Annotated in this window: 117 protein-coding genes and 12 pseudogenes (1 of these 129 only partly in view); 68 read left to right on the plus strand and 61 right to left on the minus strand. The window is 71.0% G+C overall.

Annotation, left to right across the window (positions count from 1 at the left end; genetic code table 11):
- Window positions 1-31 precede the first annotated feature (31 nt).
- From J8M50_RS46455 to J8M50_RS46465, 3 genes are all read right to left on the minus strand, one after another.
- A complete protein-coding gene (locus tag J8M50_RS46455) occupies window positions 32-532 on the minus strand; it encodes an Asp23/Gls24 family envelope stress response protein (protein WP_010360934.1) in 501 nt (166 codons plus the stop codon).
- Between the two features lie 132 nt (window positions 533-664).
- Window positions 665-1324 (minus strand): fasciclin domain-containing protein, encoded by a 660-nt coding sequence (locus J8M50_RS46460; RefSeq protein ID WP_010360933.1) that lies wholly within the window; start codon window positions 1322-1324, stop codon window positions 665-667.
- Between the two features lie 75 nt (window positions 1325-1399).
- Window positions 1400-2989 (minus strand): sulfite oxidase, encoded by a 1590-nt coding sequence (locus J8M50_RS46465; RefSeq protein WP_029184735.1) that lies wholly within the window; start codon window positions 2987-2989, stop codon window positions 1400-1402.
- A 260-nt stretch (window positions 2990-3249) separates the two neighbouring features.
- On the opposite strand from J8M50_RS46465, the gene J8M50_RS46470 reads away from it, so the two are divergent.
- From J8M50_RS46470 to J8M50_RS46480, 3 genes are read left to right on the plus strand one after another with little or no spacing between them, the layout of a single operon-like run.
- Window positions 3250-3849 (plus strand): RNA polymerase sigma factor, encoded by a 600-nt coding sequence (locus tag J8M50_RS46470; protein ID WP_010360930.1) that lies wholly within the window; start codon window positions 3250-3252, stop codon window positions 3847-3849.
- Entirely contained in the window at window positions 3846-4466 is a 621-nt protein-coding gene (locus tag J8M50_RS46475; protein ID WP_010360928.1) for an RING finger protein, read from the plus strand. Before J8M50_RS46470 ends, J8M50_RS46475 begins: the two co-directional genes overlap by 4 nt.
- Window positions 4463-4789, plus strand: a complete 327-nt coding sequence (locus tag J8M50_RS46480) for a hypothetical protein (RefSeq protein ID WP_010360926.1) — start codon at window positions 4463-4465, stop codon at window positions 4787-4789. Before J8M50_RS46475 ends, J8M50_RS46480 begins: the two co-directional genes overlap by 4 nt.
- A gap of 6 nt (window positions 4790-4795) precedes the next feature.
- Here the strand turns inward: J8M50_RS46480 and J8M50_RS46485 are convergent, their stop codons facing one another.
- The 3 genes from J8M50_RS46485 to J8M50_RS46495 form a co-directional block, all read right to left on the minus strand.
- A complete protein-coding gene (locus tag J8M50_RS46485; protein WP_141655680.1) occupies window positions 4796-4978 on the minus strand; it encodes a hypothetical protein in 183 nt (60 codons plus the stop codon).
- Window positions 4979-5054: 76 nt separating this feature from the next.
- Entirely contained in the window at window positions 5055-5807 is a 753-nt protein-coding gene (locus tag J8M50_RS46490) for an anti-sigma factor (RefSeq protein WP_010360924.1), read from the minus strand.
- Window positions 5804-6388, minus strand: coding sequence for a sigma-70 family RNA polymerase sigma factor (locus J8M50_RS46495; RefSeq protein ID WP_010360923.1), 585 nt, complete (start codon window positions 6386-6388; stop codon window positions 5804-5806). The genes J8M50_RS46490 and J8M50_RS46495 overlap by 4 nt, the downstream gene beginning before the upstream one ends.
- A 261-nt stretch (window positions 6389-6649) precedes the next feature.
- Here J8M50_RS46495 and J8M50_RS46500 point away from each other — a divergent pair, with 261 nt between their 5' ends.
- Complete coding sequence (locus J8M50_RS46500) at window positions 6650-7441, plus strand: DUF429 domain-containing protein (RefSeq protein WP_040838886.1); 792 nt, start codon at window positions 6650-6652, stop codon at window positions 7439-7441.
- A 319-nt stretch (window positions 7442-7760) separates the two neighbouring features.
- Here the strand turns inward: J8M50_RS46500 and J8M50_RS46505 are convergent.
- Window positions 7761-8030: pseudogene (locus tag J8M50_RS46505) on the minus strand (tyrosine-type recombinase/integrase); the annotation flags it as partial.
- Here J8M50_RS46505 and J8M50_RS46510 point away from each other — a divergent pair.
- Window positions 7975-9192: a helix-turn-helix domain-containing protein gene (locus J8M50_RS46510; RefSeq protein WP_086014095.1), complete on the plus strand. Its 1218-nt coding sequence runs from the start codon at window positions 7975-7977 to the stop codon at window positions 9190-9192. The pseudogene J8M50_RS46505 and the gene J8M50_RS46510 overlap by 56 nt on opposite strands.
- Before the next feature lie 2 nt (window positions 9193-9194).
- On the opposite strand, the gene cutA is transcribed toward J8M50_RS46510, so the two are convergent.
- The 4 genes from cutA to J8M50_RS46525 all read right to left on the minus strand — a co-directional run bounded on the left by cutA (window position 9195) and on the right by J8M50_RS46525 (window position 11868).
- Window positions 9195-9518: a divalent-cation tolerance protein CutA gene (gene cutA / locus J8M50_RS46515; protein ID WP_029184732.1), complete on the minus strand. Its 324-nt coding sequence runs from the start codon at window positions 9516-9518 to the stop codon at window positions 9195-9197.
- A gap of 545 nt (window positions 9519-10063) precedes the next feature.
- The gene (locus J8M50_RS49555; protein ID WP_256725179.1) at window positions 10064-10198 is read right to left on the minus strand and encodes a hypothetical protein; all 135 of its coding nucleotides are present in this window, start codon (window positions 10196-10198) and stop codon (window positions 10064-10066) included.
- Between the two features lie 403 nt (window positions 10199-10601).
- Window positions 10602-10952, minus strand: a complete 351-nt coding sequence (locus tag J8M50_RS46520) for a YybH family protein (protein ID WP_010360917.1) — start codon at window positions 10950-10952, stop codon at window positions 10602-10604.
- Between the two features lie 103 nt (window positions 10953-11055).
- Complete coding sequence (locus J8M50_RS46525; protein ID WP_010360915.1) at window positions 11056-11868, minus strand: MBL fold metallo-hydrolase; 813 nt, start codon at window positions 11866-11868, stop codon at window positions 11056-11058.
- A 90-nt stretch (window positions 11869-11958) separates the two neighbouring features.
- On the opposite strand from J8M50_RS46525, the gene J8M50_RS46530 reads away from it, so the two are divergent.
- Window positions 11959-12333 (plus strand): winged helix-turn-helix transcriptional regulator, encoded by a 375-nt coding sequence (locus tag J8M50_RS46530; RefSeq protein ID WP_010360914.1) that lies wholly within the window; start codon window positions 11959-11961, stop codon window positions 12331-12333.
- A 206-nt stretch (window positions 12334-12539) separates the two neighbouring features.
- Here the strand turns inward: J8M50_RS46530 and J8M50_RS46535 are convergent, their stop codons facing one another.
- On the minus strand, window positions 12540-12725 hold the full coding sequence (locus tag J8M50_RS46535) for a hypothetical protein (protein WP_141655679.1): 186 nt from the start codon (window positions 12723-12725) through the stop codon (window positions 12540-12542).
- Between the two features lie 132 nt (window positions 12726-12857).
- Between J8M50_RS46535 and J8M50_RS46540 the strand changes: the two genes are divergently transcribed.
- From J8M50_RS46540 to J8M50_RS46560, 5 genes and pseudogenes are all read left to right on the plus strand, one after another.
- A complete protein-coding gene (locus J8M50_RS46540; RefSeq protein ID WP_040838876.1) occupies window positions 12858-13094 on the plus strand; it encodes a hypothetical protein in 237 nt (78 codons plus the stop codon).
- A 103-nt stretch (window positions 13095-13197) separates the two neighbouring features.
- Entirely contained in the window at window positions 13198-13746 is a 549-nt protein-coding gene (locus J8M50_RS46545) for an RNA polymerase sigma factor (protein WP_010360910.1), read from the plus strand.
- Window positions 13743-14375, plus strand: coding sequence for a hypothetical protein (locus J8M50_RS46550; protein WP_010360909.1), 633 nt, complete (start codon window positions 13743-13745; stop codon window positions 14373-14375). The genes J8M50_RS46545 and J8M50_RS46550 overlap by 4 nt, the downstream gene beginning before the upstream one ends.
- Window positions 14376-15007: 632 nt before the next feature.
- Window positions 15008-15333 (plus strand): annotated as a pseudogene (locus tag J8M50_RS46555) (IclR family transcriptional regulator domain-containing protein); the annotation flags it as partial.
- A 241-nt stretch (window positions 15334-15574) separates the two neighbouring features.
- Window positions 15575-15988, plus strand: coding sequence for a VOC family protein (locus J8M50_RS46560; RefSeq protein WP_010360906.1), 414 nt, complete (start codon window positions 15575-15577; stop codon window positions 15986-15988).
- A 583-nt stretch (window positions 15989-16571) separates the two neighbouring features.
- Here the strand turns inward: J8M50_RS46560 and J8M50_RS46565 are convergent.
- Window positions 16572-17090 carry an Imm26 family immunity protein gene (locus J8M50_RS46565; RefSeq protein ID WP_158002855.1) on the minus strand — a complete coding sequence of 173 codons (519 nt, stop codon included), beginning with the start codon at window positions 17088-17090 and terminating at the stop codon, window positions 16572-16574.
- Window positions 17091-17311: 221 nt separating this feature from the next.
- Complete coding sequence (locus J8M50_RS46570; RefSeq protein WP_010360903.1) at window positions 17312-18199, minus strand: universal stress protein; 888 nt, start codon at window positions 18197-18199, stop codon at window positions 17312-17314.
- Between the two features lie 165 nt (window positions 18200-18364).
- Here J8M50_RS46570 and J8M50_RS46575 point away from each other — a divergent pair, with 165 nt between their 5' ends.
- The 3 genes from J8M50_RS46575 to J8M50_RS46585 are packed head-to-tail and all read left to right on the plus strand — an operon-like array spanning window position 18365 to window position 19739.
- Window positions 18365-19072, plus strand: a complete 708-nt coding sequence (locus J8M50_RS46575) for a CBS domain-containing protein (protein ID WP_010360902.1) — start codon at window positions 18365-18367, stop codon at window positions 19070-19072.
- A gap of 38 nt (window positions 19073-19110) precedes the next feature.
- Window positions 19111-19332 (plus strand): hypothetical protein, encoded by a 222-nt coding sequence (locus tag J8M50_RS46580; RefSeq protein ID WP_010360900.1) that lies wholly within the window; start codon window positions 19111-19113, stop codon window positions 19330-19332.
- Window positions 19329-19739, plus strand: coding sequence for a universal stress protein (locus J8M50_RS46585; RefSeq protein WP_010360899.1), 411 nt, complete (start codon window positions 19329-19331; stop codon window positions 19737-19739). The genes J8M50_RS46580 and J8M50_RS46585 overlap by 4 nt, the downstream gene beginning before the upstream one ends.
- Window positions 19740-19803: 64 nt before the next feature.
- Here the strand turns inward: J8M50_RS46585 and J8M50_RS46590 are convergent, their stop codons facing one another.
- The gene (locus tag J8M50_RS46590) at window positions 19804-19986 is read right to left on the minus strand and encodes a hypothetical protein (RefSeq protein WP_010360898.1); all 183 of its coding nucleotides are present in this window, start codon (window positions 19984-19986) and stop codon (window positions 19804-19806) included.
- Window positions 19987-20189: 203 nt separating this feature from the next.
- Here J8M50_RS46590 and J8M50_RS46595 point away from each other — a divergent pair, with 203 nt between their 5' ends.
- Window positions 20190-20828, plus strand: coding sequence for a CBS domain-containing protein (locus J8M50_RS46595; protein WP_010360897.1), 639 nt, complete (start codon window positions 20190-20192; stop codon window positions 20826-20828).
- Between the two features lie 160 nt (window positions 20829-20988).
- Here the strand turns inward: J8M50_RS46595 and J8M50_RS46600 are convergent, their stop codons facing one another.
- A complete protein-coding gene (locus J8M50_RS46600) occupies window positions 20989-21411 on the minus strand; it encodes an Hsp20/alpha crystallin family protein (RefSeq protein WP_010360896.1) in 423 nt (140 codons plus the stop codon).
- A 104-nt stretch (window positions 21412-21515) separates the two neighbouring features.
- Window positions 21516-23207, minus strand: coding sequence for a sensor histidine kinase (locus J8M50_RS46605; RefSeq protein ID WP_010360895.1), 1692 nt, complete (start codon window positions 23205-23207; stop codon window positions 21516-21518).
- A gap of 197 nt (window positions 23208-23404) precedes the next feature.
- Here J8M50_RS46605 and J8M50_RS46610 point away from each other — a divergent pair, with 197 nt between their 5' ends.
- A complete protein-coding gene (locus J8M50_RS46610) occupies window positions 23405-23746 on the plus strand; it encodes a hypothetical protein (RefSeq protein ID WP_010360894.1) in 342 nt (113 codons plus the stop codon).
- A gap of 143 nt (window positions 23747-23889) precedes the next feature.
- Window positions 23890-24336 (plus strand): pyridoxamine 5'-phosphate oxidase family protein, encoded by a 447-nt coding sequence (locus J8M50_RS46615; RefSeq protein ID WP_010360893.1) that lies wholly within the window; start codon window positions 23890-23892, stop codon window positions 24334-24336.
- Here the strand turns inward: J8M50_RS46615 and J8M50_RS46620 are convergent.
- Entirely contained in the window at window positions 24333-25043 is a 711-nt protein-coding gene (locus J8M50_RS46620; RefSeq protein ID WP_010360892.1) for a response regulator, read from the minus strand. The two genes, J8M50_RS46615 and J8M50_RS46620, sit on opposite strands and share 4 nt — an antisense overlap.
- Before the next feature lie 48 nt (window positions 25044-25091).
- A complete protein-coding gene (locus J8M50_RS46625) occupies window positions 25092-25682 on the minus strand; it encodes a malonic semialdehyde reductase (protein ID WP_010360891.1) in 591 nt (196 codons plus the stop codon).
- 253 nt (window positions 25683-25935) lie between these two features.
- Between J8M50_RS46625 and J8M50_RS46630 the strand changes: the two genes are divergently transcribed.
- The 4 genes and pseudogenes from J8M50_RS46630 (at window position 25936) to J8M50_RS46650 (ending at window position 28794) form a co-directional block, all read left to right on the plus strand.
- Window positions 25936-26517, plus strand: coding sequence for a TetR/AcrR family transcriptional regulator (locus J8M50_RS46630; RefSeq protein ID WP_010360890.1), 582 nt, complete (start codon window positions 25936-25938; stop codon window positions 26515-26517).
- 124 nt (window positions 26518-26641) lie between these two features.
- A pseudogene (locus J8M50_RS50355) lies at window positions 26642-28135 on the plus strand (Tn3 family transposase); the annotation flags it as partial.
- A gap of 6 nt (window positions 28136-28141) precedes the next feature.
- Complete coding sequence (locus J8M50_RS46645) at window positions 28142-28399, plus strand: hypothetical protein (RefSeq protein WP_010360886.1); 258 nt, start codon at window positions 28142-28144, stop codon at window positions 28397-28399.
- Window positions 28396-28794, plus strand: a complete 399-nt coding sequence (locus J8M50_RS46650) for a hypothetical protein (protein ID WP_010360884.1) — start codon at window positions 28396-28398, stop codon at window positions 28792-28794. The genes J8M50_RS46645 and J8M50_RS46650 overlap by 4 nt, the downstream gene beginning before the upstream one ends.
- A 531-nt stretch (window positions 28795-29325) precedes the next feature.
- Here the strand turns inward: J8M50_RS46650 and J8M50_RS46655 are convergent.
- Together J8M50_RS46655 and J8M50_RS46660 are read right to left on the minus strand one after the other, a co-directional pair.
- Window positions 29326-29928, minus strand: a complete 603-nt coding sequence (locus J8M50_RS46655) for a hypothetical protein (protein WP_141655669.1) — start codon at window positions 29926-29928, stop codon at window positions 29326-29328.
- A gap of 413 nt (window positions 29929-30341) precedes the next feature.
- Window positions 30342-31064, minus strand: a complete 723-nt coding sequence (locus tag J8M50_RS46660; protein ID WP_010360528.1) for a bleomycin resistance protein — start codon at window positions 31062-31064, stop codon at window positions 30342-30344.
- A gap of 46 nt (window positions 31065-31110) precedes the next feature.
- Between J8M50_RS46660 and J8M50_RS46665 the strand changes: the two are divergent.
- A pseudogene (locus tag J8M50_RS46665) lies at window positions 31111-31260 on the plus strand (PadR family transcriptional regulator); the annotation flags it as partial.
- On the opposite strand, the pseudogene J8M50_RS46670 reads toward J8M50_RS46665, so the two are convergent.
- A pseudogene (locus J8M50_RS46670) lies at window positions 31261-31386 on the minus strand (IS5/IS1182 family transposase); the annotation flags it as partial.
- A 502-nt stretch (window positions 31387-31888) separates the two neighbouring features.
- Between J8M50_RS46670 and J8M50_RS46675 the strand changes: the two are divergent.
- On the plus strand, window positions 31889-32404 hold the full coding sequence (locus tag J8M50_RS46675) for a MarR family winged helix-turn-helix transcriptional regulator (RefSeq protein WP_010360527.1): 516 nt from the start codon (window positions 31889-31891) through the stop codon (window positions 32402-32404).
- Between the two features lie 72 nt (window positions 32405-32476).
- Here J8M50_RS46675 and J8M50_RS46680 read toward each other — a convergent pair whose 3' ends face one another.
- The 3 genes from J8M50_RS46680 to J8M50_RS46690 all read right to left on the minus strand — a co-directional run bounded on the left by J8M50_RS46680 (window position 32477) and on the right by J8M50_RS46690 (window position 33837).
- Window positions 32477-32902, minus strand: coding sequence for a PPOX class F420-dependent oxidoreductase (locus J8M50_RS46680; protein ID WP_010360526.1), 426 nt, complete (start codon window positions 32900-32902; stop codon window positions 32477-32479).
- A 62-nt stretch (window positions 32903-32964) separates the two neighbouring features.
- Window positions 32965-33357 (minus strand): nuclear transport factor 2 family protein, encoded by a 393-nt coding sequence (locus J8M50_RS46685; RefSeq protein WP_010360525.1) that lies wholly within the window; start codon window positions 33355-33357, stop codon window positions 32965-32967.
- 99 nt (window positions 33358-33456) lie between these two features.
- Entirely contained in the window at window positions 33457-33837 is a 381-nt protein-coding gene (locus tag J8M50_RS46690) for a VOC family protein (RefSeq protein ID WP_040838712.1), read from the minus strand.
- Window positions 33838-34175: 338 nt separating this feature from the next.
- On the opposite strand from J8M50_RS46690, the gene J8M50_RS46695 reads away from it, so the two are divergent.
- Window positions 34176-35057, plus strand: a complete 882-nt coding sequence (locus J8M50_RS46695) for an SPL family radical SAM protein (protein ID WP_010360523.1) — start codon at window positions 34176-34178, stop codon at window positions 35055-35057.
- Between the two features lie 54 nt (window positions 35058-35111).
- Here the strand turns inward: J8M50_RS46695 and J8M50_RS46700 are convergent, their stop codons facing one another.
- A complete protein-coding gene (locus tag J8M50_RS46700) occupies window positions 35112-35447 on the minus strand; it encodes a winged helix-turn-helix transcriptional regulator (RefSeq protein WP_010360522.1) in 336 nt (111 codons plus the stop codon).
- Window positions 35448-35512: 65 nt separating this feature from the next.
- Here J8M50_RS46700 and J8M50_RS46705 point away from each other — a divergent pair, with 65 nt between their 5' ends.
- From J8M50_RS46705 to J8M50_RS49935, 3 genes and pseudogenes are all read left to right on the plus strand, one after another.
- Complete coding sequence (locus tag J8M50_RS46705) at window positions 35513-36358, plus strand: SDR family oxidoreductase (RefSeq protein ID WP_029184677.1); 846 nt, start codon at window positions 35513-35515, stop codon at window positions 36356-36358.
- Window positions 36359-36819: 461 nt separating this feature from the next.
- Window positions 36820-37591: pseudogene (locus J8M50_RS46710) on the plus strand (DUF4158 domain-containing protein); the annotation flags it as partial.
- A gap of 108 nt (window positions 37592-37699) precedes the next feature.
- Entirely contained in the window at window positions 37700-38419 is a 720-nt protein-coding gene (locus J8M50_RS49935) for an ABC transporter permease (RefSeq protein WP_199849131.1), read from the plus strand.
- A 289-nt stretch (window positions 38420-38708) separates the two neighbouring features.
- Here J8M50_RS49935 and J8M50_RS50505 read toward each other — a convergent pair.
- The 5 genes and pseudogenes from J8M50_RS50505 to J8M50_RS46745 form a co-directional block, all read right to left on the minus strand.
- Window positions 38709-39130, minus strand: a pseudogene (locus J8M50_RS50505) (Tn3 family transposase); the annotation flags it as partial.
- Between the two features lie 424 nt (window positions 39131-39554).
- Window positions 39555-39698, minus strand: coding sequence for a hypothetical protein (locus J8M50_RS49940; protein ID WP_159060500.1), 144 nt, complete (start codon window positions 39696-39698; stop codon window positions 39555-39557).
- 118 nt (window positions 39699-39816) lie between these two features.
- Window positions 39817-40599 (minus strand): class I SAM-dependent methyltransferase, encoded by a 783-nt coding sequence (locus J8M50_RS46735; RefSeq protein WP_010360517.1) that lies wholly within the window; start codon window positions 40597-40599, stop codon window positions 39817-39819.
- A 42-nt stretch (window positions 40600-40641) separates the two neighbouring features.
- Window positions 40642-41763 carry an IS630 family transposase gene (locus J8M50_RS46740; RefSeq protein ID WP_305793677.1) on the minus strand — a complete coding sequence of 374 codons (1122 nt, stop codon included), beginning with the start codon at window positions 41761-41763 and terminating at the stop codon, window positions 40642-40644.
- A 63-nt stretch (window positions 41764-41826) separates the two neighbouring features.
- Entirely contained in the window at window positions 41827-42840 is a 1014-nt protein-coding gene (locus J8M50_RS46745) for a DUF4158 domain-containing protein (RefSeq protein ID WP_010360515.1), read from the minus strand.
- Window positions 42841-43095: 255 nt separating this feature from the next.
- Here J8M50_RS46745 and J8M50_RS46750 point away from each other — a divergent pair, with 255 nt between their 5' ends.
- From J8M50_RS46750 to J8M50_RS46765, 4 genes are all read left to right on the plus strand, one after another.
- Window positions 43096-44034, plus strand: coding sequence for an SMI1/KNR4 family protein (locus tag J8M50_RS46750; RefSeq protein WP_010360514.1), 939 nt, complete (start codon window positions 43096-43098; stop codon window positions 44032-44034).
- Window positions 44035-44175: 141 nt separating this feature from the next.
- On the plus strand, window positions 44176-44532 hold the full coding sequence (locus J8M50_RS46755) for an STAS domain-containing protein (RefSeq protein WP_010360513.1): 357 nt from the start codon (window positions 44176-44178) through the stop codon (window positions 44530-44532).
- Between the two features lie 116 nt (window positions 44533-44648).
- Complete coding sequence (locus J8M50_RS46760; RefSeq protein ID WP_010360512.1) at window positions 44649-45230, plus strand: Rv1733c family protein; 582 nt, start codon at window positions 44649-44651, stop codon at window positions 45228-45230.
- A 154-nt stretch (window positions 45231-45384) separates the two neighbouring features.
- Window positions 45385-46023: a universal stress protein gene (locus J8M50_RS46765; protein ID WP_010360511.1), complete on the plus strand. Its 639-nt coding sequence runs from the start codon at window positions 45385-45387 to the stop codon at window positions 46021-46023.
- Between the two features lie 4 nt (window positions 46024-46027).
- Here the strand turns inward: J8M50_RS46765 and J8M50_RS46770 are convergent, their stop codons facing one another.
- The 8 genes from J8M50_RS46770 to J8M50_RS46805 all read right to left on the minus strand — a co-directional run bounded on the left by J8M50_RS46770 (window position 46028) and on the right by J8M50_RS46805 (window position 55734).
- Window positions 46028-46525, minus strand: coding sequence for a flavodoxin domain-containing protein (locus J8M50_RS46770; protein WP_100216948.1), 498 nt, complete (start codon window positions 46523-46525; stop codon window positions 46028-46030).
- A gap of 12 nt (window positions 46526-46537) precedes the next feature.
- A complete protein-coding gene (locus J8M50_RS46775) occupies window positions 46538-47206 on the minus strand; it encodes a CBS domain-containing protein (RefSeq protein ID WP_010360509.1) in 669 nt (222 codons plus the stop codon).
- A 4-nt stretch (window positions 47207-47210) separates the two neighbouring features.
- Window positions 47211-49880, minus strand: a complete 2670-nt coding sequence (locus tag J8M50_RS46780) for a bifunctional acetate--CoA ligase family protein/GNAT family N-acetyltransferase (protein WP_010360508.1) — start codon at window positions 49878-49880, stop codon at window positions 47211-47213.
- Window positions 49881-49984: 104 nt separating this feature from the next.
- Entirely contained in the window at window positions 49985-50980 is a 996-nt protein-coding gene (gene gap / locus J8M50_RS46785; protein WP_010360507.1) for a type I glyceraldehyde-3-phosphate dehydrogenase, read from the minus strand.
- 46 nt (window positions 50981-51026) lie between these two features.
- The gene (locus tag J8M50_RS46790) at window positions 51027-53378 is read right to left on the minus strand and encodes a phosphoketolase family protein (protein WP_010360506.1); all 2352 of its coding nucleotides are present in this window, start codon (window positions 53376-53378) and stop codon (window positions 51027-51029) included.
- 21 nt (window positions 53379-53399) lie between these two features.
- Entirely contained in the window at window positions 53400-54212 is an 813-nt protein-coding gene (locus J8M50_RS46795) for a universal stress protein (protein WP_010360504.1), read from the minus strand.
- A gap of 24 nt (window positions 54213-54236) precedes the next feature.
- A complete protein-coding gene (locus tag J8M50_RS46800) occupies window positions 54237-55094 on the minus strand; it encodes a universal stress protein (RefSeq protein WP_010360503.1) in 858 nt (285 codons plus the stop codon).
- Between the two features lie 52 nt (window positions 55095-55146).
- Window positions 55147-55734: a DoxX family membrane protein gene (locus J8M50_RS46805; RefSeq protein ID WP_178865650.1), complete on the minus strand. Its 588-nt coding sequence runs from the start codon at window positions 55732-55734 to the stop codon at window positions 55147-55149.
- A 241-nt stretch (window positions 55735-55975) separates the two neighbouring features.
- On the opposite strand from J8M50_RS46805, the gene J8M50_RS46810 reads away from it, so the two are divergent.
- The 12 genes from J8M50_RS46810 to J8M50_RS46865 all read left to right on the plus strand — a co-directional run bounded on the left by J8M50_RS46810 (window position 55976) and on the right by J8M50_RS46865 (window position 66676).
- Complete coding sequence (locus tag J8M50_RS46810; protein WP_010360501.1) at window positions 55976-56440, plus strand: Crp/Fnr family transcriptional regulator; 465 nt, start codon at window positions 55976-55978, stop codon at window positions 56438-56440.
- Window positions 56441-56450: 10 nt separating this feature from the next.
- Window positions 56451-57116, plus strand: coding sequence for a CBS domain-containing protein (locus tag J8M50_RS46815; RefSeq protein ID WP_010360500.1), 666 nt, complete (start codon window positions 56451-56453; stop codon window positions 57114-57116).
- Window positions 57117-57179: 63 nt separating this feature from the next.
- On the plus strand, window positions 57180-57881 hold the full coding sequence (locus J8M50_RS46820) for a response regulator (RefSeq protein WP_010360499.1): 702 nt from the start codon (window positions 57180-57182) through the stop codon (window positions 57879-57881).
- Between the two features lie 59 nt (window positions 57882-57940).
- Window positions 57941-58597: a helix-turn-helix domain-containing protein gene (locus tag J8M50_RS46825; RefSeq protein WP_010360498.1), complete on the plus strand. Its 657-nt coding sequence runs from the start codon at window positions 57941-57943 to the stop codon at window positions 58595-58597.
- A 136-nt stretch (window positions 58598-58733) separates the two neighbouring features.
- Complete coding sequence (locus tag J8M50_RS46830) at window positions 58734-59555, plus strand: universal stress protein (protein WP_010360497.1); 822 nt, start codon at window positions 58734-58736, stop codon at window positions 59553-59555.
- 87 nt (window positions 59556-59642) lie between these two features.
- A complete protein-coding gene (locus J8M50_RS46835; RefSeq protein WP_010360495.1) occupies window positions 59643-60830 on the plus strand; it encodes a sigma-54-dependent transcriptional regulator family protein in 1188 nt (395 codons plus the stop codon).
- A 46-nt stretch (window positions 60831-60876) separates the two neighbouring features.
- Entirely contained in the window at window positions 60877-62397 is a 1521-nt protein-coding gene (locus J8M50_RS46840; RefSeq protein WP_010360494.1) for an aldehyde dehydrogenase family protein, read from the plus strand.
- 9 nt (window positions 62398-62406) lie between these two features.
- Window positions 62407-62769, plus strand: coding sequence for a DUF779 domain-containing protein (locus J8M50_RS46845; RefSeq protein WP_010360493.1), 363 nt, complete (start codon window positions 62407-62409; stop codon window positions 62767-62769).
- Window positions 62770-62781: 12 nt separating this feature from the next.
- Complete coding sequence (locus J8M50_RS46850; protein ID WP_010360492.1) at window positions 62782-63795, plus strand: zinc-dependent alcohol dehydrogenase; 1014 nt, start codon at window positions 62782-62784, stop codon at window positions 63793-63795.
- 48 nt (window positions 63796-63843) lie between these two features.
- Window positions 63844-64956 carry an NAD(P) transhydrogenase subunit alpha gene (locus J8M50_RS46855; protein ID WP_010360491.1) on the plus strand — a complete coding sequence of 371 codons (1113 nt, stop codon included), beginning with the start codon at window positions 63844-63846 and terminating at the stop codon, window positions 64954-64956.
- Window positions 64953-65264 carry an NAD(P) transhydrogenase subunit alpha part 2 gene (locus tag J8M50_RS46860; protein ID WP_010360490.1) on the plus strand — a complete coding sequence of 104 codons (312 nt, stop codon included), beginning with the start codon at window positions 64953-64955 and terminating at the stop codon, window positions 65262-65264. The genes J8M50_RS46855 and J8M50_RS46860 overlap by 4 nt, the downstream gene beginning before the upstream one ends.
- A gap of 5 nt (window positions 65265-65269) precedes the next feature.
- A complete protein-coding gene (locus J8M50_RS46865; protein ID WP_040838737.1) occupies window positions 65270-66676 on the plus strand; it encodes an NAD(P)(+) transhydrogenase (Re/Si-specific) subunit beta in 1407 nt (468 codons plus the stop codon).
- Between the two features lie 59 nt (window positions 66677-66735).
- Here J8M50_RS46865 and J8M50_RS46870 read toward each other — a convergent pair whose 3' ends face one another.
- The 7 genes from J8M50_RS46870 to J8M50_RS46900 all read right to left on the minus strand — a co-directional run bounded on the left by J8M50_RS46870 (window position 66736) and on the right by J8M50_RS46900 (window position 75530).
- Entirely contained in the window at window positions 66736-68361 is a 1626-nt protein-coding gene (locus J8M50_RS46870) for an NAD(P)-binding protein (RefSeq protein WP_010360487.1), read from the minus strand.
- The gene (locus J8M50_RS46875) at window positions 68358-69347 is read right to left on the minus strand and encodes a thiamine pyrophosphate-dependent enzyme (RefSeq protein WP_010360486.1); all 990 of its coding nucleotides are present in this window, start codon (window positions 69345-69347) and stop codon (window positions 68358-68360) included. Before J8M50_RS46875 ends, J8M50_RS46870 begins: the two co-directional genes overlap by 4 nt.
- Window positions 69344-70585: a transketolase C-terminal domain-containing protein gene (locus J8M50_RS46880; protein ID WP_010360485.1), complete on the minus strand. Its 1242-nt coding sequence runs from the start codon at window positions 70583-70585 to the stop codon at window positions 69344-69346. The genes J8M50_RS46875 and J8M50_RS46880 overlap by 4 nt, the downstream gene beginning before the upstream one ends.
- Window positions 70569-71144 (minus strand): 2-oxoacid:acceptor oxidoreductase family protein, encoded by a 576-nt coding sequence (locus J8M50_RS46885; RefSeq protein WP_010360484.1) that lies wholly within the window; start codon window positions 71142-71144, stop codon window positions 70569-70571. Before J8M50_RS46885 ends, J8M50_RS46880 begins: the two co-directional genes overlap by 17 nt.
- 114 nt (window positions 71145-71258) lie before the next feature.
- Window positions 71259-74681, minus strand: a complete 3423-nt coding sequence (locus J8M50_RS46890; protein ID WP_010360483.1) for a serine protease — start codon at window positions 74679-74681, stop codon at window positions 71259-71261.
- Window positions 74668-74976 (minus strand): trypco2 family protein, encoded by a 309-nt coding sequence (locus J8M50_RS46895; protein ID WP_010360482.1) that lies wholly within the window; start codon window positions 74974-74976, stop codon window positions 74668-74670. The genes J8M50_RS46890 and J8M50_RS46895 overlap by 14 nt, the downstream gene beginning before the upstream one ends.
- 32 nt (window positions 74977-75008) lie before the next feature.
- Entirely contained in the window at window positions 75009-75530 is a 522-nt protein-coding gene (locus J8M50_RS46900) for a flavodoxin domain-containing protein (RefSeq protein WP_010360481.1), read from the minus strand.
- Window positions 75531-76057: 527 nt separating this feature from the next.
- Between J8M50_RS46900 and J8M50_RS49945 the strand changes: the two genes are divergently transcribed.
- The 3 genes from J8M50_RS49945 to J8M50_RS46915 all read left to right on the plus strand — a co-directional run bounded on the left by J8M50_RS49945 (window position 76058) and on the right by J8M50_RS46915 (window position 79847).
- The gene (locus J8M50_RS49945; protein ID WP_010360479.1) at window positions 76058-76630 is read left to right on the plus strand and encodes a site-specific integrase; all 573 of its coding nucleotides are present in this window, start codon (window positions 76058-76060) and stop codon (window positions 76628-76630) included.
- A gap of 118 nt (window positions 76631-76748) precedes the next feature.
- On the plus strand, window positions 76749-79277 hold the full coding sequence (locus J8M50_RS46910) for a tyrosine-type recombinase/integrase (RefSeq protein WP_010360477.1): 2529 nt from the start codon (window positions 76749-76751) through the stop codon (window positions 79275-79277).
- A 24-nt stretch (window positions 79278-79301) separates the two neighbouring features.
- Window positions 79302-79847 carry a DUF6262 family protein gene (locus J8M50_RS46915; RefSeq protein WP_010360476.1) on the plus strand — a complete coding sequence of 182 codons (546 nt, stop codon included), beginning with the start codon at window positions 79302-79304 and terminating at the stop codon, window positions 79845-79847.
- Window positions 79848-79891: 44 nt separating this feature from the next.
- Here J8M50_RS46915 and J8M50_RS46920 read toward each other — a convergent pair whose 3' ends face one another.
- On the minus strand, window positions 79892-80095 hold the full coding sequence (locus J8M50_RS46920) for a hypothetical protein (RefSeq protein WP_010360475.1): 204 nt from the start codon (window positions 80093-80095) through the stop codon (window positions 79892-79894).
- A gap of 235 nt (window positions 80096-80330) precedes the next feature.
- On the opposite strand from J8M50_RS46920, the gene J8M50_RS46925 reads away from it, so the two are divergent.
- Entirely contained in the window at window positions 80331-80999 is a 669-nt protein-coding gene (locus tag J8M50_RS46925) for an acyl-CoA-like ligand-binding transcription factor (protein WP_223786446.1), read from the plus strand.
- Here the strand turns inward: J8M50_RS46925 and J8M50_RS46930 are convergent.
- From J8M50_RS46930 to J8M50_RS46945, 4 genes are read right to left on the minus strand one after another with little or no spacing between them, the layout of a single operon-like run.
- Entirely contained in the window at window positions 80953-81720 is a 768-nt protein-coding gene (locus tag J8M50_RS46930) for an SDR family NAD(P)-dependent oxidoreductase (RefSeq protein ID WP_010360473.1), read from the minus strand. The two genes, J8M50_RS46925 and J8M50_RS46930, sit on opposite strands and share 47 nt — an antisense overlap.
- A complete protein-coding gene (locus J8M50_RS46935) occupies window positions 81717-82907 on the minus strand; it encodes an NAD(P)/FAD-dependent oxidoreductase (RefSeq protein WP_010360472.1) in 1191 nt (396 codons plus the stop codon). The genes J8M50_RS46930 and J8M50_RS46935 overlap by 4 nt, the downstream gene beginning before the upstream one ends.
- The gene (locus J8M50_RS46940; protein ID WP_010360471.1) at window positions 82904-83101 is read right to left on the minus strand and encodes a ferredoxin; all 198 of its coding nucleotides are present in this window, start codon (window positions 83099-83101) and stop codon (window positions 82904-82906) included. Before J8M50_RS46940 ends, J8M50_RS46935 begins: the two co-directional genes overlap by 4 nt.
- Before the next feature lie 44 nt (window positions 83102-83145).
- Window positions 83146-84351, minus strand: coding sequence for a cytochrome P450 (locus J8M50_RS46945; protein ID WP_010360470.1), 1206 nt, complete (start codon window positions 84349-84351; stop codon window positions 83146-83148).
- 167 nt (window positions 84352-84518) lie between these two features.
- Between J8M50_RS46945 and J8M50_RS46950 the strand changes: the two genes are divergently transcribed.
- A complete protein-coding gene (locus J8M50_RS46950) occupies window positions 84519-85172 on the plus strand; it encodes a TetR/AcrR family transcriptional regulator (RefSeq protein WP_010360469.1) in 654 nt (217 codons plus the stop codon).
- A gap of 129 nt (window positions 85173-85301) precedes the next feature.
- Window positions 85302-85433 (plus strand): hypothetical protein, encoded by a 132-nt coding sequence (locus tag J8M50_RS46955; RefSeq protein ID WP_370516675.1) that lies wholly within the window; start codon window positions 85302-85304, stop codon window positions 85431-85433.
- A 95-nt stretch (window positions 85434-85528) separates the two neighbouring features.
- On the opposite strand, the gene J8M50_RS46960 is transcribed toward J8M50_RS46955, so the two are convergent.
- The 3 genes from J8M50_RS46960 to J8M50_RS46970 all read right to left on the minus strand — a co-directional run bounded on the left by J8M50_RS46960 (window position 85529) and on the right by J8M50_RS46970 (window position 88021).
- Window positions 85529-85699 carry a hypothetical protein gene (locus J8M50_RS46960; protein WP_029184669.1) on the minus strand — a complete coding sequence of 57 codons (171 nt, stop codon included), beginning with the start codon at window positions 85697-85699 and terminating at the stop codon, window positions 85529-85531.
- A gap of 590 nt (window positions 85700-86289) precedes the next feature.
- Complete coding sequence (locus J8M50_RS46965) at window positions 86290-86784, minus strand: flavin reductase family protein (protein ID WP_010360468.1); 495 nt, start codon at window positions 86782-86784, stop codon at window positions 86290-86292.
- A 55-nt stretch (window positions 86785-86839) separates the two neighbouring features.
- A complete protein-coding gene (locus tag J8M50_RS46970) occupies window positions 86840-88021 on the minus strand; it encodes an acyl-CoA dehydrogenase family protein (protein WP_223786447.1) in 1182 nt (393 codons plus the stop codon).
- Between the two features lie 169 nt (window positions 88022-88190).
- Here J8M50_RS46970 and J8M50_RS46975 point away from each other — a divergent pair, with 169 nt between their 5' ends.
- A complete protein-coding gene (locus J8M50_RS46975; protein WP_010360466.1) occupies window positions 88191-89111 on the plus strand; it encodes a LysR family transcriptional regulator in 921 nt (306 codons plus the stop codon).
- A gap of 604 nt (window positions 89112-89715) precedes the next feature.
- Here the strand turns inward: J8M50_RS46975 and J8M50_RS46980 are convergent.
- On the minus strand, window positions 89716-90408 hold the full coding sequence (locus J8M50_RS46980; protein WP_010360465.1) for a TetR/AcrR family transcriptional regulator: 693 nt from the start codon (window positions 90406-90408) through the stop codon (window positions 89716-89718).
- A gap of 148 nt (window positions 90409-90556) precedes the next feature.
- Between J8M50_RS46980 and J8M50_RS46985 the strand changes: the two genes are divergently transcribed.
- From J8M50_RS46985 to J8M50_RS47010, 6 genes and pseudogenes are all read left to right on the plus strand, one after another.
- Window positions 90557-91228, plus strand: a complete 672-nt coding sequence (locus tag J8M50_RS46985; protein ID WP_010360464.1) for an SDR family NAD(P)-dependent oxidoreductase — start codon at window positions 90557-90559, stop codon at window positions 91226-91228.
- 41 nt (window positions 91229-91269) lie between these two features.
- Window positions 91270-91728: a hypothetical protein gene (locus J8M50_RS46990; RefSeq protein WP_010360463.1), complete on the plus strand. Its 459-nt coding sequence runs from the start codon at window positions 91270-91272 to the stop codon at window positions 91726-91728.
- A gap of 337 nt (window positions 91729-92065) precedes the next feature.
- Window positions 92066-92785: an SDR family NAD(P)-dependent oxidoreductase gene (locus J8M50_RS46995; RefSeq protein ID WP_199832064.1), complete on the plus strand. Its 720-nt coding sequence runs from the start codon at window positions 92066-92068 to the stop codon at window positions 92783-92785.
- 22 nt (window positions 92786-92807) lie between these two features.
- Window positions 92808-92972, plus strand: coding sequence for a hypothetical protein (locus tag J8M50_RS47000; RefSeq protein WP_010360461.1), 165 nt, complete (start codon window positions 92808-92810; stop codon window positions 92970-92972).
- Between the two features lie 28 nt (window positions 92973-93000).
- Window positions 93001-93477 (plus strand): annotated as a pseudogene (locus J8M50_RS47005) (Tn3 family transposase); the annotation flags it as partial.
- Window positions 93467-93658, plus strand: a complete 192-nt coding sequence (locus J8M50_RS47010; protein ID WP_029184667.1) for a hypothetical protein — start codon at window positions 93467-93469, stop codon at window positions 93656-93658. The pseudogene J8M50_RS47005 and the gene J8M50_RS47010, both read left to right, overlap by 11 nt.
- A gap of 47 nt (window positions 93659-93705) precedes the next feature.
- Here J8M50_RS47010 and J8M50_RS47015 read toward each other — a convergent pair whose 3' ends face one another.
- Complete coding sequence (locus J8M50_RS47015; protein WP_029184666.1) at window positions 93706-94275, minus strand: TetR/AcrR family transcriptional regulator; 570 nt, start codon at window positions 94273-94275, stop codon at window positions 93706-93708.
- A gap of 53 nt (window positions 94276-94328) precedes the next feature.
- Between J8M50_RS47015 and J8M50_RS47020 the strand changes: the two genes are divergently transcribed.
- From J8M50_RS47020 to J8M50_RS47030, 3 genes and pseudogenes are all read left to right on the plus strand, one after another.
- Window positions 94329-95252: an aldo/keto reductase gene (locus J8M50_RS47020; RefSeq protein ID WP_010360458.1), complete on the plus strand. Its 924-nt coding sequence runs from the start codon at window positions 94329-94331 to the stop codon at window positions 95250-95252.
- 38 nt (window positions 95253-95290) lie between these two features.
- Window positions 95291-95407, plus strand: a pseudogene (locus J8M50_RS47025) (Y-family DNA polymerase); the annotation flags it as partial.
- A 16-nt stretch (window positions 95408-95423) separates the two neighbouring features.
- Window positions 95424-95605, plus strand: a pseudogene (locus J8M50_RS47030) (MFS transporter); the annotation flags it as partial.
- A 39-nt stretch (window positions 95606-95644) separates the two neighbouring features.
- Here J8M50_RS47030 and J8M50_RS50510 read toward each other — a convergent pair.
- Both J8M50_RS50510 and J8M50_RS47045 read right to left on the minus strand, forming a co-directional pair.
- Window positions 95645-96988 (minus strand): annotated as a pseudogene (locus J8M50_RS50510) (IS701 family transposase).
- 325 nt (window positions 96989-97313) lie between these two features.
- On the minus strand, window positions 97314-97637 hold the full coding sequence (locus tag J8M50_RS47045; RefSeq protein ID WP_010360454.1) for an IS5/IS1182 family transposase: 324 nt from the start codon (window positions 97635-97637) through the stop codon (window positions 97314-97316).
- Between the two features lie 316 nt (window positions 97638-97953).
- On the opposite strand from J8M50_RS47045, the gene J8M50_RS47050 reads away from it, so the two are divergent.
- The 5 genes and pseudogenes from J8M50_RS47050 to J8M50_RS47070 all read left to right on the plus strand — a co-directional run.
- The gene (locus tag J8M50_RS47050) at window positions 97954-98319 is read left to right on the plus strand and encodes a hypothetical protein (protein ID WP_010360453.1); all 366 of its coding nucleotides are present in this window, start codon (window positions 97954-97956) and stop codon (window positions 98317-98319) included.
- An 18-nt stretch (window positions 98320-98337) separates the two neighbouring features.
- Window positions 98338-98916 carry a transposase gene (locus J8M50_RS47055; RefSeq protein WP_010360452.1) on the plus strand — a complete coding sequence of 193 codons (579 nt, stop codon included), beginning with the start codon at window positions 98338-98340 and terminating at the stop codon, window positions 98914-98916.
- A gap of 11 nt (window positions 98917-98927) precedes the next feature.
- Entirely contained in the window at window positions 98928-99935 is a 1008-nt protein-coding gene (locus tag J8M50_RS47060; protein ID WP_010360451.1) for an ArsR/SmtB family transcription factor, read from the plus strand.
- Window positions 99936-100345: 410 nt separating this feature from the next.
- Window positions 100346-101320 (plus strand): GerMN domain-containing protein, encoded by a 975-nt coding sequence (locus J8M50_RS47065; protein ID WP_010360450.1) that lies wholly within the window; start codon window positions 100346-100348, stop codon window positions 101318-101320.
- Between the two features lie 377 nt (window positions 101321-101697).
- Window positions 101698-101881 (plus strand): annotated as a pseudogene (locus J8M50_RS47070) (DUF1918 domain-containing protein); the annotation flags it as partial.
- A gap of 30 nt (window positions 101882-101911) precedes the next feature.
- Here the strand turns inward: J8M50_RS47070 and J8M50_RS47075 are convergent.
- A complete protein-coding gene (locus J8M50_RS47075) occupies window positions 101912-102373 on the minus strand; it encodes an OsmC family protein (protein ID WP_010360448.1) in 462 nt (153 codons plus the stop codon).
- 842 nt (window positions 102374-103215) lie between these two features.
- On the opposite strand from J8M50_RS47075, the gene J8M50_RS47080 reads away from it, so the two are divergent.
- A complete protein-coding gene (locus tag J8M50_RS47080; protein ID WP_010360447.1) occupies window positions 103216-105012 on the plus strand; it encodes a sensor histidine kinase in 1797 nt (598 codons plus the stop codon).
- A gap of 130 nt (window positions 105013-105142) precedes the next feature.
- Window positions 105143-105682, plus strand: a complete 540-nt coding sequence (locus tag J8M50_RS47085; RefSeq protein ID WP_119612696.1) for an STAS domain-containing protein — start codon at window positions 105143-105145, stop codon at window positions 105680-105682.
- On the opposite strand, the gene J8M50_RS47090 is transcribed toward J8M50_RS47085, so the two are convergent.
- Window positions 105648-106667 (minus strand): Acg family FMN-binding oxidoreductase, encoded by a 1020-nt coding sequence (locus J8M50_RS47090; RefSeq protein ID WP_010360445.1) that lies wholly within the window; start codon window positions 106665-106667, stop codon window positions 105648-105650. The two genes, J8M50_RS47085 and J8M50_RS47090, sit on opposite strands and share 35 nt — an antisense overlap.
- Window positions 106668-106976: 309 nt before the next feature.
- Here J8M50_RS47090 and J8M50_RS47095 point away from each other — a divergent pair, with 309 nt between their 5' ends.
- Both J8M50_RS47095 and J8M50_RS47100 read left to right on the plus strand, forming a co-directional pair.
- On the plus strand, window positions 106977-107861 hold the full coding sequence (locus tag J8M50_RS47095) for a universal stress protein (protein WP_010360444.1): 885 nt from the start codon (window positions 106977-106979) through the stop codon (window positions 107859-107861).
- 86 nt (window positions 107862-107947) lie between these two features.
- Window positions 107948-108958, plus strand: coding sequence for an Acg family FMN-binding oxidoreductase (locus tag J8M50_RS47100; protein WP_010360443.1), 1011 nt, complete (start codon window positions 107948-107950; stop codon window positions 108956-108958).
- Between the two features lie 274 nt (window positions 108959-109232).
- Here J8M50_RS47100 and J8M50_RS47105 read toward each other — a convergent pair whose 3' ends face one another.
- Window positions 109233-109341, minus strand: partial view of a DUF4389 domain-containing protein gene (locus J8M50_RS47105; protein ID WP_010360442.1) — the final stretch only. It continues 575 nt past the right edge of the window; 109 of the gene's 684 nt are visible here — the last part of the coding sequence; the start codon falls outside the window, past its right edge — the gene reads right to left on this strand; the stop codon is at window positions 109233-109235.

The following is a 109341-nucleotide window of genomic DNA, read 5'->3' on the forward strand; positions in this document are numbered from 1 at the left end:
CGACTCACCGCGTGCCCCGTACCCGGCGCCGTCACTCCACGCGGGAACCGGCGGTGCTCTCGGACTCGTCCTCGTCGGGCAGGTGGACGTCGTTGACGGTGATGTTGACCTCGACGACCTCCAGGCCGGTGATCCGCTCCACCGCGTCGACCACGTTCTCCCGGACGTCCCGGGCCACGTCCATGACGGAGACGCCGTACTCGACGACCAGGTCCAGGTCGACCGCCGTCTGCCGTTCGCCCACCTCGACCTTGACGCCGCGCCCGACGTTCGGCCGGCCCCCGGGGACGCGGTCACGGACGGCGCCGATGGTGCGGGAGAGGCCGCCGCCCATGTCGTACACACCGGGGATCTCGCGGGCCGCGATGCCCGCCACCTTCACGACGACGACGTCGGCGATCGAGGTACGGCCCCGGTCGGGCGCGGGCTGGTCGGCCCCGGCCGTGCCGCCGGACACGGCCGTGGTGTGGGGCGGCCTGCCGGTCTGCGGCGCGGACAGGTCCTTGGGAGCGGATGCGGTCTGCGTGGTCATCGCGGGTTCCTCACGGCTTCGTCCTCGACGGGCTCTCACTTCGTCAGACCCGGCCCAGGCGCGTCTGTGACGCGGGGCCGGAAACAAATCTGCGGGGTGCCACACGCGTGGCACCCCGCCGATGACGCAGCGTCAGCTGGTGGGCATCAGGACGCTGTCGATGATGTAGACGTTCGCGTTGGCGGTCTTGACGCCGCCGCAGACCACGTTGGCGGAGTCGTTGACGGTGTAGGACTCGCCGGAGCCCGAGGCGGTGAGCTTCGCCTTCTCCAGGGTGGTGAAGGAGCCGTTCTCCAGGTCCTTCGGTGTGAGCTTCTGGCCGACGACGTGGTAGGTGAGGATCTTCGTCAGCTGGGCCTTGTCGTTGAGGACCTTGTCCAGGGTGGCCTTCGGGATCTTGGCGAAGGCGTCGTTCGTGGGAGCGAACACGGTGATGTTCTGGGCGTTGTTGAGGGTGTCGACCAGCCCGGCCTTCTTCACCGCCGCCACGAGGGTGGACAGCGCCGGGTTGTTGGAGGCGGCTGTGGCGACCGGGTCCTGGGCCATGCCGTCGAAGGAACCGGCACCGCTCGCGGGCACTGCGGAACAGGCGGGACCGAACGGCTTGTCCGTGGCGGTGCCGCTGCCGGAGCCGGTCATGCCGTCGTCCGGGGCGGAGGCCGAGGCCGCCGTCGTCGGCGAGGAGTCCGACGCGGCGGAGTCGGAGCCGCTGTCGGAGCAGGCGCTCAGGGCGAGGGGCAGAACGGCAGCGGCGGCCAGGGTGACGGCGGTACGGCGGATTCGGGTGTTCATGGTGTTTCTCCTGATTGCTAGGCGCAGCCTGAGCTGCCTTGGTGTGGGGCAGGGAAAAGTGGCTCGGGGGGGGTGTCAGTCGACGGTCACGACCACGGAGTGCCATCCGCTCGCGCCGTCGGGGATCGTGCGGGTACGTTTCTCGGTCTGCATCGCGCCGGTACGGTCGGTGGCCCGGACGGTGAGGGTGTGGCCGCCCTTGGTGGCCTGCCAGGGGAAGGTCCACTGGCGCCAGGTGTCGGTGGTGTCCTGGGCGGCGAGCCGGGCCTCCTGCCAGGGACCGTCGTCGACGCGGATCTCGACCCTGTCGATGCCTCGGTGCTGGGCCCAGGCGACGCCGGCGACCATCACCGTGCCCGCTGTGGGCCGTGCGAACGGCTTGGGCGTGTCGATGCGCGACTGCGTCTTGACCGGCGCCCTGCGGGCCCAGCCGCGCCTGACCCAGTAGGGGTCGTAGGCATCGAACGTGGTGAGTTCGATGTCCTTGATCCATTTACAGGCGGAGACGAACCCGTACAGTCCGGGCACCACCATGCGGACCGGGAAGCCGTGCGCGAAAGGGAGGGGTTCGCCGTTCATGCCGAGGGCGAGGAGGGCGTCGCGGCCGTCCATCACGTCCTCGACCGGGCTGCCGATCGTCATGCCGTCCACGGAACGGGCCACCAGCTGGTCGGCGGGGCCGCCCTTCGAGGGTGGCTTCACCCCGCACTCGGCCAGCAGATCGGCCAGCCGTACACCGGTCCAGCGGGCGTTCCCGACATAGGGGCCGCCGACCTCGTTGGAGACACAGGTCAGAGTGATGTCCCGCTCGACCAGGTCACGGCGCAGGAGATCCTCGTAGGAGAGCGTGACAGGACGGGTGACGCCCGTGCCGTGGATCCGCAGCCGCCAGGACGTCGCGTCCACCTTGGGCACCACCAGGGCGGTGTCGACGCGGTAGAAGTCCGCGTCGGGCGTGATGAACGGGCTGAGGCCGGAGATCTTCGGTGCCGCGCCCTTCGGTACGGCGGGAGCGGGGGACGTGGGCGCGGGCAGCACCACGTTCCGCCGGGAGGCGACAGCGTCCCGTCCCTTGGCTCCGGCCAGGGACCGGCCCAGCAGGCCGGCTCCCGCCGACGCCACGGCCGCCGCGCTCGCCGCGATCACGAAGCCCCGGCGGTCCCAGTCCGCATCGGACGGCACCGGGGAGGGCGTGCGGGGTGCGAGGCGGCCCGTGAGCACGTACAGGAGTACGGCTCCGGCGACCGCCCCGGCCACCGAGGGCAGCGCGTCCGCGACGCCGGTCGAGTCGGGCCGTCCGGTCGCCGCGAGCGCTCCCACCACTCCGAACGACAGCACGCCCGCTGCGGCCGTACGGCGATACCGCAGTCCGGCAATTCCCAGGGACACCGCGAAAAGGGCGAGAACCGCGAGAATTCCCAGCTGGAGAACCAGCTTGTCGTCGGTGCCGAAATGCCGGATCGCCCAGTCCTTGACCGCCGCGGGCGTGCGGTCGATCGCGGCGCCGCCCACGGCGACGACCGGACCGGCCTGCGGGCGGACCATACCCGCTACGGCCTCGGCTACCGCGAGCGCCGCGCACCCGGCCAGCGCACCACTGAGCGCGCCCAGCAGCAGCCGCGTCGGGCCGGGCCGGCGGCGGGGATTCTTCTCGTTCTCGGTCACGTGGGGAATCCGGTTCTGGAGCCCCGCCGGATTGGTCGCACCCACGATCGGATGAATTTTGTTTTCCCGCCAATCCGTGCCCGCTTCGGCTACGGATTCCTTGTCAGATGTTTTTCATTTCGCCGGTCGCGGGAGATGGCGGCGGCCGTCCGTATCCGCCGGGTCCGCGCGCCCCGAAGTACCGCGTAACAGGGACCGCACCGAAGGGTCCAACCAGGGGAAGACCGGCTTTCGGAAGACCGGACGAGAGGAGCCGCCCAGTGGCGGGGGCCCGCACACCGAGCGCACCATGCGGCAACGCACCACCGGACACCCGGTCCGAAACGGATGACGTCCTGCTGGCGGTCCGTGCCGCAGAGGGCGACGAGGACGCGTTCGCCGTGCTCGTGCAACGGCACGCGCCGTCGCTGATCCGGCTCGCCACCCGGCTGCTCGGCACCGGGACCGAGGCGGAGGACGCGGTCCAGGACGCCTTCCTCAGCGCCTGGCGACGGCTGCCCGAGTTCCAGGGGCGTTCCTCCTTCGGTACCTGGATATACAGGATCGTCACCAACCGCTGCCTGAACGTGCTGCGTTCCCGCAGGCCCACGGCCTCGCTGGAGGAGGCCAAAGACGTGGCCGCGGCCGAGTACAGCACCTCCCCGGCGCGGATCACCGAGGGCCGAAGCGCGGTACGTGAACTGCGCGAGGCCCTCGACCTGCTGACGGCCGAACAGCGGGCCTGCTGGGTGCTGCGGGAACTGGACGGGCGGTCCTACGAGTTCGTCGCGGAAGCGGTGGGCATCACCGAGGAGGCCGTCCGCGCCCGTGTCTTCCGCGCACGCCGTTGTCTGACACAAGCACTGGGGGCCTGGCGATGACCGACCGGACCGACCCGCCGTACGGCACGTCCGCGCATGAGGACGATGACGAACTCCTGCCCTGCGGACGGCTGCTGTCCCGAGCGTGGGCCGACTGGGAGACCCAGGCCGACGACACCCACGCGCAGACCTGCCCGCACTGCCGGCATGCGGTGCGCGGGCTCGACGAACTGGAGTCCGCCGTACGCGGGCTGCGCACGGAGACGGCGGACGCCGGCTCCTACGACGCCGAGCCCCTGACCCGGCGGATCATGGACGTCGTCCGCCTCGAACTGCGTCCGGGCCGCCCCCTGCCGCTGGGTGACCCATCGGAGGACCTGTGGATCATGGAAGCGGTCGCGGCCCGCGCCCTGCGTGCCGCGGCGGAGACGGTCCCGGGCGTCCACGCCGGCTCCTGCCGCCTCCTCGACGTCCATGCGGACGGAACGGTCGAGGTCCGCCTCGACATCCACGCCCCGACCGGCGTTCCCCTGCCCGACCTCACCGCACGGGTGCGGGAACAGGTCGGACGGGCCGCCGACCGCGCCCTGGGCATGGACATAGCGGCCGTGCACATCCGGGTCACAGACCTCCTCCCCCTGACGGCCGACGACGACCGGGAAGGCCGTACGCCATGACCGAGCACACCGCGATGACCCCGCACAGCACGCTCGTCGAGGAACTCGCCACCGCCGTGACCGGTGTTCCGGGGGTGGCCTTCCTCCGGCCCGGCCTGGCCGGCCGGCTGCGCACCGAGCTGCCGCGACCGGCAGGGGTCCGGATGACCCGACCGGACGGCGAGGGGCCCTGGCGCGTCGAGATCCACGTCGTGGCGCTCCGGCAGGTGCGGACCGTGGACGTGGCTCGCGGTGTCCGTGACGAGGTAGGGCGGCGCCTGGACGTCCTGGCCCCTGCCGAATCCCCGCCCCGGGTCACCGTGACGGTCACAGGGCTGCTCTGAGGCCGGTCACCAGTGATCCGCGCCGGCAGCCGGGACCGATACCAGTCCGTACGCCAGTCCGCTGAGGAACGCGGCGTAGGAGGCCCGGCGCAGCCGTACGCGCTCCTCGGGGGACGGCAACGGGACTCTGCCGCCACGTCGACGGGGGTGGGACGGCATGGGCTGTCGGGGCAGAACATCGATCGTCATGATCGTATGACAACCAGTCGGCACGGCATGTGACTTTATGTCATATAATGCACCCGTATGCAGTATCGAGCCGTGGTCAGCCAGGAAAGGCCATCAAAGCGATCGGCGCGGTGGTGGGCTGCTTCGAGCCGCCGTCGGGCTCGACGGTGATGCCCATGCCCGACGCCTGGTCGACGCCGCCTCGCATCAGGACGGCCTGGTCGCTGCGGCCGGGGTCCATCAGCCCGGCGGACCGCATGGTCCCACCGTCGTCGAACCAGAGTTGATAGACCTTGCCGCCGGGTGGACGGGCCATTCCCGAGACGGCGAACACGGCCCTGTCCCGGCTGTGGGAGACGACGATCGTGCCGGTGGCGCCGCCGGCCAGCCCGGACGCCCGGACGCGGGCGTCCGGGGCGGACAGGACAGCGGCGATCTCGTCGGCACTCCGGGACGCCTGGCGTGCCTCGGCGCGGGCGTCGGCGGCCTGTCGGTGCTGCCACACCGCCGTCCCGCCGAGCGCCGTGGCCGCCGCGAGGCAGGCGGCGAGCGCCCACCGGGACACCAGCCGGGCCTTCAGTCCGGCACTCACCGGAAGGACCCGGACGGACGCGCCGGGTGCCTCCTGGCGGACGGTCGTGATCCGGCGCAGCACCTGTTCGCGCAGTGCCGGGGCCGGACGCGTGGCGACGGCCAGTCCCAGACGGGTGGCGGTCGCGCTGAGCTCGGCCGTTTCCTGCGTGCAGGGCTCGCAGTCCGCGAGGTGACGTTCGAACGAGGCGTTCTCCTCGTCGGACAGGGCGTGCAGGGCGTACGCGCCTGTCAGCCGGTGCAGGTCGATGGTTGTCACGCGGTCACCCCCAGGCAGTCGCGCAGCCGGATCAGTCCGTCGCGCAGTCGGGTCTTCACGGTCCCGAGCGGGATCTCCAGTGCCTCGGCGACCTCGCGGTAGGTCAGGCCCCGGTAGTAGGCGAGCGTGACGGACTGGTGCTGGAGCTCGGTCAACGTGCGCAGGCAGCGCCGCACCTGTTCCCGCTCCAGCCGCGCCTCGACATGCTCTGCCACCTCGTCGTACTCCGGCACCTTGTCGAGCAGTGCGGCCTTGTGGTCCCGGGCCGTCGCGGCGTCCACCGAACGGACCCGGTCCACCGCCCGGCGGTGCGCCAGGGTGAGAATCCAGTTGACCGCCGTTCCGCGATCGGGCCGGTAGCGGGGAGCTGTCCGCCACACCTCCACCAAGACCTCCTGCGCCACCTCCTCCGACTGCGCGTGATCCCGCAGGACGGCACGCACGACGCCCAGGACCGGGCCCGCGACGATGTCGTACACATGAGCGAACGCGTCCTCGTTTCCCAGAGCCACCTGCCCCACGAGTTCCTCCAGGTCGGGCCCCGCAGAGGGGTTTCTGATGATATGTACCGCTTCTTTCACCTAGGGCCTCCACCGTCGGGACATGTCCGGGCGTAATCCGTTCCCGCCGGCCACGTGGATTGGTTGCACTCGTGACGAAATTCGCCGACGTCGGTGACAGAGGGCCGGGGAGGACCGGGAACAGCGCGGTCCGGGCCATCCGGCAGACTCCTGGTGGTGGCCGACGGCAGATGAACACGTGCCATTGGGCCACAGAGGGGAGACCAAGTGCAGGTGAAGCCCGTGACAGCAGAGGCCGACGGCGTGGTGCGGCGTGGTGCCATGGTCACGGTGGGCGTTGATCTGGCCGGGCGTACCGGAACCACGGGCGTGTGCCGTGTGACGTGGGGGCGGCGGCCTACGGCTGAACTCCTTCCCGCGAGGCATGACGACGACCTGTTGGCGGCGATGCGGTCCGCGGACAAGACGGGGCTGGATTCGCCCCTGGGCTGGCCGGTCGCCTTCATCGCCCTGCTCACCGCGCACCGGACCGGTGTCGAGCTGCCTGCGCTCGATCACCACGCAGCGTGCGCCGATGGCCGCCCTGGACTCGGCAACACCTTCACCCACCGGCTGACCGATGACGTGGCCTGGAAGCGCACCGGGGCGGGCAAGCGGCGTCCGCTGTCGGTGTCGGCCGACAAGCTCGGCATCGTCGCCATGCGTGCGGCCGGTCTGCTGGCCCGGCTGGCCGAGGGCGGTCCGGCGGTACCGCGCGACGGCTCGGGCTCCGTTGTCGAGGTCTACCCGGCGTTCGCGCTCATCCAGTGGGGACTCGACCAAGAGGGGACCTATAAAGGCAAGGGTGCCACGGCTGCGCGGTCCCGGATTCTTGCCGGTCTTGAGGCCGGCTTGGACCTGGAGCTGTCCGACCGGGTTCGTGACCGGTGTGCGGCCAGTGACCACAACCTGGACGCCCTGATCTCGGCAGTCGTCGCACGGGCTGCTGCGCGTGGCCTGACAGAGGCGCCTGCCACCGACCGTGAGCGGGCCATGGCCGCGGTCGAGGGTTGGATGCACCTGCCCCGTCGGGACGTCGGCCTTGCTGAAGTTCGGGGCCAGACCGAGTTCTGAACCCAGTGGGTTCTCCGGGCATGGGCTATGTGGTGGTCCGGAGACAACGAGCGCTCGTGAGGGCACCGGACCTCGGACCAGAACGTCCAGTCGATAACGGTCTCTTGAGAACGGGCTCGCCTCTGCCGGAGCCCTGCACGTTGCTTTCGGCGGCTCCGCCGGTGGACAGGCGGTGGACGGACGCCTTTGGACGGTGCAACACGGAGCAGCACAGCAGGAAACACGATTGCGCATGGTCTCGTAATGCGTAGGTCTCGGGTTCTTCCTGTTTGCGTGGGGGCGGGGTCATGCGGGGGAAGGTGCGGCTGGTGGACTGGTCGCCGTCGAGGACGGATTGGTAGATGTCGCGGGTGATGCGGGTGTCGCTGTGGCTGAGGGTCTCGGATACGACCTTGATGTCGACGCCGGCGGCGAGCATGAGGGTGGCGGAGGTCGTGGAGGCGGATGGGCGGGAGGCCGGCGGCGCGGACGAGGTGGTCGAAGAGGTCGGAGACCTTGCCGGGTGGAGGATGCCGCCGTCTTCTTCGGTGAAGATGCGGCCGGTGTCCTGCCAGCCGTCCCCCCAGGCCGCCTTCTCCTGTTTCTGGCGCAACGCGGTCTCCGGGCGGGAGACCATGACCCGCCGTGAGATCAACCGCTACGAGAGCGGCAAGAACATCCCCACCAAGCGGACCATCGCCCACATCGCGGTCGCAGGCGGCGTATCTGTTGAACAATTGGAGCGAGAGGCGGCAGCCGCACGCGCCCGCAAGAGGGAGGGAGAACACGGTGGTGAAGAGGACACGGACGACATGAAACGCCGGACCCTCCTCGGCGGCACTGTCCTCGGCGCTGCCGCCGTCACCGAGCCGTGGGGACGGCTCGCGCACGCCATCGGCAAGGCCGCCAGGATCGACTCACCCGGCGCCCACGTGCTCATCGACCGGGCCTCGGCTCTCCACGTGAGCGAGCACGACCTGGCCGCCCACCAACTTCAGGACGCGGTCGAGTCGCACTTGGACGCGATCACCGCCGTACTGCCTCGCGCCGGCGCACACGAGCGCGAACTGACCATCGCCGCCGGAGAAACGGCCGCACTGGCGGGCTGGGTCGCCTGGGACCTCGGCGACCATCGCCGGGCACGCGCCTTCTACGAGGTGACCAAGGACTGCGCCGATGTCGCCGGACACCCCCCTCTTCGCGCACTCGCCCTCGCCTACGCCAGCTACGGAGCCAGCACCCCCGAGAAGGCGATGCGGCTCCTCGCCCAAGCCGTCCAGGACGTCCGGGGCCTCGGCAACGCCACCGCCGCAGCCTGGATCCACGGCCGCTACTCGGAGGAAGCCGCGAACCTCAGGGACGACACCGAGGCACTACGTGCCCTGGACCGAGCCCAAGTCGCGTACGACTTCGCCGACCACACCGCCGAACAGGCATGGGTCCAGTTCATGACCCCGTACCGCCTCGATTCCCTCTCGCTCTCCGTGTACGGGCAACTCGGCCGACAGGAACTGACCGAGACCGCCGACAACGCGGTACGACGCCTCGGCGAGTCCCTGCCGGGTTCGGGAGTCGTCGTCCTGGGAGACCTGGCCGCTGCCCTGCTGCGCGGCGGAGACATCGACCAAGGCGTCTACGTGTCACGGCAGTTCGTCGCCGCAGCGGACGCCCGCCCCAACACCATGGGCCGGGACCGCGCCCACAGCATCGCCTCACGCCTCCCCAACAACGAACGCGAACTCGCCCGCCACCTGCTCCAGTTTGCCGTCTGACGCTACGCGAACGTCTGCTCGCCCACCCACGCCAAGTACGCCTCGGACCCGCCGTCGACCTTGAAGACGACCCATTCCGGGACCTCGTAGCTGTGCTGCTCGGCGACCCACGCCGCAAGCTCCGGCAGCCGCTCGGCGGTCGTCTTGTACGAGACCCGCCACTCCTGGGCGGTCTCGATCGCACCCTTCCACCAGTACACGGCGGTCAACGGCGGATCGATGTGCGCGCCGGCCGCCAACCACCTCTCGACCGCACCACGCGCCAACGCCTTTGCCAACTCCTCGTCGTCGATGGTCGTCTGCGCGACCACAACCTCGCTCGCCATGAGACCGCCCCTCTTGATCGGTGTCTCACTCGACCCTAGCCAGCGGTGCCTCGTTCGGTTCTGGAACGTGAAGTCGGGCGACACGGCGGCCGGCGCCCTAAACTCAGCGCAGCGGCACGAACTGAGCACGGCCAGCAGTGTGCCCAGCGCGGTCCCGGCAGCGACCTGGGCCGGAGTGCGATCACGCAGCTCGATCCGTGACCATCCGACCAGGGCCGCGAGGGCGAACCCGAGGAGTGTCCAGGGCCCGTACGCCACGGCGATCATGGTGACGCTGCCTGTGGCCACGGCTTGGTGAACGCTGATCTTCCAGGCGAAGGTGATCGCGGTGAGGGCGAACAAGTCCACCATGGCGATCATCTCCTGGGGTGCCCTGCCGGCCAACATCACGCCGAGGCCGACGGCGACGGACAGGAGAACGAACGGCAGGACCACGAACCGCTGCTTGCGTGAGCCGACGTGACGGTCGCCGTACGTATCCTTCTTGACCCCGCGTTGGATGAACAGCATGGGGATGACCGCGCAGAAGACGGGAGCGAGATCCCTCAGGCGATGCCGGTCCACCGAGAACTGTGCCACCCGATGACGAGGGTGTTGAGCATGATCCAGGTTCTCGGCTCCAGCCAGTCGGTGACGCGTCGGGCGATCGACGACTCGGTGGCCTGCGTGGGGGTGGGCATGGCGAGTTCCGTTTCGTGGTCGGGTGGGGTCGGACGGAGGTGTACGACGAGGCGGGAGCGGGGTGTTTCATCGCGTCGGCGAAGGGCTTCGGGACGTCCGCCTCGGTGCCCCACCTGGTCCTCGCCGCCGCCTGCCGACACTCCGCCCGCGGCCACGCCCAACAGGCCCACGCCGCCCGGCAGCACTGCTGTACCGGCGGTTCACCGCTGGCAGCGGAGCTTTCACCGCCCAACGCCACGTCGAAGACCTGCTCACCCTCCCCAGCCGACTGCGCCCGGACCACACCGGATCATGCCCGTGTCACCGACGCCGGAAAGCGGCGGCCGTATCGAGAACGTCGATACGGCCGCCGCTGCCGTGACGAGGTTCCGTCGACCGGCGGTGATGCCGGGATGACGAGAATCAGACGCCGTAGGGGTTGTCGATGATGTAGACCCAGTCCCCCTCGCTCGTCCTCCTCATCACCTCGACCGCCTTTCCTTCCACGGTGCCGCTCTTGCTCGTGATCCGCCAGGACGGCTGGACCATCGCCAGGTCGCCGTTCTGATGGACCGACGTGGCCACCACCTCCATGGTGCTGGGCGAGGCGAGGTAGGGCTTCAGCGCTTCCTTGATGCTTTCCCTGCCGTAGACCGGCTGCTGTTCCGGTCCCGGTACGAACATGGCGTGTTCGTCGAACAGGGAGCCCAATCCGTCGAGGTCCTGGTCCTTGAGGTACTGGGCGAAGCGCTCGTGCACGACTTCCGGCTTCATGTTCTTTTCCTTTTCTTTCCTTCGTTGCGGACGGGCGCTGTTGGTGTCGTCCGGCACGGTGGCGAGGCCTTCGTACAGTGCGGTGACCGCACTGGGTGACGTGTCAGGGGGTGCGCGGGTCCGGCAGTGCAAGGGGCTCGCCCGGGGCGGGCCAGTGCAGCGGGACGCCGGCGGCGTCGAAGACCTGCTGGACGTGGCCGCGGTCTTCGGTGTAGTGCGCCCAGCCCTCGGCGTGCACAGCCACCACGAGGGGGTCGCCGAGCAGGCGGCGGGCCTCGACGGCCTGGACCGCGGTCAGCGACAGCCGTACGTCACCGAACGCCTCGAAGCCGGCCGCGCCAAGGTGCAGCAGCGCCACGTCGACGCGGTACCGGTCGGCCAGGACGCTCATCGCGTCCAGGTCGACGGTGTCACCGGAGACGTACACGCTCGGTGCCGAGCCGTCGTCGGTGTGCAGGAGGAAGCCGGTGACCGGACCGGTGATGTCCTCGGTGCCGACGGGACCGTGGCGGGCGGGGACCGCGGTGATGTTCAGCGGCGTGCGGCCCGGCTTCGACAGGGTCCGGGTCTGCCAGGGCTCCAGGCCGACGGTCCCGCCCCCGAGATCGGTGGCGCCGGCGATGGTGGTGAACACGTTCGAGGCATCGGAGGCCACCGCACGCCCGGTGATGTCGAGGTTGTCCAGATGCCCGGTGTGGCTGACCACGACGGCGTCGAGAGCGGGCAGTTGTGCGGGCTTCAGCGCCGGGTCGGCGGTCTTGCGCACCAGGACCGGGCCGTCCTGGTATTCGGTGCCGGCGGCGTCGAAGGTCGGGTCGGTCAGCAGCGTCCAGCCGGCCAGGTGGATCAGCGCGGTGGGACCGCCGAGCACCGTCACGGTGTTCGCGGCGCGGGTCACGGCAACGTCGGTTACCACAGGTACTCCTTGACGATCAGGGGTTGGCCCACTCACCCTGACCGAGTTACTTTCTCCTGGGAAGTACATACCTTTAGGTGAGGTGAGCACGTGCAGGAAAGCACGCGAGGTAACGTCCGCGATCCCGCCTGCCCCGGCAGGCAGCTGTTCGACCTGGTCACCGCCCGGTGGGCCGCCCTGGTCCTGGTGGATCTCGTGGACGGCCCGCAACGCTGGTCCGAGCTGCGCCGGAGTGCCGGCGGCGTCAGCGACAAGATGCTCGCGCAGACCCTGCGCGACCTCGAAGCCGGCGGGCTGATCACCCGCACCGTGCACACCAGCCGCCCACCGACGGTGCAGTACGCCCTGACCGACCTTGCCCGCGGCGCCACCGCCGCACTGCAACACCTGCAGAACTGGGCCGAAGAACACACCAGCGACTACGCCCACCACCGACACACCCACACCACCGACCCGAAGCCCTGAAAAGGCAGGCTCGGTGTGCACACGTCACCGTGCTCCCGCCGTCTGAGTGAGCACCCTGACCGGCATGAACTGCATGCAAAGCTCAGGGCGCGACTCGCCGTCGCGTCCTGCTCTTCCGCGCGGGCGTGGGCTTCTCCTCTCCGGTGAACCGGCCGGTCGGCGGCTCCGGGCATCCCGCACCGATTTACCTGGAACCTGCCTGGATGTCAGCTGGCCGCGGCGCGTTCGGCCTGGGCCTTGGTGTGGGCGAGGCGGTAGGACTCGGTATCCGCTTGCGGAATCCCGTCGATCGGCGGCTTGTAGGGATCCGGCCGAGACTCCCGCCGTCGCGGCTTCCTGCGCTCCTGCGGCCACTGCCCGTCCAACGCCCGCCGCACCGTTCGCCAGGTCACGTTGTACTTGCGCTGCAAAGCCCGCTGGGTCAGTCCACCTCGGTGATCCCGGCGTACAGATCAACCTTCGACTGCGACTTCCCCATTCGGCCCCTGCGGCAGAAGCACACCCCACCGTCCCACCGCCCCGGCATGGCGCGCTGCCTCAGCCACCCGCGCGAACTCGTCCTCCGCGGAATCCCGGTGCGGTGCACTGCCCGCCGCGCCCGGCGTGACCGGCTGCTCATCAACCACGGCCGGAACGTCTGGGTCTGCTGCTGTGGCAACCAGTGGCTCGAACCGGAGATCAGCCGCGCCGGCTTCGACGCCCTGATCAGCGTCCTGGACGGTACGGGCGCCGGCCTGTGGGGTGGGAGAGTCGGCTGGTGAGGCGGGTAACGCTTTTGGGAGCCCGAGCCAAGTAGAGCTGTAAGGCATTGCTCGTCCGTTCAAGGAGTCGTCCGTGCAAGCGGAGCATTCACCAGCGCCACCCGTGCGTGACCCGGCCGGGTTCGCCGTGTTCTACCAGCAGCAGTTCGACACTGTGCTCGGCTTCGTGACCCGGCGCACCGACAGCCCGCACCTGGCCGCGGACCTGACAGCGGACATCTTCCTGACCGCGCTCGAACAAGCGCACACCTACGACGCCCGGCGCGGTACACCGGTCGCCTGGCTCTACGGCATCTCCCGCAACGTCCTGGCCGCCCACTTCCGGGGCAGCGCCCGCGAGCAGCGGGCCGTCACCCGGATCGCCGCGCAGCGGATGCTGGACGACCAGGACATCAGCGCGATCGCGGGCCGTATCGACGCGGCCCGCGAGGCCCGGCAGCTGGCCGCGCGGCACGCGGCCCTGTCCGAGCCGCTGCGCGCCGTGCTGGACCTGGTGGCCCTGGACTCACTGACCGTCCGTGAGGCCGCACAGGCCCTCGGTATCAGCGCGGCCACCGCCCGGGTGCGCCTGCACCGTGCCCGCAAGTCCCTACAGCGTGTCGACACCCGGCCCATCACATCCCTGCACGTCGCCTCGGAGGCCCACTCATGACCGCTCCCGTGCACTTCCAGCAGCAGCTCGCCGAGGAACTCACCGCCCGCGCCGCAGCCCTGCAGCCCACGGCGGCGGTGCCTCTGCGACCGCGCCACACCCGGCGGATCGCGGTCACCGCGCTGGGACTGGCGGCAGCCGTCACCGCGGTGGTGCTGATCCCGCGTGCCGCCGACACCACCGCCACCCCGCAAGCGGAAAAGGGCCGGAGCGTCACCCGTGTGCCGGACGGGAGTGCGCCGGTGCTGAGCAACGCCTCCTACACGGTGGCTCCGCGCAAGGACGGGACCGTCACCGTTCTGGTGACGGGCGCGGAGGTGTCCGGACTCCAGGCGGCGCTGCGCAGCCTGGGCGTGCCGGCCGTGGTCCTGCGGGCCTCGGAGTCCTGCTCAGCCAGGGTCCGCACCGACAACGCCAACCTGGAGACGGTCTCGTCGCAGGATCCGAAGAACGGACGCCTGATGGTGATCCGGCCCAGCGCCATCCCGCGCGGGGACTCTCTGGTGCTGGTGCAGCCCGCCCTCAAGGGCGCCCTGCACCCGGACAAGATGTACTCCATGGAGGTCATGCTGGCCCCGGGCGAGCCCAGTTGCTTCCCCGCCTCCCAGAGCAGCGTGGGCGTGGGCTAGCCCTCAGCCCGGCCACCACGTGGAGCCAGTGTCTCGGCTGAGCCCGTTCCGGACGTCCCGACATCAGCGCAGCCCGGCTGCCTGGATGCCGTCAGCACCGGGACACTCGTCCTAGCCCTGAATATGGCCCTCGTACCGTCCGCGGACGGCGGCGTGCAGGATTGCTTCCTCTACCGACGCTTCGCCGTTGCCGACGACCACCCGGAGCACAGCGTCGTCCGGTGAAGGGAACGGAGGGCATCGGCGAATCGAACGTCATGCTCTCAGCCCAGGGGCGGGCGTGATCTCGGGTCAGCTGAACGGCGTGCTCCCCGGGGAGGAATGCCTGCGCAGACAGCTCCGCTGTCGGCCGTCGTGACCTTCTCGTCCGTCGGCGATGAGCGTACGCAGCACGTGACCGGGCATACGGCAAGGCCGCCCCCTGCTGGATCGGCGAGGGGCGGCCTTCTGCGGTTCGGTCAGGTTTCGGCGGGGAGCCAGGTGACGTCGAGCGGTCTGTCGGGGAGGGCGGAGACGCGCTGGACCAGTGCGCTGCGTGCAGAGACAACGCCGGCCGCAGGCGGGTCGTACGGGGAACGGGTGAACAAAAGCGGCCCGAGTGACAGTTGAGGAGGCAGACGATCTGCCGCAGCCGCGAACAGGCCCCACCCGGCACGCTCTGTGCGACGAACCGGGAGACCGTCCACCTCGGCGTCCGCGATGGCCATGAAGCCCTCCGGTTTGCCCTCCCGCATCGGCGGAGCTCTCCCTCTGAGCTGTACCGGCGTCGGTCAGCCCCTCCTCGCCTTCCGCGGCCCCGACTTGGCGGAGGAACCGCTGTCCGTCCCGCGGCCCGGCCTGACGCCGTACTCGATCACCGACCTGGCAACTGCTGCGCCTGGTCCTGGAGAAGATCCAGGTCTCCAGCCTCGCCTACGACGAGCAGGAGGCGACGCCGGGCGTGAGCTGCATCGCGGCCCTGGGACTGTCGCAGGTCCTGCGTGGCTGGCACTCGCCCCAACCGCCTTCGGGCTGGACCGGCTTGAAGAAAACAGACGGTCCCGGCCCCACCGTGCGCAGTGGCGCAGGCGTACCGGGAGCGGGTATCAGGCGGGAGGACGGGGTGACGTCGGCTCCGGTCGATAAGTGTGCGTCGCCGAACTCCGGCGGGGCTCGCTCAAAGATCGCGATCGAACCGGAACTGGGCTAGAAAAGGCAGTATGGAACTCACCCAGATACGCCTGTTGGTGTCTGACTTCCCCGCCGTCTACCGCTTCTACCGGGACGTGCTCGGGCTCAAACCGCAGTTCGAAGCCGAGAGCGGCCCGTACGCCAAGCTCAGCCCCGACACCGGACACGCCGCGATCGCGCTGCAGGACCGGGCGCAGATGGCTGGCGTGCTGGGGCAGTTGGGGGCGGAGCCGGAGGGATACCGAGCGCTGGTGGTGCTGCGGGTGGACGACCTGGACGCCGCCCATGCCGAACTCACCTCGCGGGGGGCGGAGTTCGCTCGGGACCCGGGCCCGATGGGCGACCGCATACGGGTCGCCTACCTGGAAGACCCGGAAGGGAATCTGATCGAGCTTCAGGAGTGGCTGGCGCTGCGCGAGCAGGCTGGTAGCGCGCCGGCGTAGGAGGTGTAGCAGCGGGGTTGGTCTGTAGCCGGGCTTCCGTCGCGTAGCCGGCTGGTCGACGTGTGGTCGTCGGGCCTCAGCGCGAGCGGTTGGGCCAGGGGCACACGTTCTGCGTGAATGCCTGACGCAACGAAGAGCCCCTGGCAGGGCAGGAGTTGTCCACTTCAGTCCTGCCAGGAGCTCTCGTGTCATTGCCTTCTACGTCGTGCGCGGCGGCAGTTGCCGCGCGAGCTTCCGCCACCGATGACGGTGTACGGGATCTACCGGCGCTGGGTACGCGACGGATCAAGGCAGCGCCTCCACGACGCTCTACGCGATTAGGTACGCCTACGCCAGGCCCTGCCCACCGCAGCGGCGATCGACTCACAGCCGGTGCGCGGAGCCGACACGATCCCGACCAGTAGTCGCGGGTATGACGGCGGCAAGCGGGTCAACGGCCGTTATCTTGAACTTGCGAGACGGGCAGTCATCTGACCTGCGGCGATGTGGTGTGGACGGTGCATTCGACGCGATTCGCGGCGCTCTGTTCGGGTGCTGGCGAAATCGCTTGCTCGGCGTGTCGCGGCCGATGAGGGCTTCGGCATCACGGCTTCAGGCGCAACGATTCCACCCACTTGTTCGGGCGGCCGTCGAGGTAGTCCCGCAGCCGGTCTTCCACGTGCTCAGGAGACCAGACGGAGGCGCGCTCCAGCTTCTGGCCCTCTTCGATCGTCGCCGGGGTTTCGCTGCCCGCACCGGTGGTTGGGTCGGCGTTGTAGATGGTGATGGTTCCGCTGAGGGGATCTTGCTTGCTGTAGCGATGAACCTCGGTCCGTTCCGCCTGGGTCAGGGAGACAACATCGAGCAGTTCCCAGCCGCCGTGCCGCCGGAACGCGGCATCCATGACCCAAATCCTGAATGCTACCGGCGAGGCAACGATTGCCGTCGGGCCGACGGGCTCTGCCGGCTTGCAGACCCGGTCATAGAACTCGACTGTCACGCCGGTGAGTTGCCGCCCGTAGACGCATCTCCCGTCCCCGAGGTCGATGCGCACTACGCGGCCAGGAGTCCTGGCGGTGCGAACCTTAATGATCTTCTGTTCGTCGGATGGATGGTGGTTCATATGGGGATTATTCCTGCCGCGGCGGCAGGTCAGCCCTCGGTGGCGGGTCACCGAGAGTGGAGCCGGTCGCCTCAACGCCCCCAACCTTTGACGAGTTGTTCCGTGTCCACCGGACAGGACCAGAGTTCCCAGCAGCGCGAGGAGCACCGAGGCCGAAGTCCGCCGCGGAGCGGCGACGGTGGGATTCCGTGCCCGTGGCGCTTTTCGACCCCGTGTATCACTCAGCGGTGCGGCACCACCGCCACCGGACATCCGGCGTGCTGGATCGCGACGTGGGTGACAGGGCCTGTGTGGTGGGTGAGCCGGTGGCCGACCACGAGGAGGCTCGCGCCGGTCGCGGTGCGGACCAGAGAGGTGGTGGGCCGGTCCTCGACGACGGTCTCCAGGACCGTTACGTCGGGATACTTGTCGCGCCACGGAGCGAGTACGGCGCGGAGGAAACCCAGCCACTCCTCGGCCTGGGCCGGCCGGTCCACGAGAGCGACGTCCCCCGGACCCAGGCCGAGCGCGCCGGACGAGTGCCAGGCGTACACCGCACGCAGCCGGGCCTGCCGCAGCCGTGCCGCCTCGAAGGCGAACTCGACGACCTCGTCGCACGAATCGGCGACGTCCACCGCGAGCACGACATTCCGGTAGCCGGTGTACTCGGAAGCGCTGCCGTCGGCCTCCGGGACGTGCTCGTCCGGCGCATCCTCCTCCGCACGCACCAGGACCACCGGACCCTCGGCCTTCGCCACCACCCCCAGCGCGACCGACCCCACCAGGAACCCGGCGAACCCGCTCCACCCGTGCGACCCCAGCACCAGCGGCCGTGCGCGCCTGGCCTCCCGTACCAGAGCAGCGGCTGCCGGACCAGCCAGCAACTCGTCGCTCAGCGGCAGCCCGGGACACGCGGCACGCACCCGCTCCTCCGCCCGGTGCAGCGTGCGGCGGGCCAGGTGGCGTTGAGCGGCTCCGGCGAGCACGGTGTCGTGCTGCCGCGTGTACCGGTCCCAGGCGTGCACCAGCCGCAGCGGCCGGCCGCGCCGCAACGCCTCACGCGCCGCCCACAGGGCCGCGGCCATGCTCTCCTCGGACCCGTCGACTCCGACCACCACGGGGTGTTCCATCACGGCACCTCCCTCTCCACGCCCAGCCTGGTACGGCCCACCGGGCCGCGACAGGGACCGTCCGGCCCTCACCGGTACCCGCCCAGCCTCTGTGACCCGTGCGCGCCGCGCCGGAACCTGGAGCCGGGGCCCGGTGAGGAGGGCTCCGCGAGAGGAGGCCCGGACATGAAGCCCATCGAGGTCGGCGCCCTCATGACCCACGAGGTCGTCACCGCCCGGTACGGCACCCCGTTCAAGGAGGTGGTGCGGCTGCTCGACGACCACCGCATCGGTGGCCTCCCGGTGGTCGACGAGGACGGCACGGTCATCGGCGTGATCTCCGCGACCGACCTCGTCCCGCACCAGGCGGTGCGCACCGGCGTACGGCACCGCTTCAGCCCCCGCGCCCGGCGCGCGGCGGCCAGGAGCCGGGCCCGCACCGCCGGCGGCATCATGACGGCACCCGCCGTCACCGTCCGCGCCGACGCCACCGCCACCGAGGCGGCCCGCCTGATGGCCGCGCGCCGCGTGGAGCGGCTGCCGGTCGTGGACGAGGAGGACCGGCTCGTCGGCATCGTCACCCGCCACGACCTCCTCCACGTCTTCCTGCGCCCGGACGAGGAGATCCTGCGTGCCGTACGGCAGGAGGTCCTCGTCGACACGCTCTGGCTGGTCCCGCAGACCATCGACGTCTCGGTGTGCGAGGGCATCGTCTCTCTCACGGGACGGCTGGAGCGGCGCAGCGAGATCCCCATCGCGGTCGGCATGACCCGTCGGCTCGACGGTGTCGTGGACGTCGTCGACCACCTCACCTACCGCATCGACGACACCCGTCTGCGCCCCGCCGAACAGGCCTTGCACGGCGTGGCCGACGACTGGCTGCGCAGGCTCTGACCGGCGCGGCGCACGGCAACGGAGGAAGGAGCACGGTCATGATCCCGCTCGCTCTCATCGGCGCGACCATCGTGGGCGCGTGCATGGTGTTCGGCTACAGCTCGTTCGTCGTCGGGTTCTCCCTGATGGCGGCGGGCATCGTCGGACTCGTCGCCTTCATCGGCACTCCCGGCTCGGTCCTGCGGCCGGGCGAACGGGAGTACGTCGAGGAACGGCACTACTTCGGTGACCACGACGACCATCGGGAGTTCAGGAAATGACCGACATCGTGGTGGGCGTCGACGGCTCGGAGGAGTCCCTGGCCGCCCTGTGCTGGGCGGCCGGGCAGGCCCGTCTGCTGAACGCGCGGGTCGTCGCCGTCCACGCCTGGGAACCCCTCGGCCGCCACCTCGCGCCCTACGCCTCCGTGGCCGCCTGCCCGACGGCCGCGCAGCAGCGGGCCGAGGCCGTGCGCATCCTTGAGGACAGCCTCCTCAAGACGCTCGGCGAACGTGCCGACGTCGCCGTACAGCCCGTCCTGGCCGAGGGGACAGCCGCACGGGTGCTCCTGGAACGGGCCCGGGACGCCGCCCTGCTCGCCGTGGGGCGCTCCGCGCACGGCCCGGTCGTACGGGAGTGCGTCAGGCACGCGCGGGTGCCGGTGATCACGGTGCCGGCCCGGCCGTGACGGGCACGTACGACGGTTCGGGCGCCCTCCCCGTCGCGACGGGGAGGGCGCCCGAACCGGTGTGTCAGCAGTGCGCGTGCGTGCGGGGGAGCCGAGGCTGCCGCGTGGGCCGGCTGTGCGTGCGCCGGTGGCGCAGGCGGACGACGAGCGTGTCCAGCGCCGCGCTCAGTACGACCGTCACCACGATCGCCACGGCCAGCAGGACCGTGAAGCGCTCCCAGAACTCCGGTGTGAGACTCGTGCCCACTGTCCTCACCCTCCCTCGGCGGGGCCGTTCCCCTCACTTTCAGTCAACTCCCGTGCCACGCCCGGCACATGGGGCGAACGGCCCGCGCACCGGCCCCGCGAGGCAGGGCCGTACGGCCCGTCACCGGGACCGAGCGGCCCGTGGTCCGCGCGAGGCGCCCGCTCACACGCTGGACGCGACAGGACAGGACTCGGGAGGACCTCATGGACGCCGGCCCGTACACAGTGAGCGACGTGATGACCCACACGGTCGTCGCCGTCGGCAGGGAGACCCTCTTCAAGGACGTCGTCACGCTGATGGAGCGGTGGAAGGTCGCCGCCGTCCCCGTCCTGGAGGGCGACGGGAGGGTGATCGGCGTTGTCTCCGAGGCCGACCTGCTGCCCAAGGAGGAGTTCCGGGAGAGCGACCCCGACCGTGCCGTCCAGCAGGAGCGCCTCGCCGACCTCGCGAAGGCGGGCGCCCTGACCGCCGGGGAGTCGATGAGCACGCCCGCCGTCACCGTGCACGCCGACGCCACCCTCCCCGAGGCCGCGCGCATCATGGCCCGCCGCCGGGTCAAGCGGCTGTACGTCATCGACGCCGAGGGGTATCTCGAAGGCGTCGTCAGCCGCGCCGACCTGCTGAAGGTGTTCCTGCGCGAGGACACCGAACTCGCCGACGAGGTACGGCGGACCGTCGCCCCGGTCACGGGCGCCCGGATCGGGGTCGAGGTCACCGACGGCGTCGTCACCCTGACCGGCAGCGTCGACGGCAGCACCTCGGCGGACACGGCCGAACGTCTGGCCCGAGCGGTCGAGGGCGTCGTCGCCGTCCGCTGCCGCCTCGTACCGGCGGCGCCCTGATCGGTGACCGCTGCGAGAGCGCCGAGTTCAAGGCCCTCCTGGTGGAGCTGCGAAAGCCGGAGATCCTGGACGACAGCGTGGCGAACGAGGCCCAGTACCTGTCTGAGACCGGACAGAGAAGTGCGCGGCCGGTTCGCGCCGGCCGCGCACACCCCCTGGGTCAGCCGCTGTGCACGGGGATGGTCCGCGTCCCCGTCTTCTCCTCCGGCAGCGGGACCGTGATGGTCAGGACGCCGTTCTTGTACGCCGCGGTCGCCTCGTCGCCCTTGGCCCCGAGGGGCAGCCGGACGCTGCGGGCGAACGTGCCGTAGCGGAACTCCGTACGGTGCCCCTCGGTGGTCTCCTCGGTGCGCTCGGCCCGCAGGGTCAGCACGCCCTCGGAGACGGTGAGCTCGACGTCCTTGCCGGGGTCGACGCCCGGCAGTTCGGCGCGCAGTACGTACGCGCCGTCCGTCAGGTGTTCCTCGACGCGGATGCCGTGCAGGCCCGCGACGCCGTGCAGTCCGGGCAGCCCGGACTCGACCCAGCCGAACAGGTCGGGCAGTACCGGCCAGCCGGGGAACCGTTCGATCATGCCGCTCATGCGCTTCCTCCTCTCTCTGTGTCCCTCAACTCCAGGATGACGCGCGAGAGTTGGCAGCGCCGTGAGCCGACCGACCCCGACTGAGGGCCGGTCGGCCCGGTGCGCTAGATGGCGGTCACCGGCACCCGCCACACCAGCGTCGTACCGCCCCCGTCGGGACAGTCCCACTCCAGCCGGCCGCCCAGCTCCCGTGCCCGCTCCTCCATGTTGAGCAGCCCGCTGCGACGGCCCTCGGAGGGGATGCCGACGCCGTCGTCGTGGACGGTCAGGGTCAGGTCGTGGCCGTCCGTGGTGAGGACGACCTCGGCGTGGCCGGCGCGGGCGTGGCGGGTGATGTTGGTGAGGGCCTCGGAGAGGACGGCGACGGCGTGGTCGGCGACCTCCTTGGGGACGTCCGTGTCGATCAGGCCCTCCATGCGGAAGCTCGGCGCGAAGCCGAGGGCGGGGGCCGCCTCGCCGACGACGCGGATCGCGCGGGCCCGCAGCCCGGCACCGGAGGCACCCTCCCGGGCCCGCAGCCCGAAGATCGTCGACCGGATGATCTTGATGGTCTCGTCGAGGTCGTCCACCGCGCGCAGCACCCGCTCGGACGCCTCCGAGTGCTCGATGAACCGCCCCGCGCTCTGCAACGTCATCCCCGTCGCGAACAGCCGCTGGATCGCCAGGTCGTGCAGGTCGCGGGCGATGCGGTCGCGGTCCTTGAGCACCGCGATCTCCTCCGCGTCCCGGCGCCGCTCCGCCAGCTCCATCGCGATGGCCGCCTGCGCGGCGAACACCTGGAGCGGCCCGATCTCCTTGCCGGAGAACGGCACCCGCCCCGCCTCCCGCACCAGCAGCAGCACCCCGCGCACCCCGTCGTCCCCGGTACCGACCGGCACCGCCACGGACGGGCCCAGCGACGGTACGAGCGACAGCCGCTCGTCGCTCGTGACAGCACTCCCACGAGTGAACGCCGTACCGACCAGACCCCCCTCGGTGGACAGCACCAGACCGCGCAGGGCGTCCGCCTCCTGACCGATCGCCAGCTCGACCGTGAACGACCCGGTGTCCTCCATCGGCATCGCGACGACGGCCAGCGCCGCGCCCGTGATGTCCCTCGCGCGCTCGGCGATCAGCCCGAGCACCTCCGCCTGCCCGCTGCCCGACATCAGCCGGTGCGTGATCTCCGCGTTCGCCCCCAGCCACCGCTCCCGCAGCCGCGACTCCGCGTACAGGCGCGCGTTGTCGATGGCCACGCCCGCCGCGACCGCGAGCGTCGACGTCACCGAGACGTCCTCCTCGTCGAACAGGACACCGCCGCGCTTCTCCGTGAAGTACAGGTTGCCGAACACCTGGTCGCGCACCCGGATCGGGACGCCGAGGAACGTGTTCATCGGCGGGTGGTGCGGCGGGAAGCCGTACGACGCCGGGTGGTCGGAGATCTTCGCCAGCCGCAGCGGCTCCGGGTGGTGGATCAGCTCGCCCAGGATGCCGTGGCCCTCCGGGTACGGGCCGATCTCCGCGATCTGCTCCGCACTGATCCCCACGGTGTGGAACGCCGACAGCCGCTTCCCGTCGGGACCGATCACCCCCAGCGCCGCGTACTCGGCGTCCACCAGGACCGCAGCCGCCTCCACGATGCTGTGCAGCGCCTGCTCCAGATCCAGCTCCCGGCCGACCGACAGCACCGCCTCCAGCAGGCTGTGCACCCGGTCCCGGGTCCCCCTCGCCGCGTCCAGCCGGACCTGCAGCTCGTCCAGCAGTTCGTCCAGCCGCAGCTGAGGCAGCCGTACCCGGGCGTCCTCGGGACTTCCCACCAGCACTCCTCGATGATTCCGCGTCCCGGCCTCTCCGGTCAGGCCAAGGTAGCGGCCGGTGCCCGCAGAGGACACCGAGAACGGGCCAAGTCCTCCGCCAGGGCCGACCGGCCCCCGGACCGGGACCGACAGCACCTGCCTCGCGGACGCCCGCCGCACGAGGCTGGACCCGAGACGAGCGGAAGGACGTGAGGCGCATGACGGCACACGGGGCCGTACGGGTCAGGGTCCAGGGCGAGGTCGACAAGGAGGAGGTCGCCCGGGTTCTCGCCAAGCTCGACGCGGCCTGCGGACGCCTCGGCCTGCCCGTCGAGGGCGCGCTGACCGTGGTCAGGGCGGCGGCCCGCCACATCAGGCGGCCCTGGTTCGCCACGGCCCGGCTCCTGGTGGACGGCACGGTCCTCGTCGTCCACGCGGAGGAGGCCACCGCGCGGGAACTCGCCGACCGGCTGGAGGACCGGGTCCTCGCGCGGGCCGGACAGGCCGCGCACCGCCGGACGCACCTGCCACCCCCTTGGCGCACGGACCCCGGGACATGAAGGGCCGACCGGCCCCGGATCCGGGACCAACGGCACCGGCGCCGGGACCTCCCCGGCGGGACAGTGGAGACAGGAGCGGCACCCACCCCCGTGGTGCCGCTCCGCCCGCACGACCGAGCCCCGCCCTCTCACAGAAACCCGCCATGACCGACGATGACACCACCGCCACCCCGCTCCCCGCGCGCAGAAGCGTCGAACTCGACAGTGCCGAGGCGCTGCGGCTGCTGGGCAGCGTCTCCCTCGGACGCGTCGTCTTCACCCGGCAGGCCCTGCCGACCGTCCGCCCGGTCAACCACGTCCTCGTCGACGGCGCCGTCGTCATCCGCACCCACGAACACGCCGCTCTCACGCTGCACACGGTGCGGGGCGACGGCATGGGGGTCGTCGTCGCCTACGAGGCCGACGACATCGACCCCCACACCCACCTCGGCTGGAGCGTCGTCGTCACGGGCTACGCCGACCTGGTCACGGACCCGGCCGAACTCGCCCTCTACGACGCCCTGTTGCGTCCCTGGGTGGACCGGACCATGGAACACGCGGTGCGGATTCTCCCGGCGCTGGTGACGGGGGTGCGGCTCGTGGCCCACTAGCGGCTGGGGGCCCATGGCTGTTCCGGTCTCTCCTCGCCGGGTGTCGCGCGAGGTCTGGTGAAGCCGGTCCGGTAGGCGATCGCGACGAGTCGGGCGCGGTCGTGGGCGTCGAGCTTGGCCATGATGTGGTTGACGTGGGTCTTGGCGGTCAGGGGCGAGACGCGTAGCCGGTCCCCGATGGCGTGGTTGGAGAGGCCGGCGGCGACGAGGCCGAGCACCTGGCTCTCGCGTTCGGTGAGCGTCCTCAGCTCCGGCACCGGGACGTTCGCCGGGTCCGGCAGGGCGAGGTAGCGGGTGATGAGGGCCTTGGTCGCGGTGGGGGACAGCGGTGTCTCCCCGCGGGCGACCATCCGGATGCCGCTCAGGAGGGCGGCCGGCTCGACGCCCTTGCCGAGGAACCCGCCGGCCCCGGCGCGCAGCGCCCGGACGACGTGGTCGTCGCTCTCGTGGGCCGTCAGGATCAGCACCCGTACGTCCGTGAGGTTCTCGTCACTCGTGATGGCGCGGGTGGCGGCGAGACCGTCCATGCCGGGCATCCGGACGTCCATCAGGACGACGTCGGCACGGGTGCCGCGGGCCAGGGCGACCGCCTCGCCGCCCGTCGCCGCTTCCCCGACGACCTCCAGGTCCGGCTCCGCCTGGAGGAACATGCGGAAACCGGACCGGACCAGGGCCTGGCCGTCTGCGAGCAGAACGCGGATGGTCATCTCTGCCTTCTCCTGCGCGGCGGTCGTGCGGCGGGACGCTGGGGTCGTTCACGCCGCGGTGACGACCTGGTCGTACTCCAGGCGCGGGGCGCGCGGGAACCAGGCGTCCTCGCCCGGCCTGCCGACGCTGACGGCCATCAGCGGGGTGTGGTCGTCGTCCAGGAACTCCTTCTGGACGCCCGCCAGGTCGACGCCGGTCATCGGGCCGGCGGCGAGCCCCGCGGCGCGGGCGCCGATGATGAAGCAGGCGGCCTGGAGAGCGGCGTTCAGGGTGGCGTTCTTCTCGCGGAACGCGCGCTCGCCCCAGACGAGGTCCTTGGCCTGCGGGAAGTGCGGGTGCAGCTGCGGCAGTTCCTCGTGGAACTCGTTGTCCGCGGAGAGGATCACGACCAGCGGGGCGGTGGCGGTCTTGTTCCGGTTGCCTTCGAACACGTGCCGCAGCAGGCGTTCGCGGGCCTCGCCGGAGCGGACCAGCGTGACGCGCAGCGGCGACCCGTTCATGGAGGTCGGACCGTACTTGACCAGGTCGTAGATCGCCTGCACCTGCTCGTCGGTCACCGGCTCGCCGGTGAACGTGTTGGCGGTACGGGCCTCGCGGAACAGGAGGTCCTGGGCGGTGGGGTCGAGAACGAGAGACATGGGGTGTTCCTCAGGGTCGATCAGAAGCGGACGACTGTCCGTTTCGCTTACGGGTATGAAGGTACGCACGGGAGATCGGAAATTGCAAGGGGGGTCTGTGTGAATGACACCGGAGAGTGGCGTGAGCGGCGGTTTCGTGTACGAGATCGGGGCGGCGGAGTGGGTGCCGCCGGCCTATGACGTCGGACGCGTCCGGGCGTTATGGTGGAGGGGTAAGCGGACAGTCGTCCAGCAGGGAGAGAGTGGAGGAGCAGTGGAGTCGAGGACCGGCGGGCCTCAGCGGTCGGACGCGCAGCGCAACCGGGAGCGCATCCTGGAAGTGGCGCTGGTCGAACTGTCACGTTCCGCGGACGTCCCGCTGAGCACGATCGCCAAGAAGGCGGGCGTCGGGCAGGGGACGCTTTACCGCAACTTCCCCAACCGCGAGGCGCTCGTCCTGGAGGCGTACGAGCACGAGGTGCGGCAACTCACCGACAGTGCGGCCGAGTTGCTGAAGACGATGGAGCCCGACCGGGCCCTGCGCGTGTGGATGGACCGCCTCGCCCGCTTCATCATGGCCAAGACCGGGCTGGCCGACGCGCTGCGGCAGGCGGCCGGCGCGGCGGACGGGCCCGAGCCGTCGGGCTACTCGATGGTGTTCGGGTCGATCGAGTTCCTGCTCGCCGCCAACCACGAGGCCGGCACCATCCGCCCCGGCGTGAGTGCCGGTGACTTCCTGCGCGCCATCGCCGGGATCTGGCAGATCGACATCAGCGGCGACTGGCACACGCAGGCCACACGGCTGCTGGACATCGTCATGGACGGGTTGCGGGCGGGGGCGCCGGGGCGGAGCTGAGTGCGGGGGCGGTCCGGTCTCCGGCCTCGGGGAACATCGGTACAGCCGTTGGCGCTGAGAACGATCATGGTCAGCCGGCACACGGGCTGGGGGCTCCGCTGAGGTTCGCGGAAAGATCGCCGGGCGGGTGTCGGAGCTGGACCGGCTGCGCCGGGGGCCAGTGCGGATCTCCGGGTCGCGGATGAAGTGGGCGCTGGAGCGAGCCGAGGAGATCGCTGCCTTCGCGATGGACCAGGTGGATGTGTCCGCGATACCGCCGCGGCGGCTGGTGGAGCTGTCGCGGTACGGGGTGGACGGAAAGGCGTCCCTACTGCGGCGCCACGGTGATTCCCGGCGCCTGGCCACTTTGCTGGCCACTGCGGTCTACCTGACGAGCAGGGCGGTCGACGACGCGCTTGATCTGCTGGAGGTGCTGATCGCGACGAAGCTGCTGGTCAGGGCGGAGCGGGAGACGGCGAAGCAGAAGCTGAAGACGCTGCCGAGGGTGGAGCGGGCCGGGATGTGGCTGGCAACCGTGTTCCGGGTCGTGTTCGACACCACCTCCGAGCAGGTCGACACCGACACCGGGGAGATCGCGGCGCCCAAGGTGGAAACGCTGGAGGCGATGTGGGCGGAGGTTGAGCAGGTGGTGCCCCGGGAGGAGCTGGCGGCCGCGATCGCCGCGCTGTTCGAGCTGACGCCGCCGCTGGACTCCGACGCGGACGAGGCGTGGCGGTCGATGCTGGTCACCCGGTTCCCCACCGTACGGCCGTTTCTCAAGCTCCTGGTCCAGGTCGTCGACTTCGGCGCCACCCCCGAGGGCCTGCCGGTGCTGAAGTCACTGCCCGACCTGACGGGGCGCAAGAAGGTGGGGCCCGACGAGATCGACACGTCGCTGCTGGCCGGGTCGTGGCGGCGCCTCGTGCTGTCCGCCGCACCTGGAGCCGGGCGCGGCGGACTGGAAGGCGTACGTGTTCTGTGTGCTGGAGTCCTTCCACCGCATGCTGCGGCGGCGGGAGGTGTTCGCGAAGAACTCCTCCAAGTGGGGCGATCCGAGGGCGAAGCTGCTGGACGGGGAAGCGTGGGAGCAGGCCAAGCCGACCGTGCTCGCCTCGCTCAACCTGCCTGGCGAGACGGGGGAGCACCCGGCGGCGCGGGCCGCACTGCTGGACGGCACTTACCGGGAGGTCGCGGGGCGGGTGCCGGCGAACTCGCAGATCGTGTTCGACGACGACGGCCGCCTGCACTTCGCCGCCCTGGAGCCGGAGCCCGAACCGGCCTCGCTCCTGGACTTGCGGAAGGCGGTGGAGGCGATGCTGCCTCGCGTCGGCCTGCTGGAGGTGTTGCTGGAGGTGTTCTCGTGGACCGGCGCCGACCAGGTGTTCACCTCGGTCACCGGCGGCGGGGCCCGCCTCAAGGACCTGCATGTGACGGTCGCCGGACTGCTGGTCGCGCACGGCTGCAACGTCGGCTGCACGCCGGTCGTCGGCGGGATCGACGCACTGAAGTACGGCAGGCTGTCGCACGTCGACCAGACGTATCTGCGGCTGGCCACCGACCGGGCCGTGAACGCCACACTCATCGAGCACCAGGCGGCCATCGGCCTCGCGCAGGCCCCGGCGGAGGCTGCTGGGCCTCGTTCCTGATGTGCCTGGCCTGCCCCAACGCCCGGATTCACCCCGCCCACCACAGCCGTCTGGCTAACCTGCACCACGCGCTCGACAACCTGCGCACCGCCATCGAGCCGGGCCAGGGGCAACGCCAGTGGGAGGACGGGTACGCCCGCCTGGAGCACCTCAAGGGCCAGCCCGACACCGCGGTATGGACCCGCGCCCTGGCCGAGGTGACCGACACCGACCGCGAACTCATCGCCCTGCTGCTCAACGGAGACCTCGACCCGTGACGGCCACCTCAGCCCCCGTCCGTGTCCTTCTCGGACCCGACACCCCCGTCATCCCCACCCACCGGATCGTCGATGGCTGCACCGGCCCGATCGCGCGCTACGCGGCGCCGGCCTGGCCGCTGATCCCGATGAACGCCAACCCGGGCGTCACGCACAGCACCATCCACTGGCCGACGTTCCCCGACCCGTTCCGGGAGGAGATGCGGCTGGCCGCCTGGACCTTGATCAATGGCGAACTGCCCGCGGTGTTCCTGCGTAAGCGTCATCCCACCTGGCGCTCACGTCAGGCGTCCAAGGTGCTCTGCCAGACGATCGGGACCTGGTGCCGGCTGGCCGTGTGGCTCACCAACCGGGGCATCACCATGCTGAGAGTGCACCACCCAGGTACTGAGTGAGTACGGCCGTCACGCGATTCGTACCACACAGCGGTTGGGCGGCAGGCTGCCCTGGAGCGGCCGGGCCCCTGCCCGCTCAGTGTCCCGGTCACCGGCAAGCTCGGCGGGATCCCCTGGGGAGAGGCCGTCGACTACACCGAAGCAGGCTTTCTGATGCGCCAGTTGAGCACGGCGTGTTTCATCGTGATCGCCTGTCTGACGGGGATGCGTCCCGGAGAGGCGGCCGAATGCGCAACGGATGCTGCCCCGATCCGAAGCCGGACGCTGCGGGGCGTACGGGGCGGCACTTGATCACGAGCACCGTGTACAAGACCGCCCGCGACGACGACGGCAACCATCGTTCCGAGGGCGAAGTCCGCGATGCTCCCTGGGTGGCCATTGCCCCTGTCGTGAACGCCATCCGTGTTCTGGAACGCATGGTTTCCCAAGGGCAGCTGTTGTTCGATCACCACGCCCACGACCTGCGCGGCACCCGGGTCGGCACCGGCTCCCTCACCGTGCATACCCTGGGGAAACGGGTGGAGGACTTCATCACCTGGGCCAACCACGAGGCAACCGCTCGCGGCCTGGCCGGTGAGGTATTCCCGCCGGACCCGCGCGGGAGGATCGCACCGAGCGGTTCCGCAGGAGCCTGGCCTGGCACATCGCCCGCCGCCCCGGGGCCTTGTCGCGCTCGCGATTCAGTACGGTCATCTGCGGACTGCTGTAGCGGCCGGGTATGCCGCGCGCAGCCGGGACGGCATCCACGACCTCCTCGACGTCGAGACGGCCCGCGCCACCATCGAGACGGTCGCCAACCTGAATGCCGCTCTCGAGGACGGCCTTGGCATCTCCGGGCCCGCCGCCCGCCGGGCCATCAAGGCCGCCGGCACCGCGCCCCAGTACACCGGCACCGTCATCACCGCCCGGCAGGCCCGCCAGATCCTCGCCAACTTCGACCTGGCCGTCTACGACAATCCCCGCACGCTGCTGATGTGCGTCTACAAGCGCGACAAGGCCCTGTGTCATCGCGGCCTCGAGGACACCCCCAGCCTCGACCAGTGCGTCCCCGCCTGTGCGAACATCGCCCGCACCGATCAGCACGCCACCGGCCTTCGGCTCCGTGCCACCTCGCTTGAGCAGCAGGCAGGCCATGTCCCCAGTCCGCTGGGCGAGCGCCTGCGTGGCAACGTCACCTGCCTTCGCGGTCTCGCCAACGCCCACCACCCCATCGCATCAGCCTCCAGGACGGCACCGCATGAGCCCTGCGCCCGACGAACGCGTCCGTATTCGCGCGGCCATGGACGGTTGTCGCCCTGGCCCAGGAAGTCGGGGTGCCGCGCAACGCGCTCACCCAGCGCCACCTCGACCTCAAGAACGACTTCTACACGCAGGTCAGGGCGCGCGGACACACGCCGGACTCTGAGATCCGCCTGCGCCGACAGATCGTCAAACTTAGAGGTCGTGCGGATAGGTCCAGCCCTCAGACATGAGGCGGCCGGACTGCCAGATGGGTTCAGCACGCCAAGGACCGGTCCGAACGGCGGGCCGACGATCCAGCTCAGATGTCACTCCTCAAGCTTCGGCTCCGAACCCGCCAGGTCCTTCAGTCTCTCCAGGTCGCTGCTGACCGACTGCCGTTCCTCATCGGTGAGTTGGACCGCGGCGGCCTCCTTCAGCGCGGACACCGCCGTCGTCTCGTCACCGAGCCGCCCGGCCACGTCGCCGCGCAGGACGAGGAGGCGTACGAGCTGCGCGGGTGTCGGCCGCTCGCCCTCGAGCCCGAGCACCCGGTCGATGATCTTCGCCGCACCTGCTGGGTCCTCTTTGGAGTCGGCGAAGAGCGTGGCGTTGTGCAGCGCTCGCGCGAAGGTCTCCTTGGGGGCGGGCCGGTGGTGCAGGTCCTCGCTGGTGGGCTGCCCGACCCGGATGCAGTTGCCCCCGGGGTCAGTCATCAGGAACTGCCGCACCCCGTAGGACATGTCCTTGAGCGGCCCGATCCGCGGAATGCCCCGGCTCGGGATCTTCCCGTACGCGGCCTTGAGCCCGGCCCGGAACGCCTCGTACAGCCCGTCCACGTTGTCGGTGAGGACATAACACGTGCTGTACGACTCGCTGGGCTCGTACTTCTTCATGCCGAAGAACTGCAGCCCGATATCGCCTCGCTCGACAACCGCGAACGGGTTGGGGCTCTTCTGCAGGAAGGTCACCTCGAAACCGAGAGCCGTGTAGAAGTCGATGACGGGCTGGATGGTCTGACATGGGAGCAAGGGGATCGTCTTTTCGGCCATACCCGCACACTAGTCAAAATTGATTAGAAGGGGAAGGGTTCTCTGCATGCCCGTGATCCGTCTCCTCGTCCTGGGTGCCGTCCGCCAGCGTGGCCGCGCGCACGGCTACCAGGTGCGCAATGACCTGGAGTGCTGGGGTGCGCACGAGTGGTCGAGCGTGAAGCCCGGCTCGATCCATCACGCGCTTGACCGTGTCCTATGTGGTGAGGCGGATGAGTCGTTTGTGGCAGCAGAGGGCGGCGGCGAGGCCGAGAAAGGCCAGGTAGTTGCGAGGATTGCGCTCGTAGTGAGGGCTCGGACGCCGGTAGCCGGACAGCCAGGACGTTGGGTCGGCCGCGAGGGAAAGGACCTGTCTCCAGGCACCTCGCCACGCGGCCGACCCAACCTCATGGCACAACCGAGGGTTCTCGACGCTGGCAAAGGTGACCGACCGGCAGGAGTGCGTGCACAACGCCTGGGTCGCACTGGCCAGCGCAGTCATCATCATCCGCCGCCCGGTCCGCCGGTCCTGGGTCCGTTACAGGTGGGATGCTCGCCCTGCCCGGTGCCCGTGACGCGCGTGCCCTATCCGCGCGAGCTCTTAAGGAGCTCCGAGCCAAGGACACGGCAGAGCTGTCCCAGTTGCGGACCGACGTCGATCATCTTGTTCGCGCCGTTAACCAACTGACCGTGGAGAACCGGCAATTGCGCGGTGCCCTGTCGCAGCCCACCTCTCCCGTTCGAGTGCTGCGAACCCAACCGCACCCGAACCAAACACTCTGAGGCTCGATACCGGTGACATATAATTAGGTGTCTATGGAAGATAATTCTTTGGAAGATGAGTGATGGCTGACGCTGACCTGAAGCTGTTGTACCGGGAGTTGGTCTCGCTGGAGATCGAGCTGTGGGATGGCATCGAGGGGCGGTTGAAGGCCGAGTACGACCTGGTGCTGACCTCGTTCGAGGTGTTGCACCTGCTGCTGCGGCAACCAGGCCGGCGGATCCAGGACATCGCGGAGGAGTTCTCGATCACGGTGGGTGGCACGAGCAAGGTGGTCGACCGTCTGGAGACAGCGGGCCTGTGTGAGCGGCGGGCCAATCCGAACGACCGCCGTTCCTCGATCGTCGAGCTCACGCCCAAGGGCCGGAAGCTGGTGGACGGGGCGCTGAAGGTCTTCGAGGAGGAGCTGGAACTGCGTATCGGGTCGGTGATTCCCGAGCGGTCCGTACGCGAGGTGACCGCGGTCCTCGGCACGCTGCGGGTAGCCGGACGCGCCCTGGACGCGCAGCGGGGGGCCATCGCGCAGACACCGGTACCGGCTGTGCGGGCGCCGAAGCAGCCCGGCCGACCTGCATCGTGAGCCGCGACGGATCGGCAATGCTCGTGCGGTGACGGGCCGGGGGAACACAGCCCCGGCCCGTCACCCCACGATTCAGTCGGCGATACCGGCGAAGGCGATGACTTTGTCGATGCGGCCGCGGACGAGGAGGTTGCCGGGGCCGCCGTTGCGTGCGGCGTACTCTTCGGCACGGTTCTCGTCCATGTAGCGGACGCCGAGGAGTCCGCCCCAGCGCAGCATGTCGTCAGGGTCCTCGGAGATCTCTGCGCGGCCCTGGAGGAGGACGAACGCGTACGGTGGCCGGTCCTCGTCGACACAGAGGGCGAACCGTCCGTCGCGGGCGAGGTTGCGGCCCTTGACCCCGTTCTTCTCGGTGGTGAACACGATGTCGTCGCCGTCGAGGAGGAACCAGACCGGTGTGACGTGGGGGCTGCCGTCGGCGCGGGCGGTGGACAGCTTGCCGGTACGGGTGCCGTACATGGCGAACGCCCGCCACTCCTGCTCGGTCATCCTCAGCATGCGGGCGCCTTTCGTGTGCGTACGGATCGACTCGTGGGTGCCCGGTGCCGGGCACCGCGGTTCTAGCCCCAGAAGGCGTCTTCGGCGGCCGGGTCTTCGGAGAAGAGCCACATCTCGGTGATCTTGCCGTTCTCGATGCGCAGGACGTCGACGCCGTCCATGCTCATCGACGTGTCGCCGCGGCGGCCGGTGAAGTGGATGGTGGCGGTGACCAGGTCGCCGTTGGTCATGACGGTGTGGACCTCGTCGATCGCGAAGGTGCCCTGGCTGGCCTCCATCATTCCGCCGAGCATCTGGAAGACGGCGCCCTGTCCGTTGTGGTCGCCGGAGAACTGGTTGGCGCCTGGCTGGTGCCAGGTGATCGCCTCGTCGAGGAGATCACCGAGGGTGGCCATGTCGCCGGTCTGGACAGCCTGGAAGTACGTGCGCGCCAGATCGATATTCGTGCTGGTCATGGGGACTGCTCCTCGCTGCCCGGTACCGGGCGGTGCGGTCGGGTGGTGCCGGTGCCGGCCGCCATCGGGCGCACGCCCGAGCTCGGTCCGGCTGCGTGGTTACTGCGAGGGGGGCGAGAAGACGCCGACATGATTGCCCGCGGTGTCTCGCAGTCGGCCGAAGGTGATGCCGGCGGCATCGGTGACCGGCTCCATCAGCACCTCACCACCGAGACCCTTGGCGCGCTCGATCGTCTCGGCCACGTCCTGCACGAGTACGTAGAAGATCGCATAATTGGGGAATCGGCCGCCGGACTCGAAGATCCCGCCGCTGGCCTGCTCGCTGCCCGGGGTGGCGACCTCCCAGTAGGTGACGCCCTCCAGGTTGGTGTTGAGCGTGAAGGACCAGTCGAACAGCTCGCCGTAGAACTTCTTGACCTCGTCGGCCTGGTCGGTACCGAACTCGAACCATCCGACCGAGTTGAACGCGGGAGCACCCACGACACTCACTCCTCTCATCACAAACATGAATGAATATGACTCTCTGGTGCAAAAAGATAACTGGGTGTGATCTCCCCTCCCTCAGGAGTCGACTGCCGTAAACGCCGAGTGGACGTCTGGGCTGCGCAGGAGTCATTGAGGCCCTGCGCGTGACGCCAACCAGCAAACCATTTACATTCTATGGAAGCAACTTCCAGAGATTATTGTTCTAGGTGATGGAATCGGCGTGCTCCCTGTGGAGTGCCCCGGACTACAGCCCGCCCAGGCAGGGGCCGGCCGGTGCGCGGACGCGCCGGCATCGCTGGCCCGCCAGACGGCACAACCGGAAGGAACCAGACGTGGAGCCCATCGAGATCGAGGCGAAGACCCTCATCCAGAAGTCGAAGACCCCGTCGAACGACTACGTCATCAACCCCTACACCGGCTGCGTGCTGGGCTGCGCCTACTGCTTCGCCAGCTTCGCCGGGCGCCAGTTCGGGCGGACGGTGAAGGAGTGGGGCGACTACCTGTACGTGAAGAAGAACGCGGTCGAACTCGCCCGCAAGGAGCTGGCGAAGATGCCGCAGGACAAGCGGCGGGGCACGATGCTGCTCAGCTCGGTCACCGACCCCTACCAGGGCCACGAGACGAAGTACCGGCTCACCCGCGGCATCCTGCGCGAACTGCAAGCGGTCGAGTACCCGGGCCTGGTGCGCATCCTGACCAAGTCGCCTGTCGTCACCCGCGACATCGACCTGCTCACCAGTCTGCCGCGTGCCGAGGTCGGTATGACCGTGACCACCACCGACGACAAGGTCAGCCGCTGGCTGGAGGTCCGCGCCCCGCTCGCCTCCCGCCGCCTGCGCACCCTGGCCGAACTGAAAGAGGCCGGCATCCACACCTACGCCTTCGTCGGCCCGCTCCTGCCCCACTTCGCCACCCAGCCTGAGCTTCTGGACGACCTTTTCGGGCAGCTCGCCGAGGCGGGAGTCGGTGAGGTGTTCATGGAGCACATCAACCTCAAGCGGTACATCCGCGAGCGCATGGACCAGGTCCTCGCCGACGAGCCCGACGATGTCCGCGAGGCGTACCTCCAGGCGCAGACGAAGGAACATCGCGAGCGGCTCGACGCGATCGTGGCGGAGCTGCTGGACAAGCACGGCCTGCGGCTGCGCTTCGAGGAGGTCGTCCACCACGACGACAACGACTCCCTGCGCCAGAGGCTCGCATCCTCGGCGTGACCGTGACCGTGACCGTGACCGTGACCGTGTCCGGGTCGCCGGGCCAGGCGTACGTCAGGCGGTGATGCCGGACTCGGGATCCGGCACCGCCATGGCCCATGTCCCCATGGCCTCCAGGACCTCGCGCAGCCCCTCACCAAGAGGGGTCAGCGCGTATTCAACGCGCGGCGGGATCTCCGCATATGTCGTGCGGGTGACGATGCCGTGCCGCTCGAACTGGCGCAGTCGGCTGGTCAGGGTGTGCGGACTGATGCCCGGCAGGGCCTCGCGTAGCTGGTTGAACCGGTGGGGGCCGTGGAGCAGTTCGCGCACGATCAGGGTGGCCCACGGCCCGTTGAGCAGGGTGAGGAAACGGGCGACGCCGCACTCGGGGAGACAGGGATCAGTCACAATTTCTGACCGTACTCCATTAGTGCAGTTGATGTAACTGGTGCATTGCATGCACTAATGGCGCCATGACCTACGTGATACATGGCGCCACCGGCGCCCAGGGTGCCCCTGTTGTCGCCGCTCTCGCCGCTACGGGCAAATCCGTGACCGCTCTGACCCGCAACCCCGATGCCGTCGTGCACGGCGCGCAGCGCGTCGTTGCCGCCGGCTACTCCTTCGCCGCCGACCTGACCGACGCCTACCGAGGTGCCGAAGGGGTCTTCGTCCACCTGCCGGTGGCCTCCGAGGAGGACCGCCAGACCTACGCGCACAACATCCTCACTGCTGTCGGTGAGGCCTGGCCGGGCCGCGTCGTGTTTTCCACCAGCGGTTTCCCCATCGATCCCGCCATCGGCGGTGCCGCCGCGACTCTGGCCGCCGGCCTGGCCGACAGCGGTGTGTCCCACGCGGTCATCGCGCCCGAGCTCTACCTCGAGAACCTGCTCATGCCGCACGTCATCGACTCGGTCCGCGAGCGCGGCGTTCTGCCTTACCCGATCCGGGCCGACTTCCCCGTCTCCTGGGCCTCCCACCTGGACATCGCCGACGCCGTCGTCGCCCTGCTCGACCGCACGGACGTCACCGGCGTGGTCTCCGTCGGCCAGTACCCGGCGATCACGGGACCGGACCTGGCCGAAGCGTTCGGCGCCAGGCTCGGACGGGACGTGGATTTCGACCAGATCACGCCCGAGGAGTTCCGTACCTCAATGGCTCCCCTGATCGGGGAGAGCGCCGCCGCTGACATCGCAGGGGCATATCAGGCGATGAGCTCCATGCCTGGCCGCTCGATCACGCCGGAGACCTCCGCCCAGAAGCTGCTGGGAGTCACCCCCCGGACCACAAGCCAGTGGCTGGCCGACATCGGCCTCTGACCACAACCGCTGTCGGCTCGGCCGACTTCGCCAAGGCTTGGCAGGCCGCCGTATTCGGCGGGCTGCCCTGCCAAGCCTTCAAGTACTGCCGACCGCCCGGGCCGCGACCCGTTTCGACTTCGACACGCTGAACCTGACAGGGAACACTGCCGGTCGACGTACAGCTTGTGTGCGAGCTGGGCCCCGCAGCTGCCCAGCAGTACGCCGCACCAGAACGTGTCGTGCACATGGGCCCGGCGGAACACGTCCAGCTCGATTGCCTCGGTCGGCAGGACGACTGGCACGTCCGAGTGCTCGTCCCCGATCACCGCTGTCTGTACCAGCCGTGTGTCCCGCGCCACGACGCCCCCAATCGTCCCAGGTCAACGATAGATCGGCAGCGGTGCGGCCGACAGGGAGACGGCCGGAGAACACCGTCGGTATCAGGACGACGTCGGCCGGGATCTGATCGCGCTGCGGCGCTCGATGCACCGTGGCCGGTGGCCGAGCACCTGGCCGCGCAGCTCGGCATCGAGGACCCGTCGGTGGTGAAGCGGTACACCGAGCGGCCGAAGATGGCGTACGAGCACGCGTGGGAGATCCGCGACGCCTACGAGTACCACGAGTACGAGGACCCGGAGTGGTCGCGGCGGTTCCGTACGTTCCTGCATGGGCGGGCGTGGACGCACGCCGAGGGGCCGAAGGCGCTGTTCGATCACGCGGTGGGCCGGCTGCGCCGCAACCGCGTGCTGCTGCCGGGGGTGAGTGTGCTGGCCCGGCAGGTGCCACTGGTCCGCAAGGTCGCGGACCAGTGGCTGCACGCCACCGTTGCGGGAGCCGCCCGCCGCGCGGTTGCGGCGTTGCCCGGGGACCTGGTGGCGACGCTGAGGACGCCGGAGGGCTCGCGATTCTCGGAGCTGGAGCGGCTGCGCCGGCCGCCGACGCGGACGACGGGCACGGCGTTCGTCCACGCGCTGGAGCGCGTGGACGGGATCGGCGCCTTCCAGCTCGGGCGGCTGAAGCTGTCGCAGATCCCGCCGAACCGGATGGCGTCGCCGGCCCGGTACGCGCTGGGATCGAAGGCGGCGTTGCTGGAGCGTGCGGTGGAGCCGAAGCGTACGGCGATGCTCACCGCGGTGATGCGGCACCTGGAGGCGAAGGCGATCGGATCTGTTCCAGGTCCTGACGGCCACCCGGAGCACGGCGAAGCGGAAGACGGAGAAGGAGCGCCTGTCCACGCTCCCTCAGCTGGAGTAGGCGTTGCGGACCCTCGGGCGGGCGGCGAAGGTGTTGTTCGAGGAGCACGACCGGCCGAACATGAGCCAGGGGGCGGCCACGGCGCTGAAACGGGGTCAGATCCTGGTGGACACTGACTTCGCGGGTCGGCACGGACTGGCCGTCGGCTCCACCGTAGCGGTGGCCGCCCCGCGCGGGACTGGCACCCGCCTCACCGTCGGCGGGGTGTTCGCACCCAGCCGGATGCTCGCCCCCGTGCTCCTGCCGGGCGCAGTGGTCACCGCCCACCAGCCGTACGCGCCGGCTCAGCAGATCCTGGTCAAGGGCATGAACGGGGCGACCCCCGCGCTTAAAAAGGCTCTCAAAGACGCCACCGGCAAGAGCCCTGTGATCGAGGTCGAGAACAAGCAGGACCTGAGGGACGGATTCGACCGCACCATCACCTTCGCTCTCAACCTGCTCTACGCACTGCTCGGGATCTCGTTGCTGGTCGCGGCCCTCGGAGTGGTCAACACGCTGGCGATGGCCGTGTTCGAGCGCAGGCGCGAGCTCGGCCTGCTCCGGGCGATCGGCCTGGACCGCGGCGGCGTCAAGCGGATGGTACGGCTGGAATCGGTGCTGATCTCAGTCTTTGGCGCGGCGATCGGGATGGCCTTCGGCGTCTTCCTGGCCTGGGCGGCCGGCTCCACCATGACCGTGACCCTGCCAGAGCTCCGCACCGTCTTGCCCTACCCCGAGCTGCTGTTGATGCTGCTGGTCGCCGTTCTGGTCGGCCTGGCCGCCGCCCAGTGGCCGGCTCGCCGGGCCGCCCGTCTTGATGTGCTGGACAGCATCACCGCGGACTGACGGCCGGGCCTGCCCGGCAGGTCACGCCGGATCACCCCGGCGCCCGCCGCGTGCGGCCATAGGCGGTGGAGCGCCCTCGTACTGGATGTACTTGGCGCTTCGCCAATGCAGCGAGCGTGCGCGCAGGCGTCGCGGGCCCGAAGCGATCTGCTGGACCGGCCGCAGCTGTGGCCTCTGCGCTGCTGCATCAAACCCCGGCTGTGCCGTCTGGTGAGGTAAGCCCGTGGTCGGCGCCTTCCGCGATGCGGGGGGGCAGGTCGGCCCACTCCGGCTCGTCCATGACGTCTTGGAGCATGAGGGTGTTCACGTAGACCAGGGCGGATTGCAGGATGTGCGGGCACAGGACGAACATCTCCTGCTCGTCGCGCCGGTTCGAGGCGGTCTCCTCTCCCTTGCCGTACGCGATCACGGAGTTGGCGCCGTTGGACGACTCCATCACGTTCAGGCCCTCCTCGACCTCCAGCATCGCCGTGGCGTACTTGATCATCTGGTCGTACTGCTGGGCGATGAGCTCCCAGCGGATCGGGCGATTTCCGACTGTCCATGCGAGTCGGTGTAGTTGGCCTCGACGTCCATGGTGGTGCCGTGCCGCATCGCGCCCTCGATCATCGCGGCGACCTCGGAGGCGGTGCGGTTGATCAGCTGGGAGTGGATGGCCAGCGACTTCTTCTCCACATGCCAGTAGATGAGCAACCCACGGCCGCCGTAGCGCCGGCGCTGCGGGCGGCGAAGGTGGCGTTCGCTGTCTGGACGGCGATGGCGCGGGCGGCCTCCGCCGACAGGTACCGGAGGCGATGGCCTTGATCCCGGTGTTCGTGCCGTAGGCGTAGATGACCAGCAGCAGGCGTTCGGCCAGCACCTCCGGCGAGAGGCTGCCGCCACCGGAGACGGAGGTGACCGCGTCCCAGGCAGCCGGTCCGCAGCACCGCTTCCTTCAGCATGTCGACGAGCGGCACGATGCCCCAACGCCTCTGTACCTCGCCCTTGATCCTGCGTAGATTGCGCGGCTCGGGCTGGGCCTCGGCCGCCGTGAGCCGGGTCGCCCCTGACTTCCGCTCGGCGACTCCTTGTACTTGAGCTGATCGCGCAGGGCCTGGAAGGCAACGACCGCGTAGACCATGCGCACCACACGGCGCTAGCCCCGCTTGTCCGCACGGTGCACGACCTCCGCCCAGTCCCCGCCCATCGCCTTGTGCACCGGCAGCGTCTCGCCCAGCGGGTAGTACGTCGCGTTCCCCGCGCTCGCATACCGTGCCACCAGCGCCAGGGCCTCGTTCACGGGCCGGTGAGCATGGTTGGAGGAACGGAACTCCAGCACGTCTAGTGCTGTGACCGGCAACGTTCACCGGTTGCCATGGATGAACGGAAGGTCGGGCAGGGCGGAGCCGGTGTCTGTACTACTGCGCTGAGGGAGCGCGTTGTGCGGTGAGAACGGGCTGGTAGTAGCCGCTGGATGCCTGACTGTGCCAGGTGATGTTGGTGAAGCCGGCTTCAGTCACGAACTCTGTCAGTTGCGGGGGTGTGAGCGCCCAGTGGGTGGTCCGGCGGACTTGGACGTGCCAGGTGTTCTTTGCGGGGATGAGCTGGAAGTGCTCTAGGTCGTAGCGTTCGCCGTCCTCGTGCCAGTGCCACAGCTGGAAGGTGATCGCTTGGCCGTCGTGTGTTTGCGAGACCTGGGGAGGTGTCGACGTGGGTCTGGTCTGGCGTGCCTCGTCATAGTCCCGGACCGTGATCATCAGCAGTCCGTCGTCTCGGAGTACCCGTCTCATGCCGCGGAGTGCCGTCCGGAGATCTTGCCCGGAGAGTAGGTGCGTGAGCGAGTTGTCCGCGCAGAGGACGACATCGAATGACGTCTCCTTGAAGGGCAGTTGGCGCATGTCAGCCGCAGCGGCCGGAAGCCGGCTTCCCCGGGCTGCCGCCTCTGCGGCGGCGCGCGCGGCGGCGACCAGGCTCAGGTCACTGCCGACGACCTGATGCCCGGCCCGGGCCAGCCCGATGGCCTGGGTGCCGATCCCGCACGAGCAGTCCAGGACGGTGCGTGGTCCCGCGCCGAGAGATTGGCGGACGAGCCCGCCCAATACCTCGGCCTGGTAGGTCATGCTTGCGTCCCAGTCCCGGAACATCAGGTGGTAGTCGTGGGCCAACTCGTCGTAGAAATCCCGCACGGAGAGCTCGGACATGTATTCCACCGTAGTGCGTGGCCGTCAGGGAGGATGGGCAGTTCAGGCAGCGGCTGCCGGTCTTCGGCCGCCCCAGCGGATGCCCTTCTCGCTGCGGATACGGGCGCGTTCGCGGCGTTGGGCGGCCAGCACGTCGGGGTGGCGGGCGTTCGCGTTGCGCCAGCGGAGGTAGGCGTGGAGGGCTCGGGTCTGCGCGGTGTGGTTGCGGTGGTTGGAGTTGGCGATGGTGAACTGCCGCAGCGGTCCGAAGTGGGGCTCGATCGGGTTGGCCCAGGACGCGTAGGTCGGGGTGAAGCACAGCTCGACCCGGTTCTTCTTTGCCCAGCTCCGGATGGTCTCGCCCTTATGGGCGGACAGATTGTCCAGGATGACGTAGATCGGGGCGCCGTCCGAGCGGGCCGCCCGGATTGACCTCAGCGCGGTCAGGGTGTTCGCGGCCCCTTTCTTGCGCCGGTTGACGCCCCAGAGCGTGTCGTCGCCGACCGAGTAGCAACCGTGAAAGTAGCGCACCCCGTGAGTACGGTGATAGGTCGCGGGATGCCGCTCGGGCCGACGCTGTTCGGCCCAGCACGACCCAGCGATGGGCCTGATGCCGAGCGGGCCGAACTCGTCGAACGCGAACACGCGGTCCGGGAAGTGCTCCAGCACGTGCTCGATCCGGTCGAGCTTGGCGTCGCGCTCGGGGTCGGGGGATTCCTTCCAAGTCTTGGTGCGTTGGAAGGTGATGCCGCGGCGGGCGAGCAGGCACCGTAACGCCTCGCGGCCGATCCGGATCATACGGCTGTGTACGCGGCGCAGGTAGGCGGCGAGTTTGCGGATGGACCAGCGGGTGAAGGGCTGTCCGAGCTTGGTCGGTCGGGTGGTGGCCGTCTGGACGACGAAGTCCTCGTCGTCAGGGTTGAGAAGGCGGGGACGGCCTCCCGCCCACCGAGGGTCCAAGCAGGCCAGACCGATCTCGTTGAACCGGTGGATCACGTCCCGGACGGTGTCCTCGTCGGCCTGCACCAACTTCGCGATCACCGGCGCCCGGTTCCCGCCAGCCGAGGCCAGCAATATCATCGCGCGTCGGTAACGCACCGAACTGGTGCTACCCCGGCGCACGATCTGCTGCAGCTTCTGCCCCTCCTGGTCAGTCAACCTGCGCACACGGACAGGCTCAGCCACCACACCCCCAGCGGTCAGATCGGACGTCACCGCTCGGCCACCCAACCCGGCGAACCTACGTGGTCAGAGCACTAGCAGCTTGATCAGCCCACGCCGGTAGACCGGCCTCCGGGTCTTGAACTCGTGCACCGGCTCCCGCAGCGTCGCCTCGCCCCCGGACACCGCCGGGAACACGACCTGGCGGACCGTCCCCTCCGGGGTGCACAGCGACGCCTCGGCCAGCTCGAAGAGGATGTTCTCCTTGCCCGACACCTTTTTGAACGCGTTGATGAGCTGCTCGGTGACCTTCTTCTCCGCCCGCGCCCCGATCCGGTGCACCGTGGAGATCAGCAGTTCCACCAGCGTGTCCGTGATCTCCCGCTCGTGCAGCAGAGCGGCCAGCAAGGTCACCCCCAGCGGCACCGGGTGCGTCCGCAAGTGGGAAGACGACTCCACCGCGGCCCGCGCCCGCCAGCCGGCCACCACCTTCGGCGTGACATCGATGAACAGATCCGGCGGCAGCCCGATCGCCCGCACCGCCAGCAGCTTGTCGATCTCGGTGAGCATCGTCTCCAGGCTCACGTTGCCCGGAGCCTCCTTGACCTTCCCCAGCACCGGAGCCATGATCCGTTCCACGCTCTCCGTAACCAGCCGCGAGGAGATCAGGGCCGTCAGCGACTCCTCAGCCTCCCGCAGAGCGGCAGCCACGACGCGATCGCACCGGCCCGCTGTAGGCGGCTCGATACTCTCGGCCCGGCAGCGGGCCAGCAGTTCCACCCGGACCTGCTCGGGCCTGCGTTCCTTGTGCGCGACGTGCTCCCGGACCTGCGCGCGGTGGTACTCGACCGTGCGGCTTGTCCAGTCGTAGGACTCCAGTACCGAGGCGGGAACCTGCACCTGCCGGGCGACGAACTCCACGGCCTCGCCCGGCAGCTCTGCCCGGTTCCGGGGAAACCGGCCGTACTGCGTACAGAACTTCAGCAGCACGGCGAAGCCCAGACGCGTCACTCCGCGCTTGCCGGACGCGAGCGCCTGCTCGTCCTTCGGCAGCGTCCAGTGCTCGACAAGTTCCTCCAGGTCCAACGGAGTACGGGCCACGATCGCCGATCGTCCTCGCAGGGCCTCACTCACCCCCTGTTTGGCCACCCAGAACCCGGGCCTGGGCACAACCAGATGCTCGCCACGGGGAGGGCACGTCAGGCCGCCCAGCAGAGATCACAGGGAGCAACCTTCACGCTGGTCTGCTGGGCACACTGGCGACAGTTGAATACGCGAGCCCACCAGTACCGAGGCCGGTCTCCTACTGTGTGTGAGGCATCGCGCAGGCATACGACCGGCAAGGAGCACCGGACTGTGGACGTCGAGATCCCCCAGGACGTACGCGACACCGCCACCCGACTCGGTGGCGGTGTCCCCTACGCGCTGAAGGCGGTGGCGGGACAACTGGCTGACGATCCCGACCTGGGTCACCCCTCCGGCCTGCCCGGAATCCTCAGTGTGCGGATCGAGGACGACGTGATCGAGGACTGCCCGGCCCTGGCCATCGGCTACATCCGCGAACCCGACCGGATACAGATCCGGTTCCTGACCCTGGCCCGCCCCGTGGAAGCCCCCGAGCCCGTTGCCGAGCAGGAGGAGCCGGAACCGCGCGCCGACCTGGTCACCGAGGCGACCACCGCACGGCAGGTCGCCGACGCCTGGCGGCGCATCACCTACTGGCTCCAGCGCCATGCCCCCGACTCCTACGCGGCGCTGCGCCCCGGGGCCGACCTCGGTGTCCTCGCCGCGCTGGAAGGGGAGTTGGGCATCCGGCTGCCCGTCGAACTGCGCGTTCTCTGGACGCTGACCGAGGGAGACGACGGCGCTGACGGGTGGGGGTGCCTGCCGGGCAACATGGCGCTGATGAACCTGGCCGACGTCGCCCACCGCTATCGATTGAAGATGGACGCCCAGGCCAACCTGGGCACCCACAACGCCGACCACTCCGAGGACGAGCGAATCACCGTGTGGGAGGCGACCCGGATTCCGGTGATCGCCCTGAGCCCGGCCGACAACACCATGGGGCTGTACCTGGACGCCGCGACCGGCTACCTGGGCCCCTGGTCCCGCTACGACGAACCCCCCGGCGAAGAACTCGACACCCTGGTCACCTACTTGGAGGAGACCGCCGACATGCTCGAAGCCCCGGCCCTCGCCACCCGGGACAAGCCGGGGCTCGTCGGCGGTGCACTGGTCTGGCTCAGCGGCATCGACCCCGCACACGAACACCACTGGCAGGCGGTGACCAGCTGACCGCACAGCTTCAGCGGACGCGCGACCGCACAAGCTGCGTCCGGGCGGGCGTCGCTTGGGCCGTTCGGGCCCTGTCGAACAGAGTCCGCAGGGTTCGAACGGCCCTTCCTGCCGGTGTACCCGCTCGGCTTGGCTTCTCCCATGGACGACATGCACACCGGGTGCGCGACGTTGCGCACGACCCTGACCGACGACGGCACGACCGTCGTCACCCTCCGCGGCGAACTCGACCTGCTGGCGGTCATAGCCCTCGGGCCCGCCCTGGACGACCTCACCACCGGACCGCAGCCGGACGTGGTGCTGGACCTGCGCCCCGTGACCTTCCTCGACTGCTGCGGACTCGGCCTCCTGTGCCGCGCCCGCAACCGCGTCCACGCGGCCGGCGGAAGGCTGCGCCTGACCGCCCCCGGCCCCGGCTTCACACGACTGCTGCGGCACGCGGGCTTGAGCGACGCGTTCGACCTGTGCCAGGAACCGGTCCGGAGCATCGCCGGGTGAGGGCCGAACGGCCCTTCACCCCGGGCCGAGTCGTCCCGCGACGGCGCCTGCCCGGCCCCTGCGCGAGCCCGCTGCGGACTGCCACCTTCTGAAGTATGACGAGGAGGTGCGGACCGATGCGTGGAACCCTGCACACGAGGAAACGGCTGTGGCGGTGGCGGAGCAACCCGCTGCGACGCCCCGACGACATCACCGAGGCATGGCTCGTCCTGGCCGTCTGGCTGCTGATCGCGGTGGCCGGCACCGTCGTGGGCATGATGACGGCCCACGCCGCCGACGAGATGTTCGCCCGGCAGCGGGAGCAGCGGCATCCCGTGCGGGCGGTCCTCCTCGACGACGTGCCTAAGAGCGCGGGCGTGGGCGGGACCGGGAGTGATCGACGCTCCGCGGGGGTCCGCTGGAGCGCCCCCGACGGTTCCGAGCGCACCGGCCGGACCCTGGTCGACGCCGGACACCGGGCCGGGGCCACCGTCGTGGTCTGGCAGGACGCACAGGGCCGCCTCAAGACCGAGCCGCCGAACGCGCTGGAGGCGGCCGTCGAGTCGGCAACCCTCGGAGCGGGCGCCGCCTGCGGCCTCGCCGGAGCCCTGTACGGGGCGGGCCGCATCGCCCGCTGGCGGCTCGACCGACGGCGGCTCGAGGGCTGGGGGCGGGAGTGGGACGTGGTCGGTCCGCTGTGGGGGCACCGGACGGGATGACGGCGGCCCGTATCGCGTCGGCGAGGCGGCTTCCACGCCGTGGGAACGGTCCGGAAGTCTCCCCGCGCGGGACGTTCGGCCCCCTGCGCTCGTGCCCGCGCCCCGGCACGCTGGGACACGCCCACCGACCCCTCGTACCGGAAGGCGGACAGTCATGGAACCCGTCGTCGTCCTCGCCCGCACCGACACCTCCGAGGCCGGCCGGGCCGCCGCCGACTGGGCCGAACGGGAGGCCGCGCTCCGCGAGTTACCCCTTCGTGCGCCGGACGCCCCCGCGACACGCGCCGCTGTCGTGACCGTCGGGGAGACCCGTGCCGTGACGCTCCTCGACACCGTGCCCGGCCCCGTCGTCCTGGTCCCCGACGGGTACGTCGCCACCCGGCACCGTACCGACGTCGTCCTCGGCATCGACGCCCGCGAACCCTCGGACCCCGCCCTCGCCTTCGCCTTCGACAGCGCCCGGCTGCGGGGCGCCCGCCTGTGCGCCGTACACGCGTGGGCGCTGCCTCCCGAGGCCGCAGCGCTGCCCTTCGCCGTGCCCGAGGAGGACCGGGCCGAGGTGGAGGACCACGAGGTGCAGGTGCTGGCCGACGCGCTGCGGCCCTGGCGGGCGAAACACCCCGAGGTCCCCGTCCTGGAGGACGTCCTCCTCCTCTCCCCGGCCGAGGCGCTCCTGCACCACCGCGCGCGGGCCACCCTGTACGTGGTCGGCGGCCCGCCCGGCAGCGTCGTACGGGCCCTGCTGCGGGAGTCGGGCCGCCCGGTCGCGGTCGTGCCGGCGTACGAGGGCTGAGGGCTCAGGTCTTCGCCAGTTCCCCGGCGATCCGCCCCGCCCACTCCGCGACCGCGCCGAAGTCCCGGAAGTCCCCGCCCTTGTCGGCCGAGAGGATCCGCCCGGCGATCCAGCCCCGCGTGCCCTCCTCCAGGCAGCCGCCGAACGTGACGTGTCCGCGTGCGTCCAGCGAGGTCATCGTCCGCTGGACACCGCGGATGGGCGGGATGTCCCGCTCCGAGGCCGACGCGTCGAGCGGTCCGCTGCTGAACAGCCACAGGGGCCGCCCGGCCAGCGCGCGGCGGTTGCGGCGGACGAAGCGGCGGGCGTCGCGGTGCCAGCGGCCCATGTACAGCGCGCCGCCGACCACGACGGCCTCGTACCGGGTCACGTCGGTGACGGAACCGGCCGGGCGGGTCTCGGTGTCGAGTCCCCGTTCGCGCAGGGTGACGGCGACGGCCTCGGCGATGCGTGCCGTCGATCCGTTGGTGGTGCCGTAGGCGACCAGGACGGTCATGGCGATCCTCTCCTTCTCTCACCGTGTTCCGCGGGTGTGGGTGTCGTCCAGCCGGTGCGTCAGCCGGTCCACGACGTCCACCACGCCGTCGACCCGGCGGGTCATCGCGACGGCGATCTCCGTGTCGCTCCTGCGCTCCAGCTGTCCTCGCAGCGTCACCACGCCGTCCGTCACGAACACGTCGACGCCGTGCGGAGGCAGCAGCAGCCCGCGCACCAGCACCTCCTCCACGACCTCGGCGCGGATCTCCCCGTCGGGCCGCAGGAACACCCGCAGCAGGTCGCCGCGGGTCACGATGCCGACGAGCCGGTCCTCCACGTCGAGGACCGGGAGCCGCTCCACCCGCCGCTCGGCCATGGTGCGGGCGGCCTCCGCGATGGTGTCGTCGGCGTGGACGGTGACCGGCGGCCCGGACATCAGCTGCCCCGCCGTGCGGGCCGTCGCCTTGGCGGTCCGGCGACGCGCGGCGCGGGTCAGCCGGGCCGGGCCCGAGGCGACCGGGGCCGCCTGGCGGGCCAGCAGATCCGTCTCGGAGACCACGCCGAGCACCTTGTCGTCGCCGTCGACCACCGGCAGCCCGCTGATCCTGTGCCGTGAGAGCAGCCGCGCGACCTCCTTGAACGGGGTGTCGGGGACGGCGTGGACGACCTCCGCGGTCATCACGGAACCCACCTTGTCGTGCCTCATCGCTTCACCTCAGTCGGCGCAGGTAGGGATCATGGGCCCGGTGCGGCAGCAGCCGTACCCGGGCGTCGAGGACGGTGACGCCGTCCGGCGTGGCGTGGACCGGGTTGAAGTCGGCCTCGGCGAGCTGCGGCAGGTCGCAGGCCATCCGGGAGAGCCGCAGCAGGAGCTGCTCCAGGTCCTCCAGGGCGAGCGGGCCGTCGAACAGCAGGGGCGCGCAGCGCGGCGACGTCATCAGGTCGTGCACGTCGTGGTCGGTGAGCGGGGCGAGGCGGGCCGCGTGGTCGGCGAGGACCTCCGTCGCCGTACCGCCGAGGCCGAACAGGACGAGCGGCCCGAAGACCCCGTCCTGGACGACGCCCGCGAACAGCTCGGTGCCCCGGCCCGCGAGGGCCTGCACCAGGACGCCGGTCATCCGCCCGCCGAACCGCTCCTTCAGGTCGCGGAACGCGGTCCGCACCTGCGTGTCACCGCGCAGATCGAGCCGTACGGCGCCCTGGGCGCTCTTGTGGACGAGACCCGGCCAGTGCGCCTTGAGGACGACCCGCCCGTCGGCCCCGCGCAGCCGCTCCGCCGCGCACACCGCCTCGTCCTCCGTCTCGGCCCAGGCCCACGGGATCTGCGGCACGCCGTAGCAGGCGAGGAGATCGGCACAGGTACGCGGATCGAGCCAGCCCCCCTCGGGGTGGGCGGTCAGCCAGGCGCCGGCCACGTCGCGGGCGCGCGAGCTGTCGACATCGGCGAGGTCCGGTACGGCCCCGGCGGGCCGCGCCAGCCACGCCGTCCGGTCGGCCGCGTGCGCCAACGCCCGTGCCGCCGCCTGCGGTTCGGCGTACGACGGGACCGTGCCGCCCCCGTCGGCGGGCAGCAGCCTCACCGGCACGTCCTGTTCGAGCCGCACGGCCAGCACCGGCTTCGTACGGCGGCCCGGCCCCGAGGTGAGGGCGCGCACCAGGTCGTCCCCGGTCGCGGCGGCCACCGCCGTCGGCACCAGGGCGACGAGCACGGCGTCGAAGCCCGCGTACGTCAGGATGCGGTCGACGCACGCGGTGAGCTGGGCCTCGGTCACGGCGGCGGTCGCGTCGACGGGGTTCCCGATGGTGGCGCCCGCAGGCAGGTCTTCGAGGACGGCCTCGGGGAGCACCGGCAGGACGAGACCCGCCTCGGTGCAGGCGTCGGCGGCCAGCACTCCCGCCCCGCCCGCGTTGGTGACGATCGCGACCCGTGTGCCCTCGGGCAGCGTCTGGGAGTGGAACAGGGCGGCCGTCTCCAGGAGTTCGCCGACCGAGCGGGTCGCCGTGATCCCGGCCTGCGTGAACAGGGCCTGCCGGGTCATGGTGGGCGTGGCCGCGGCGGCGGTGTGCGAGGCGGCGGCCCGCCGGCCCGCGTCGGTGCGCCCGGCGTCCACGGTCAGCACCGGGATGCGCCGGGTGACCCGGCGGGCCGTACGCGAGAACGCGCGCGGATTGCCGAACGACTCCAGGTGCAGCACGGCCAGCCGGGTCCGGCCGTCGTCCTCCCACCACTGGAGGAGGTCGTTGCCGCTGACGTCGTACTTGTCGCCGAGCGACACGAACGACGACACCCCGATGCCCAGCCGGGACATCCCGTCGAGCAGCGCGATGCCGACCCCGCCGGACTGTACGGCGATCCCGGCGGCGCCGGGCAGCGGGTGACGCGCGGCGAACGTGGCGTCGAGGTGCAGCGCGGGGTCCGTGTCGACGATGCCGAGACAGTTGGGGCCGACCAGCCGCATGCCGTACGTCCGGCAGGCGGCCAGCAGGCCTTGGGCCTGGTCGGCGTCCAGGCCCGAGGAGACCACGACGAGCGCGCGCACCCCGGCCTTCCCGCACTCCTCGGCCGTCGCCGTGACCGCCGGGGCGGGGACGGCCACGACCACCAGGTCCGGGGTCTTCGGCAGGACGCTCACCGACGGGTACGACGGCACGCCGAGGAGCGAGGTCACGCTCGGGTTCACGGCGAACAGGCGGCGCGTGAAGCCGCCCGTGTGCAGGTGGTGCAGGACCGCCCGCCCCACCGAACCGGGCGTACGCCCTGCCCCGACGACGGCGACCACCTCCGGCCGCAGCAGCGGACGCAGGCTCGCCACGTCCGCGTGCCGGGCCCGGTCCTCGACGGCCGCGAGGTAGGCGTCGTCCTCGTCGAGCCGGATCACGCACCGCACCTCCGGCCCCTCGAACCGGCGCGAGGTGTGCAGGCCCAGGTCCGCGAAGAGCCGCAGCACCTCACGGTTCTCGCTCAGCGCGTCGGCCGTGAACACGGTGACGCCGTCCGCGCGGGCCGCCGACACCAGGTGCTCGACCAGCAGCGTCCCCACACCCCGGCCGTGTATCCCCTCGGCGACGGCGATCGAGATCTCCGCCCGGTCGCCGTCGCCGCCGGTGTCGTACTCGGCGATCCCCAGCACCTGCCCCCGGACCTCGGCCAGCAGCGCCCGGTACCCGCGCCGGGCGGGCGCGCAGGCCCGCTCGGCGGCCAGGGCGGCCGAGCGCCGGCACGGCGAGAAGAACCTCAGCCGCAGGTTCTGAGGCGACATCTCCTCGTACAGCCCCTCCACCTGGTCGTGGTCGCCGGGCAGCACGGGCCGGATGCACGCCGTGGTGCCGTCCGCGAGCAGCGCGTGGGAGGGCGCGCGGTCGAGCAGGTCGTCCGTCATGGGGGGCTCCTTCGGAAACGGTCGGTACTGCGAGCATCCGGCGTACGGCGGGCCGCTGACATGGGCCGACGGGGACGGGGAGAGGGCCGGACGGCCCTCTCCGCTCAGGCCATCAGGCGGGTGAGGTCCAGCAGCCGGTTGGTGTAGCCCCACTCGTTGTCGTACCAGCCGAAGACCTTGGCCAGCGTGCCGCCCACCTGGGTCAGGGCGGGGTCGACGACGCAGGAGGCGGGGTCGCCGATCACGTCGCGGGAGACGATCGGGGCGTGCGAGACGCGCAGCACACCCCGCAGCGGGCCCTGGGCCGCCGTCTCGAACGCGTCGTTGACCTCGTCCCGGGTCACCGGGCGTTGCAGCACCGCCGTCAGGTCGCTGAGCGAGCCGTCCTCCACCGGCACCCGCACCGCGATGCCGGCCAGCATCCCGGCGAGCTCCGGCAGGACCAGGCCCACCGCGCGGGCCGCGCCCGTGCCGGTCGGGATGATGCTGAGGGCGGCTGAGCGGGCCCGGCGCAGGTCCTTGTGCGGGCCGTCGAGCAGCGACTGGTCGTTGGTGTAGCCGTGGACCGTGGTGAGCATGCCGCGCTCGACGCCGAACGCGTCGTCGAGGACCTTCACCATCGGCGCGACGCAGTTCGTGGTGCAGGACGCGGCCGACACGATCCGGTCGTGCTCACGGTCGTAGGCGCCGTCGTTGACGCCCATCACGATCGTCGCGTCCACGCCCTTGCCCGGCGCGGACAGCAGCACGCCGCGGGCACCCGCCTTCAGGTGCAGGGCGGCGGAGTCGCGGTCGCGGAAGCGGCCGGTGGACTCGACGACGAGCTCCACACCCAGCTCCCCCCAGCGCAGCGCGGCCGGGTCGCGTTCGGCGGTGACGGCGATCCGGCGGCCGTCGACGGTGATCGACCGGTCGTCGTGGCCGACCTCCCGCCCGAGGCGCCCGAACGTCGAGTCGTACTCCAGCAGATGGGCGAGGGTGGCGGCGGGGGCGATGTCGTTGACGGCGACGATCTCGACGTCCTCGCCGCGCTCCAGGGCCGCGCGCAGGTAGGTGCGGCCGATCCGGCCGAAGCCGTTGATGCCGACACGTACGGTCATGACGGTGAACTCCTTGTCGTGTCAGGGGTGTTCGTGGCAGGGGTGTTCAGGCGGTCCAGGTCCAGTCCGTGATCTCCGGCAGGTCGGTGCCGTGTGCGCGGATCCACGCCTCGTGGCGGGTGCGGGCGTCGGCCATCGTCTGGCGCAGCGCCGCCGCGCGGACCGCGAGGCCGGGGACGCGGTCGATGACGTCCATGACCAGGCGGTAGCGGTCGAGGTCGTTGCGGACGACCATGTCGAACGGGGTCGTCGTGGTGCCGGACTCCTTGTAGCCGCGCACGTGCAGGTTGCGGTGGCCGGTACGGCGGTAGGCGAGGCGGTGGATGAGCCACGGGTAGCCGTGGTAGGCGAAGATCACCGGCTTGTCGGCGGTGAACAGGCCGTCGTACTCGAAGTCGCTCATCCCGTGCGGATGTTCCTCGCGGGGGAGCAGCCGCGTCATGTCGACGACGTTGACGACACGCACGGCGAGGGAGGGCAGGTGGCGGCGGAGCAACTGGGCGGCGGCCAGGACCTCCTGGGTGGGTACGTCGCCCGCGCAGGCGAGGACGACGTCCGGTTCGCCGCCGTTCTCCGTGCCCGCCCACTCCCAGATCCCGGCGCCGCGCGCGCAGTGGGCGCGGGCCTGGTCCAGGGAGAGCCAGTCGAAGCAGGGCTGCTTGCCGGCCACGATCACGTTGACGTAGTCGCGGCTGCGCAGGGCGTGATCCGCCACGGAGAGCAGGGTGTTGGCGTCCGGCGGCAGGTAGACCCGGACGACCTCGGGGCTCTTGTTCAGGACGTGGTCGACGAAACCGGGGTCCTGGTGGGAGAAACCGTTGTGGTCCTGGCGCCACACGTGCGACGTCAGCAGGTAGTTGAGCGAGGCGACCGGCGCCCGCCAGGGCAACTCCCGTGACGTGCGCAGCCACTTGATGTGCTGGTTGACCATCGAGTCGACGATGTGCACGAACGCCTCGTAGCAGGAGAACAGCCCGTGCCGCCCGGTCAGCAGATACCCCTCCAGCCAGCCCTGGCAGAGATGTTCGGAGAGGATCTCCAGCACCCGCCCGTGCCGGTCGAGGTGTTCGTCGACCGGCAGATGCGCGGCCTGCCACGCCTTGCCGCTCTCACCGAACACGGCCTGGAGCCGGTTGGAGGCGGTCTCGTCGGGCCCCACGATCCTGAAGTCCCGCCGCAGCCGCGTGTCGTGCATGACCCGCGCGAGGAAGTCGCCCAGCACCCGGGTGGGTTCGTGCAGGGAAGCGCCCGGTTTGTCGACGGGTACGGCGAACTCGTCCAGGTCGCGCAGGGGGAGTTCCCGTACGAGGAGGCCGCCGTTGGCGTGCGGGGTGGCGCCGAGGCGGCGCGTGCCCTCGGGGACGCAGGCGAGGACATCGGCGCTCGGGCGTCCGTCGGGGCCGAACAGCTCCTGGGGCCGGTAGGAGCGCAGCCACGCCTCCAACTGCCGCAGGTGCTCCGGGTTCTCACGGACCCCGGCGAGCGGCACCTGGTGTGCGCGCCAGGTGCCCTCGACCGGCACGCCGTCCACCTCCGCGGGACCGGTCCAGCCCTTCGGCGTACGCAGGACGATCATCGGCCAGTGCACGCGCTCGGCGACCCCGTCCTCGCGGGCGGTGCTCTGCATGACGCCGATCAGGCCGAGCGCCCGGTCCATGGCGTCGGCGAGCGCGCGGTGCACCTGCGCCGGGTCGTCGCCCGACACGTACAGGGGCTCGTGGCCGTACCCGCGCAGCAGCTCGTCGAGTTCGGACTCCGGGAGCCGGGACAGCACCGTCGGATTGGAGATCTTGTAACCGTTGAGGTGCAGGATCGGCAGGACCGCGCCGTCGTGCACCGGGTCGAGGAACTTGTTCGCGTGCCAGGACGCGGCCAGCGGACCCGTCTCCGCCTCGCCGTCGCCGATCACGCAGGCGACCAGCAGACCGGGGTTGTCGAAGGCGGCGCCGTACGCGTGCGCGAGGGAGTAGCCCAGCTCGCCGCCCTCGTGGATCGAGCCCGGCGTCTCCGGCGCGACGTGGCTCGGCACCCCGCCGGGGAAGGAGAACTGCCGGAACAGCCGCTCCATGCCGGCCGCGTCACGCGACACGTCGGGGTACGTCTCGGTGTAGCTGCCGTCCAGCCAGGACCCCGCCAGCACCGCCGGACCACCGTGCCCCGGACCCCACACGCACAGCGCGTCCAGACCGCGCGCCCTGATGACGCGGTTGAGGTGCGTGTACACGAGGGTGAGACCGGGCGAGGTCCCCCAGTGGCCCAGCAGCCGGGGCTTGATGTGCTCGGGCTGGAGCGGTTCGGTGAGCAGGGGGTTGGACATGAGGTAGATCTGGCCGGCCGCGAGGTAGTTGGCGGCCCGCCAGTGGGCGTCCAGGGCGCGCAGTTCGTCGTCGTGCAGCATGGAAAGTCTCCTCACAGGGGATTAACGGCGCCGCTCGGGTACGACAGCGACCGGGCACGCGGCGTCGTGCAGGACCCGGTGGGTCACCAGGCCGAGGCGCCCGGCGCGGGACCGGGTACCCACGACCAGCAGATCAGCCGCGAAAGAGGCCGACACGAGGAGCCGGCGGGCATGCCCCTCGGCGGTACGACGCCGGATCCGCAGCCGCTCGGGGGCGTGCCGCAGCGCCCGCTCCAGCGCGGCCGAGGCCCGCTGCTCGGGCGGTCGCACGGCCTCGCCCGACGGCGCCGGACGCGCCGGGGACCGCCAGGTCCGTACGGCCTCCAGCTCCGCGCCCCGCACCTCGGCCTCGCGCACCGCGAACCGCACCGCGGCCGGCCCGCCGACACCGACCACGACCCGGCCGTGCGCCCCGGGGCGGGCCTGGTTGTCGTGGTGGCCGCGCACGACGATGACGGGGCACTCGGCGCGGGCGGCCACGGTCAGGCTCACCGAGCCGCGCAGCAGTTCGGTGAGCCCGGGGCGGCTCCGGCTGCCGAGCACCAGGGCGCCGGCGTCCCGGGCGGCGCGCAGCAGCGCGGGTTCGGGATCCTCGGCGGCCACCTCGGTGGTGATCGTCACCTCCGGCGCACGGCGCTGGGCGCGTCGGGCCGCGGATTCGAGGAGACGCAGGTCGTGGCTCCAGCCGCCGGCCCCGTCCTCTTCGTAGCGCCGCCACGTCGAGGCGTGCACCAGGCGCAGGGGCGCGCCGCGCAGGGCCGCCTCGTCCGCGGCCCAGTCCATGGCCCGAAGGCTCGGCTCGGAGTCGTCGACACCGACGACGATCGGCTGCATGGGGTTCTCTCTTCCGGGGGTCGGTCAGCCGTGGGACACGACGGCGACGGGGGCGGGGGAGTGGTGCAGGACGGCGTGGGTGACGTGGCCGATGTGCGTGCCGAACGGGCTGCGCCGGCCCCGGCGTCCGACGACGACCAGGGACGCCTCGCGGGCGGCGGCCACGAGATGCTCGGCGGCGCTGCCGTACCGGGACTCCTCGACGACCTCGACGTCCGGGAACTTCTGCCGCCAGGGCCGCACCGCGTCGGCCAGCGCCTCGGCGTCGTCCAGCGCGAGGGCCTCGTGCAGCGGCGGGCTGTCGGGGGTGCCGTACGCGATGTACGGCGACGGGTTCCAGGCGTGCACCACGCGCAGGGGCACGGCGCGGCGGACGGCTGCGTCGAAGGCGAAGTCCATGAGGGTGCTGTCCGGGTGGTCGGTGTCCAGGCCCAGGACGACGGGGCGGTCGGGTTCTTGCCGGTGGGACCTGACGAAGACCACGGGGTGGTGGGCGTGGGCCAGCACGGACAGGCCGACGGAGCCGACCAGGAAGCCGCCGATGCCGCCCAGCCCGCGCGAGCCGAGGACCAGGAGTTCGGCGTCCTTCGAGGCACGGGCCAGGACATCGGCGGGCGAGCCGGAGAGGTGTTCGCCGGTCACCTCGACGCCGGGGTGGCGCTGTCGCAGGCCGGCGGCTGTTTCGCGGGGGATGCGGTCGGTCCAGTGCTGGTGGGTCTCGGGGCCCAGGAGCGGGGCCTGGGCCATCGGCGCGGGGACCGGTTCCCAGACCTGGAGGAGCTTCAGCGGCAGTCCGAGGGACCGCGCTTCGTGGGCGGCCCATTCGGCGGCGGCGAGGCTTTCGGGGGAACCGTCGAGGCCGACGGTGACGGTACGGATCATGACGTTCGCCTCCTTGCGGGCGCGGTGGGCCGCGTGTCCGGGGTTCGGCTGGTCAGCGCAGCCAGGCGTGGTCGCGGACGACCGGCAGCCGCGCCCACACACGCCCGAGGCCGAGGGCGTCGCCGGCGGCGACGGCCGCGAGGGCGATCAGGACGATCGCGTAGATCAGGTGGTAGTCGGCGAACGGGTTGGCCGACATGCTCGCCGTGCCGTCGGACAGGTGCTTGGCGGGCGGCCACTCGGCGATCCACATGAACGCCATCAGCGCCGTCCCCGCGACAGCGGCGATCCGCAGCGCCACCCCGGCGGCCAGCGCGAGGCCGATGCCCAGGAGGGCCAGCATGAACAGCCAGTCCGCCCACGTGTCCCCGGCCCAGGAGTGGAACGTCGACTCCATGGGCCCGGCGGAGACGTGCGACAGGAAGCCCTTGGTGGGTGAGCCGCCGTCGATCCAGCCCTTGCCGGAGGCGGTGGCGTAACCGAACCCGAACGTCTTGTCCAGGAACGCCCACAGGAACACGAACCCGGTGACCAGCCGCAACGACGCGAACGCGTACGCGGATGCGCTGTGCGTGGCCTCGCCCACGGACAGGCGGGCCCGGAAAGAGGGCAGACGGTGGGAGTGCTCGTGCACGGCCATGGCGGTGATGTCCCTTCGGATCCGGTCGTTGCCCGACACCCCTCACTCTCGCGAGGTGCGCCGTACGCCGCCGGATGCCGAAGGTCGGTCCCCGCAGGGCCGAACGGCCCTCTTCGCGCGGCCGTTCGGGGGCGGTGCCGTTCGGCGCGGCGGTGGACCGAACGGCCCCTGGCCGCGCCGGGAGCTGCCGGCGCACGCTGGCAGCAGACCGCCGTACGTCCCCGCCCCCGGAGGACCCGCCATGAACACCGCACCGACCCCCAGCATGCTGCGCGCTCTCCCTGCGGAGCACCGGCAGCGGCTGATGCGCTTCGCCCACGAGGTGTCCTTCGAGCCGGGCACCCGGCTCTTCGAGGAGGGCGGGAAGGCGGACCGGTTCTGGGTGATCCGCACGGGCCGTGTCGAACTAGACATGCACGTGCCCGGCCGTCGCGCGGCCGTCATCGAGAGCCTGGGCCACGACGAACTCGTCGGCTGGTCCTGGCTGCTCGGCCCGCACGCCTGGCACCTGGGCGCCAAGACGACGACGCCGGTACGGGCGTACGAGTTCGACGGCGCCGCCGTCCGCCTGCTGTGCGCCGACGACCCGGCGCTCGGGAACTCCGTCGCCCTGTGGGTGGGCGGCATCCTGGCCCACCGCCTGCGCTCGGCCCGCACCCGGCTGCTCGACCTGTACGCGCCGTACGGCGCCGGCACCCGTATCTGAGGGGGACTCGATGGACGGCACACCGCACGTCGTCAGCGACGTCATGACGCACACCGTCGTCAGCGTCGGACGCGACGCGTCCTTCAAGGACATCGTGCGGCTGATGCGGGAGTGGCGGGTCAGCGCCCTGCCCGTGACCGAGGGGGAGGACCGGGTCGTGGGCGTCGTCTCCGAGGCGGATCTCCTGTGCAAGGAGGAGTTCCGCGACGACGACCCCGACCGGTACACACAGCTACGGCGCCTCAGGGACCTGGAGAAGGCGGGCGGCGTACGGGCCCGGGACCTGATGACCTCCCCGGCGCTCAGCGTCCGCGCCGACACCACGCTCGCTCAGGCCGCCCGCGTCATGGCGCGGGCCAGCGTCAAGCGCCTCCCGGTCGTGGACGCCCTCGGCCGGCTGGAGGGCATCGTCAGCCGCGCCGACCTGCTGAAGGTCTTCCTGCGCGGGGACGACAGCATCGCCGAGGAGGTCCGGCGCGAGATCGTCGCCCATCTCTTCCTCCCGCCGGCCTCCGAGCTGCGGGTCGACGTCCACGACGGTGTGGTGACCCTGGGCGGACAGATCCGCGACACCTCCCTCGTGCCGGTGGCGGCGCGGCTGGTGCGGGCGGTGGAGGGGGTCGTGGACGTGGTGTTCGAGCTCGTGCCCGGGGAGAATAGGGCCGGTCGGCCCTAGTGTGCTGCGGTCCGGCTGGTGATGATCGTCCTGGGCAGCACATTCCCTCAGAGAGAGGTCGCCATGGCGCAGGCGCGTACCTTCACCGAGCAGGACCCGATCCGGGTGTTCCTGCTCGACGACCACGAGGTCGTACGCCGCGGCCTGAGCGACCTGCTCGACGCCGAGCCGGACATCACGGTCGTCGGGGACGCCGGGACGGTCGAGCACGCGCTCGCGCGGGGTCCTGCGCTGCGGCCCGACGTCGCCGTCCTCGACGTCCGCCTGCCCGACGGCGACGGCATCACCGTCTGCCGCGAACTGCGTGACCGCATGCCCGCGCTGGCCTGCCTGATGCTGACGTCGTTCGACGACGAGGACGCCCTCCTCGACGCCATCATGGCCGGGGCGTCCGGCTATGTCCTCAAGCAGATCAAGGGCTCCGACCTGGTCTCGGCGGTCCGCACGGTCGCCACCGGCCAGTCCATGCTCGACCCCGCGACCACGGCCCGCCTGATGCGCTCCCTGCGCGCCGACCCGACCGACACTCCGACCGTCCCCGACGAACTCGCGGGCCTGTCCCCGCGCGAGCGCGACATCCTCGCCCTCATCGGCGAGGGCCTCACGAACCGGGAGATCGGCAAGAAGCTGTACCTCTCCGAGAAGACGGTCAAGAACCACATCTCGCGCCTGCTGGCGAAGCTCGGGGTCCAACGGCGGGTCCAGGCAGCGGTGCTGGCCTCGCACCTGGAGCCGCCGGAGCCGCAGGAGCGCCGCAACAGGTAGGAGACGCCGGACCGTTTTCACGGGCCGACGCCGTCGTGCCACGAGGGGAAGCGACAGTCATGACGGCACACGCATCGCCGGGCGGCCCCGGAGACCTGGGACACCGCCTCGCCTGGCGCCGGACCGAACTCGGTCTCAGCCGCCAGGAGATCGCCGTACGGGCTGGCATGGCGCCCGGCTACCTCGGCTATCTGGAGGAGTGGTCCGGGGCCGCCCCCGGTGCCGGGGTGCTGCGCAGGCTCGCCGACGCCCTGGAGACCACCGTCGCGGCCCTCACCGGCGCCGCCGCCGGACGTCCCGCAGGTCTCGGCCGGGCCCGCCGCACGCACCTCGTGAAGCTGACGCCGGCCGAGTGCCGCGTCCTGCTCGCCACGCACGGCGTGGGACGCCTCGCCGTGCCCACCGTCGAGGGCCCTCTCGTCGTGCCCGTCAACTACGGCGTCGTCGCCGGCGCCGTCGTCTACCGCACCGCCCCCGGCACGGTCCCCGCCCAGGCCGACGGCTGCCGGGTGGCCCTGGAGGCCGACCGGATCGACGAGGCGTTCAGCCGGGGCTGGAGCGTCCTCGTCCGGGGGTACGCGCGCCGCGTCACCGACCCCGCCGAAGCGCTCCGGCTCACGGAGACGGCCCACAGCGAACCCTGGGCGGGCGGCCCGCGCGAACTGTGGCTGCGCATCGAACCCCTCGCCCTCACCGGCCGCCGCATCGTGGGCTGACGGGGCCGACCGGCCCGCCACAAGGGGCCGTCCGGCGCGCCGGAGGGTTCCTGAGGCCCCTGCCCCCCCGCGCCGGTACGGGACCAGCATCGCTTCGGAGCGGCGGTACCGACCACCGCGGGGAAGGGGACGGGCCATGACTCGCCAGAACGTCGTCGTCGGCGTGGACGGTTCACCGGGCGCCGTACGCGCGCTGGACCGCGCCGCCGAGGAAGCCGTACGCCGCGGCACCGCGCTGCGCGTCGTGTACGCCGTGCGCGACCGGGACGAGGCGGGGCCGGTACTGGCCTCCGCCGTCACGCGCACGCGCCTGCGGTGGCCGGGGCTGCCGGTCGTCGCCGACGCCGTGGTCGGCGGGGCGGTGGAGGTGCTCGCCCGTGAGAGCGGGGGCGCGGACCTCACGGTCGTCGGCACCCGGGGGCTGGGACCCGTCGCCGGTCTCCTCGCCGGGTCCGTGAGCCTCAGGCTCGCCGCGCGGGCGCACGGTCCGCTGCTCGTCGTACGCGACGACCGGCCCCGCGACCCCACCTCCGACGGGCGTCCGGTGGTGCTCGGCCTGCGGGGCGACGCCGACGACGAGGCGGCCGTCTACGCCTTCCAGGAGGCCGAGCGCCGGCAGGCACCGCTGCGCGTCCTGCACGCCATGGCCCACCACCGCGTCGCTCCCGAGATGCCCTCGCCGATCCCCGCGACCAGCCCCGGCCAGCGGCGCCGGGCACAGGACGAACGGGCCGAGCGGGCCGTGCCCCGGTTCGGCGTCGCACGGCTGCGGGAGCAGCACCCCCACGTACCGGTCGAGATCCGCGCCGTGGACACCGACCCCGCGCACGCCCTCCTGGAGGCGGGCCGGGAGGCGGCCGTCGTCGTCATCGGCGCCCACCGGCACTCCGGCCCGGTCCTGCACACCCTGCTGTCGCGCTCCCACTGTCCCGTGGTGCTGGTGCCGACCGGCGAGTGAGCGGGGACCTTCGGCCCCTGGAGGTGTCGCCAGGCCGGCACGAGGCTGACGCGACCACCGCAGGACGCCGCACAGGAGGTGTGTGCCATGCAGTCCCCCCGCACCGCCCCGGTCCGCCCCCTGGTGGCCGACTCGTGGGCCCGCTGCACGGTGCGCGGCGTCCACGCCGACGGCCTCCCGCCGCTGTGCGGAGCCTTCGCCGACCTCGACGACCGGCGGCGCGACCACCCGCTGGCCGCCGCGCTGCCGCTCCTGCGCGACCTGCTCGGCCGGGGAGCCGCCGACGACGGGCACGTCTTCGCGGTCACCGACACGGAGGGCACCCTCCTGTGGGTCGAGGGGGACCCGGCGGCCCTGCGCCGCGCCGAGCGGATGCGGTTCGTCGAGGGCGCCCGGTGGGCGGAACGGCTCGCCGGGACCAACGCCCCCGGCACCGCCCTGGAACTCGGCAGGGCGGTCCAGATCGTGACCGGCGAGCACTACGGCTCCGCCGTCCACGCCTGGTCGTGCGCCGCCGCACCCGTGCGCGACCCCCGCACCGGCCTGGTACTCGGAGCGGTGGACCTCTCCGGCGGCCCCAGCATCGCCACACCCCCGGCCCTGGCCGCGGTGCGCGCGGCGGCGCTGGCCGCGCAGGCGGTACTCCCGCCGACCCGGGCCGCCCCGGGTGGCGTACGGCTGCGGGCGCTGGCCCGGGACAGCGCCGTGCTGGAACACGCCGGACGGGTGCACCGGCTCAGTCCCCGGCACAGCGAGATCGTGGTGACGCTGGCCCTGGAGGGCCGGGGGGTGACCGGGGACCGGCTCGCGGTGGACCTCTCGGAGCACGAGATACCGCCCTCGACGCTGCGCGCCGAACTGACCCGGCTGCGCGCGGTGCTCGGCCCCGGCCTCCTGGGCTCCCGGCCCTACGCACTGCTGGTGCCGGTGCGCACCGACTACGACGAGGTGGCCGGTCTGCTCGCCGAAGGGCGGGCCGACGCGGCCCTCGCCCGCTACCCGGGCCCGCTGCTGCCGCGCTCCGAGGCGCCCCTCGTCGTCGCCCACCGGACGTCCCTGGAACAGCAGTTGCGCGGCGCCGTCCTGGCCGGCGGCGCCGTGCCGCTGCGCCGCTGGGTCACCTCCGAATGGGGCACCGACGACACGTCCGCGTGGACCGCCCTCGCCCGCCTCCTGCCCGGCGGTTCACCGCAGCGCGCCGCCGCCGCGGCCCGCGCCCGGCACCTCGAAGGGGCCGTCGCGGATGCAGCGCGGTTGCAGCGTTGCCGCTCCTAACGTGCCGTACATCAGCCCGACCGTCGTCACCGGAAAGGGGACGAACATGAAGTACGAGCCTCCGGGCGCGCCGGGCAGTCCCGTCGACGTCGCGCCCCGCTACGAGAACTTCATCGGCGGCAAATGGCTGCCGCCCACCACCGGCCGGTACACACCGAACCTGTGCCCCGCCACCGCCCGCCCGATCTGCGAGGTCCCGAAGTCCGGACCCCAGGACATCGAACTCGCCCTGGACGCCGCGCACGCGGCGAAGGACACCTGGAGCGAGGCCACCACGGCCCAGCGGGCCGCCGTGCTCAACAAGGTCGCCGACGCCATCGACGCCCACCGCGAGGAACTCGCGGTCGCCGAGAGCTGGGAGAACGGCAAGCCGGTCCGCGAGACCCTCGCCGCCGACATCCCGCTCGCCGCCGACCACTTCCGCTACTTCGCCGCGGCGATCCGCGCGCAGGAGAGCGAGATCACCGAGATCGACAAGGAGACCATCGCCTACCACTTCCACGAACCGCTGGGCGTGGTCGGCCAGATCATCCCGTTCAACTTCCCGCTGCTGATGGCCGCGTGGAAGCTCGCCCCGGCGCTCGCCGCCGGCAACTGCTCCGTCATCAAGCCGGCCTCGCCGACCCCGTGGTCGATCCTCAAGCTGATGGAGGTCGTCGGGGACATCCTCCCGCCGGGTGTCCTCAACGTCGTCAACGGCCCCGGCGCCGAGATCGGCAAGGCGCTCGCCACGAACAAGCGCATCGCCAAGGTCGCCTTCACCGGCGAGACCACCACCGGGCGCCTGATCATGCAGTACGCGTCCCAGAACATCATCCCGGTCACCCTGGAACTGGGCGGCAAGTCGCCGAACATCTTCTTCGACGACGTGGCGGCGGCCGACGACGACTTCCTGAACAAGGCCGTCGAGGGCCTGGTGCTCTACGCGTTCAACAAGGGCGAGGTCTGCACCGCCCCCTCCCGCGCCCTGATCCAGGAGAACATCTACGAGGAGTTCATGGCCCGCTGCCTGGAGCGCATCCGAGCCGTCCGACAGGGCGACCCCCTCGACACCGACACCATGATGGGACCCCAGGTCTCCAAGCAGCAGATCGACAAGATCGCCTCCTACGTCGACATCGGCCTGAAGGAGGGCGCCGAACTGCTCGTCGGAGGCCACCGCGCCGACATCGGCGGACCGTTCACGGACGGCTACTTCTTCGAGCCGACCGTCCTCAGGGGCCACAACCGGATGCGGGTCTTCCAGGAGGAGATCTTCGGGCCCGTCCTCTCGGTCACCACCTTCAAGGACGAGGCCGACGCCCTCGCCCTCGCCAACGACACGCTCTACGGCCTCGGCGCCGGCGTGTGGACCCGCGACGGCGCCCGCGCCTACCGCATGGGCCGCGCGATCAGGGCCGGCCGGGTCTGGACCAACTGCTACCACCAGTACCCCGCCGGTGCCGCCTTCGGCGGCTACAAGGTCTCCGGCATCGGCCGCGAGACCCACAAGATGATGCTCGACCACTACAGCCAGACCAAGAACCTGCTGGTCAGCTACGGCACCAAGCCCCTCGGGCTGTTCTAGGAGGCACCCGTGGAACCGCGCCCCGGCACCGTCGGACGCGTCACGGCCACCCGCGCGGCGCGCAGGGCGATCGCGGCCCTGCGCGCCGCCCAGGGCGCACCGGTGATGTTCGTCCAGTCCGCGGGCTGCTGCGACGGCAGCGACCCGATGTGCTTCCAGGGCGGCGAATTCGCCCTGGGAGACGGCGACATGCTCATCGGCGTCGTGGAGGGCTGCACCTTCCACATGGACGCCGACCAGTACGAGGCCCTCGGCCGCCCCGTCTTCGTCCTGGACGTCGAACCGGGCACGCCGGGCGGCTTCTCCCTCGCGGCCGGGGAGGGGCTGCACTTCGTGACCCGGGCCGAACCGTCCCGGACCAGAGCGAGTTGAGGAGCGCACGCCATGAAGGCAGCGGTAGTCACCGACTTCGGCAAACCCCTGGAGATCCAGGACCGGTCCGTCCCCGAACCCGGCCCCGGCCAGGTCCTCGTGGAGATGGAGGCGTCCGGACTCTGCCACACCGACATCCACGCCGCCCACGGCGACTGGCCCGTCAAACCCACCCCGCCGTTCGTCCCCGGCCACGAGGGCGTCGGCACCGTCCGCGCCACCGGCCCCGGCGTCCCCGCCGGCCTGACCGGCACCCGGGTCGCCGTCCCCTGGCTCGGCTCCTCCTGCGGCGCCTGCCGGCACTGCCTCTCCGGCTGGGAGACCCTGTGCGCATCCCAGGTCAACACCGGCTACTCCGTCGACGGCTGCTACGCCGAGTACGCCGTCGCCGACGCGGGCGCCGTCGTCCGCGTGCCCGACGGCGTGACCTCCTTCGACGCGGCCCCCCTGACCTGTGCCGGCGTCACCACGTACAAGGCGGTCAAGGTCGCCCGCGTCACCCCGGCCGAGCGGGTCGCCGTCTTCGGCATCGGGGGCCTCGGCCATCTCGCGCTCCAGTACGCGCGCCTGGTCGGCGGATTCGTCACCGCCGTCGACCTCGAACCCGGCAAACTCGGCCTCGCCCACCGCCTCGGCGCCGACCGGACCGTCAACGCCCGCACCCACGACCCGGTCCAGGAGATCAGGAAGGCCGGCGGCGCCGACGTCGCGATCGTGCTCGCCGCCGCCCCCGAGGCATTCGAGCAGGCGTACCGGTCCCTCAACCGCGGCGGACGGCTCGTCATGGTCGCGCTGCCCGCCGACGACGCGGCGATCCGGGTACCGGTCTTCGAGACCGTGCTCGGCGGGATCTCCGTCATCGGCTCCATCGTCGGCACCCGCCAGGACCTCACCGAGGTGTTCGCGCTGCACGCCGCCGGACGCACCCAGGTCATCGCCGAACCCCGGCGCCTGGAGCAGGTCAACGAATCCTTCGACGAGGTCCTCGGCGGCCGGGCCGAGGCACGGCTCGTCTTCGAGTTCTGACAGCGCCGGGGCCCGGCGGTCCCGGGCCCCGGAGAAAGGCAGCAGACCATGGCCATCACCGTGGGCGCTCTGCGGGAACGGGCACCCGGCGAACGCCGTGTCGCCCTCGTCCCCGAGACCGTCACCCGGCTGCGCGAGGCGGGCATCGACGTCCTGATCGAGACCGGAGCGGGCTCCGGCGCCTGGTTCACCGACGCCGACTACACCGCCGCCGGCGCCGAGGCCGTCGCGCCCGGCGACCTGTACGCGCGAGCCGACGCCGTGCTGTGCGTGGGACCCCCGGACGCGGAGAGCGCCGCTTCCCTGCGCGAAGGACAGACCCTGATCGGCCTGCTGGAACCGGCCCGCCACCCCGAGCTGATGGCGGACCTGCGCCGACGGGGCGTGCACCCGGTCAGCCTCGACCTGCTGCCGCGCACCCTCAGCCGCGCCCAGGCGATGGACGCCCTCACCTCGCAGGCCAACGTCGCCGGCTACAAGGCGGCCCTCGTCGCCGCCGAGACCTACGACCGCTTCTTCCCGATGCTGACCACCGCGGCGGGCACCATGCGCCCGGCGCAGGTCCTCGTCCTCGGCGCCGGTGTCGCCGGGCTCCAGGCCATCGCCACCGCCCGCCGCCTCGGCGCCGTCGTCACGGCGTACGACGTACGCCCCGCATCCCGAGGGGAGGTGGAGTCACTGGGCGCCCGGTTCCTCGACGTCCAGAGCCCGCCCGACGAGGAACCGGGCACCGGACACGGGGGCTACGCGCGGGAGCTGACCCCCCAGGAGCAGGAGGCCCAGCGCGCCGCCCTCGACGAGCACATCGCCCGCTGCGACGTCGTCGTCACCACCGCGCAGGTACCCGGCCGACGCCCGCCGCTCCTGGTCACCCGGGACGTGCTGCGGCGGATGCGGCCCGGCTCGGTCGTCGTCGACCTCGCCGCGAGCGAACTCGGCGGCAACGTCGAGGGCTCCGAACCCGACAAGACGGACGTCCTGGCGGGCGGCGTCACCGTGATCGGCGCCGGCCGGCTGCCGTCCGCGACGGCCACCGCCGCCTCCACGGCCTACGCCCGCAACCTCCTCGCCCTCCTGCGCCACCTGGTGCGGGACGGCGAACTCGTCCTCGACCCGGCTGACGAGATCACCGCGGCCCTGACGGGAGGCGGACCGTCGTGAACGACCTCGACCTGCTCACCGCGATCACCGTGTTCGTGCTCGGCGTCCTCGTCGGCGTCGAGGTCATCAGCAAGGTGCCCGCGACCCTGCACACCCCGCTGATGTCCGGCTCCAACTCGGTGCACGGCATCGTCGTCATCGGCGCCATGCTCGTCGCCGCCGAGTCCCACACCTGGCCCGGCTACGCGCTGGCCTTCACCGCGATGGTGTTCGGCGCGATGAACGTCGTCGGCGGATACGTCGTCACCGACCGGATGCTGGAGATGTTCAAGGCCCGGCCGGACACAGAGAAGAAGAACGGGGTGTGAGCGCCATGGTCTCCGACACCGTCCACTACGTGTTCCTGGCCGCGGCGGCCTGCTTCGTCCTCGGCCTGCACCTCATGAACCACCCCCGCACCGCCCGCCGCGGCAACACCCTCTCCGCCGCCGCCATGTCCGCCGCGATCGCCGCCACCGTGTGGCTCGTCGCCGCCGACGGCACCGTCACCCGCACCGGCTGGCTCGTCCTGGCCTGCGGCGGCCTCCTCGGCGCCGCCCTCGGCCTGTGGGCCGCGCGCGAGGTGAAGATGACGGCCATGCCCCAACTGGTCAGCGTCTTCAACGCCGTCGGCGGCGGCGCGGCGGCCCTGATCGCCGTGACCGACCTGCTCCAGACCCCGGACCCGGCGGGCATCGGCGCCCGGGTCTCGCTGCCCGGCGCCCTCGACATCGTGATCGGCGCCGTCACCTTCTCCGGCTCGCTGATCGCCGCCGGGAAACTCCAGGGCATCGTCTCCGGAGCGCCGGTCGTCTTCCCGGGCGCACGGCTGCTGAACGTCCTGCTGCCCGCCTCGTTCACCGCCGGCACCGTCTGGCTCGTGCTCGACCCCGGCTCCCGGCCCGCCCTCTACGGGCTCGCGGCCCTCGCCCTGCTGTTCGGCGTGACCATGGTCCTGCCGATCGGCGGCGCCGACATGCCCGTCGTCATCGCCCTCCTCAACGCCTTCACCGGATCCGCGGTCGCCATGGCCGGCTTCGTCCTGGACGAGACCGCGCTGATCGTCGCCGGCATGCTCGTCAGCGCCTCGGGCGGCATCCTCACCAAGCTGATGGCCGACGCCATGAACCGCTCCGTCGCGAACATCGTCGTCGGCGGCTTCGGCACCGGCGACAACGCCCCCGCCACGACCGGTGCCCCACCGGCCCAGGTGCGCTCCCTGTCCGCGGACGACGTCGCCATCCAGCTCGCGTACGCGCGCAAGGTGATCCTCGTCCCCGGGTACGGGCTCGCCGCCGCCCAGGCCCAGCACGAACTCGGCGCCCTGGCCCAGCTCCTCACCGACCACGGCGTCGACGTCAGCTACGCCGTGCACCCGGTCGCGGGCCGGATGCCGGGCCACATGAACGTGCTGCTGGCCGAGGCGAACGTGCCCTACACCCAGCTCAAGGAGATGGACGACGTCAACCCCGAGTTCCCGCAGGCCGACGTGGCCCTGGTGATCGGCGCCAACGACGTCACCAACCCCCTCGCCCGCCGCCCCGGCAACGCGATCTCCGGGATGCCGATCCTCGACGTCGACAAGGCGCGCAGCGTCGTCGTCATCAAACGCTCCATGGGACACGGGTACGCGGGCATCGACAACGAGCTCTACACCGAGCCGCGCACCGGGATGTTCTTCACCGACGCGAAGAAGGGACTGACCGAACTGAAGGCCGCGGTCGGCGAGTACGTCGCCTGAGGGGACGTGACACGGGACGGGCCCCGCCGGCCGGCGGGGCCCGTCCCGGTGCGCCAAACTCACTCCTCCGGCACCATGTCGATCGCCCCCGAAGGGCACTCCGCCGCACACAGCCCGCACCCCTTGCAGTAGTCGAGGTCGATCGAGAACCCCTTGCCCGGACCGAGCTTGGTGATCGCGTTGTCCGGGCAGACGCCGTAGCAGTTGTCGCACTCGAAGCAGTTCCCGCACGACATGCAGCGCCGTGCCTCGAAGAGCGCGGTGGAGCGGTCGAGGCCCTGGACCACCTCGTCGAAGGTGGAGACACGGCGGGCGAGCGCGAGCCGGGGCCGTACGGAGGTCGGGGCATCGGAGTAGTACCAGGTGTTCAGCCGGTCGGCACTCGCGGGCGGATGCTTCGTGCCGGGCGCATAGGACGTGCCCCGCAGATAGGCGTCGATGTGCCGGGCCGCCTTCTTGCCGTGCCCCACGGCCACGGTCACCGTCCGCTCGGCGGGCACCATGTCGCCGCCCGCGAAGACGCCCTCGTGGCCGGTCATCAGCCCCTGGGCCACCTGGACCGTGCCGTGGTCGACGGCCAGGTCCGGCACGCCCGCGACGAGGGACAGGTCGGACTCCTGGCCGAGCGCCAGCACCACCGAGTCCGCCTCCAGCTCCTCGAACTCACCCGTCGGCTGCGGGAATCCCGTCTCGTCCAGTGCCATCCGTTCGATGGTCAGCCGGCCCTCGTCGGCGTGCTTGATGGTGGACAGCCACTTCATCCGCACGCCCTCCTCCAGAGCCTCCTCGACCTCCTCGTCGTGCGCGGGCATCCGGTCACGGGTGCGCCGGTAGACCACCACGGCGTCGGTGGCACCGAGGCGGCGGGCGGTGCGGGCCGCGTCCATCGCCGTGTCGCCGCCCCCGTAGACGGCGACCCTGCGCCCCAGCAGCGGAGGCTCTTCCCCCTCCATGCTGCCGAGCAGCGCCACCGCGTCGAGGATCCGGGCGCTGTCCCCGGCCGGGAGGTAGGCCCGCCTGCCGATGCCCGCGCCCACCGCGAGGAACACGGCGTCGAAACCGCCGTCCTCCCGCGCGGCCAGCACGTCCCGCACCCGCGCGCCGGTCTCGAAGGCGACGCCGAGCCCGCGGATGCGGCCGATCTCCGCGTCCAGCACCTCACGGGGCAGCCGGTAGCGCGGGATGCCGTACCGCATCATTCCGCCGAGCCGCTCCTGGGCCTCGCGGACGGTCACCTCGTGGCCGAGCAGCCGCAGGTGGTACGCGGCCGACAGGCCGGCCGGGCCGGAGCCGACGACCAGGACCCGCTTGCCCGAGACGGTGGCGGGCGGGGCCACGCTCCAGCCCTGCCGGATCGCCTCGTCGCCGAGGAACCGCTCCACGGAGTTGATGCCCACCGCGTCGTCGACCTGTACACGGTTGCAGGCGGTCTCGCAGGGGTGGTAGCAGACCCGGCCCATCACGGCGGGCAGCGGGTTGTCGCGCATCAGCTCCCGCCACGCCGCCTCGTAGTCGCCGCTCTCCGCGTGGAACAGCCACTGCTGGATGTTCTCCCCGGCCGGGCACGCCTGGTTGCACGGCGGCAGCCGGTGGACGTACTCGGGACGCTCGGTGCGCCAGGCCCCGGTGTGGTTGGCGAGACTCGACCCCACGTCCAGGGTGATCGCGAACGGCTTCTCCTTCATGGCGTCTCCTCCTCGGCGAGCTCGAAGCGGGCGATGTTGCGGTCGGCGGCCCGTTGCAGCCGGGCGATGACGTCGGTGCGGACGTGGGGCTCGAAGAGGTGCGCGTAGCGCTTCTGCGGACGCAGGTACTCCTCGACCGGCACCTGCCGGCGGATCGGCGTCACGTCGGTCACCTCGCCGTCGACGGCCTCGAACACCGGGAACAGGCCGCAGCGCTCCGCGAGCCGCGCGATGCGCACCGTGTCGTGGGCCGGAGTGCCCCAGCCCAGCGGACAGGGCACCAGCACATGCAGATAGCGGGCACCGCGCATCCCCATCGCCCGGTGCACCTTGGCCTCCAGGTCCCGCAGCCCGGCCACGGTGGCCGTCGCGACGTACGGGATGCCGTGCGCCATCGCGATCAGCGGCAGGCTCTTGCCCTGCCCGAACGGCGCGCCTGTCTGGGTGGTGGCGGTGCGCGCCGCCGGGGGAGTGGCCCCCGAGCGCTGCACACCCGTGTTCATGTACGCCTCGTTGTCGTAGCAGACGTACAGGACGTCGTCGCCCCGCTCGAACATGCCCGACAGACAGCCCAGACCGATGTCGACCGTGCCGCCGTCCCCGCCCTGGCCGACCACCCGGACGTCGGTACGGCCCTTGGCGCGCAGCGCGGCGGCGACCCCCGCGGCGACGGCAGGCGCGTTCCCGAACAGCGAGTGCAGCCACGGGAGCTGCCAGGACGTCTCCGGGTACGGGGTGGAGAACACCTCCAGGCAGCCGGTCGCGTTGACCGCGATCACCTTCCCGCCGGACGCCCGCTGCGCCGCGTCCAGGACGTACCGGGCGCCCAGCGCCTCACCGCACCCCTGGCAGGCGCGGTGCCCGCAGGTCAGCGTGTTGGAGCGGCCCGGGTCGGCCTGGTCGGAACGGAGTCCGGGCGCCAGCAGCCGGTTTCCCGCTGCCAGACTTCCCACCTGGTAGAACCTCACCTGCCGTGCGCCGCTCACCGGTTGCTCCCCATGTCCCGCAGGATGTTCTCCGCCGAAGGACCCGACCGCCGGGTGCGCGCCATACGGGCCAGCTCCCGCTCCACGAGCTCCGTGTCGAGGTCCAGGAACGTCAGCTCGCCCAGCCGCCCGGCGAGCGCGTCGCCCAGCAGCCGGTGCAGCGACGCCTTCGTGATCGCGCGCCCGCCGAGCCCGGCGACCACGGTGTGGCCGTCGAGCCGGATCCCGGACAGCGCCATCCGCACGTTCGCCGACACGATCCCGCCGACCCCCACCGAGAAGGCCCGCTCCAGCACGACGACCCGGCGCGCGCCGCCCAGCACGGCACGCACCGCCGCCAGCGGGAACGGCCGGAACGACGTGATCGCCAGGACACCGATCCGCACCCCCCGCGCGCGCAGCTCGTCGACCACGTCGCACACCGTGCCGCACACCGACCCCAGCGCGACGACCACCGTCTCGGCGTCCTCGCACGCGTACGGGTGGACCAGTCCGCCGCTCTCCCGTCCGAACACCTCCCGGAACTCCTGCGAGACACGCGGAATCGCCGCCAGCGCCTGCATCTGCTTGGCATGCGCGAGATAGCGCACCTCGGTGAAGGCGTCCGGCCCGACCATCGCGCCGATCGACACCGGCTCGGCCGGGTCCAGGACCTGACGTGGCTCGTACGGCGGCAGGAACGCGTCCACCTCAGCCTGTTCGGGTACGTCGATCCGCTCCCAGGCGTGCGTGAGGACGAAGCCGTCCATGCACACCATCACCGGCAGCGACAGCTCCTCGGCCAGCCGGAACGCCTGCGGGTGCAGGTCGGCGGCCTCCTGGTTGTCGCGGGCGTACAGCTGGATCCACCCCGAGTCGCGCTGGGACATGCTGTCGCTGTGGTCGTTCCAGATGTTGATGGGCGCCCCGATCGCCCGGTTGGCGACCGTCATCACGATCGGCAGCCCGAGCCCCGAGGCGTTGTACAGGGCCTCCACCATGTACAGCAGGCCCTGGCTCGCGGTCGCCGTGTAGGCGCGCGCACCGGCCGCGCTCGCACCGATGCACATCGACATCGCGGCGAACTCCGACTCCACGTTGACGTACTCGCAAGGGTCCACCGCGCCGGACTTCACCAGCCGGCTCAGCTCCTCGACGATGTGCGTCTGCGGGGAGATCGGATAGGCGGCCACCACCTCGGGCCGACAGTGCGCGACGCTCTCGGCGACCGCGCGCGAGCCCTCAGTCTGCTTCAGCATGGGCGTGCTCCTCACACAGGTTCCGCACGAGCGCGTACGCCTCCCGGGCGGCGTCCGCGTTGGCCGGACCCAGCCGGCCCGGGAAACGGTCGCGGATCGCCCCGGTCAGCGCGTCGATCCCGACACAGCCGGTCAGCGCGGCCAGCCCGCCCAGCAGAGCGGCGTTCGGCACCGGGCGGCCGATGCGGCGCAGGGCGAGCGCCGTCGCGGGAACGGTGAGGACCCGGCACGACAGCGCGTCGAGGCCCAGTTCCCGGGCGTCCAGCGGGGAGTTGACCAGGGCGGCGCCACCGGGACGCACCCCTTCGAAGACGTCCACCTGGTGCAGCAGCGTCGCGTCCTGGACGATCAGCGCGTCGGGCCGCGTGACCGGCTCACGCACCCGGATCGGCCGGTCGTCGATCCGGCAGAACGCCGTCACCGGCGCCCCGGTCCGCTCCGAGCCGAAACTCGGGAACGCCTGCGCGTGGCGGCCCTCGTCGAACGCCGCCACCGACAACAACTCCGCGGCGGTGACGGCTCCCTGGCCGCCGCGGCCGTGGATACGCACCTGGAACACGGGGACTCCTTCCGCCGGTGCCTCCAGTCCTACCGCGCGCTCCGTCCCCGGCTCAGGGGCCGAACGTCCCGGTGAGGGGGCCGAGCGGGACAGCGCGGCAGGTCTGGGGAACGGTCAGGCGGGGTGGCCGTCGGCATGGTTCCGCTGCCAGTCGGCCGGTGGCACGGGGGGTATCGTCAAGCCGTTCAGCTGCTGGCCGGGTTCCGCGTCGTTGAGGCTCTTCTGGAGCCGGTCGGCCTTGTGGAACTGCTCCGTCGCCGCGTCCGCCTCACCGCAGGCCCTCAGCGCCGCGCCGTGCACGCGAGTGAGCCGGATCCTGTCGCGGCGCTGCTTCCAGGTGTCGTCCCGGGCGTCCTGCTCCAGGATGTCCAGCGCCTTGCCGGCCAGGTCGCGGGCTCCGCTCGAGTTGTCCAGGGCCAGCTCCAGCGCGGCCTTGATCCCCATGGTCCACGCGTTGTGGGCCCGTTCGGCGTGGTGCTCCTCCGGTGCCATCGCGTCGTGGTGGCGGCGGGCCCGGTCCGCCCAGCGCACCCCTTCGTCGAGTTCCTCCTTCCAACTGTCCCGGCCGAGCGCGTGGGCCTTGTTGAGGTGGGCGAGCGCCAGGTTGCGCAACGCGGCGGTGTGGTAAGGGCGTTCCGCCTCCTGGTAGAGGTGCTCCAGTTCCGCGTAGCGGTCCACCGCCTCGGAGAGGAACTTGATGCTTTCGTTCCAGTGGCGGGCGTCGCCGTGGCAGCGGCCCAGGACCGCCAGCGCTCGTGCGAAGTCCCGTTCCCACCAGCCGCTGCGGCTGTCCCGCAGGCGCTGGTAGAGGTCCTTGGCACGGTCGGCCGAGACGAGTGCGTCGTCGAACTTCTCCGCGTCGGCCTGGCGCCGTGCGAGAGTGCGCCAGGCGAGAGCCTCGGCCTCGGGGATCTCCCAGGGCCGCAACGGCGGCTGTGGCGGCTCGGCGGGAAGTCCGGTCGTGATCAGGTCGAGGGCGTCGGTCGCGACCTGCAGAGCCTCGCGGCTGCGGCCCGCCTGCGCCAGCGACTCCGACAGGTTGCACTGGGCGATGCTGAGATAGCGGTGGTGCGAGCGGTCGGGATGGCCGTGCAGGAGGGTCTCGTAGATCCGGACGGCCTCGCGTGCGCTCTCCAGCGAATCGGAGCACCGTCCGATCTCCCGCTGGCGTACCCCGGCATTGCTCAGTGAGTGGGCCTTCCCCAGCAGGTACGCGTACGAGTCGTCGAGCCGGGTCAGTGCGTTGAACTGCCGCACCGCCTGCAAGGCGGGGTCGTGTGCCTCGTGCCGGTGTCCGGCGTCTGCCAGGACCCGTGACAGCTGCCGGTTCTCGGTCGCCCAGCGGAACTGTGTCTCCCGGCTGAGCGGTTTCTGGGTCTCGTAGAACGCCACCGCCTTCTTGCGCAGGATGATCGCGAGGTTCAGGAGGGCGTCCGGCTCCTTCTCCTCCACCTCCCGGGCAGCGGTCGCCGCGAACTCCCCCTCCCAGTCCCCGGGGCGGTCGAAGACCGTCTCCAGGGCCGCCGCGAGCGACCTTCCGGTGGTCGCGTCGGTGGTCTCCAGTGCGGCACGGACCAGCCTGATCAGCGCCGACGCGTGCCGTTCGACCGCCACCCGCAGCGCGCCGCGGACCACGGGGTCCGAGGGCCGCCCGGACGCGTCGTCCCCGAACGCCGTGGCACTGACCATCTGGAGCGTGGTGAGCGCCTGCCGGGCCCATGCCTCGGGCTGACGTGTCGGGTCCACGTCGAGCGCCTCGCAGAGGAGTTCAGGGAAATCGCGGACCGTGTTCGCCACCAGGTGCTGCGCGAGCCGTGCGGGACGCAGGGCGCGCAGGGCGCCGTATCCGTCGATGCGCTCCTGGAAGTAGCGCACCAACCGGCGGCGGTACTCCTCCGTCGCGTCCCTCAGGTCGGGCACCATCCGCAACCGTTCGGCGGCCTGGGTCTCCTGCTCACCCCGGGTCCTCCCGCCGGCGAAGGCCAGGCTGGACACCGCCACCACCCGGTCGAGCAGGACCGGGTCCCTCGGCAGACACGCCCGTTCGGCGTTGTCGATCCAGTCCTCCCGTTCCAGGGCGAGTGCCTGCTCGTAGAGGGACTCCGGGAGGGGGAGCGAACCGGTGGTGCCGTGCTGTGCATCCCACTCCGGGTGCAGGAAGCTGTGTGCGTCGCTCATGGCGAGGATGAGGACGAACAGACAGCTGGCGAAGTCCGGGTCGGCGAGGTTCACGGACGGCTGCGGAAGTCCCCTGTCCGACTTCCCCTCCGGCTCCGCGCGCCGGCGCAGGAACGTCCGGTACGCCTTCGTGTAGATGTCCTCGCGCTCCGCCGCGTCAAGACAGAGGAGCCGGTACGGCTCCTTCTTCGCCAGTTCGCCGTAGCGGTGCTGGAAGGCGGGCCACCACCGGCTTTCGTACCGGGTGGTCGCCAGTATCCGGACCTTCCCCTCACCACCCCGGTGGCGGAGCAGGGCGTCGAGTTCGCCGATCCTGCCGTCCGCGTCGTCGACCACGATCAGCCGGTCCTCGTCCAGACCCATCAGGCGCGTGATGTCCGTCGCCTTCGCCAGGGGGTTGAGCGGTCCCGCCACCCAGCCGCGACCTGCCATCCGCGCGCACAGCTCCCGGGCCAGCCGGGTCTTTCCCACCGAGTGGTCACCGCTGACGAGTCGCAGGGCCACGGAGTGCGGAGCCGAGTCCGTCGTGCACCACTGCGTCAGTTCACGGAGGTCCTTCTCACGTCCGCAGAAGCCCACCAGCTTGTGCTGGGGAAGCAGCAGGTCTGCGGCCGACGAGCTGTCGGCGAGATCCACATAGGGTGGCTCCAGCACCTCCTGCCCTTTCCACACCGGCTCGATCACCATGGACCGTGCATCCTCTTCCGTGAGCAGGCGCAGGAACTCCTCCTGCTCGCTCAGCAGCTGGACGGGGATCACCTTGAGCCGTCCGGCCTCGCACGCGTCGTACTCGCAGATCAGGCCGAGTAGCCTGCCTCGGCTGAAGACCGCGGCCCCCGAGGCGCCTTGCCACAGCGCGTTCTCGGTGAAGGAACCGGTGCTGACCTGGAAGACCTGGTACCAGCCGGTCCGCGCGGAACCGGTCACCGTTCCCGTACCGGGGATCAGATGCCCCAGGGTGTGTTCCAGGTTCTGCCTGCGTGCTTCGGTGGCCCCCCGGGGGAAGGCGTACGCCTCCGCCGCGAGTGGTTCGGTGCCGGTGAGCCGACCCCATGTGACCGGGCGCGGTGTCCGAAGCTCGAAGGGGTCGGCGCTGGACGCGCGCAGGAGGGCGAAGCCGTCCACCCCGGTCTCGCGGACGCCGCCGCTCAGCGCGACGACCTCGAACCGCACGGCCGGACTCGCCTGCCGGGCACCCTGCCGTGCCCCGGGCCGCAGCACCTGGACCTCGGCGCCGTCCCCGACCTCGCCGACGCAGTGCGCGGCGGTGAGAACGAGCCGTGGCGCGACGAGATACCCGGAGGAGGTCCCGCGCGCCGAGCGGACGAACGCCACCCGCCGCAGATCAGGGGAGTTCACGGAACTCACCTCCCGGATCGGAGATGAAGGCCGTCCCCTCCAGGCCCAGCCGGATCGTCATGCGCTGCGTCACGCTGTCGCCCCGGCCGGCGCCCGCCTGCGCGGTGACCAGCCAGAACCTCACCCCGCCGGAGGCCCGCGCATCCCTGACCACCTGCACGGTCGTCTCCAGCTCGATCCCCTCCACCTGGAAGCGGGGGCCGCCGGTCCGTGCCCCCTCCCGCTGCGCGTCCTCCAGGGACCGGCGCAGCGCGGTGATCATCGACGCCAGATCGATCCGCTCGTTCTCGGACACAGGCCCTCCTCGTACGGCTCACCCTCCGGCCGTCACCAGCCCGCAGGCCCCTGCCTCAGCTCATCGGCGATGCCGGACGCCCACTCCTCGACGGCCTCCCAGTCCCGGTAGTCGCGGAACCGGCCGCCCATGAGGTGGAACAGCAGCCGCCCGGCGCGCGACAGCTGGTCGCGTGACACGACGCCGGAGAACAGCCGGTGCTCCCGGTACGACAGGTCGCCGGGCAGCGCCGCGAGGATCAGCGGTGCCTCCTTCGGCCCCAGCCGCCGCCACGGCCCGCGCAGCGCGTCCGGCATCCCGACGCTGAACAGCCACACGGGCCGCGCGGCCAGGACGCCGAGGTTGTCGTACGCGAAGTCCCGCGCCGGCACCAGCCACGCCCGGCCGTGCACGGCGCTGCCGAGGACGAACGCCCGGTACGCGTCGGCGTCGTCGACCGACTCCACCGGCCGGGCCTCGGCGCTCAGCCCCGCCGAGCACAGCCGGGACGCGATCCGCTCGGCGATCTCCCGCGTGGAGCCGTGCGCGGTCGCGTATCCCACGAGGACGTCCATGGCCTCACTCCATCCCTTGCCGAGACCACCCTGGGCCGTCGACGGCAGCGCCCGGCAGGGGCCGTACGGCCCTCTCCCGCCGTACGGAGGAACCCCGCGGAAGAGCCGTACGGACCAATTATCTGTAGGAGCCATGTGGCCTCTGGCACATAGGTGTTGAGGGCTAATTCATATGTCTCTGAAAGGTATCCACTAGGTGTCTGTCACGTCTGGTACGTTCGCTATCACGCCTCCTCGGTACACGGCTGAACGCGCCGTCTCCCTCCGCGACGAATCCGTGTCATGGGTGGTGATCTCCTCGGAGTACGAGCTGCATGTGGAGGCGTGCGCCTACCTGGCGAGCCTTCGGATGGCGGACCGTTCGATCAACACCGAGCGCACGTACGCCCCTCGGGTCGCCTTGTACCTGTCGTACTGCGTCGATCACGGCCTGGACTGGAAGAAGCCGGGTCTGCCGTGGCTGGCCCGGTTCCTGCATTGGCTGGTGGACGAGCCGCTTCCGGAGGAAGAAGACCGCGAACCAGATCATGACGACGGTCTGCGGGTTCTTGCAGTTCTGCTCCCAGCAGGGATGGGTGTTGGCCGAGACGGTCGCTCAGCTGTCCGAGCAGAAGTACCTGTCCTATCTGCCGCAGGGCTACGACCCGGGCGAGCAAGGGCAGTTCCGCACAGTGCGGACGAAGGCGATCAAGTTCGAGGTGGCGGTAGAGGGCTACGAGTGGTTGAACCCCGAGCAGTTCACAACCCTTATCGGGCTCACCCGGCATGCCAGGGACCGCTTCTTGGTGGCTTTGCTGGCCGGAACCGGCATCCGGATCGGTGAGGCACTGGGCCTGCGTCGAGAGGACATGCACTTCCTGTCGAACTCGGCTGGGCTCGGCTGCCAGGTCGCCGGTCCACACATCCATGTCCGGCGGCGACGCAACTCCAACGGGGCTCTGGCCAAGGCCCGTATGCCGCGGTGGATCCCGGTGACGACCGAGCTGGTGACGCTCTACGCGGACTACGTCTTCGAGCGGGACCAGGTCGCCGAGGCCGCCGAGGTCGACATGGTGTTAGTCAACCTCTTCAAGGCCCCGCTGGGCCGCGCGATGTGGTGAAGAACCTGATGGGGCACGTCGCGGAGTCGTCGATGGAGCCGTACGTCCACGCGACGGACGAGGACAAGCGGGAGGCCGTCGAACGCGTCGCGGCGATCCAGAAGGGCCAGGGCCTCGCGTGAACGGGAATCTCGCGGAGGTCATCGACCTGCCTGCCCGGCCCGAACTCGACCTGAGCGCTTGGGCGGCCTGGCTGAAGTCGCAGTTGCTGGAGGACTGGCGGCAGGGTGAGTGGGACGGCGGATCGTGGCTGTTCACCGGCGATCTCGACAGCGACAAGACGGTGGCATGGCCGTGCATCATCGACACGTGCCCGGTGGTCCACAAGTCCCGCAACCGGCGGTGCAAGTCCTGCGAGGACCATTTCCGGCTCAGCGGGCTCACCGAGGAGGAATTCAGCGCCACCTACCGGCCGAGCCGGAACCGTGTCCACATGCGGGCGTCGCTCTGCACCGTCGAGCGCGATGGCGCACGATGCCAGCGCGAACTGCACTCCAAGGGCCTGTGTCGCGGCCACAGCATGCGGTGGATCAAGGCCAGCCGGGCGGCGGACAAACGTCGGCCGTTCGACGGGACGCTTGAGGAGTGGATCCGCGATGTCGCCGAACCGCTCGGCGCCTGGCCGGACTGCAACGTGGCCGGTTGCCCCCTTGAGCAGGTCACGCTCACGTCGGGGCTGTGCCGGATCCACTACCAGTGGTGGTCCAAGCACAAGGGGGCTGTCAAGGTCGCGGACCTCGATGCCTGGATCGAGCATCAGACGTCCTACCTGGCCAGTCACCAGTTCTCGTTGGCACCGTTGAGCGACATCGCCAGGCTGGAGGTGCTCTACGCGCTTCAGCAGCGTGATCTGCGCACGCGGGTGATCCAGCCCTCCGTGATCCGCCCGGTGATCAGGGAACTGACCGGGGTGGGCTGTCTGTTGACCGCGAAGCCCGAGACGTTCTCTCCCGCCGGGTGGCATGAGGTGTCGAACCGCATGGCCTTGCTCCGGGACATCGCCTGGATCATCGAAAGAGGGCAGGAACAGTTCACGGGGATCAAGCCCACCGACAAGCTGATCTGGGACATGAGGGCGGTGAACGGACCGATCGGCCACCGTCCGGGGCGATCCGGGTCGGGCTCACGGTCGGTCAAGGTCGATTTCACGGTCATCAAGCAGCCGTGGCTGCGGGATGCGCTGATGGAGTGGGCCCGGTCCACCCAGCCGGACAGCAACCGCTTCCGCCGCCGCCTGGAGGCATGCGTCCTGACCTCCACCGTCCTGCACCGTCAGCCCGGCGGAGGGTTGGACCCGAGCCAGGCGCGGTTCGCCGATATGTCCTTGGTCGTGGCGGGCTTTCGCGCGATGACCAAGAAGGACGGAAATCTGTTTGCCGGCAAGCACCGGGCGGACTGCCTGTCCATGCTGCACAACGTCCTGGACTTCGGCCGCCGGGCCGGGCTGCTGAACGATCTGCACGGGACGTTCGGCCGGCACAAGTCGCTGCGGATCGTTCGCGAGGAGTCCAATGAGGACGAGATCGGCAAGGCCATTCCCGAGTCGGTGATCCGCCAACTCGACGGCCGCCTGGACGGTTTCGACGTTGGCTTTCGCTACCGCGGCTATGCCGAGGCCGACATCGCGGCCATGTTCCAAGCGGTCTACCGGGTCCTTCGGGACACCGGCAGGCGGCCGTGGGAGGTGGTGAGCCTGAAGCGGAACTGCCTGGAGTTCGCGGGCAACGACATCTTCTTGATCTGGAACAACAACAAGGGCAAGCGGCTGAAACGGCGGCTCCCGATCACCCGGGACACCGCCGAGGACATCCAGCGCTGGGCCGCCCACCGCGACGGGCTGCTCACGCCCAAGCGGAGCGAGCCCTACCTGTTCCCCGCCATCTCCGATGACGGCAAGTACCCCCACCTGACGTCGAGTTATCTCGAGAGGGCGATGCGCCAGTGGGTGCAGCTCCTGGACAGAGTCGACTCGGAGGGGACTGGCCGGGACGGTTTGCCCGTCCCGTTCGACAAGGACAAGATCTTCCCCTATGCGTTCCGGCATTCCTACGCTCAGCGGCACGCGGACGCCAACGTCCCGATCGACGTGCTCAAAGAGCTCATGGACCACAAAAGCGCCGATACGACGGCCCGGTACTACAAAGTGTCGTTGAAGCGGAAACTGGAGGCGGTCAAGACGATGCGCCTGCACGTCGTGGACCGGCACGGCAACCCCGCCCCGATGACGTCGAACAGAGCCTACGAGATGCGGTCGGTGGCGGTGCCGTTCGGCGGGTGTACCGAGCCGTCGAACGTCAAGGCGGGCGGGCATGCCTGCCCGATCCGATTCCAGTGCGCCGACTGCGGCTTCTACCGTCCCGACCCGTCGTACCTGGCCGCGATCGAGGACCAGATCCGGGACCTGAAGGCGGACAAGGAGACCGCACTGGCGATGGGCACGGACGAGTACGTGATCCGCAACCTGCAGGATCAGATCAACTCGTTCAAGAAGGTCGCCGCGAACATGCACGAGCAGATCGAGGCTCTGCCGGAGAAGGAGCGCGAAGAGCTGATGGAATCGGTGAAGGTCCTGCGCAAGAGCCGGGCGGCCAGGGGTCGCATGATGCTGCCGCTGACCGTGATCAGGCCGGGAGAGTCCAGCGCATGACGGGCAAACGCTCCCCCCCGCGAGGTGCTGGCCGCGTCTCGCCAGAAGGACAGCCGGGACAAGCGGGCCAGGGTCCTGGCAGTTGTGGACCAGATGGCGGCCCGCGGCGACACGGTCACCTTCGCGGCCGTCGCCAAGACGGCCAAGGTGTCGAACTGGCTGGTCTATGCCGAGGGCGTCCGCGAACACATCGAGGCCGCCCGCAAGAAACAGGCGGGACAGCCGCGCCGGGAGGCGCAGGCCGGCCTCTCATCGAGTACGGCAAGCCTGCGGACGGACCTGGAACTGTCCAAACAGCAGGTTGCCGCTCTGCGGGTCGAGCGGGGCCAGCTGAAGGCGGCGCTTCAGCGGCAGCTCGGTCAGCAGCTCGACCAGGTCGGGACCGCCGACCTGGTGGTGAGAGTGGACGAGTTGACTCGCCAGCACGAGGAACTGACGGTCGAATGCGACACCTTGCGACGCGAAAAGGCCGAGCTGGAAGAACGACTGGCCGAGACCGAGGAGGACCTGGCGGCGGCCCGTTCCAGCCTCCGGCGGATGATCCGCAGTGAGGACGCCGGGCCGGAGTAGGACCCGTCAGGCCCACATCATGGGCATCTGCGGGAACGGGCAGGTTAGGCGGTGACGGCGAGTTCGGCGCGGGTGCGGTGGATGAAGTCGCGGACGGCCGGCTCGCGCCGCCAGGGGGCGAGGGCGGTGTTGAACTCGCGGACGTAGTCCAGGGCCCGGCTGGACTGGACGCGGGCGAGGATGCCGACGGACCGGTGGCCCGGTTCGAGGCCGTGGTCGAGCTCGTTCTTCGGCGTCCACCCCAGCATCGCTGTGAAGTACGTACAGGCCGCGCACCCGGACAAGGCCCTGCCCCGGATCCGCTGACCGGGGGGACACCGCTCCGCACCCACGGCACGCGGTGGAAGACGTCCACCATGCCTTCGACCTGGTCCCTGCCGGATCCGATGCTCGCCACACCCACCTCCGATCCCATACTTTCTTCCGATCATGCGGCGGAGCCCAAGTGGGACGGCTACCGGGCACTCGTGGGCCGGTGGGCCGATGGCCGCGTGCTCCGTGTGCGACGCCGATCCGGACAGGGCGCTGCACGTGAGCAGGCTGATTCTGGACACGCCGGCCCTACTGGCCCGGTTCCTGGAGCGGCAGTCGCAGTGGCAGGCCGAGATGGTCGGCATCCTCGCCCGGCGCACGGGACTCGATCCCGACGTTGGCATGCGCCCCGCCCTCGCCGCCGACGTCGCCCTCACCGTGTACCAGACCGCGCTGCGCCGCTGGGTGGACAGCGACGGCACCAAGCCGATGGACGAGCTGGCCGACCAGGCTTTCGCGATGATCACCCCGGCCCTCGACCTCAGCACAGACCCGAACCGAACCCGCCCTCGGCCCGGCCGGTGTCGGCCCCTATGCCGAGGCCGAGCGCCTCCAGCCGCTGCACTGTGCAACTCCTGCATGCCGGCGCTCCGTCGGGAGGACATCGACAACCGCCGAAGTCGTGACGGCCGCACCCGGTCGGGCCGTGCCCACAGCGGGACGTGCCCTCCGTCCTGTGCCGCGTCCGCGCCCGTACGAGGATCCGCTCGTGTCCGGGGAAGCGACCTCACAGGGCATGGGCGTACGGTGGCCGGCCCCGGTCTGGGGGCCGGCCACCGCATGGGTGGCTGGGTCAGACGGCCGACCAGCCGTTGTCGATGGGGAGCACGGCGCCGCTGATGTTGCTCGCCGCGTCCGAGGCGAGGAACACGATGGCCGCGGCGACTTCCTCCGCCGCGGCCAAGCGGCCCACGTTCTTTTGGTAGCGGCCTACGATCGAGGCGCCGTCGCCATCGAACGTGACGGTGTCGGTGATGTGGGTCCGGGTGCCGCCGGGGGCGATGGCGTTGACGCGGATGCCGCGGTCCCGGTACATGACCGCGGTCGACTTCGTCAGGCCGATGATCCCGTGCTTGGAGACGGTGTACGCGGTGCCGGCGGCGCTGCCGCGCAGAGCCGCCTCCGAGGCCGTGTTGACGATGGAGCCGTTGCCACGGGCCAGCATGTGGGGCAGGGCGGCGCGGGTGAGCAGGAACGGGGCGGTCAGGTTGATGCGGATGACCCGATCCCATTCCGCGTCGCTCACGTCGGCGGTGGCGGTCATGCGGTCCATGATTCCGGCGTTGTTGACGAGCACGCCGAGGTCGCCGAAGGACTCGACGGCGGTGGTGATGACCTCGTCGACCGTGCCCTGGTCGCTGAGGTCGCCGACGACCGTGCGGGCGGTGCCGCCGTTCGCCTCGATCTCCTTGGCGACGGCCTCGGCGCCGACCGGGTTGATGTCCGCGACAAGAACTTGGGCCCCCAGGCTCGCGAACCGCAGCGCGGTGGCGCGTCCGATGCCGGACCCGGCGCCGGTGACGACGACGCCCCGTCCCTCGAAGTCGGTGGTGTCCCTCATGCTGCCGCTCCTTCCAGGAGGGATGTCGCCTGGCGCCAGGGGGTGCGGGCGGCGATGGCCCCCTGCCAGGGGCGGGTGGTCTTGGGCGGCATGCCGACTGCCAGGACGCCGGTGAGACGGTCGTCGGTGCGGTAGACGGCGGTGAACTTGCGTTCCTCCAGGCTGCCTTCGGCGATCCGCATCTCATCGTGGCCGCGCAGGTAGCCGTAGGCGCGGATCTTCATGTCGTACTGGTCGGACCAGAAGTAGGGGACGGGCGCGAAGGGCCGCTGGGCGCCCAGGAGGTTGCGGGCGGCGGCCATGCCCTGTTCGGCGGCGTTGGTACGGTGCTCGATACGCATCGAGGTGTCGAAGAGCGGGTTGGGCCAGCGGGCCACGTCGCCCGCGCCGTACACGCCGGGTGCGGCGGCGGAGAACTCGTCGCAGACCAGCCCGTCGTCGAGGGTGAGGCCGCTGCCGGTCAGCCACTCGGTGTTGGGCCGGGAACCGACGGCCACCAGCACCGTCTCGGCCTCGACCACGCTGCCGTCGTCGAGGCGTACTCCGCCGGGGACGACCTCGCTGACCCCGGTCCCGGTGCGCAGGTCCACGCCGTGATGGAGGTGGGCCTGGGCGAGCATGCGGCCGACGTCCTCGCCGACCGCGTGGGCCAGGGGGACGGGCGCGGGTTCCAGGAGGGTCACGTGGGTGCCCAGGCCGGCCGCCACCGCGGCGGCCTCGGCGCCGAGGAATCCGGCGCCGACCACGGTCAGTGTGCGGCCGGGGCCGAGGCGGTCCTTCAGGGCGAGGGCGTCGTCCAGGGTGCGCAGGACGTGGGCCGGTGTGCCGGGCAGGCGCCGGGGGCGGACTCCGGTGGCCACGATCAGTCCGTCGTACGGCACCTCCGTACCGTCGGCCAGCAGCACGGTGCCCGCTGCGACACTCGCGCCGATGGCCTCGCGGCCGTAGCGGGCGTCCAGGTCAAGGGCGTCGAGGTCGGCCTGGGTGCGCAGGGGCAGTCGGTCGGGGCTCCAGGCGCCGGAGAGGATCTCCTTCGACAGGGGCGGGCGGTCGTAGGGGGCGGCGGGTTCGTCGCCGATGAGGGTGAGGGGGCCGGTGTGGCCCTCGCGGCGGAGGGTTTCGGCGGCGGCGAGGCCGGCCGCGGAGGCGCCGACGATGACCACGCGGCTGGTCGTGGTCGCGCTCACGACTCCTCCAGGCGGATGGCGGCCGCCGGGCAGACGGTGGCGGATTCGCGGACGGCGTCGTGGAGTTCGGCCGGCGGGTTGTCGTCGAGGAGGACGACCATGCCGTCCTCGTCGCGCTGGTCGAAGACGTCGGGGGCGAGCAGTACGCACTGGCCCGACGCGACGCACTTGGGGACGTCGACTTCTACACGCATGATGTTTCTTCCCTGCTCTCGGTGGGGGGATCGGGTGGTCGCGGTCACCAGGTGACGGGCAGTTCGCGGACGCCGTAGACGGCGGTGGCCTGCTTGAAGGCGATCTCCTCCATCGGTACGGCGATCTTCAGGTCGGGAAGCCTGCGGAAGACCTCGGGCAGGACGACCTGGAGTTCGGCGCGGGCCAGCGGCTGGCCCAGGCACTGGTGGATGCCGTAGCCGAAGGCCAGGTGCTGGCGGACGTTCGCGCGGTCCAGGTCGAAGTCGTCGGGGTTCGAGAAGAACTCCGGGTCGCGGTTGGCGATATGGACGGGAACGATCACACCCTCGCCCGCGTGGATCGTGACGCCGCCGATGGTGACGTCGTCGACGGCGGTGCGGCGCAGTCCGCCGTGCACGATGGACAGGTAGCGCAGGAGTTCCTCCACCGCGCTCGCGACCTGGTCCGGTCCGCCGAGGATGTGCGGGATCTGGTCGGGGTGGTTGAGGAGGGTGATGGTGCTCAGCGCGATCATGTTCGCCGTCGTCTCATGCCCGGCGAACAGCAGGAAGGCGCTCAGGTCGGCGGCGTCCTGGTCGGTGATGACACCCTCGTCCGCCTGTGCGGCCAGCCGGGTGACCACGTCGTCCCCGGGCGTGGCGCGCTTGGTCTGCACGAGTCCCAGCAGATACTCGGCGAGGTTGGCGAACGCCCGGGCGTTTTCCTCCCCCGTGGCGTTCAGATCGACGAGGACCTTCGACTGCTCCTGGAAGAACGGGTGCTCCTCGTAGGGCACGCCCAGAAGTTCGCAGATCACCAGGGACGGCAGCGGCAGCGCGAAGTGCTCCACGAAGTCGGCGGGACCGCTCAGCTCGGTGAGGCCGGTGAGGAGCTCGTCGGTCAGGCGGGCGATGGCCGGGCGCAACGCGTCGACGCGCTTGACCATGAACTCGCGGGTCAGGGTGCGCCGCATCGCCGCGTGGATGGGGTCGTCGAAGTTCTGGAAGAAGCCGCGCGGGCCAGGCTGGGCGTCTTCCTGGAAGGTGGGTGCACCGGGGTGGGTCGGGTCGGTGCTGAACGCCGGGCTGCCCAGCACCGCCCGGGCGTCCTCCCAGCGGGTCACCAGCCACGGAGTCAGGCGCCCCTCCCACAGGGAGACACGCGTGACGGGCTGTTCCTCACGCAGCCGCGTATACAGCGGCGGGGGGTCCAGGGGAGCGTCCTGCGGGCGGGTGAGCGTGAACGCGGGGACGGTCGGCAATGAGGTCATGACTGTTCCTTTCCACCATCGGTTAACGCTGTTAGTCGAAGCATTGTTAGACTAACAGTGTTAATCGAGGAATCGTCAAGCCCCGACGCCGGACCTGACGAAGCGCCGACCGTTGAAGGCGGGGCGCACAAGGGTCGGTAGGCTGCTGCGGTTAGCGAGGAGGAGTCATGACGTTGCAGGTCAAGCGGGTGCCCAATGTGCGGGGCGAGGGCGAGCGGCTGCGGCAGGAGATCCTCGACGCGGCGACCCGCATCCTGGAGGAGACGGGGCGCGAGGACGCGCTCTCCCTGCGCGGGGTCGCCCGCGAGGTCGGCATTTCCGCGCCCAGCGTCTACCGGCACTTCAAGAACAAGGCCGACCTGGTCTCCACCGTCCTCGACGCCACCTACCGCACACTGACCGTCGCGATGAGCGAGGCCGGCGAGTCGGCCGCCGCCGCAGGCGCGGACCCGTGGGCGCGCGTGCGGGCCACCGTCACGGCCTACCGCAGGTTCGCCATCGTCAAGCCCCGCCGCTACCGACTGATGTTCAGCCTGGAATACGAGCCCGAGCGCTACCCCTCCGCCGACCACCCCATCGGCACCGTGCTCCAGGCGTGGACCGATACGACCGACGCCTACCTCACCGAAGCAGCCCCGGGCCGTCGGGCGGAGGCGCAGGACTTGGGCATCCACCTGTGGACCGCCCTGCACGGCCAGCTCGTCCTGTGGCGCACCCTGCCGAGCCCCGTCGCCGGCAGCGAAGACGTCCTGATCGAGCTGGAGGAGTCCCTGCTGCGACGCCTGCTCCCGACACCGGAGGCTCCGAGCCCCACCGAGTGACAGGCCAGGAAGGCTTCCCGCTCCCGGAAGGCATACGGAAGCGCCCGATCACTCGTTGACCGTGTCCGGTTCGGCGGCCTCTGGGCGCAGGACGCGGCCCGCAAGGCCGCGGGCATCGTCGGCGCCAGGGTGCTGGAGGACGCCAAGCCGTCCATCGCCGGTTCCGTGGTCCGTTGCGCCGAGACGCACCCCTCCGACGATGCCGAGCCGGCCGAGGTCATCGGCCTGGTCCACGGCGAGGCCACGTCCACCGCCGCCTGATCGATGTACGCATGATCGAGGGCCGAAGCCGCATGGGCTCCGGCCCTTCTTCCGGTTCCCGGCCTCAGCTCGCTCGCTCTTTCCGTTCCCCGGTCTCAGCCCAGCTCGGCCGCGCGCCGCACCGCCGTGGCCGCGAACTGCTCGATCCAGGCCGTCTGCTCACCCGTGCGCGGACCCAGCATCACCGTCTCGATGCCGAACTTGGCGTAGCCCTCGATGTCCCGGACGAACGCCTCGACGACGTTCTCGGCCGGAGCGTCGCCCATGCAGATCGGAGTCGAACATCTCCGGCACGTGCTCGGCCGAGGCTCCGGCCGACGCCTCGTGCCACCACAGGACCGGGCCGCGTAAGACCGCTCCCAGCCCTCGACCACTCTGTTGCTCGGCAGACTGTTGCCTCGCCCGCGAGACAGAGGCTGGGGCCATCAGCTTGCTCACTGCGCCGTGGCGCGGTCGTCCATGGACAGGAAGGAACTCGCCACAAGACCAGGCTCGGCGGATTCCTGCGCGACGCGAGTAGTACGCCTTCGATTCCCGCGCCGGCCGGATCACCGAAGTCCGCGACTGCTACACCTTCACGCCGCTCCGCGCCGACGGCCGGTCCCAGGTCGAGCTCGAGAACTTCGACTGCGGCGCCTGCCGGGGCTACCGCCCGTCCTGCCCCGTGCATCGCCCGCATGCGGACGCCGAGTACGCCAGGAGCAGTGGTGCACAGGCCACCGACTGCGCAGGTGACTCGCCGACAAAGCAGGCCGCTGCGGGAGCCGGCACCCGCGGTCGGCCGTTCTCGGGCCGAGGCCGCACACCTGATGTCAGTGTGCGGTCCCTTGATGGTTGGCTCGCCGGAAGGACGGACTCAGCCGGCCAGTGCGTGGAAGCCGCGTTGGAAGTAGACGGTCGCCGGGTCCTGTCCGAGTCGGACGTCGTGCACGCGTCCCACCAGGATGGTGTGGTCGCCGGAGGCGTGACGGTCGTATGCGGAGACGTGCAGGCGCACCGACGCGTCGGGCAGGTAGGGCACGCCCTCGGGGTCGAGGCGGAACTCGTCGCCGGCGAACTTGTCCGCGCCCCGGGTCGCGAACCGGCGGGCGAGCGGTTGGTGGCCGTCGTTGAGGATGTTGACGGTCCAGTGCGTGGAGCGCTCGAACACCGGGTGGCACTCGGCGGTCCGGGACAGGCACACCAGGACGAGCGGCGGTTCGGCCGAGACCGAGGAGAAGGCGCTCGCGGTGAACCCCCAGGGGCGTCCGTCCTCATCCACCGTGGTCACGATGGTGACGCCGCTGGGAAATGAGGCCATGGCCTCCCGGAAGCGTCCGGCGAGTTCGAGGTCGTAGTCGGGTGAGGTCACGGGAGTCTCTCTTCTCGTACCGCGCCGGGCGAGACGGCCATCGCCGGCGAGCTGGTCAGACACGGACGTAGACCTCCATGCCGGGTACTTCTCCGGCCAGGTGGTAGCCGCCGACGAAGTACTGCGCCGCATCGATCTTGGGGTCGTGCTGGGAGAAGGTGCGGATGTTGCGCCAGAAACGGTCGATGTTGTACTTGGCGGCGGTGCTGCGGGTCCCGGTGAGGTCGACGATCCCGGACGCGACCTCGACGGCGATGCTGGTCGCGGCGGCCTTGGCGGAGAGCGCGTCGATCATGAGCTGGGCGATCTCGGTCTTGTCGTCGGCGTTCTCCACGGCGCGGACGAGTTCCATCAGCAGGGCTCGGGCCGCGTCCAGCTTGATGCGGAACTCCCCGATGCGCCGGCGGACGAACGGGTCGGTCTGGACCGAGTCGTAGATCTTCACGGTGGGAGTGGTGGAGGCCCTGACGTAGTCGATCGCCGCGTCCAGCGCCCCGTAGGCGGGGCCGAGAACGATGATCGCCTGGCCGGCCTGTGCCATGGGGAACAGCAGGGGGTCGCGCGTGGCCTGGACGGTGTACCAGCCGTCGGGGACGAAGACGTCGTCGTAGGTGATGCGCTGGCTCTGGGTGCCGCGCATGCCCATGACGTCCCAGTCGCCGTGAAGGCGCACGGCCGGGGCGTCGAGCGGGATCAGGGCGGTGACCAGGGATGTCGATCCTTCCAGTTGGGCGGAGACGCTGGCGTAGGTCTCGGCCGCGCTGCCGCTGTTGCTGTTGAAGGACTTGGTGCCGTTGACCAGTACGCCGCCGTCGACCTTGCGTACGCTGGTCGGGCCGGTGGTGACGCCGGTCTCGGAGGCGGACGCGACGAACCGGAACCTGCGGCCGGCGGCGATGTCCTCTCCCACCTGACGTTTGGTCGCCTCGGGAAGATCGCTGCTGAAGAGCTCGGCCAGGACGACGGAGCCGACGACGGTGTTGAGCAGGACGGCGGCGTCTCCTCGGCCGATGGACAGATAGATCTCGTACAGGGCTTCCAGTCCGAACGCGACGCTGCCGTCGCTGTACCCGCCGTATGCGGCCGGGACCTGCAGACGCCAGAAGCCGGCTTCGTTGAGCAGCTTCATCGCCTCCGTCGGGTCCTCACTCAGCCTGTCCGAGCGGTTGCCGATTTCAGCCAGCCGGGGAACGAGTTCCGCAGCTTTGTCAACAAGCTCCCGAATTTCACTGTCCATGATTTTCGACTTCTGCCCCATGGCTTTCTCCTCAGAACGGCGGCACCGGGAAATTCCTCGTGTTGACCGCGCCATGAGCATCACGGTATGAGTGACTATCCATAGAAGCAAATAGATCATTTGCTTGCATGCTATAGAATGCTTCTATGGGTCACGCGAGGAGAAACCGATGAACCTGCGCCAGTACGAGTACGCCTTGGTCATGGCCGAAGAGGGCTCTGTCACTGCGGCCGCCGCCCGGCTCGGTGTCGCCCAGCCCACGGTCTCCCATCAGGTCGCGGTGCTGGAGAAGGATCTCGGCGTCCGCATCTTCACCCGGATCCCGCGTGGAGTCGCGGTGACCGTCGCCGGGCGGGCCTTCCTCAAAGAGGCCGAGATCGCCGTGAGCGCCGCCCGCCGGGCCCGCGCTGCGGCACGTGCCAGCGGAGGCGATCTGACGGGCGAGCTCCTCGTGGTCGCCTCCACCGGCCTGGCGACCAACCAGCTTGCCGCCGCCCTGGGAGAACTGCGGCGCATCCATCCGCGCCTTCATGTGACTCTCGTGGAAGAACCCACGCCGGTGGAGATGGAGCACCTCGACCACTTGGGTACGGTCGATCTGGTGCTGTACCACCACCTCGCACCCGAGTGCGGCTACGACGTCCACGAACTGGGCGAGGAGCCGTATGCCGTGATCCTTCCTCCCCAACACCCCCTGCACCGGGCCGACTCCGTACGACTGGAGGACCTGGCCGGCGAGGGCTGGGTGCGGTTCACGCGTGGCGGCCTCCTGGACGAACAGATCGGCCAGGTTCTCAGGCGCGTCGGGCTCACTCCCTCGACCGTGGCACGCGCCTCTCAGATCGCCACGGCGGTACAACTGGTCGCGCATGGCCTGGGTGTGACCATGGTCCCCGCCTCCACCGTCCCGACCCCCTGTACCCAGCTGGCCAGGCCGCTGGCCCCCGCCCTCTCCGAACGGGTCCTGGTCGGCGTGCGTCACGACCCGGGGCCAGCCGAAACCGCCCTGCTGAACCTCCTTCGCCAACAGGACTGGTCAACGCCCGCTGCCTTCAGCAGCGCGCGGGCCCTTGCCGCCTCCTCGGTGTGACGCCGACCGGGCTTCCGTGCGCCGCTGAGGAATATCGAGTGTCTTGTCGTCACGGGTGGCCAGCCCCCGCCATTCGTCGGGTAGCCGGGTCATGTTGCCATGACCCGCTACCTTGGAACCGTGCGAGCGACTTGTCATCGCACACGGCTCGGGCAAGCCTCACGGGCTCGCAGGAATTGCTGAAACACGCTCGGCCGTTTCTGCCTCCTCGCATGACTACTGCTTGTTTGAGCAGTGCCTTGCGAATCACAGTGAACCACTTTCCCCATTCTTCAGGGGTCTGTGGTTCCCGATCGGCGTACAGCAGGCGACCGCTGCACTCTGGACAGTCCCTTCAGTTGGGAGATCCGGACACTGCTGTAGATCGGCGCCGTCCACGACGACGGTGAGACGTCCGTGGCGATGGAGGTCTTCCCCTTGTCCCAGCAGTCGGTCTCATCTGTCTCGGAGGCCACGTAGCTTGCCTGGCATTGCGCGATCTACAGCAGTGGGAGCCACCACCAACTGAAGGGACTCTGCAGCACAGGGACGGAGGCGTACCGGCTCGGCCTGGCCGCGGGGAAGGGGCTCCCGTGGCGCCTTGGGACAACGCGCGTCCCGACGGTCAGGCGCCGCAGGCCCCGTTTCCGCCGAGGCTGATCATGGCGCGGTACAGCTGTTCCTCGGTGAGCGGCGGCGCCGGCAGCGGGTGGGCGCGGTCGGATCGGAAGCCGTCGAGCAGAAGGTAGAGGTGGCGGCGCCAGGCGTCCGGGGCGATGGCGTGGGTGGCCTCGGTGACGCGGCTGTGCGACCAGATGACGAAGGCAAGGTCCTCGGGGGTGAGGTCGGGGCGCAGGCTGCCCTGCTCCTGCGCACGCTCGACGATGTGTACGCCGAGTTCGCGGATGCGGGTCTGGGCACCTGCCAGGCAGGCGCTCTCCGGCAGCCGTATGGAGGCCAGGTCGTTGAAGCCCCGGTCCTGTGACTGGAGTTCGCACATGGTCTCCAGGAAGTGGCACAGCCCCGCCCAGGCGTCATCCATGGTGACGGCCTTCTCGGCGGCCTCCCGCCAGACGGCCAGCTTCCCGGCGAAGGTTGCCTGCACCAGGTCCAGCCGGGTGGGGAAGTGCCGGTACAGCGTGCCGATGGCCACCCCGGCCCGCTTGGCCACCTGCTCCAGGGGTGCCTCCAGGCCCTGCTCGGCGAAGCAGGAGCGGGCCGCGGTGAGCAGGGCCTCGCGATTGCGCTGCGCGTCGCGCCGCAGGGGGCGGACAGGGGCCGGGTTCCCGGCGGAGGCGGACGGAGGGTCGATGGCCATGTCACTCAGCCTACCAACCGGAGGGGTGCCTCATATTCTCTGCTACGATCCAAGAACATGAGGCTGCCCTCGACTTTCGGTCCTGACCGCTGACGTGGCGGGAAGTGCCCTCATCCGTCCAGCCCGTCCGACCACAGGAGCATCACCCATGCCCGTCATCACCGTCATCGGGGCAGGCCCCGGCCTGGGCCTGTCCATCGCCCGCCGCTTCGGAAAGGAGGGTTTCCAGGTCGCCCTGGTCTCCCGGACCCAGGACAAGCTCGACGCGCTCGCCGCGCGGCTCGCCGAGGAGGGCATCGAGGCCGCGGGCTTCGCCGCGGACGTGACGCGTCCCGACTCGCTGCGGTCGGCGCTCGCCGCGGTCGCCGACCGGTTCGGGGCCGTCGACGTACTGGAGTACTCGCCCGCCGACCCCACGTTCGCCGGCGCCGCCGCCGTCGACGCCACGGCGCAGGAGCTCCACAAGCAGCTCGACTACTACCTGTACGGAGCGGTCGCCGCGGTCCGTCAGGTGCTGCCCGCCATGCTCGAACGTGGCAGCGGCACCCTGCTGTTCTCCACGGGCGCCTCCTCCATCCGGCCGAGCGGCGGCGCGTTCGGCAGCGTCGGCGTCGCGGCGGCGGCCCTGCGCAACTACGCCATGGCCCTGGGTATCGACCTCGCCGAGCACGGGGTGCACACCGCGCACGTGGCGATCGGGGTGTTCATCGGCAGCGGTCCCGGCACCGAGCCCGAGACCATCGCCGAGCACTACTGGGACGCCTACACCAAACGCGACCAGGCCGAGATCGTCCACACCGCCCCCGGCGGCACCCGGTGAGCACCTCCGGCACACCCGCGGCGAACACGGCCACGCCACCCATGGTGAAGATCTTCCGAGCCGCCAACAAGGTCGTACGGCCGCTGCTCGCCTCCCGCTTCCACAAGCCGCTGAGCGGGCGCCTGATGCTGCTCACGTACCAGGGGCACAGGACGGGTCGCGAATTCACGGTCCCCATCGGCTACTTCGACTGGGATCCCGGCACGGTGCTCGCCATGTCCTCCCAGCTCAGCTGGATCCCCAGCATGCGCCAAGGGTCTGCCGTCCGGCTGCGCATCCGGGGCCAGGACCACGCCGCCGTCCCGACGGTCGTCGAGGACCCTGAGGAAGTCGCCGCCCTGCTGGGTGAGTTCGGCCGGCGCAAAGGACCCAAGGCCGCCAAGGGGCTGATGCTCGGCCTCCCAGGCGACCGGCAGCCCACCGACGACGAGCTGCGCACGGCCGCCGCGAAGACCCGCTTGGTCCGCTTCCGGATGGAGCCCGAGCGGCCGGGCCGATAGCACTTGTGAAGCGCCGGTTGCACATCGCCCGGCCCGGGGAAAGCCCCCCGGCTTCACCGTCCCCGTCAAGTTCACCGACGGCAACCTGCGGAACCTCGCACGTGACCGGTGCCCAGGGAGAGAACTCCGTCGACAGCATGGCCCGCGTCTCTGGCGCCTACCAGGGCAAGCGGATCGCCAACGTCGCCAGGACCCTCAAGGCCGACCGCGCGGCGTGACGCTCACCCGGGCGGGGGCCGGAAAAGAAGTCCCGGGCACCGTGCCACGAGGCGCGGGACCGGAAGTTCGCGACAAAGGAGTTTCTGACATGTCAGTTCCCCAGACACACACGGACCGAGTGGCCGTTGTCACCGGCGCCGGACGCGGCATCGGCCAGGCCATCGCCGTCGACCTCGCCGCACGCGGCGCGACCGTCGTCGCGGTCGACCTCAACAGCCCCGAGGAAACCGTCGCCTTGCTCGCCGACAAAGGACACCCGGTGCTGGGTCTCACGGGCGACGTGTCCAATCCCGACCAGACCGCGGCCGTGGGCAAGGAGGTCGCCGACCGGTTCGGGCGGGCGGACATCCTGGTCAACAACGCCGGCATTTGCCCCTTCCTCGACATCGAGGAGCTGGACTATGACACCTGGCGGCGCGTCATCGCGGTCAACCTCGACTCGCAGTTCCTCATGGTCAAGGCCCTGCTGCCGACCATGAAGAAGAGCGGCTGGGGCCGCATCATCAACGTGACCTCCAACTCAATCGTCACCAACGCGCCCGGCATGTCCCACTACATGGCGAGCAAGATGGGCAACATCGGCTTCAGCCGCGGACTGGCCAACGACCTCGCCCCGTTCGGCATCACCGTCAACGCGGTCGGCGCGACCCTGACCATCACACCCGGCGTCCTGAATGCCCACCCACAGGAAGCCCTCACGGCTGCCGCACAGTCCCAGGCCATCAAGCGCAACGGGCTGCCGGAAGACTTGACCGGCACCATTGCCTTCCTCACCAGCGACGACGCTGCCTTCGTGACTGGCCAGACCATCATGGCCGACGGCGGTTACGCCCGCTGATCCACGTTGAGCGGCCGTAGGCGTGCTGGTCGCAAGCGCCACCCGCACCGAGGCGAGGCTGCGGATCGCGACCTGGATCACCGGCTTCTACAACGGCCGTCAGCTACACAGCGTGTGTGGATATCAGAGCCCGATCGACTACGAGCACGACCACCAGGCCAACTCCGTCTTGGAGCTGGCCGCTTAGAAGATCTCCACAGTTCGAGGGGATTGACACCGGCGCAGTGCGCGCGTGTGACGTGATCCGGATGCTGTCGCGGGACGGGCGTCCGACCCCGCTGGGGGACGCGATCGCGCACTACGGGCGGATCGCCAAGTCCTTGCACATCCTGCGGCTGGCCGACGAGCCCGGCTACCGCCGCCAGATCAAGGCGCAGGCCAACCTCCAGGAGGGTCGCCACGCCCTCGCCCGGAAGATCTTCCACGGCCGCTCGGGGCAGCTCTACCAGCGCTACCAGGACGGCATGGAGGACCAGCTCGGCGCGCTCGGCCTGGTCCTCAACGCCGTCGTCCTCTTCAACACGAGGTACATCGACGCCGCGGTGAACCAGCTGCGGGCGGACGGGTTCGACGTCCGCGACGAGGATGTCGCCCGCCTCTCGCCGTTCGTGCGACAGCACATCAACATGCTGGGCCGGTACTCGTTCAAGCTGCCCGAGCTGCGCGACAAGGACGCTGCCGATGACGAGTGAGGTCGTACGGCGGCGCGTCGTGGTCGCCACCATCTTGACCTGGGCGTCCGTGCTGGCCAGAGCCCCGGAGCTGGTTCCGCGAGTCGTCACACCGGCCGGGGCCGTTACGGCTTCGCGGACCCGCTCGGCGGCCCGCCGGCGGGCCCGGTACGCCTTCTGTCGGCAGGCGGGGCGGTCGTAGAGGGCGTCCCGGCGGTGGCCGCGACGGCGGCGTACCCCCGCGGTCGGTCAGCGGGCGGTGAGCCCGGTGAGCAGGAGGGCGAGCCATCGGGCGCGGGCGGTGGGTGGCTGGTCGGCGGGGAGGGTGGAGAGCATCAGGTACAGGTCGTCGGGGGTGAAGTCGGCGCGCAGACCGCCCTGGGCTTGTGCGGTGCGGATGAGCCGGCCGAGGGCCTGGGTGACGCGGGTCTCCACCTCCTGCTTGGCGGGGTGGGCTGCGTGGTCGGCGCCGAGCGCGTACGCGGCTGCTTTGACGGCGCGGTTGTGGGCGACGGTGTCCATCACGCGGCTGAGGAAGCCGGTGAGCTCCGCCATGGCGGGTGAACCCTGGCTCTCGCGTTGCAGGCACTCTTCGGCGTCGTCGGCGAGTGTTTCGAACGAGGTGGCGACCACGGCTGTGACCAGGTCGCTCTTGTTCGGGAAGTGCTTGTACAGGGTGCCGACCGCGACGCCCGCGGCAGCGGCGATCTGCTCCATCGACACCTCGGGCCCGTGCTCGGTGATCTGCTCATGTGCCGCGGTCATGATCCGGGCGCGGTTGCGGGCCGCGTCGGCACGCAGCGGTCGGGGTGAGGTCATGGAGCCCTCCGGGACCATTTGACGAAAGGTGAATGGTGCTTCACTCTAGCGGCATGGCGATCATGACACGTGCCCTCGGGCACACCGGCACGGACGTGGCCATCCTCGGCTACGGCGCTATGGAACTGGGCGGGCTGCGCAGGGGGCCAGAGCTGACCGACGAGGACGCCGGCCGGCTGCTCAACGCGGTCCTCGACGGCGGCATCAACCTGATCGACACCTCGCCCGACTACGGCCGCAGCGAAGAGCTCATCGGCACGCACCTCGCCCACCGCAGGGACGAGTTCTTTCTCGCCTCCAAGTGCGGCTGCCCGATCGAGCCGCCCGCCGACACGCCGCCGCCCTACCCGCACGACTACAGCCAGGCGAACGTCCGTGCCGACGTCGAGCAGTCGCTGCGCCGGCTCCGGACCGATCGCCTCGACCTGGTCCAGGTGCACATGTCACCGAGCCGGGCCACGCTCGAAGAGAACCGCACCGTCGAGATGCTCAAGGAACTACAGGCCGAGGGCAAGGTCCGCTTCATCGGCATGTCGGGCATCCTGCCCAACCTGCCCGACCACCTCGCGATGAACGTCTTCGACGCTTTCCAGATCCCTTACTCGGCCGTACAACGCGATCACGAGAACCTCATTACCGAGGCGGCGGACAAGGGCACCGGCACACTCATCCGCGGCGGGGCCGCCCGCGGCGCGGCGTCGCAGGAGAAGAACTGGACCGTCGGTCCGCTCGCCCAGCAGCCGGGTGTCGGCCAGCGCAACTGGGAGACGTCGGGCATCGAGGACCTCATCGACCAGGCAGGCATCGACAAGCAGGAGTTCATCCTCCGCTTCACGCTCAGCCACCCCGGCCTGTCCACCACGATCGTCGGCACCGCGAACCCGGCCCACCTGGCGGGCAACATCGACATCGCGGAAAAGGGCCCGCTACCGTCCGACCTCTACGAGGAAGCCAAGAAGCGCCTCCCGATGGGGTAAGCCTTGCCGGTGTGAGCGAGTGGGTGGTGCACGTGGACATGGACCAGTTCCTCGCCGCCGTCGAGCAACTGCGTCACCCGGAGCTTCGCGGGAAGCCAGTCGTGGTCGGTAGGGACGGCGACCCAACCAAGCGCGGCGTGGTGTCGACCGCGTCTTACGAGGCACGGGTACGTCGTCGTTGCCCTCGTCCCGCTCCTGTTGGAACGCGGGTACACCTCACCAGCCAGGCCGCCTGGGCCCTCGGCATCGGCGGCGCCGGACAAACTCTCGGCCGCACCCTGCACGCCGCGCTCGCCCGCCGCACCACAGTCACGGACCGCACCACGATTCTCATCGCACTCGGCTCACCGACACGGCAGCTGTAGTTCCTTGATCGGTGGGGTGTTTGCTGGTCAGGCCGTTGTGGTGGCGGTGATGTTGTTCCATCTCCGGTGGGCTTCGGCGGCTTGGTGCTGGTGGTGGCGGCGCCAGGCGGACCAGCGCGGGAGGTGGTCGCGGTCGCGTCGGGGACGGGGCAGGGCGGTGATCCTCAGGAGGCGGAGCAGTTCCCGGCCGCCGGCCGGGACGAGCTCGCTGCCGGCGGTGGTGGCCGTGGCGGTGCGGGCGCGGGTGACGGCCAGGACTGCGGCGGCGAGCATGCTGATCAAAGTCCAGCGCATCCAGGAGTTCCAGCAGGTGGTCTGGCCCTGGTCCAGGCCGCGGACGCCCTTGGCGGTCTGGAAGTCCTCCTCGACGCGCCACCTGCGGCACACCACATCCACAAGATCGGCCAGGGTGACGGGAGTGGCCGAGTGGCAGCGGTAGAAGGAGAGTTCACGGGTGTAGCGGTGACGGCGGACCAGGACGGCGGCGCGCCCGGGCCGGTGTGTGTCGGGGGTGCCGTCGGGCTGGATGTCGAGCATGGCCCAGTCGTAGTGGCGGTCGCCTTTGAGGCCGTGGCCGGTGCGCAGGCGCATCCGGCTCTTCTTCGGGACCCGGGCCGCGAGGCCGGTGACGGTGAGGCGGCCGACGGCGGTGTCCACGCGGTGGCCGGTGCGGACGGCCAGGGCGTAGCCGAAGCCGGGTGCGCGGGCGCCGTGCCGCAGTTCCCTGCCTCCGTAGACCTCGTCGCCGGCCAGTCACCGTGCCTGTATGCCCAGGTCGCGGGTGTGGGTGAGCAGCGCGGCGGCGATCTGGGGTCTGGTGGCGAACATGACGTCGTCGGGGACGTGGGTGAGCAGGCGCCGTTCCTCGTCGGCGGCCCACTCGGCGCCGAGGTACAGGGCCCGGTCGATCGGGGCGTGCCCGTGCCGGCTTGCGCAGGTGAGGTGGACGGCGACCTGGCACAGTCCGATACCGGCCAGCGCTCCGGAGTATTGGCGGGCCGCGCCGACGCAGTCCGTGGAGGACTTCTCGTCGCCTGTCTCGTCCACGATCAACACCGCGTCGGGATCGGTGAGTTCAGCTGCCGTCCAGGCAGTGATCCGGTCCCGGGCCCGGTCGTGATCGATGACCGCGCGCGACAGGAAGTGCTGCAGCCGGTGCGGCCCGCGGTGGCCAAGGGCCTCGGCGAGCGTCCAGCAGTTGCGCGTGTCCAGCTCCATCAGCATCGCCTCGGTCATCTCCCGGACCAGGGCCCGTGGTTCACGGCGCTCGAAACAGTCCGCGATCTCGTCGGTCACCGTCCCGAGCGCCGCCGTCCATGCCTGCTCGGCTATCGCGGCCTCCGCGACCACCTGGTTCTGAAACGTCGTCACAAACGTTCATGATCACGGTGGCCGTACTCACGCCCGCAGGCACCCCGCCATCCCGGTGACCAGCCTCAACTTACGACGCAGCCACATCTACAGCTGCCGTGTCAGTGCCACAGGGCAGGCCTCTCGCGCCGTTGGGTGCCAGCTTGCGGCGACCGAGGGAATAATCCGACTCTTACAGGGCCACCACCGATGTGAAGGCGAAAGGGCCCACTGAGGGACTTCCCTATGGGAAAGGCTAAGAATCCGGATAGACCGGCCGTATCGCGAACTCGCTGGCGTATGACCTCTCAGACAGGGGCGCAAGGGGAAGTTGCTCAACGGCTTCTCAGGCGGCTGCCGTGCGCTGGTCTTGTGCCGGCACCGCCTCGGAGCGGCGGTGCCGGCGGGCGAGCCGACGGGGCATGAGAGTGATGAAGGCCCACTGAACATGGGCTTCGGCGTGGGACATGAGACGCTCGTAGTCCCTCGCCTTACGCCGGGCCCGCATCGTCCACGAGTTCAAGCGCTCCACCACCCACAGCTTCGGCAACAAGATGAAGCCCTTCGCGTCGTCGGGGCGAGGCACGACCTTGATGGTGATGCCGAGGGTGTTCTGCGCCCAGGCGGTGAACTCCGCGCCGCCGTAAGCGTTGTCGGCCCAGACCAGCATGATCTCGGGGTGGGCGGCGTGCGGCCGAGTGAGCGGATGACCTTGCCCTGGACCCAACAGATACGGGAAACGATCACATTGCAGATGGGAAGCGATCTTCAAGCCCCTCTCGACACCGCAGATCAACCCCACTCGTGAACACCCGACCGCGTGGACTCCTGGCGACTGCCGTCGTCGAAGACCAAACGGGACCATCTCGCCCAGGTCTACGGTAACGACGCCCTCGTGCTGCTGCGCGAGACGGAGCCGGTGGGACTGCTGCGGCGGATCTTCGTGCAGACCTACCACGTTATCCGCGACACCCGGGGACGGGAAGGTGGTCAGGAAGCGGGAGGCCGACAGCGACGGCGTCCCGCCCTCCCATCTGCGGCTCGCTTCCCCCTACGACCCGGACGCCCGCTGGTCCGCCAAGGGAGACGAACTGTTCTGGCTGGGATGCAAGGTCCACCTCACCGAGACCTGCGACACCGACAGCACGGACAGCACGGACAGCACGGGTACGGACGGCAACACGGGTGGTGCGGTTGACGCCGGTCCCACCGCGGGCGGGGCCCCGAACCTGATCACGGACGTCGCCACCACGGTTTCGACCGCACCGGACGTGACCGCCACCGTCGGCATCCAGCGGCGCCTGACCGAGCACCAGGTCAAGCCCGGCGAGCACTACCTGGACTCCGGCTAACCCTCCGCCGACCTCGTCGTGGCCGCCGCCCGCGAGGGCGTCACCATGGTCACCCCGCTTCTGGCCGACCACTCCCGCCAGGCCCGCGCCGCCGAGGGCTTCGACAAGGCCGCCTTCACCGTCGACTGGAACACCCGCCGGGTCACCTGCCCGGAAAGCCGGACCAGCACCGGCTGGTACCCCGTGAAGCAGCACGGCCACGACGCCATCGTGATCGCCGGCTCCGACTGCCGTCCCTGGCCCTCCCGCGAACGCTGCATCACCGCCGCCCGCGGCAGCCGCATGCTCACCCTGCGGGCCAAGGAACTGCACGAAGCCGTCGCCGCCGCGCGCGCCGAGCAGAAGAGCGACACCTGGCAGGCCAAGTACGCCATTCGCGCCGACGTCGAAGGCACCATCAACCAGGCACTCGACGTCACCGGCCTACGCCGGGCCCGCTACCGCGGCCTGCCCAAGGTCACCCTCCAACACGCCCTCTCCGCCACCGCGATCAACATCGTCCGGCTCGACGCCCACTGGACCAGCCAACAACACGATCAACCCCGCAGGCCCCGGACAAGCCGCCTGTCCCGCCTCGCCTGCCAACTCACCGCATAGCCCCAGCCGAAATGCGCAACAGAGTCGACGCCGAGGACCTCGCGGACACACGGTTCGCCGTATCGCCCTTGCATGAGACCGTGCTCAGCCTGCGGGTGCTGCGCGAGCCAGGACTGTCCGCGCTTCACCTCCCATGGCGCAGGTCCGTTCTGGGCAGACTCAGCGCGCTCGACACCGACCTGCTCATGTCCCTGGTAGCGGCGAGGCGCGCCCTTCCCGACTTCCTGACGCCGCGGCCTGCAAGATTCGCCCCAGCCTTCGAAGAAGAACTGGCCGTCGCCCGCCAGACCTCCGCCGAACTGGTCCGCCGCGATCTGCTGGCCACGCACGCGCCGGACCCGCTCCCCAGTGCTCTGCACGCTGCCACCGCTGCTGACGACGCGCCCGTCGTCAGACTCCGCGACGCCCTCTGCGAGCTCCTGCGGCAGTACTGGGAGGCCGCCATCAAGCCGACGTGGCCGCAAATCCAGCTGCTGCTGGAAGCCGACATGACCTACCGTGCGCGGCAACTGGCCATGGGAGGCGCCCGCCTGCTGTTCGCCGACATGCACCCGAATCTGCGATGGCACAACGGCGTGCTGCACATCGACAAGATGATCGGCAGGCACCGCGTCGCGGCATCCGGCCGAGGGCTGCTACTCGTACCGTCCGTGTTCGCTCACAAGCCCGCGCCTCCTGTCAGCCCGAAGGAACCGCCGATGCTGGCGTACCCCAGCCGCGGAGTGGCGACGCTCTGGGTCCCGGCGCCCATCGCTGACGCGGCTGCTCTCGTGTCCCTTCTGGGTGCTCCCAGATCGAGACTGCTCAGCCTCCTCGCTGAGCCGCTGCCCACAGTCGAGATCGCCCGCCGCCTCAGGGTCACCCCGAGCGCCGTGTCCCAGCACCTGCGCGTCCTGTACGCCACCGGCCTCGTCACCCGGGCTCGCGCAGGACGGCAGGTCCTGTACCGCCGCAGCCCCCTCGGCGACCAACTGAGCGGCCGGCGTCAGCCCCCTGAGCCCGAAAAGGGCTGCCCCTGAGCATCGTTGGCAAGGCCCCGGCAGCCCGATGCAGAGACATCCGGGGCTTTCGCCGTTCAGCCTCGGGCTCGAAGAGCATCCCGACGACACATCCGCCCTCAAGGGGCTGCTTGAAAAGATCCCGGCGGCCGAAGACCTCTTCGTCAGGTGGCTCGCCACTCGTTCCAGGACGAAGGCGACGAGCTCCACCAACCCGGCTGGCACTACGCCCCCTGGTCCGACCGCCACAACCCAGACTGGCCCCGGCAACCGGACGCCCAGCAACGTGCCTAACGTAGCTGAGTGACCGACAGGCCTCTGATCAGCAAAAGGACTTGACAACCCTGGATAAGACCAGCGACGCCTGCCCGTTCGGCACTGGGGATGCCTGGGGGAGAGGTGTCGGATGGAACCGTCGGGAGGAGGCCGCCATGAGCACCGCGAAACCGGCCACGCGCCGGATCCACCGTCCGCTGCTCCTCGCCACGGCCGTCGCGCTGGCGGCGTCCCTGGCGACGGCATGCGGGAACAGCACCGCCGGGAACACCGGGAACACCGGGAACACGGACGGCACGAGCGGGGGAACGACCGGCAACTCCGGCTCCCTGTACGGCCCCGGCGGTCCCGGGTGCTCCGGCGCCGTCGGGACACCCGGCGGCTCCGGTATGCCGATGCGCCCCGGAACCGGGCCCCAGGGGATGCGGACCTCGGTGTACTTCCTGCACGGCGAGCAGGTCTCGCCCGCCCCGCGCACCGTGGCCATGCCCACCACCGTGGCCGGCGCCCTGCGCACGCTCCTCGCCGGCCCCGACCGCTACGAACGCGACCACGGCCGCACCACCGCCATCCCGGCCGGCACCCGGCTGCGCTCCGTCGTGGTGCGCCGGCACGTCGCCACGGTCGACCTGACCGGCCGCTACGACGACGGCGGCGGAACCCTCTCCATGCGGGCCCGGCTCGCACAGGTCGTGTTCACCGCGACCCGCTTCCCGTCCATCCAGAAGGTCGGCTTCGAACTCGACGGCAAGCCGGTGACGGTCTTCGGTGGCGAGGGCATCGTCCTCGACCACCCCGTGGGCCGCGCCGACTTCGAGGACCTGGCGCCGCTCGTCCTCGTCGAGTCGCCGCTGATCGGCGACACCGTCCGCACCCCGGTCCGGGTGTGGGGGAGCGCCAACACCTTCGAGGGGACGCTCAGGCTGAAGCTCACCGACGCGGCCAAGCACACCGCGGCCGACGTCCGGGTCACGGCCACCTCCGGAACCGGCACCCGCGGCACGTTCGACGTGACGATCCCCTACAAGGCGACCCGCTCCGGCGCCGGGACGCTCACCGCGTACTGGAACTCGCCCAAGGACGGCCGTCCGGTGATCGAGGACACGGTCCCGCTGAACCTCCTGCGGTGACCGCCACCGGCCCACGCCCGTCACACCTGGACCGGGCCGTTCAACTGCGCGATGTCGTCCCCACCGTCGCGCGCGGGGGAAGCGGGCCCTTCGGACCGGCAAGTGAGCCGTTCGGCCCATGCTCCGGTGCCGTCCGGGATGAAACGGTGGGAGACGTGCCCGTGAGACGTGCGGCGACGCCGTTCCTCCCGGAACGGATGCCGTACACGGCCTCTCGGGAAGGGGGGTGAGCCGCCCACCCTGGTGCCGGGTCCGCACCGGTCGGGACGGGGAACGACGTCGTCGTCGGAGGGGATCCCCGTACGGTCCGCGGAGCCGGCACCGGGGAGGGCGGCCGTCTCAGGAACGGGAACAGTCCGCGGAAGCAGGTGGTGACCATGCGAGCCCGAATCGGTGACATCCTCGTCGTCGAAAGCCCGACCACCGGTGTCACCCGGCGCGACGGAGAGATCGTCGGACTGCGTCACGAGGACGGCACGCCCCCCTACGACGTGCGCTGGTCGGAGACGCACGAGGTGACCCTCGTGTTCCCCGGCCCCGACGCGCACGTGCGCCGGACGGCCCGCGGGGACCGGACCTGACGTCCCGGCCTCAGCCGATCTCGACCGTGATCCCGGGAGGAGCGCACAGGCTGTTGTGCACGGCGCAGCGGCCGACGACCGCCCGCAGACTCTGTTCCAGGACCGCGGTGAGAGGCGTCGGCGGCAGGACGCGCAGGCGGATGCCCGTGATGCGTGGTGCCGGACCGTCGGCGAGCGTGAAGTCCGCTTTGACCCGCAGGTGTTCGTACGGCTGGTCCAGGAGCCGCAGGAAGCGCGTCGCGTCCGACGCGGCGCAGGAGGCCAGTGCCGAGACGAAGAGTTCCAGCGGGGTGGGCCCGTCGTTGTCGCCGCCCTCCTCGACCGGCTGGTCCACGGTGAGTTCGTGGTCGCGCACGAAGAGGGCGAACGCCCGGTTGGCGACATGGGTGACCTCGATCAGCCCGGGAGGCTCGGCGAGCGCTCTGCGAGGCGTGAGGACATCGGTGTCACGGGCTGGTGAGAGCTGGTTCATGGGACACCTCCTGGGGTGCGGTGGGCGCGGGTGCGGCGACCGGCACGCTCCGGCGCGGTGCGACGTCCCTGGCCGCACACCGCCGCCCTTCTCCCCTGGTGCCCAGCCTCCGGCTTCATCATGGGGCGGCGAGCTGTGCCCGCGAACGGGCCGGTCGGCCCTTTCCGTGGGGACGGTCGGCCCGCAACAGACGTAGGAAGAACACACAAGGGGGCGCATACGGTACGGGGCGCCGCGACCGCCGGCAGGCGTGGAGGAGGCCGGGGGAGGGGAACTCGCCGCGGGCGTCTCGGTCCCGGCCGTCGAGGCACTCTACGGCGTCGGGTCGGTCGCGCTCTGTGACGGACAGCCCCCGGTCAGGAGGTCCGCGCACCGAGTGTTTCGCCCGGGGAGGGCCGGCCGGGGGTGCGGCGACGTGGACGCGCCTACTGCGTTCGTCCGGGAGGAGAGGGGGCCGTCCGGACCTGCCCGCCTGGTCGGTTCGGCGTATTCGCGCCCGTGACACCCGGGTCGGACGCCGGTTGTCGAGAACGCGCCGCTCTCGGGAGGCGGGACGGCCGTAGTCTCCTGGTCAGCGCCCTGGACCCCGGCCGGATCAGCACGACCAGTGCAGCGGAGATGACTTGCCGTGAGGAGAATCCTCAGCGCCGTGCCGTCCGCAGTGCCGACGGCGGAGTCCGGGACCGGTCGTCCCCGCCGTGCTGCCCGCCTGTCCGGTCCTCGCGTCCCCGGTGCCTCCCTCCTCCCACGATGCCGTGCGCCACCCCACCCCGGAACCCAGAGGTGCCCGGCCGAGGGGGAACGGGGGCGATCGATGACCTGGTACACGACGAGCCGACCGGATGCTTGCGGGGGCCGGTGCCGTACCCGGTTCCGCCGAGAGCGCGGGCCCGGTCGAGCCGTCGACCGAGGGTGGGGAGAGCAACGTGAGCACGGAGAGCGGCGAACCGCTGCCCAGGCTGCGGCTGGACGACTTGCTGGACGAGCTGCACGCGCGCATCGGCGCGGTCCGCAGCACGCGCGACCGGGTGCAGTCCCTGCTCCAGGCGGTGCTGGACGTGGGCCGTGGACTGGAACTGTCCCAGGTGCTGCACCGTGTCGTGGAGGCGGCGGTGACCCTGGCGGACGCCGAGTACGGAGCGCTCGGCGTGATCGGGGAGGACCGGAATCTGTCGGCCTTCGTGCCGGTCGGGATGAGCGACGAGATCCAGGAGCGGATCGGGCCGCTGCCGAGGGGCCACGGCCTGCTGGGCACGCTCATCCAGTGCCCGGAACCGGTCCGGACCGCCGACGTCGCCGGTCACCCCGACTTCCGGGGCTTCCCCGAACACCACCCGCCGATGCGGTCGTTCCTCGGGGTGCCCATCAGGGTCCGCGACGAGGTCTTCGGCAACCTGTACCTGACGAACCGGCGCGGCGCGCCCGAGTTCGACGCCGAGGACGAGGCCGTGGTCTCGGCGCTCGCCGTCGCGGCCGGCGTCGCGATCGACAACGCCCGGCTCTACGAGGACGCGCGCCGCAGGGAGACGTGGCTGGCCGCCGCGGCGGAGATCACCTCCGCCCTGCTGGCGGACCGGCCCCAGACAGAGGTGCTGCGGATGGTCACCCGGCACGCCCTGCGGAACGTCTCGGCCGACCTGGGCGCCGTCCTCGTCCGCGCGGACGGCGCCCAGGTGCTGCGCACGGCGGTCGCCGTCGGCGAGGGCGCGGAACTCTTCGCCGGCCTGCGACCGCTTCCACGGGCGGGCCCCCTGGCGGCGGCGTTCACCGGCTGCGGGGCCGTCGTCGTCGACGATCTCTCCCGCGAACTGCGTGCCGGCGAGGAACTGGGTCTCGGAGCGGCCGTACTCGTGCCCCTGGGGGCCGCCGGACCGGCCCGCGGCGTCCTGCTGCTCGCCCGGGGCAAGGGACGCGCGTCCTTCGGGACGGCGGAGACCGGCCCGCTGGTCGGGTTCGCCGCCCAGGCGGCCGTCGGTATCGAACTCGCCGAGCGCAGGAAGCACGCACGGCGGACCGCCACGGAAGAGGAGCGCGAACGCGTCATGGACGACCTGCACGACGTCGCCGTACAGCGGCTGTTCGCCCTGGGGATGGGGCTGGAGGCGCTGCGGAGGCTGGTGCGGTATCCGCCGGAGGCCGTCGAACGGCTGACGCGGCTGGTCGACGACGTCGACACCACCATCAAGCTGATCAGCTCGGCTGTCCTGAGGCTGCGCCTGCGGGAGCAGCCGGGGGTATCCACCCTGTGGGCGAGGGTGGCGGCGACGGTGGAGCAGGCGGCCGGGCCCCTCGGCCTGACCCCCGTCCTGCGGATGGAGGGCATACCGGACGGCGCGACGCCCGGTCCCGTCGCCGACCAGGTGACCGGGGTGCTCACCGAGGCGCTGGACAACGTCGCCCGGCACGCCCGTGCCCGGTCCGTCGACGTCCATCTCGTCGCCGGGGACGGGATGCTGGCCGTCGACGTCACCGACGACGGCACCGGGATTCCCGAGGGAGTGGTCCTCGGCGGACTGGCGGACCTGGAGGTCCGGGCAGCCGCACTGGGCGGCGGCCTCGTGCTGGAGACACCCCCCGGTGGCGGCACCCGCCTGCGCTGGCGCGTCCCCCTCACCGGCCACCCGCGGCCCACGACGTAGCGGCCCGCCAGCAGGACCACCCGAGGCGCGCGCGGTCGGACGCCCCGGCGCGCCCTTTCACCTCCGGTGGCGCCCGAAGGGCCGGGAGCGGGGCCGACCGGCCCCTCCTGCCCGGCGTACCCCTACCGGTATGACAGGGGCGGAACACAACCGGGACGGCGAATCCGTAGCGCTCCAGCGGCTTCGGGAAGAGGAGGCGACGATGCCCGAGTGGTGGACAGGCGGTCCGTCCCACACGGTCCGCCGGTGGTGGGACGGCCGGCGGCAGTTCGTGGAGCTGCACGGCGAGATCGACGTGCTCGCGGTTCCCCCCGGCAGCGACTTCCTGGACGGCACCCCCGGCGCGCGGGCCGACACCGTCGTCGACCTAAGGGACGTCACCTTCATCGACGGCAGCGGCCTCAACGCCCTGCTGCGTACCGCCGTCCGGCTCAGCGCCGCCCGGCACCGCCTGGCCGTCGTGGTCACCGATCCGCTGCACCGGCGCCTCCTGCACCTGGTCGGTCTGGGCCCGGACACCACCTTGCACACGACCGTTCCCGAAGCGGATCCGGCACCGGACGGGACACCCCCGAGACCGGGCCATGACACGCCGGCTGCCGGTACTACCGGCGGCCGGCTGCGCGCCGTGACCGTCACCTCGACGGGGCCGGGACCTGCGGGCCGGTGACGTCCCACGCGTCCTCGTCCATCGCCTGCCCCACCGGCCGACGCGGTGTCGCCGCGCCCTCCGGGCCGTAGCCGAGCCGGATCACCATCTGCGCGTGAGCCTTGCGGCCGTCCGCGCCGGGGACGAGCTGTTCGCGCAGGTCGGGCCATTCCAGGGCCTGATGCAGCAAGGAGGCGCGCAGCCCGTGGGCGGTGGCCACCAGCAGGACGCGCTCCAGGGCCTGCCCCGCCCGCAGCCAGTCGGTCCGCCGGTCGTGCGCGGTCGACAGCACGACGAGCGAGGGACTGCGCTCGAACGAACGCGAGAGCAGGTCCGACGGGTGCCGGTGGGCGCCGAAGTCCCGCAGGGGAAGCCGTTCCCGGAAGTCCTGCGGCCCGAGCACACCGGGCGGCAGGCCGAGACGCTCCTCGTCCGGCTCACGCACCCAGTGACGGCTCTCCGCGGCCCGGTCGGCGTCGGCGCTGTTGCGGTGTTCGGCGTCCCACGTGAGCCGCAGCAGCCGCTCCGTCTCGCGCGGACCGGGCCGGCTCAGCACGGCGCCCTCGTAGTGCGCCGCCTCGGCGAGCTCCGTCAGGACCGCCAGGGGAACCGGCACGTCGTAGAAGGGCAGCCGGCTGCTGTGCCGGTGCCACAGCGCCTCGTACAGCCGGGCGGCCGGCGCACCCCGCGCCGGCCCGCCGAGCCGCACGGTGGCGAGCAGCTCCGGTTCACCGGGGGAGGGCAGCAGCCGGGTCACCGGCTCCCGGCCGAGCCGGGCCACCGCCACCCGCAGGTTGAGGACCGCGCAGCCGACGGACAGGTGCAGGGCGCGGCCCATGGGGTCGGCGTGCCGCAGCCCGCGGTGCGCCGCGGCCAGGACCTCGAACGTCGCGCCGTCCGGGGCGAGACGGAACCGCCAGGGCTGGGTGTTGTGCACGGACGGTGCCGCCACAGCTGCCGAGACCAGTGTCTGCGCCGTGGGAGCACCGAGAGTCGCGGACCACATCGGGACCTCCTTCCCGCCCCGTGCCACGGGGCCGGTGGGCCGGGGAGCGACCCTGCCCAGTGTGCTGACGGCGCGGCACCCCCGTCAGGGGCCGTCCGGCACCCCGGGGTGGACCCAACGGCACCCTGTGGCGCGGTGCGGCCGGTGATGGTCTGGGAGGAGACGGCCGAGAGGGGCGCGTACCGTGCGTGGATCACCGTGGTCGACGGGCCGAGGGCCCTACGCGCTTCCCGCGGCGGGTATCCGCGGTCCTGGGACGCACCCAGGAGCGCTCCGGGCGGCCGTAGAACGGGCCGGGAGGTGCTCATCATGCAGCGTCACGTGACCGCCGGGACCGACGGATCGGCGGAGAGCCTGGCCGCCGCCCACTGGGCGGCCGGGGAAGCCCTGCGACGGGGTGTCGGACTGCGGATCGTCCACGTGTGGCCGCGCCCCCTCACCCCGGGGCGCTCCGGAGCCGTCCACGAACAGGCCGAGCACATCCTCGACCGGGTGGCCTCCGGCGTCCGCGCCGGCCATCCCCGGCTGGCGGTCGTCGAACGGCTCGTGCGGGACGCCGCGGTCGACACCCTGGTCGCGGAAGCGGGCCGGGCGGAGCTGCTGGTGCTCGGCTCCCGGGGACTGGGCGGGCTGCACGGGTTCGTCGTGGGATCGGTCTCCCACCGGGTCCTGGCCCGGTCGACGGCTCCCGTGGTGCTCGTGCGCGCGGGGGTGACGTACGCGGCCGAACACCTGCCGGCCGCGCACGGCATCTCGCCGGAGGAGATACCCGGCCTGCCCTACCGGGACATCGTCCTCGGACTGGACACCTCGCACCCGTGCGACGAACCGGTCGAGTTCGCCTTCGCGTCCGCCCTGCGCAGGGAGAGCGGACTGCGGGTCGTGCACACGTACCGGGTCCCGGACGGCGAGAACGCTCACGGCACAGCCCCCGGGCGGCTGCGCGCGCGGGAGGAACAGGCGCTGGCCACGGCGCTGCGACCGTGGCGCGAGAAGTTCCCGACGGTGACCGTGACCGGGACGGTCACCGAGGGGAGCGCCGCAGCGGAACTCACGCACGCCTCCGCCCGGGCCGCCCTGCTCGTCGTGGGCCGGCGGACCCGGGACGGCCGCGCCGGGCCGTACCTCGGCGCGGTCACGCACGCGGTGCTGCACCACGTGGGCTGCCCCGTCGCCGTCGTCCCGCACGCGTGACCCCGTTGGCCCCACCAGCCCGGACACAGGGCTGGACGGCCCTGTCAGCCCGCCCCGCCAGACGGTCCACGGAAGGGTGGAACACCATGTCAGCGCCGTACGCAACCCCCGTCTCCGCGAGGCCGGGCCACGCGGCCTTCCACCTCGCCCGCGCCGCCGGCACCGCGCCCTCGGTGCACAACACCCAGCCGTGGTCCTTCGTCGACGAGGGCGGGGACCACGGGTTCGAACTGCACGCCGATCCCGGACGGTGGCTGCCCCTGACCGATCCGGGAGGCCGGCAGATGGTCATCAGCTGCGGGGCGGCGCTGTTCAACGTGCGGATCGCCGTGCGGCATCTGGGCTTCCGGCCCGTGGTGACCCTCTTCCCCGACCTCGCGCGCCCGGACTTCCTGGCCCGCGTGCGGTGGGGCGCCCATGCCCCGGTGACCCGTGAAGCAGTCGTGATGGAACGGGCGATGGCCATGCGCCACACGCACCGCGGGCCGTTCGGCCCCGGGCTCCTGCCGTGGTCCCTCGTCGAGGAGCTGCGGGAGCACGCCCGCGCGGAAGGCGCCCTGCTGCAGACCATCGACAATCCGGAGAAACTGAGGATCCTCGTGGCGGCGGTACGGGAAGCGGAGTCCGCGCACCGTGCCGCCCCCGGGCACGTCTCCGAGATCGTCGGGGGATTCGGTCCCGCCACACGACCGTGGCAGGAGCGGGTGCCGCACGACGCCTGCCGTCTCGATCCCGACCGCACGTTCCTCGCGGGGCGCGACTACACGGGCCGCCTGACCGAGTGCGCGAGCGGGATGCGGCGATGGACGGAGCGCTCCGGCACGGTCGCCGTCCTGTCCACCGTCTACGACACCCGCGCCGACTGGCTGCGGGCGGGGCAGGCGCTCCAGCGGGTCCTGCTGTGCGCGGCGGCCCACGGCGTGCTGGCGGCCTTCCACACCCAGCCGCTGGAATTCCCCTCGCGGCGCGCGGAGTTGCAGGACAGGCTGACGGGAGACCGCTTTCCCCAGCTGATCCTGCGGCTCGGCCGCACCCCGGACTCCTGGACCTGCCCACGCCGCCGCCCCGCGCAGACCCTGGCCCCGGCGGCCGGGTGACCCGGCGTCACTCCCTGGTCGGGCCGGCGCCGGCTGAGGCAGGTGGCGGCGAGGGTTCTTCTTGATGGCCGGGCCGGGCTGCCGTGGCCCGGGAGAGCGGACGCGTCGTGCGGGCGGTACCGGCGCAGGGAACCGTGCGGGGGCTCCTGGAAAAGACGGAGGGCCGTCGTCACGCGTGTCCCCCCGGTCGCCGCGCGGGCCTGGCATCGGGCCCTGGCGCACGAGGACCGCCCTCGCGGCGCGTTCCCCGGCCGGCTGCCGTGGCCTTTCGGGGTCAGACGGGAAGTGAAGCACCTGCCTCCGGTTCCGCGCCGCCCTGGTCCAGCCGGAACGGCGGGTAGACGTCGGTCAGCAGGAGGGCGTACGCCAGGACCCGCACCGTC

Origin of the sequence: Streptomyces acidiscabies, from assembly GCF_020010905.1 — a bacterium.
GTDB lineage: Bacteria > Actinomycetota > Actinomycetes > Streptomycetales > Streptomycetaceae > Streptomyces > Streptomyces acidiscabies.

What these genes read in the sequence shown, in the direction of transcription:
- J8M50_RS46455 (WP_010360934.1), bottom strand. Translation starts at nt 532, where the DNA reads ATGACCACGCAGACCGCATCCGCTCCCAAGGACCTGTCCGCGCCGCAG.
- J8M50_RS46460 (WP_010360933.1), bottom strand. Translation starts at nt 1,324, where the DNA reads ATGAACACCCGAATCCGCCGTACCGCCGTCACCCTGGCCGCCGCTGCC.
- J8M50_RS46475 (WP_010360928.1), top strand. Translation starts at nt 3,846, where the DNA reads ATGACCGACCGGACCGACCCGCCGTACGGCACGTCCGCGCATGAGGAC.
- J8M50_RS46480 (WP_010360926.1), top strand. Translation starts at nt 4,463, where the DNA reads ATGACCGAGCACACCGCGATGACCCCGCACAGCACGCTCGTCGAGGAA.
- J8M50_RS46485 (WP_141655680.1), bottom strand. Translation starts at nt 4,978, where the DNA reads ATGACGATCGATGTTCTGCCCCGACAGCCCATGCCGTCCCACCCCCGT.
- J8M50_RS46500 (WP_040838886.1), top strand. Translation starts at nt 6,650, where the DNA reads ATGGTCACGGTGGGCGTTGATCTGGCCGGGCGTACCGGAACCACGGGC.
- J8M50_RS46510 (WP_086014095.1), top strand. Translation starts at nt 7,975, where the DNA reads ATGCGGCCGGTGTCCTGCCAGCCGTCCCCCCAGGCCGCCTTCTCCTGT.
- cutA (WP_029184732.1), bottom strand. Translation starts at nt 9,518, where the DNA reads ATGGCGAGCGAGGTTGTGGTCGCGCAGACGACCATCGACGACGAGGAG.
- J8M50_RS49555 (WP_256725179.1), bottom strand. Translation starts at nt 10,198, where the DNA reads ATGCCCACCCCCACGCAGGCCACCGAGTCGTCGATCGCCCGACGCGTC.
- J8M50_RS46520 (WP_010360917.1), bottom strand. Translation starts at nt 10,952, where the DNA reads ATGAAGCCGGAAGTCGTGCACGAGCGCTTCGCCCAGTACCTCAAGGAC.
- J8M50_RS46540 (WP_040838876.1), top strand. Translation starts at nt 12,858, where the DNA reads ATGGCGCGCTGCCTCAGCCACCCGCGCGAACTCGTCCTCCGCGGAATC.
- J8M50_RS46550 (WP_010360909.1), top strand. Translation starts at nt 13,743, where the DNA reads ATGACCGCTCCCGTGCACTTCCAGCAGCAGCTCGCCGAGGAACTCACC.
- J8M50_RS46560 (WP_010360906.1), top strand. Translation starts at nt 15,575, where the DNA reads ATGGAACTCACCCAGATACGCCTGTTGGTGTCTGACTTCCCCGCCGTC.
- J8M50_RS46565 (WP_158002855.1), bottom strand. Translation starts at nt 17,090, where the DNA reads ATGAACCACCATCCATCCGACGAACAGAAGATCATTAAGGTTCGCACC.
- J8M50_RS46570 (WP_010360903.1), bottom strand. Translation starts at nt 18,199, where the DNA reads ATGGAACACCCCGTGGTGGTCGGAGTCGACGGGTCCGAGGAGAGCATG.
- J8M50_RS46575 (WP_010360902.1), top strand. Translation starts at nt 18,365, where the DNA reads ATGAAGCCCATCGAGGTCGGCGCCCTCATGACCCACGAGGTCGTCACC.
- J8M50_RS46580 (WP_010360900.1), top strand. Translation starts at nt 19,111, where the DNA reads ATGATCCCGCTCGCTCTCATCGGCGCGACCATCGTGGGCGCGTGCATG.
- J8M50_RS46585 (WP_010360899.1), top strand. Translation starts at nt 19,329, where the DNA reads ATGACCGACATCGTGGTGGGCGTCGACGGCTCGGAGGAGTCCCTGGCC.
- J8M50_RS46595 (WP_010360897.1), top strand. Translation starts at nt 20,190, where the DNA reads ATGGACGCCGGCCCGTACACAGTGAGCGACGTGATGACCCACACGGTC.
- J8M50_RS46600 (WP_010360896.1), bottom strand. Translation starts at nt 21,411, where the DNA reads ATGAGCGGCATGATCGAACGGTTCCCCGGCTGGCCGGTACTGCCCGAC.
- J8M50_RS46610 (WP_010360894.1), top strand. Translation starts at nt 23,405, where the DNA reads ATGACGGCACACGGGGCCGTACGGGTCAGGGTCCAGGGCGAGGTCGAC.
- J8M50_RS46615 (WP_010360893.1), top strand. Translation starts at nt 23,890, where the DNA reads ATGACCGACGATGACACCACCGCCACCCCGCTCCCCGCGCGCAGAAGC.
- J8M50_RS46620 (WP_010360892.1), bottom strand. Translation starts at nt 25,043, where the DNA reads ATGACCATCCGCGTTCTGCTCGCAGACGGCCAGGCCCTGGTCCGGTCC.
- J8M50_RS46625 (WP_010360891.1), bottom strand. Translation starts at nt 25,682, where the DNA reads ATGTCTCTCGTTCTCGACCCCACCGCCCAGGACCTCCTGTTCCGCGAG.
- J8M50_RS46645 (WP_010360886.1), top strand. Translation starts at nt 28,142, where the DNA reads ATGTGCCTGGCCTGCCCCAACGCCCGGATTCACCCCGCCCACCACAGC.
- J8M50_RS46655 (WP_141655669.1), bottom strand. Translation starts at nt 29,928, where the DNA reads ATGGCCTGCCTGCTGCTCAAGCGAGGTGGCACGGAGCCGAAGGCCGGT.
- J8M50_RS46660 (WP_010360528.1), bottom strand. Translation starts at nt 31,064, where the DNA reads ATGGCCGAAAAGACGATCCCCTTGCTCCCATGTCAGACCATCCAGCCC.
- J8M50_RS46675 (WP_010360527.1), top strand. Translation starts at nt 31,889, where the DNA reads ATGGCTGACGCTGACCTGAAGCTGTTGTACCGGGAGTTGGTCTCGCTG.
- J8M50_RS46680 (WP_010360526.1), bottom strand. Translation starts at nt 32,902, where the DNA reads ATGCTGAGGATGACCGAGCAGGAGTGGCGGGCGTTCGCCATGTACGGC.
- J8M50_RS46685 (WP_010360525.1), bottom strand. Translation starts at nt 33,357, where the DNA reads ATGACCAGCACGAATATCGATCTGGCGCGCACGTACTTCCAGGCTGTC.
- J8M50_RS46705 (WP_029184677.1), top strand. Translation starts at nt 35,513, where the DNA reads ATGACCTACGTGATACATGGCGCCACCGGCGCCCAGGGTGCCCCTGTT.
- J8M50_RS46735 (WP_010360517.1), bottom strand. Translation starts at nt 40,599, where the DNA reads ATGTCCGAGCTCTCCGTGCGGGATTTCTACGACGAGTTGGCCCACGAC.
- J8M50_RS46755 (WP_010360513.1), top strand. Translation starts at nt 44,176, where the DNA reads ATGGACGACATGCACACCGGGTGCGCGACGTTGCGCACGACCCTGACC.
- J8M50_RS46760 (WP_010360512.1), top strand. Translation starts at nt 44,649, where the DNA reads ATGCGTGGAACCCTGCACACGAGGAAACGGCTGTGGCGGTGGCGGAGC.
- J8M50_RS46765 (WP_010360511.1), top strand. Translation starts at nt 45,385, where the DNA reads ATGGAACCCGTCGTCGTCCTCGCCCGCACCGACACCTCCGAGGCCGGC.
- J8M50_RS46775 (WP_010360509.1), bottom strand. Translation starts at nt 47,206, where the DNA reads ATGAGGCACGACAAGGTGGGTTCCGTGATGACCGCGGAGGTCGTCCAC.
- J8M50_RS46780 (WP_010360508.1), bottom strand. Translation starts at nt 49,880, where the DNA reads ATGACGGACGACCTGCTCGACCGCGCGCCCTCCCACGCGCTGCTCGCG.
- gap (WP_010360507.1), bottom strand. Translation starts at nt 50,980, where the DNA reads ATGACCGTACGTGTCGGCATCAACGGCTTCGGCCGGATCGGCCGCACC.
- J8M50_RS46790 (WP_010360506.1), bottom strand. Translation starts at nt 53,378, where the DNA reads ATGCTGCACGACGACGAACTGCGCGCCCTGGACGCCCACTGGCGGGCC.
- J8M50_RS46795 (WP_010360504.1), bottom strand. Translation starts at nt 54,212, where the DNA reads ATGCAGCCGATCGTCGTCGGTGTCGACGACTCCGAGCCGAGCCTTCGG.
- J8M50_RS46800 (WP_010360503.1), bottom strand. Translation starts at nt 55,094, where the DNA reads ATGATCCGTACCGTCACCGTCGGCCTCGACGGTTCCCCCGAAAGCCTC.
- J8M50_RS46805 (WP_178865650.1), bottom strand. Translation starts at nt 55,734, where the DNA reads ATGGCCGTGCACGAGCACTCCCACCGTCTGCCCTCTTTCCGGGCCCGC.
- J8M50_RS46810 (WP_010360501.1), top strand. Translation starts at nt 55,976, where the DNA reads ATGAACACCGCACCGACCCCCAGCATGCTGCGCGCTCTCCCTGCGGAG.
- J8M50_RS46815 (WP_010360500.1), top strand. Translation starts at nt 56,451, where the DNA reads ATGGACGGCACACCGCACGTCGTCAGCGACGTCATGACGCACACCGTC.
- J8M50_RS46820 (WP_010360499.1), top strand. Translation starts at nt 57,180, where the DNA reads ATGGCGCAGGCGCGTACCTTCACCGAGCAGGACCCGATCCGGGTGTTC.
- J8M50_RS46825 (WP_010360498.1), top strand. Translation starts at nt 57,941, where the DNA reads ATGACGGCACACGCATCGCCGGGCGGCCCCGGAGACCTGGGACACCGC.
- J8M50_RS46830 (WP_010360497.1), top strand. Translation starts at nt 58,734, where the DNA reads ATGACTCGCCAGAACGTCGTCGTCGGCGTGGACGGTTCACCGGGCGCC.
- J8M50_RS46835 (WP_010360495.1), top strand. Translation starts at nt 59,643, where the DNA reads ATGCAGTCCCCCCGCACCGCCCCGGTCCGCCCCCTGGTGGCCGACTCG.
- J8M50_RS46840 (WP_010360494.1), top strand. Translation starts at nt 60,877, where the DNA reads ATGAAGTACGAGCCTCCGGGCGCGCCGGGCAGTCCCGTCGACGTCGCG.
- J8M50_RS46850 (WP_010360492.1), top strand. Translation starts at nt 62,782, where the DNA reads ATGAAGGCAGCGGTAGTCACCGACTTCGGCAAACCCCTGGAGATCCAG.
- J8M50_RS46855 (WP_010360491.1), top strand. Translation starts at nt 63,844, where the DNA reads ATGGCCATCACCGTGGGCGCTCTGCGGGAACGGGCACCCGGCGAACGC.
- J8M50_RS46865 (WP_040838737.1), top strand. Translation starts at nt 65,270, where the DNA reads ATGGTCTCCGACACCGTCCACTACGTGTTCCTGGCCGCGGCGGCCTGC.
- J8M50_RS46870 (WP_010360487.1), bottom strand. Translation starts at nt 68,361, where the DNA reads ATGAAGGAGAAGCCGTTCGCGATCACCCTGGACGTGGGGTCGAGTCTC.
- J8M50_RS46880 (WP_010360485.1), bottom strand. Translation starts at nt 70,585, where the DNA reads ATGCTGAAGCAGACTGAGGGCTCGCGCGCGGTCGCCGAGAGCGTCGCG.
- J8M50_RS46900 (WP_010360481.1), bottom strand. Translation starts at nt 75,530, where the DNA reads ATGGACGTCCTCGTGGGATACGCGACCGCGCACGGCTCCACGCGGGAG.
- J8M50_RS49945 (WP_010360479.1), top strand. Translation starts at nt 76,058, where the DNA reads ATGACGACGGTCTGCGGGTTCTTGCAGTTCTGCTCCCAGCAGGGATGG.
- J8M50_RS46920 (WP_010360475.1), bottom strand. Translation starts at nt 80,095, where the DNA reads ATGCTGGGGTGGACGCCGAAGAACGAGCTCGACCACGGCCTCGAACCG.
- J8M50_RS46925 (WP_223786446.1), top strand. Translation starts at nt 80,331, where the DNA reads ATGGCCGCGTGCTCCGTGTGCGACGCCGATCCGGACAGGGCGCTGCAC.
- J8M50_RS46930 (WP_010360473.1), bottom strand. Translation starts at nt 81,720, where the DNA reads ATGAGGGACACCACCGACTTCGAGGGACGGGGCGTCGTCGTCACCGGC.
- J8M50_RS46940 (WP_010360471.1), bottom strand. Translation starts at nt 83,101, where the DNA reads ATGCGTGTAGAAGTCGACGTCCCCAAGTGCGTCGCGTCGGGCCAGTGC.
- J8M50_RS46945 (WP_010360470.1), bottom strand. Translation starts at nt 84,351, where the DNA reads ATGACCTCATTGCCGACCGTCCCCGCGTTCACGCTCACCCGCCCGCAG.
- J8M50_RS46950 (WP_010360469.1), top strand. Translation starts at nt 84,519, where the DNA reads ATGACGTTGCAGGTCAAGCGGGTGCCCAATGTGCGGGGCGAGGGCGAG.
- J8M50_RS46960 (WP_029184669.1), bottom strand. Translation starts at nt 85,699, where the DNA reads ATGGGCGACGCTCCGGCCGAGAACGTCGTCGAGGCGTTCGTCCGGGAC.
- J8M50_RS46970 (WP_223786447.1), bottom strand. Translation starts at nt 88,021, where the DNA reads ATGGACAGTGAAATTCGGGAGCTTGTTGACAAAGCTGCGGAACTCGTT.
- J8M50_RS46975 (WP_010360466.1), top strand. Translation starts at nt 88,191, where the DNA reads ATGAACCTGCGCCAGTACGAGTACGCCTTGGTCATGGCCGAAGAGGGC.
- J8M50_RS46980 (WP_010360465.1), bottom strand. Translation starts at nt 90,408, where the DNA reads ATGGCCATCGACCCTCCGTCCGCCTCCGCCGGGAACCCGGCCCCTGTC.
- J8M50_RS46985 (WP_010360464.1), top strand. Translation starts at nt 90,557, where the DNA reads ATGCCCGTCATCACCGTCATCGGGGCAGGCCCCGGCCTGGGCCTGTCC.
- J8M50_RS46990 (WP_010360463.1), top strand. Translation starts at nt 91,270, where the DNA reads ATGGTGAAGATCTTCCGAGCCGCCAACAAGGTCGTACGGCCGCTGCTC.
- J8M50_RS47010 (WP_029184667.1), top strand. Translation starts at nt 93,467, where the DNA reads ATGACGAGTGAGGTCGTACGGCGGCGCGTCGTGGTCGCCACCATCTTG.
- J8M50_RS47015 (WP_029184666.1), bottom strand. Translation starts at nt 94,275, where the DNA reads ATGACCTCACCCCGACCGCTGCGTGCCGACGCGGCCCGCAACCGCGCC.
- J8M50_RS47020 (WP_010360458.1), top strand. Translation starts at nt 94,329, where the DNA reads ATGGCGATCATGACACGTGCCCTCGGGCACACCGGCACGGACGTGGCC.
- J8M50_RS47045 (WP_010360454.1), bottom strand. Translation starts at nt 97,637, where the DNA reads ATGCTGGTCTGGGCCGACAACGCTTACGGCGGCGCGGAGTTCACCGCC.
- J8M50_RS47060 (WP_010360451.1), top strand. Translation starts at nt 98,928, where the DNA reads ATGCGCAACAGAGTCGACGCCGAGGACCTCGCGGACACACGGTTCGCC.
- J8M50_RS47065 (WP_010360450.1), top strand. Translation starts at nt 100,346, where the DNA reads ATGAGCACCGCGAAACCGGCCACGCGCCGGATCCACCGTCCGCTGCTC.
- J8M50_RS47075 (WP_010360448.1), bottom strand. Translation starts at nt 102,373, where the DNA reads ATGAACCAGCTCTCACCAGCCCGTGACACCGATGTCCTCACGCCTCGC.
- J8M50_RS47080 (WP_010360447.1), top strand. Translation starts at nt 103,216, where the DNA reads ATGCTTGCGGGGGCCGGTGCCGTACCCGGTTCCGCCGAGAGCGCGGGC.
- J8M50_RS47085 (WP_119612696.1), top strand. Translation starts at nt 105,143, where the DNA reads ATGACAGGGGCGGAACACAACCGGGACGGCGAATCCGTAGCGCTCCAG.
- J8M50_RS47090 (WP_010360445.1), bottom strand. Translation starts at nt 106,667, where the DNA reads ATGTGGTCCGCGACTCTCGGTGCTCCCACGGCGCAGACACTGGTCTCG.
- J8M50_RS47095 (WP_010360444.1), top strand. Translation starts at nt 106,977, where the DNA reads ATGCAGCGTCACGTGACCGCCGGGACCGACGGATCGGCGGAGAGCCTG.
- J8M50_RS47100 (WP_010360443.1), top strand. Translation starts at nt 107,948, where the DNA reads ATGTCAGCGCCGTACGCAACCCCCGTCTCCGCGAGGCCGGGCCACGCG.